Raw genomic sequence first — 115343 nt, 5'->3', positions numbered from 1 at the left:
TCGTCGAGGGGGTCGTCCTCGACGACGGGTACGGCCTCTCCGCGCAGCTCGGCGGCCACACTGGTCTGCGGCACCCGGCGCGGCAGCGGGGAGAGCCCCGGCTCACGTGTCCGTTCCGCCCCGTGTCCGCTGTCACCCGCACGGGAGGCGTTCGGCCCCGCGGACGGCTTCCTCCGCCGGGCGTCGACGGCGGGGGTCGAGCCCTTCCCGGTCCGTTCCGGACGCCCCGGTCCGGGCACCCGCACGGGCTCGGACGGCTGCGGCCGCGTCTGCGGGGAGCCGGCGGCCTCGGGCACCACGATGTCGTGCGGGACGAGCACGATCGCGGTGGTCCCGCCGTAAGGCGAGGAGCGCAGGGTCACGGTGATGCCGTGCCGGGTGGCCAGGCGGGCGATGACGAACATACCGAGCCGCAGGTCGTCGGCGAGCGCCACCACGTCGAACTGCGGGGACACGGCCAGATGAGCGTTGAGCTGGGCGTAGTCCTCCTCGGACATACCGAGGCCGCGGTCCTCGACCTCGATGACGAGGCCCTTGGCCACCATCGCGGCCCGCACTCCGACGGGGCTCGGGGCGGCGGAGTACGCGGTCGCGTTGTCGATGAGCTCGGCCAGCAGATGGATGACGTCGGCCACCGCGGGCGGGGCGACGTACACCTCCTCGTCGGTGTGCACCTCCACCCTCTGGTACTCGGCGACCTCGCCGACGGCGCCGCGCAGGATGTCGATCAGCGCGACCGGTTCGGTCCAGCTGCGCCGTGGCTGCTCGCCGCTGATGATGACCAGGTTCTCCTCGTAGCGGCGCAACTGGCTCGCCGTGGAGTCCAGTTCGTACAGGCCCTGGAGGACCTCCGGGTCCTGGTGCCGCCGTTCCAGCGCGTCGAGCTTGCTGAGCTGAAGGTTGATCAGGTTCTGGCTCTGCCGGGCGATTCCGAGGATCACCTTCTGGAAACCGCGGCGGGTGTCGGCGAGTTCGACCGCGGTGTGTACGGCCGTACGCTGCGCGGTGTTGAAGGCCTGGGCGACCTGGCCGAGTTCGTCGGTGCCGTAGTCCAGCGGCGGCGTCGCGGAGTCCACGTCCACCTTCTCGCCCCGCTCCAGCCGGGCCACCACGTCGGGCAGCCGCTCCTCCGCCAGGCGGAGCGTGGCGATCCTCAGCCCCAGCAGCCGCCGGGACAGGGACCGGGTGATCCGCCAGGACATGCCGACGCACAGGACCAGGGCGGCCAGGCCGGCCGCGCTCAGGACGGCGGACTTCAGCAGCAGCCCGTGCGCTCGGTCGGCACTGCGGTCGAGCAGCGCGACCGTCTGCTGCCGGATCAGCGTCGAGTACTGGACGGACAACTTGTCGATCGCGGCGCCCCATCTCGCGCGCGCGTCAGGCAGCGCGAACCCGCGCGCGCCGGTGGCCTTGCCCCGGGCCGAGAGCACCTGGTCCTCGACGGCTTCCAGCGTCCGCCACTCCGCCGACTGCAGGATCCGCTCGGTCTGCGTCTTCGTGCTGCCCTGGAGCGAGGGGACGATCTGGTCCTCGACGAGCCAGCGGCGGGTGTGGACCAGTTGGGCGAACCTGTCCCACGCCTCCTGGTCCATGCGTTGGGACGACCACGCCAGGGTGAGCTGCGCGTCCTCCTGGGAGACCAGCTCCGCGGCGTGCTCCAGCGCCACGAGCGGACCGGCCTGGGAGGTGAGGTCGCCGTCGTCGACCTGCGAGAGCTCCTGGAAGGCATGGATCTGGTCGTCGATGATCGCGGTGTACTGGTCCAGGGCCTGTTCACCGGTGATGTCCGTCGGTTTGTCCACCTGGCCCCGGTAGTACTCCAGGCTGCCCACCGACGCGACGACCGAGTACATCCGGTTCTTGATGCGGGCGGGGGCCTGCCTGATCGAGTCGGCCTGGCCGACCAGCTCGGCGACCGCCTTGTCCGTGGTCAGGCGCTGCGCGTCCAAGGCGGCCCGGGAGCCGTGCGGGGACGCCAGCCACGCCGCCGACAGCCCGCGCTCCTGCTGGAGGGCGAGCGCCGCGTCGGTGCCCATGGCGCCGGTCGACCTGCTCAGCGCTGTCTGTGAGCGCAGCCGGAGACCCTCGGAGAACATCTGGGTCGTGGTCACACCCCACATGGCGGCGAGCGCGACGGTGGGGACCAGGGCCAGGAGGACCAGTGAGAGCCGTATCGAACCGAGACGGCGCCGGGAACCTGTCGGTGTCCGTGGAGACATCATCGTCCTAGAGCGATCTGCGGGAAGACGGGGAAGGGAAGAACGAGCGGGCGGGGTGACGGCGCGTCCGGTACGGGCCGGGAGACGCGTGGGACGCCGTCGGCGCAGGTGACGGGCGGACGGGAGAAGGACTGTGTCGTCATGTCACCGGCGCCCCGTACACGGCATGTCCTCAGCGCGTGCCGCCGGCGGCCAGCTTGGCCACCGACGCGACGTTCGTCTTGGTCACGAAGGCAGGACCGGTGAGCACCGGAGCGACGCCGCCACCGCTCACATTGCCGTTGGACCTGTAGAGCCAGAGCGCGTCCACGGCCAGATAGCCCTGGAGGTAGGGCTGCTGGTCCACCGCGAACTGCACATCTCCGTCCTGAACCGCCTTGACCAGTTCCTTGTTCAGGTCGAAGGTGGCGATGTGCGCCCTGCTGCCTGCCTTGTGCACCGACTTGACCGCGGCCAGCGCGAACTGCGCTCCGTTGGTGACCACTTCGTCGATGTCGTGGTCCAACCGCAGTCGGGCCGCGACCGACTCGGTCAGGGCGTCCATGTCGGTGCCGTCGCTGTAGAGCATGTCGGTCCTGCCGCCGAAGGCCTTCTTCACACCGGCGCAGCGCGCCTCCAGCGAGATGTTGCCCCGCTCGTGGATGACGCACAGGGCGTGCTTGGCCCCCAGGTCGTCCAGCTTGTCCCCGACGGCCCGGCCCGCGACGCTCTCGTCCTGGCCGAAGTACTGCAGCACACCGCTGGAACGCCAGGACCCGATACCGGAGTTGAGCCCGACCACGGCTATGCCCGCCGCCTTGGCCTCCGCGATCGGCCCCTTCATCGCATCCGGCTTGGCCAGCGTCAGCGCGATGCCGTCGACCCCCTCCCGGATCGCGTCCCGCACCAACTTCGCCTGCCCGGCGGCATCGGCGTCGCTCGCGTAGGTCAACTCGACGCCGTCCTTGGCCGCGGCCACCTCGGCGCCCTTGCGGACCAGTTGCCAGAAGGCGTCTCCCTCGGCCCCATGGGTGACCATGGCGACCTTGAGCCCGGATGCACCGGATACCCGCGCGCTTGATTCGGACTGCGCGTCTCCGGAGCCGGAGCAGCCGGAAATGAGCAGGCAGACGGCGACGGCGGCCGTCAGCGCGGTGCCGGGGGCGGATCTGCGGTACTTGTGCGAAGGAGGAGTCTTCATGAGGGTGCGGCACCTCACTGTGCAGCCGAGCATGGAGCAAACGGGGGGAGGGACTGGGGCGGAGGGCCGACGGACGTACGACCGGGCGGGTGGCTCTCGTTGAGCCGGAGCCAACCGCGTGTGACGCCCGGTAGTCAAGTGATCGGCGTCCTGTCGTGGCTTGTTGCTGCCGCATTGTGATCATCTGCCTTTTACGGCGGCACGATGGAGGCCCGGTACGTCCCGCACGCCGGGCGCCTGCGCGTGAGCGGCCATCCGGCGAGGTGAGCGCGCTGGTGCGAGGAGGGCGGCGGAGGAACCGGAGTCCGGCGGGGCCCGGTTGACCTTGCCGGTCCTTTTGTCGCGCGTCTATAGTTCGGCACCCGGCGCGGACGCCGGTTCCGCCGCTCGACGCCACCGTCGAGGACGCCGTCGACCCGGCCCTGTCCGACCCGTACGAGCTGGAAGCGGCGATGCGCCAGTGCGCCCGCCCGCGCCGGCTGCGGGCCGTCACCGGGCCGGCCCGTCACCGGTCGGAGAGTTCCGCGAGTCTGCGGGCGAGCATGGCCCGTTCTGGTTCGTTGCCGACGAGGTCGAGGGCGACCCGGTAGGCAGCGGCGGCCTCGGAGGTGCGGCCCAGCCTTCTCAGCAGGTCGGCCCGCGCTGCGGGAAGCAGGTGGTAGCCGCGCAGTTCCTCGGCCTCGGTGAGGGCGTCCAGCAGGGCAAGCCCCGCCTCGGGGCCGTCGCGCATGGCGACGGCCACGGCCCGGTTCAGCGCGACCAGCGGGAATGGCTCGATCTGAAGCAGCACGTCGTAGAGCGCGACGATCTGCGGCCAGTCGGTCGCCTCGAAGCCGGTCGCCTCGTCGTGCAGTGCCGCGATCGCCGCTTGCACCGCGTACGGTCCGACACCGGGACCCGTCAGGGCCGGTACGACGAGCCGTCGCCCCTCGGCGATGAGGCCGGCGTCCCACAGAGCGCGGTCCTGGTCTTCGAGCAGCACCTGGCCTCCCGCGGCGTCGGTCCTGGCCGCGCGCCGCGCGTCGGTGAGGAGGAGCAGCGCGAGCAGCCCCGTCACCTCTCGTTCTCCGGGAAGCAGCCGGTGCAGGATACGGGCGAGCCGGATGGCTTCGTCGGCCAGATCGGGGCGGACGAGGTCGTCGCCGGAGCTGGCGGCGTACCCCTCGGTGAAGACGAGGTAGACGACCCGGAGCACGCTGGGCAGCCGCGCGGGCAGTTCGTCCGGTCCCGGGACGCGGAACGGGATGCGCGCACTGCGGATCTTGCGTTTCGCGCGCACGATGCGCTGGGCCATCGTCGCGGTGGGCACCAGGAATGCCCGGGCGACCTCGGGTGTGGTCAGGCCGGCGAGAAAGCGCAGCGTCAGCGCGGTCTGTGCCTCCGGAGAGAGCGCGGGGTGGCAGCAGGTGAAGAACAGTTGCAGCCGCTCGTCGGGGATGTCGTCGAAGCCGGGCTCGGCGGGTACCACGGCGGCGGCCCGGTCGCTCTCCACCTGGAGCACCGCCAGCCGCTCCGCGTACGCGCGGTCGCGCCGGATCCGGTCGATGGCCTTGCGGCGTGCCGTGGTGAGCAACCAGGCCAGTGGCTTGTCCGGCACTCCGTCGACCGGCCACCGCTCCAGCGCGGCCTCGATCGCGTCGGAGGCGGTCTCCTCGGCAAGATCGAGATCTCCGAACCGTGCCGCGAGCAGGGCGAGCAGCCGGCTCCGGTCCTCGCGGAACACCGCCTCCACGGAGCGGGCCGCTCGCCGCTCGTTCACGACTGATCCGGCTCCCAGACCGTGCGGACCTCGACGGTGCCGTACCGGGCCCCGGGGCACCGGGCCGCCCAGTCGAGCGCCGTGTCGAGGTCGGGAACATCGATCAGGTAATAGCCGCCGACGATCTCCCGGGTCTCGGCGAACGGTCCGTCGGTCACGACGCGCTCCCCATTCACGCGGACGCGTACGGTGGTCGCGTTCGAGAGGTCCAGGGCGTTGCCGTCCAGCTTGACGCCGGCATCGGAGACGGCCTTCTCGAACGCCATGAACTCTTCCACGGTCGGTCCCTCGGCCGGTCGTTCCTCGGTGGAGTCGGGCGACAGGGTGTTGATCAGCAGCAGGTACTTCACGGGGCGCTCCTCGTGCCTGGGGTTGGTTGCGCGGATACGCGGAGATGACGAATGGCCGCGGGCGGAATCGACAGGACGACGGGAGAAATCTTGTCAGGGCGCCCCAGGCCCTGCCTCGTGACCGGGCGTGCTCTTCGGTCACCTCTTCGGTCACCGTGGCCGAAGAGCACGCCCGGTCACGCCGAGATCAGTGCGCGCCGCCCGCGCGGGGGCCGTCAGGTGCCGACGACGACGCCGTTGCTGATCACCGCGCTCGGCGTCCTCACTGCTGTGATGTCCTCCAGCGGATTGCCGGCGAGCAGCACCGCGTCCCCACGGAAGCCCTGCGCCAGCCGCCCCGCGCTGCCGCTCAGTCCGGTCAGCCGCGCCGCCGCCGTCGTGGCGGTGCGGATGGCGTCCAGGGCCGGCAGGCCGGCCTGCTGCATCAGCACCACCTCGCCGCCGATCGGATCGATCTGTCCCCCGGCGGAGTCGGTGCCCGCCGCCAGCGGAACGCCCATGTCGTGCGCCGCGCGCACGGCTTGCCGCAGTACGGGGAGGAACTCGCGCCCGCGCGCGGCGAGTACGGGGTCGTCGGATTCGGCCAGCCCGGCGATGGCGGTCAGGGTGGGCGTGAAGTACGTGCCGCGGCGCCGCATTTCGTGCAGCGTGTCCTCGGCGACGAAGACCCCGTGCTCCAGACTGCGGATGCCCGCCAGGACGGCGTCTCGGCAGCCTTGTTCGCTGTAGCTGTGGCAGAGGACGCCGGCGCCGCGGCGCCGCGCCGCCGCCACTACCGTGGCGAGTTGGTCACGGTTGTACACCTGGCGCAGCGGGTCCTGGTCCGGCAGGCCCGCACGGTCGTTGACCCGCGTCTTGATGACGTCCGCACCCCGGTTCAGGTTCACGTCGACCACCCGGCGCAGCGCCTCGGACGAGCGGACGCTGTCCTTGAGGCGGGCCAGCGGGGCGAGGTCGGGGTCGGCCAGGATCGTGTCGCCGAGGTCGGGGGTGACGAAGAGGCCGGCGGCCCGCGTCCGCGGCGCCCGGTCCGGGGCCCACCGGGCCAGTTCGCGCACGGCGATGTCCTGGTAGAAGGTGGTGGACCCGCTGCGCACGCTGGTCGCCCCCTGACGCAGGGCCGTTCCGGCCTCGGTGAGGGAGTTGATGTGGATGTGCGCGTCGACCAGGCCGGGGAGCACCCATCGGCCGTGGGCGCCGACCACGCTCACGCCCGCTCGCAGCGCCGCGCGGGCGCGCCGGGTGGCGTCCCGGCTGCCCGCGGCCCGCACGGTGCCGTCCACGATGACGACCACGGAGTCGGCGGTCACCTCCCCGGTCAGCGGATCGAGGAGGGTGCCGCCGTCGATGACGAGGGTGCCTCCGGACGGCGCCGGGCCGGTGCCGGGTGCCTTCCGGTCCGGCGTGGGCGTACGGTCGGCCGCCTCGGCGGTGCCGGCGAGCAGGGATCCGCCCGCCAGTGCCATCGCGGTGGCGAGGACGCCGCGCCGGGCGACGTGCGAGGGCGGCGGCTGATGGTGGTCCAGACACATGGTGATGGCCTCTCAGTGGTGGGGACGGGGGGAGGCGGGGTGTGGGGAAGGGTGGGAGCCGGCCGCGCGACGGCGGGGCTTCCAGCCGGGTCGGGGAACCGCGTCCAGGAGGGCTTTGGTGTACTCCTCCTGCGGGGCGTGCAGCAGTTGCCGGGTCGGTCCGCGCTCGACCACGCGGCCGGCGGACATCACGATCGCCGTGTCGCTGATCTGGTTCACGACCGCCAGGTCGTGCGAGATGAACACGTAGCTGATGCCGCTGCGTCCGCGGATGTCGGTGAGCAGGTTGAGGATCTGCGCCTGCACGGAGACGTCCAGCGCCGCGACCGCCTCGTCCAGCACCAGAACCCGCGGTTCGACGGCGATCGCACGGGCGATGGCGACGCGTTGCCGCTGCCCGCCGGAGAGCTGGCGGGGCAGCATCGTGGCGTGCCGGTCGCTCAGCCCCACGGCCTCCAGCAGTTCCAGGGACCGGCCGCGCCGCTCGCTCGCGCTCAGCGGGAAGTGCAGGGCGAGGCTGGTCTCGATGACGTCCCCGATGCGCTGCAACGGGTCCAGTGACGAGTACGGGTCCTGGAAGACCATCTGGATCTCCCGGGCCCGGCGGCGCCGTTCGGCCGAGCCGGTTCGGCCCGTCCGCGGTCGTCCGCAGACGCTGATCGTGCCGGCCGTGGGGGTTTCCAGACCCAGCAGCATGCGGGCGACGGTGGTCTTGCCCGAGCCGGACTCGCCCACGACGGCCAGTGACTCACCGCGGGCGAGGGTGAAGGACAGGTCGTCGACGGCGACCGCGCCCTTCCCGAAGACCTTGCGCAGACCTTCCGCCCTGACCAGGATCTCGGTCACGGTTCCTCCGCTCGTATGCAGGCGACGTGGGCGTTGCCCACCGCGCGCAGCGCCGGGCGGGCGGTGGAGCACTCCGGTGTGGCGACCGCGCAGCGGGGTGCGAAGGCGCAGCCTTCGCCCGCCTCGAAGGCGGCGACCGCCCGGCCGGGGACGACGGGCAGCGGATGGACGACCTGGTCGATACTCGGTCGGGATGTCAACAGGCCACTGCTGTAGGGATGCAGGGGGGATCCGGTGAGCGCCTCGGCGGACTGCACCTCCACGATCCGTCCGGCGTACATGACGCCGATGCGGTCGCAGGTCGCCGCGGCGAGTTCGAGGTCGTGGGTGATCAGCAACATGGCCATACCGCGGTCCCGGCGCAGTTCGTCCAGGATGGCCATCACCTCCGACTGGGTGGTCACGTCCAGAGCGGTCGTGGGCTCGTCCGCGAGCACCAGGTCGGGTTCCACGGCCAGCACCGACGCGATCATGACGCGCTGGAGCAGTCCGCCGGACAACTCGTGCGGATGCTGCCGCATCCGGCGTTCGCCGTCGGTGATGCCGACATCGGCGAGGAGACGGACGGCCTTGGCGTGTGCCTCCTTCGGGGGCACCGACAGGTTGGAGACCAGCGCCTCGGTGAGGAAGTCACCGATGCTGCGGACCGGGTTGATGTGCGCCCGGGGGTCCTGGAAGATCATCGCGATCCGCCGCGACCGCAGGGCGCGCAGCTCCCGCGCCCCGAGATCGAGAACCGGTGTGCCGTCGAACTGGATCCGGCCGCTCAGCCGTGCGCCGGGCGGGGTCAGCCGAAGGACGGACCGCGCGGTCATCGACTTGCCCGAGCCGGATTCACCGACGAGGCCGACGGCTTCGCCCGGGGCGACGGTGAGGCCGACGTCGTCGACGAGTGTCCGCCATTGCCCGCGGCCGGCCGGAACCTCCAGCCGCAACTGGTCCAGGACCAGGAGATCGTTGCTCATCGCGCACTCCCTTGCTCAGCACCCATCCGGTCGCCGAGCACCGTCACCGCGACCACCACGATCACGATCAGCACGCCCGCGCTGATGGCCTCCATCGGCTGGCCGCGCATCGCGCCGTCCAGTCCGCTCTTGACCATCAGGCCCCAGTCGGCGGCCGGCGGCTGAACGCCGAGTCCGAGGAACGAGATCGCGGCCAGGTCGATGATCGCGAAGCCGAGGGCCGACACCGACTGGGCGACGATCAGCGGGCGCAGGTTGGGCAGCAGGTGGCGCCCGCAGATGGCGACGGCCGATCTGCCCTGGAGCCAGGCGGCCGAGACGTAGGGGAGGCCGCGTTCCCGCAGCGCGGCGCTGCGGACGACGCGGGCCACGTACGGCGTGTACGCCACGGCCAGGCCGATGACCACTCCCGTCATACCGGGACCGACCACGGCCACGGTCACCAGGGCGAACACGATGCCGGGCACCGCGAACAGCACGTCGAGCAGCCGGGAGATGACGGCGTCGACCCGGCCTCCGGACCACGCGGCGACGATCGCGAGTGTGGTGCCCACCACGGTGGACAGCGCGATGGTGACCAGCGGGCCCAGCAGCGTCGTACGGGCCCCGAACATCAGCCGCGACAGAATGTCCCGGCCGAGCGCGTCACCACCGAGCAGGTGGCTGCCGGTGCTTCCGGACAGCGCGTTGAAGAGGTCGGGCCGATTCGGATCGTAGGGCGCCAGCAGCGGCGCACAGGCGCTGACCACGGCGACGACCGCGAGAACTGCCAGTGCGGTGAGGCCCGTCGGGCCCAGGCGTGCCTTCATGACGCCTCCCCGGGAGACAGACGGGGGTCGATGAGCGAGTAGCACAGGTCGACCACCAGGTTGACGATGACGAACGCAAAGACCAGGACGAGAACGACGCCCTGCACCACGGCGAAGTCCCGCTGGAGAATGGCCCGTACGAGCAGCGAGCCGAGACCGTCCAGCGCGAAGATGTTCTCGACGACCACGGAGCCCGCGATCAGTCCGGCCACGGTGAGGCCCATGACGGTCACGACCGGGATCGACGCGTTGCGCAGCACGTGCCGGCGGACGATGTGGGACTCGGAGAATCCGCGGCTGCGTGCCGTCTCCACGTGTTCGCGGCTCAACTCCGCGCCCACCGAGGCGCGGGTGATGCGGGCCAGGAAGCCGGCGCTGCCGAGGCTGAGGGCGATGGCGGGCAACGTCAGGTGATACAGCCGGTCGTCCAGGCCCGATCCCGGGCCGAAGACCGGGAACCAGCCCAGCCCCAGGGCGAAGACGACGACCAGCACCACGCCCACGACGAAGGTGGGAGTGGCCAGGAAGACGCTGTTGACCACGGAGACGGCCGCGTCGACCGGGCCCCGGCGCAGCGCTCCGAGCAGTCCGAGGGCGATGCCCATCACGACGATGATCACCGTGGCGTACAGCACCAGCAGCCCCGTCGTCGCCAGCCGGGTGGACATCAGGGCGGACACGTCCTGTCGGTAGACCAGGGACTGACCGAAGTCACCGTGCAGCGCGTCGCCCAGCCAGCTGAAGTAGCGGACCAGGAACGGCTCGTCGAGGTGGTACTGATGACGGATCGCCGCGATCTGCTCGGGGCTGCCGCTGCGGTTGCCCAGCAGGAACGCCATCGGTCCGCCGGGAACCGTGTAGAGCAGCCCGTACACCAGGAACGAGGCCACGAGGAGGACCGCCGCGAGCGCGGCCAGCCGTCGCGCCAGGAATGTCAGCCACTTCATCGCGCACCGATCCCGGCGGCCCAGGGGTAGTACAGGTACGAGAACGAGGCGACCGCTCCGGTGATCCGCTTGTTCATGTAGAGGATGACGGGCAGGGAGGAGATCGGCGTCCAGGGCACGTCCCTGCTGACGGCGGTCTGGATTCCGCCGACCAGCTCGGCCCGCTGCTGCGGGTCGTAGGCGGCCTGGGCCTGTCTGACGGCGCCGTCCACCGATGCGTAGTCGTCGAAGTTGGACCGGCCGCCCTTGGTGAACACGCGGTAGACGTCGAGGGGATCGGGCATGTTGCCGTACCAGGTGCTCAGGAAGGCGTCGATGCCTTCGCGGGCCTTGGGGTCGCTGTAGAGGTTGCCGTACTGCTCGACCGGGATGACCTTGATCCTGACGTCGAGCCCGAGGTCCTCGCCGGCGGCCTTGATGATGCTCGCTGTCTGTTCGTGCACCGCCGAACTTCCCTGGATGCCGATGGTGAGGGGGCGGGACGGCTTGCCGGCGGCCTTCAGGAGCCGCTTGGCGCGGGCGAGGTCGGGCTTCGCCGCGGGCAGAGCGTCGTGTGCGGCGCGGAAGGTGTCCGCGGCGTAGCCCCAGTAGTCGGAGTTGGCCAACGTGCTCTCCGGGGCCGCGGCCCCCTGGAAGATCACCCGGGCGATTCCCGGGCGGTCGAGGGAGGCCGACAGTGCCTCACGCACGCGTGGGTCGGCGTACGGGCCGGACTTGGCGGCGCCGAGCAGGGCCCAGAAGGTGAGGGAGCGGCCGAGGGTGACCGAGCCGGTGGGGGAGTCGACGAGTTGACTGAGTCCGGCAGGGGGGAGGTAGAAGTACTGCCCGTCGACCTCGCCGGACCGCAGTGCGTTGACCGCGGTGGTCTCGTCGGCGATGAACCGGAACACCAACGTCTTTGATTTCGCCTTGAGTTCGGCGTTCCAGTAGTCGTCATTGCGAGTCAGCCGAAGGGAGTCGCCGGACTTCCAGCCGGCGAACGTGAAGGGTCCGGTGCACATGACTCCGCCTGTGGGAGAGCCGAGGTTCTTTCCGGCCTTGTCCAGGAACGATTTCTCCACGACGGCGCCGGCGGCGGTCGCCATGGCCTGGTTGAAGAGCACGTCGGGCTGCTTGAGGTCCACCGTGACCTGGTACGGCCCGGTCGCCTTGATGGAGGCGACGGTCTCGAAGTAGTCGCTCCACCAGGTGCCGAGCGTCGGGTCGAGGTGGCGGTTGAGGCTGGCCGCCACGTCGTCGGCGGTCATCTGCTCGCCGTCCCAGAACCTGACGTCCTTGCGCAGCGTGTAGACCCACCGGGTCGGGGTCGGATTCTCCGCCTTCACGGCCAGACCGGGGCGGATCTTCAGGTCGGGGGTGAGCCGCATCAGACTCTCGCACATGTTCGCGAGCGCGGTGTTCTCGGCGTAGTTGAAGGAGCGGATCGGGTCCAGCGTCTGTGGCTCGTAGGGCAGGTTCCAGGTGATCCGGTCCACGCCGTGGGTGGCCGACGCGGTGGTGGTGGCGAGGTCCGCCGTCGTGAGCGCCGCTCCTTGCCCGCCCGGCGCGGTGTTGCCGCAGGCGGTCAGGGCGAGCGCGAGTCCGCCGGTGAGCAGGGCCGGCCTGCGGCGCTTCACCGGGTGGTCCTCTCGAGGCGCCCGTCACGGGCGACGACGTTCCCGGCCCGGACGACCATCGCGGGCAGCGGCCGGTCGACGAGTACCTGCGCGACGGACTCCCCGGCCAGCAGAACGAAGTCGGCGGGGTCGCCGATCCGCAGGTCGGACCGTTCCAGGCCCATGACGTCCGCGCCGCCGTGCGCCGCCACGGCGTAGCACGCCGCCAGTTCCTCGTCGGTGCGGGCATCGGTGCGGTACGCGAGCAGATGCGCCCGCGTGAACATGTCGCCGTCGCCGAACGGGGTCCAGGCGTCCCGCACGCCGTCCGAACCGGCGCCGACCCGCACGCCCCGTTCCACCAGCGGCCGGAAGGGCACGACCGGCTCGCTGCCGAGCGCGCACGTGATCACCGCCACGTCCGCGTCGGCCAGGAACTCGGCGGTGCGCTCCAACTCGGTGGCGTCGCAGTCGGACAGGCAGAACGCGTGGCTGATCGTGACCTTTCCCCGCATGCCGGCGGCCAGGGTACGGCGGGCGATCTCGGCGATCTGGTCCAGGCCCGCTCGGCCGCGGTCGTGCAGGTGGATGTCGATCGGTGCGCCGGTGCGCTCGGCGATGCCGAACAGGACGTCCAGATGCCCGTCGAGGTCACCGTCGATGCCGACCGGATCCAGGCCGCCGACGATGTCGGCGCCCTCCTTGACGGCCTGCTCCAGCAGCTCGGCGGTGCCGGGCTCGGTGAGGAGGCCGAGCTGGGGGAAGGCCACCACCTGCAGGTCCATCGCCGACGCGAACGGAGCGGCGGCGGCGCGGATTCCGTGCAGGTGGGAGAGCCCGTGGACCGGTGCGACATCGACGTGCGCGCGCATCGCCCGGGTGCCGCGGCCGACCGCCCGGGCGATCAGGGCGCCGGCGCGTTCGTGCACCGGAGAGGTCATGGCGCGCTGGGTGGCGACGTCGTTCGTGATCAGTTCGCGGAGCGTGTCGGCGGGTTCGCGGCTCAGCCACGGCCGGCCCCAGGCCGACTTGTCGGGATGGATGTGCGCGTCGACGGGGGAAGGCAGGGCAAGGGCACCGCCGCCGTCGACGACGACGCAGTTCCCGGGCCGCGTCGCGGGATCGATGGCCGCGATGCGGCCGTCGGTCACCAGCACGTCGTGAGGATCTCCGCCATGAGGGCGAATGTGGGTGAACAGGGCGTGGGTCATGCCAGCGGCCCCCTTCGAGTCGGTGAAAGGGCTGGAACTCCGTCCCGGGAGAGTCATATGGTTATCAAGTCATCTGATGATCAGGGAAGAGGGTTGCATGAAACCCGTCGCACGAATGTCGATCGTCGACGCTGTGATCAACGAGTTGCGGGCAGAACTCGCGCGAGGCACATGGCAGGTGGGCGACCGGATACCGCCGGAGGACCAGCTCGCCGCGACCCTCGCCGTGAGCCGGCTGTCCATCCGCGAGGCGGTCCGGGTGCTCGTCCACGCGGGACTGCTCACCACGCGTCAAGGCGACGGCACCTACGTCATCGCCACCGACGAGGGCCAGGTCGCACTGCGCCGGCACTTCGACCGGGCGAGGACCGCCGACATCCTCGTTGTCCGCCGCGGCCTGGACATAGTCGCCGCCCGCCTCGCCAGCACGACGCGCACCGATGACGACCTCGCCGTGATCCGCGAAGCCATGGAACGCAGGGAATCCGCAGGCCGGGCCCGGGACCTGGACGCCTTCACCGATGCCGACGTCGACTTCCACCTGCGCATCGCCGAGGCGTCCCACAACCCGGTGCTCAGCGACCTCTACCGGAACATGAGCGACGTCCTGTGGGAGACCGTCAAGGCGAACCAGTGCATGGACGACGCCGGAGACGACCCGTTCCACACGGCACTGTTCGAAGCCGTACGCGCCGGCGACCCGGTCGCCGCGACCGCCGCGGCGCTCGCCATCCTGGACGACTACCCGGAGGCAGAGGCGTGACCACCGCCGATCAGCCGATGCGCGACGCCGACCTGGTCGTCACCATGGGACTCCTTGGGGGACCTGCCCTGCGGCCTGGCCGACGGTGATACGCAACCCGGCGTGTCAGCCCCCGTCATCCCTCAGTGCCTTGCTCGGTGATGCGGGGGATTCCTAGTCTCGGTGCCATGACTTCGCTGCCCCCTGCCGCTGCCGCGGCCCCCGAGTCCCGTCGTACCGTGACCGCTGCCGTCGTCCAGGCGGCCGCCCCGCTGTTCGACACACAGGCCGCGCTGAACCGCGCCACGGAGCTCGTCCGGGAGGCCGTCAGCGACCGAGGCGCAGAGGTCGTCGTCCTGCCCGAGGCGTTCCTCGGCGGCTATCCCAAGGGCCTGGACTTCGACATCACCGTCGGCAGCCGCACCTCGGCCGGCCGCGAACTGTTCCGCCGCTACCACGCCGCCGCCATCGACGTCCCCGGCCCCGAGACCGACACCCTGGCCGCCCTCACCCGGGACCTCGGCTGCCACGCCGTCGTCGGCGCCGTCGAACGCCAGGGCGGCACCCTCTACTGCGTCGCCCTCTTCTTCGGCCCCGACGGCTACCTGGGCCTGCACCGCAAGCTCATGCCGACCGCCGCCGAACGCTACCTGTGGGGTCAGGGCGACGGTTCCACCCTCCCGGTGGTCGACACCGGCACGGCCCGCCTCGGCGCGGCCATCTGCTGGGAGAACTACATGCCGCTGTTCCGCACGGCCATGTACGCCAAGGGCATCGACCTGTGGTGCGCTCCGACCGTGGACGACCGCGACGCCTGGCAGGCCAGCATGCGGCACATCGCCCTGGAGGGCCGCTGCTTCGTCCTCAGTGCCGGCCAGTACCTGCGCCGCGAAGCCCTGCCCGCCGACCTCCACCCCGTCCAGGGCGACGCCCCCGACACCGTCCTGATCGGTGGCGGCTCCGTCATCGTCTCCCCGCTCGGCGAGGTCCTCGCAGGCCCGCTGCGCGGCAGCGAGGGCATCCTGACCGCCGAACTCGACCTCGACGACCTCACACGTGCCCGCTTCGACTTCGATCCCACCGGCCACTACGCGCGCCCCGACGTCTTCACGCTCCACGTCGACGAGTCCGCCCGCACCGCCGTCACCAGTACGGGCGCCGCCGCCCGGTCGGCAAGGACCGACTAGGGCCTCTCGTTTGGATCAGGCCGGGCTCGCGGGGTCTGGCACCGTTCCCCCAAGCTCTTCGAGCAGGGGGTACCCTCAGCCGCGTTGTCGTCGGTCGGCAGGGCTCCGCCCTGCCGCCCTCCTCCGCCGTGCGATGCACGGCACCGGACCCCGCTCCCTGATCCGGCCTGATCCAGACGAAAGACCCTAGCCGATGCGTGCTCCCGTGCCGCTGACCCGGACGCGCGGGTCACCCGCGCGCAGTGTCACCGTGAGTTCGCCGGGGCGGCCCATGTCCTCGCCCTGATGCAGGGTCAGTACGGCGTCCTCGGGGACCAGGCCGAGCTCACGGGCGTACGCACCGAACGCGGCGGCCGCGGCGCCGGTCGCCGGGTCCTCGACGACGCCGCCGACGGGGAACGGGTCACGGACATGGAAGACGGTGGCCGACTCCCGCCACACCAACTGGACCGTGGTCAGGTCCAAGCGGTGCATCAGGGCTTCGAGGCGTGCGAAGTCGTACGCGAGATCCGCCAGGCGCGCGCGAGTCGCCGCCGCGAGTACGAGATGGCGGGCGCCGGCGAACGCGATGCGGGGCGGGAAGGCCGGGTCGAGATCGGCGGCCGGCCAGCCGAGGGCCGCGAGCGCCTCCGCGAGGTCGGTGTCGGCGATGTCCTCGATGTGCGGCTCGACACTGGTGAGTGTGGCCCTCACAGTCCCGCCCTCCGCCGTCACCTCCACCGGCACGGTGCCGGCGCGCGTCGCGAACACCAGCTCCCCGGGGCCCATCCGTTCGGCGAGCGCGACGGCGGTCGCGATGGTGGCGTGCCCGCAGAACGGCACCTCGGCCTTGGGGCTGAAGTAGCGGATGCCGTACGCCCAACCCTCCTGGCCACCGAGGCCCTCCGGGGGCGCGGTCAGGAACGCGGACTCCGAGTATCCGAGGTCGGCGGCGATGGCCAGCATGTCGCCGTCGTCCAGGGCGGTGGCGTCCAGAACGACGCCGGCGGGGTTTCCGCCGTCGGGGGCGCTGGAGAAGGCGGTGTATCGCAGCACCTCGGGCCGCGGCGCATTCGTCGTCATGTGCGCGGCAACGCGGGCGGGTCCGCGGCTATTCCAGGGCCTGGGTGGAGGAGCGGATGCGGCCCCACCGTGCGCGTGGCCGCGGGCCCGGAAGGAGGGGTTCAGCTGAAGGTGCGGCGGTACGTCTGTGGGCTGACACCCGTCGTCCGCTTGAAGCGGTCGCGGAACGCCGTGGGCGAGCCGAACCCGACCCGTCCCGCGATCCGCTCCACCGGGTGCCGTGTGGTCTCCAGGAGGTGCTGGGCCTGCCGGATGCGCGCCCGGTGCAGCCATTGCAGCGGGGTGGTGCCGGTCTGCTCGCGGAAGCGACGCATGAGGGTGCGGGTGCTGACGCCCGCGTGCGCGGCCATGTCGGCGAGGGTCAGGTTCCGGCCCAGAGTTTCCTGGAGCCAGGTGAGCAGGGGCTCGAAGGAGGATCCCTGCGGTGTGGGCGCGTGGTCGTGGACGATGAACTGCGCCTGCCCGCCCTCCCGTTCCAGCGGCATGACGGAGAGCCGGGCCGCGTCGGCGGCCACCGCCGAGCCGTAGTCGCCGCGGATCATGTGCAGACACAGGTCGAGGCCTGCGGCGGCGCCCGCGGAGGTGAGGAACTGGCCGTTGTCGACGTACAGCACGTCGGGGTCGACCGTCACCTTCGGATGCAGTGCGGCCAGCAGGTCCGCCGCGATCCAGTGCGTCGTGGCGCGCAGCCAGTCGAGGAGTCCGGTGGCGGCCAGCGGGAAGGTGCCCGTGCAGATGGACGCGATCCGGGTGCCGTCCGCGGCGGCCGCCAGCAGCGCGTCGTGGACGGCGGGCGTGAGCGGTGCGGTGGGGGCGGCCGTGCCCGGCACGATGACCGTGTCCGCGCCGTCGAGCCCGTCGAGTCCGCGGTGCGCGCGGAGGGTGAACGTGCCGGCGTCGACCTCGGGTCGCTCGGCGCACACGCGGACCTGGTAACCGGGACGCCCGTCGGGAAGCCGCGTACGGGAGAAGACCTCGATCGGCGTGGACAGGTCGAAGGGGATCACCTGATCCAGCGCCAGGACGGCGATGGTGTGCATGGCGAGAACATACCGTGCCGCCGTATTCCCGCCATCGTCGATACGTGTCACCACCACGTCGGGCGCTCTGCGGCAGCACTTCTCGCCCTGCGCGCGGCGGCCGCGCTCGACCCCGGGCGTGCGGCAGCGTTCCGTTTGGTCAGCCGTCGACCGCGGCGGGGGCCGCGACGTACTGCTCGTCGGTTACGGGTTCGAGCCAGGCGGTGCCGTCGCCATCACCGTCGCCGACGACGATGGCGATGTGACCGATGGCCAGGCGGCCCGGTGCGGTGGGGGCCTTGATCAGGTTGAGGCAGACGTCGCCAGTGAAGCGTTCGCCGGGGCCCGTCGACGTGACCACCTCCACCTGAGCGCTGGGCGGGTAGGTGGTCTGAAACATGCCCGGATGCGGGGTCCTGGAGGTGATGCGGGATTCTGGAGGTATGGAGATCGAGCTTTTCGTGGTGCCAGGATGCCCCAACCAGAGGCTTGCCGAGGAGCAGCTGCGGGAGGCCCTGGACGGCGTCGGACTGTCCGGCGAAACCTTCACCACCAGGGTGATCACGGATCAAGGTGAGGCCGAGCGGTCGGGTTTCACTGGCTCCCCGACGATCCTGATCGACGGCCGCGATCCGTTCGCCGAGCCGGGCTCCTCGCCCTCGGTGGCGTGCCGGATCTACCGCACCCCGCATGGCTTGGCTGGTGCGCCCGGGGTCGACCGGCTCCGGCACGCCCTGCGAGCGGCTGCCGGCAAGGGCGGGGGAGTGTAGGCGCGGTCACCGTTGGGCCGGTGGTCGGCGCTCCGGCGTCGCGGTATGGAGTCCAAGGGCCTCGTCGGAGGCGGCCGGTCATGATGCGCGCTGCATGGAACGGCACCGTGCTCGCGGAGGCCGTCCCGGTGCGGGGCTCACCGAGCCTGCGCATGCGGGTGTTCGGTATGGCCGGATATGTTCGTACATGTGGACGAGATGGCTCAGCGTATCGACCCGGCGACCGACCGGACGGCCGCCGCACGCCTGCTGGGGTGCACACCTGAAGAGGTCGGTTACTGCCCGCGCTGTCAGGGACTGACCCGGCGATACGGGAAACATGCGCAGATCATCTGCCCGGCCTGCCGGGCGGCCGAGCCCCCGTCAGCGGGGGGCGCCTCCCGCTGACCACAGCGATCACTCGACCGGGCCGGAACGTCGTGAAGCGCACGCCCTCCCCGTCTGCGAGCGGTGAGCCGAGGTCCCGCTCCGGCTTTCCGCTGCCGAGGCTTCCCCCGAGGCCTTGTGCTCCAGGCACGTGAACAGCTGGAGGCACGAATGAACTCCACCCATGCAGCCAAAGCCTCCCTGAGAGGACTGGGAGCATGCTGTGCTGTCGCCAACGCGGTGCTGCACACACTCCTCATTCCTGATCACCTTGAGGAAAAGTTCTACATCGGCGTCCTGTTCGCCGTAGGCAGCGCCGTCATGCTTGCCGTCGCTCTGGCGCTCGTCCTCATGAAACGTTCCCTGGCCGCTTGGCTGACCGGGGCACTCGTCAGCCTCGGCATGATCACCGGCTTTCTGCTGTCGCGCACCGTCGGTCTGCCGGACGGCTATCACGAACCCGGCTGGGAGCCCCCTTACGGCGTACTTTCTCTGCTCGTTGAAGGACTCTTCGTCATCGCATTCCTTGCCTGGCTCCGTGACACGGCAGCTCACAGCACCGTGTCCGGGCTGCCGCACCGGGCGGACAGCGAGCCGGTCCCGCTGGGGCGAGGCAGAGCAAAACGCCGGTGAAGTCCCACGTCAGCCGCATCATGACCAAGCTGTAGGTGCGGGACCGGGCGCAACTGGTCGACGGTGTCGTCAGAAGCGCGTGGCGATCTGTGAAGGCGTTGTTCGCGGTCCCGTCATCTGCGGGCGTTACCTTGCCCCCGCGGCGCACTCGATCACCAGGCACGGTGGACCGGTGTGTCCATCGCCCTTTCCGGATCGGCTCCTTGGACTCCGTACCTTCATGTCTTGGTTTGAATCCCTCATCCTCGGACTCGTCCAGGGGCTGACCGAGTTCCTTCCCGTCTCCTCCAGTGCGCATCTGCGGTTGACGGCGGCCTTCTCCGGGTGGCAGGACCCCGGCGCCGCCTTCACGGCGATCACCCAGATCGGCACGGAGGCGGCGGTGCTGATCTACTTCCGCAAGGACATCGGCCGGATCCTGTCGGCCTGGTCCCGTTCGCTGGGGAGCAGGGCGATGCGCCGTGATCCGGACGCCCGCATGGGCTGGCTGGTGATCGTCGGATCGATACCGATCGGGGTGCTCGGGCTGACTCTCAAGGACCAGATCGAGGGGCCGTTCCGTGATCTGCGGGTGACCGCGACCATGCTGGTCGTCGTGGGCGTGGTCATCGGTGTCGCCGACCGGCTGGCGGCGCGTGACGAGAGGGGCGGCCGGCACCGGGCGCCCCAGCAGGGCAAGGTGCTGCGGGACCTGGGCGTCAAGGACGGCCTCATCTACGGTTGTTGCCAGGCCATGGCCCTGATCCCGGGTGTCTCCCGCTCGGGCGCCACCATCAGCGGTGGGCTGTTCATGGGCTACCGGCGTGAGGCGGCGGCCCGTTACTCCTTCCTGCTGGCCATTCCCGCCGTACTGGCCTCCGGTGTCTTCGAGTTGAAGGACGCGATGGAGAGCGACCACGTGGCGTGGGGGCCGACGCTGTTCGCCACGGGGGTCGCCTTCGTCTCCGGGTACGCCGTCATCGCCTGGTTCATGAAGTACATCTCCACGAAGAGCTTCATGCCGTTCGTCTGGTACCGGATCGTCCTCGGCATCGTCATCATCGGGCTGGTCATGGCCGGTGTCCTCAGCCCGCACGCGGCCGAATCGGCGGGCTGACCGCAGGACGGCGCCGGTCTCCGCCGAGTGACCGACAGCCCGGTGCGGGTCCTGCGGTTCTGCCGACGGCAGAGGCCTCTTGGCTCGGTCGGGACATGCTGATTGAGTGCCGTCATGGAGCGCATGGAGATCCTGGTCCTCGGTGGTACGGCCTGGCTGGGCCGTGAAGTTTCCCGGCAGGCACTCGGTCGTGGCCACCGGGTGACGTGCCTGGCGCGTGGTGACAGCGGGCCCGTCGCGGAAGGCGCGCGTCTGGTGACCGCGGACCGGCGCGACCCCGCCGCGTACGCGTCTCTGCCCGACCGGGAATGGGACGCTGTGCTCGAGGTGTCCTGGCAACCCGGCTTCGTACGGGGAGCTGTTGCGGCCCTGGGCGCGCGGGCACGTCACTGGATCTATGTCTCCTCGATCAGCGCGTACGCCTCCCATGGCGAGCCCGGCGCGGACGAGTCCGCCGCCCTGTTGGCCGCCACAGAACACGAAGAGGTCGGTCGTGAGCTGTACGGCGAGGCCAAGTCCGCCTGCGAAACGCTCACCCGGACAGTCCTGGCCGACCGGCTCCTGGTCGCGCGTGCCGGACTCATCGGCGGGCCCGGTGACCACAGCGATCGTTCCGGCTACTGGGTCGCCCGCGCCGCCCGTGCCCCGCAGGCGCCGCTGCTCGTCCCCGACACCCCGAAGGCACCGACGCAGACCATCGACGTGCGCGACCTGGCGACGTGGCTCCTCGATACGGCGGAACGCCGAACCACGGGCACATACAACGCGGTCGGCCCGATGGTGCCCTTCGCCGAGTGGATCGCGCTGTCTCGGAGCGTCGGCGGGCACACCGGACCGGTCGTCTCCGTCGCGTCCGAACAACTCCTCGCGCACGGAGTGACCGAGTACATGGGCGTCGACTCACTGCCCATGTGGGTGGTCGAACCGGGCTGGGAGGGCTGGGCGGCACGCGACGCATCCGCCGCCACCGCCGCGGGCCTGCGCCACCGTTCCCGCACCGACCTCCTCGCCGACACGCTGCGCTGGGAACGCGAGCAGGGACTCCACCGGTCGCGCCGCGCCGGACTCGCCACGGACACAGAGCGCGCACTTCTGGCGGCCTTGGGATAAGAGACCGTCCTGGAGCACTCAGTGGTCTTGCCCGGCCGCCTCGACACCAGGGTTCAGGAGGTGTTCCGCGGGGCTGCCCGGCGGGCGCGGGGCGACTGCGGTTGCCGCCTTCCGCATCGCGCCGCCGGGCGCGCCCGGGGGAGACGCCTGCGGAACGCCACGCCGATCGTCAGGGCATCGCACGCATCCGGCTGATCTCGCTGGTCTGCTGTGCGATCACTTCGTTCGCCATCTCCTCGACCTGTACGTTGTTGCCGTCCGAGAGCGCCGATGTGGCCATGATGATCGCGCCGTTGTGGTGCATGATCATGAGTTTCAGGAACAGCTCGTCGAAGGCCGTGCCCCGCGCCGCGCGCAGCTGCTTCAGCTGTGCCTCGGTCGCCATGCCGGGCATCGTGGCATGGTCGTGGTTGTGCCCCGAGCCGGCGCCGCCACTCGTGCGCCGTGCCCCGCCGTGGTTCTTCAACCACCCCTTCATGGCGTCGATTTCAGGCCCTTGACCTGCGGCGATACGTGAGGCGATCCGCTTCACGCCGCTCGACTTCGCCTGGTGTTCGGCGAGTTCGGTCATTTCGAGGGCCTGGCCGTGGTGGATGATCATCATCTGGACGTACTCGAAGTCCGCCCCGTTGGGGGACCCGTCGGGGATCTCCTTCGCGGCGTCCTCGGCGGACAGGGTCCGGGCGGGCTCACCGGGCTTGCCGGGCGCGATCACCGAGGGGCCGGGCGCGCTGCTCTTCGCCGGGGCGTCCGTGCCCGAGTCGCACCCGCTGACAGTGAGGGCGACAAGGGCGAGAGCGGTGACCCCCAGCCACTTGGCACGATCAAAGACATTCACGGTGAGTGTGTTGCCATCCTTTGATCTGTACATGAAAAAATACGATACTGCCGTTGTCCGTGAACCGTTCCCTTGTGAACGGAGACCAGGGAGGAAACAGTGAACCTGTTGCACAGTCCCCGAACACGGCCCAGACACCTCGGGGTTGTGGCAGCCGCCACCGGCCTGCTGGCGGCGCTGCTCACGGCAGCACCGGCCATGGCGACGCCCGACCCCGGCGACGCCACCGCCGCGACTCAGCGTGTGTCGAAGAGCGAGGAGGCCGAGACCAGAACGGCCATCGCCAAGGGTGAGATACCGGCGCAGGACGAGATCGTCCACTCCGACAACATCCAACACCTCGCCAACGTCCCCAAGGACGCCCTGACGGACCTGAACTCCGACCTGGCCTTCCAGGGCAAGTACGCGTTCGCCGGCAACTACGACGGCTTCCGCATCTTCGACGTCAGCAACCCGAAGGCTCCCAAGACGGTCTCCCAGGTGCTGTGCCCGGGGTCGCAGAACGACATATCCGTCTCCGGGAACCTGCTGTTCCTGTCGACCGACTCCTCACGCAGCGACAACTCCTGCTCGAGCACGCCGCAGCCCGCGACTGAGAAGTCGTCGTGGGAGGGCATGAAGGTCTTCGACATCAGCAACAAGAAGAACCCGAAGTACGTCGCGGCTGTCGAGACCAACTGCGGCTCGCACACGCACTCCATCGTTCCCCATGGCCGCAACGTCTACATCTACGTGTCCTCGTACTCCCCGAGCCCCTCGTTCCCCGACTGTCAGCCCCCGCACGACGGCATCTCGATCGTCAAGGTGCCGCGCGACGCTCCCCAGAAGGCCGCGCTCGTCAACTTCGCGGTGCTCTTCCCGGGTGACGGCCCCGACGGGGGCGGCAACCCCGGCGCGCCCACCAACCCGGGTGTCTCCAAGACGACCGGCTGCCACGACATCACCGTGCTGCCGTCGAAGGACCTGGCCGCCGGTGCCTGCATGGGCGACGGCATCCTGATGTCCATCAAGGACCCGGAGCACCCGAAGGTCATCGACCAGGTCCAGGACAACGTCAACTTCGCGTTCTGGCACTCGGCGACCTTCAACCAGACCGCGAAGAAGGTCGTCTTCACCGACGAGCTCGGCGGCGGAGGCGCCGCGACCTGCAACGAGGCCATCGGCCCGAACCGCGGAGCCGACGGCATCTACGACATCGTCGGCAAGGGCGACAACCGCAAGCTCGTCTTCCGCGGTTACTTCAAGATCCCCCGGCACCAGGCGGACACCGAGAACTGCGTCGCCCACAACGGCTCGCTGATTCCGGTCAAGGGCCGCGACATCATGGTCCAGGCCTGGTACCAGGGCGGCGTCTCGGTCTGGGACTTCACCGACTCGACGAAGCCGAAGGAGATCGGGTACTTCGAGCGCGGCCCGCTCACCACGGACCGGCTGACCGTGGGCGGCTCCTGGTCCGCGTACTACTACAACGGCTACATCTACTCGAACGACATCGCCAAGGGCTTCGATGTGCTCAAGCTCAACGACCGGCGCACCGACCCGGCCCGAAAGGTCCACCTGGACCAGCTGAACGTCCAGAGCCAGCCGGAGTACTTCGACTGACCCGGCAAACGCCCGCCGGGCTCCGGGTCAGCGAACCACCCGGAAACGTCGGCTAGGGTCTTTCGTTTGGATCAGGCCGGATCAGGGAGCGGGGTCTGGTGCCGTGGATCGCACGGCGGAGGAGGGCGGCAGGGCGGAGCCCTGCCAACCGACGACAACGCGGCTGGGGGTACCCCCTGCTCGAAGAGCTTGGGGGAGCGGTGCCAGGGCCCGCGAGCCCGGCATGATCCAAACGAGAGGCCCTGGCGCTCAAGCGCCAAGGCACCGGTCCCGCCGGGCGGCTCGTCGCCCGGCGGGACACCCGACTCCCGGTCCGTCGCCGAGCGGTGGACAACCCCTGCCCTGGACCGCAGCCGCTGCCCGGCGATCCGAGCGCCGTGCGGCAGCATCCCGCCCAGCCGGTCGAGCTCGGCGTGGACCCAGTCCGGAGCAGTCCGCAGCGGCCCGGAACGGTTCGGAGCGGCGTCCCACCGGCCCGCATGCTCATCCGGTCAGCCGGTGCGGGCGGCGACCCACGTCCGGTGGGCCGACAGCACCCTCTCCCAGAGCGCGGAACGCTCCTCCTCGCCGACGTCGGTGAGGGTGAGCCCGAAGACCTCCGCGAGGGCTCCGAACCAGGCGGCTTCGGTGGTCAGTTCCCGCTCCGACCGCCCGTCACCGTCGGTCCGGACCAGTACGCAGCCGCGGAGCTCGTCCGTGCTCTCCGCGTCCCTGCGGATCGCGGAGACGACCCGGACAAACCCCGAATCCGGCGAGGTGGACAACTCCCGGTGCTGTGCCGCGAAGTCGTCCGGCCCGGCGGTCGCCATGGTGAAGTCCATCCCGGCGAAGGAGCCACGGGGGTCGTGGTCGAAGCGCCACCCGCCGGGCTCGACCGCCGAGGGCGAGAGCCGATAGGCGAAGGGCCCCTGTCGGTACTCCCCGGAACGGAGCGGCAGCGGCTCGTACAAGGCATCACCGAGCCCGACGTCGACAAACCAGGTCTCGCCCTCGCAGACCACCGTGAGGGCCAGATGGTTGGCGTTCGCTCCGGGAGGCCGGGCGGTTCGACTGCCCTGGACTCCGCCGCGGTGCCGTGTCACGGCGTACCCCAGGGCGTGGAGCAGGGTGGCGAAGGCTCCGTTGAGGTGGAAGCAGTAGCCGCCGCGCCCTCGGAGGATCCGGGCCACCGACTCCTCGGGATCCACCGTGGTCGCCCGCCCCAGATGGATCTCCAGCGTCTCGTACGGCACCCGGGCCACATGCGCGGCGTGCAGCGCCCGCAGCCCCGCCACTGACGGCGCGTCGGGAGCCGCGACACCCAGTCGCTCCAGATAGCGGCCGACATCCACCTTCGACATGCCCTGAACTCTAGTCAGCATCGATGACATCCAGTCAACTTCGGTTGAATCACGGATCGGTCGGAACGCTCGGCACGCGCGCACGGGTGGCGCCGGCGTTGAAGATTTCTTGCAACCCATTACCAAGCGTTTACTGAGCAGATACCTTTCTCCTTGCCGGTGGCAGGGCGGCGGAGCGATCCGGCCGTCCCTGCCTGCCCCGGCGTACCGCCACACGCCGTTCGGCCTGTTTTCGGCCATTACGCCCATTTCTCATGGACTGCCGGAAGGAAGCGTCTTGAACGCTCGGAACCGCCGCACCACGGTAGCCGCCGTATCCGCCGCAGGGCTCATAGCGCCGCTGCTGCTGATCGGATCAGGCACCGCCTCCGCCCACAGCGACCCTGCCAAGGAGGCTGCCAAGCTCGCACAGAAGCTCGTCAAGAAGAGCAACGCCGAGGATGCGTACGAGCATCTGAAGAAGTTCCAGCGGATCGCTGACAAGAACGGGAACACCCGGGTGGCCGGGTCGGAGGGGCACCGGCAGTCGGCCGAGTACGTCGAGGGCCTACTGCGGAAGGCCGGGTACTCGGTGACCCGGAACGAGTTCGACTACCAGTTCAGCCAGACGCTGGCGGAGAGCCTGCGGGTGGTGTCGCCGCAGCAGCAGGACGTCCCGTTGATCGCCATGACGTACTCCGCCAACAGTCCCACCGGCGGCATCACCGCCCCGGTCGCGGCGGTGCCGGTCGACGACACCACCGGCTGCGAGCCGGGGGACTACGCGTCCGGGACGTTCACCGGCAAGATCGCGCTGATCAAGCGCGGCGGCTGCACCTTTGCGGAGAAGCAGGCGGCCGCCGCCGGTGCGGGCGCGGTCGGCGCGATCATCTACAACAACACCGACGGCGCGCTCAACGGCACCCTGGGAGACCCGAACGTCGCGAAGATCCCGACCGGTGGCGTCACGCAGGCGGACGGTGAGGCCTTGGCGGCCAAGGCCGCTTCCGGCGCAGTGACCGTCAACCTGGAGATCCGCACCTTCGCGGAGATGCGGCGCACCTACAACGTCATCGCCGAGACCAAGAGCGGCGACGCCGGCAACGTGGTGATGTTCGGCGCCCACCTGGACTCGGTGGCGGCCGGCCCGGGCATCAACGACAACGGCTCCGGCTCCGCCGGCATCCTCGATGTGGCGCTGAACCTCGCCCACGAGAAGGTCAAGAACAAGGTGCGTTTCGCCTGGTGGTCGGCTGAGGAGTTCGGCCTGCTGGGCTCGGAGGCGTACGTCGACGGCCTCTCGGCGGCGGACCGCGCGAAGGTCAAGCTGTACCTGAACTTCGACATGATCGCCTCGCCGAACTACGCCCAGTTCGTCTACGACGGTGACGACTCCGACCAGGTCGGTGCCGGGCCCGGCCCGGAGGGCTCGGCGCAGCTGGAGCGGCAGATCACCGACTACCTGGACAGCCGGCGCATCCCGCACGAGGGCACCGACTTCACCGGCCGGTCGGACTACGGGCCGTTCATCGAGGTGGGTATCCCCTCGGGCGGCACCTTCACCGGCGCCGAGGGCATCAAGACGGCCGCGCAGGCAAAGACGTACGGCGGTAAGGCCGGTGTCGCGTACGACGCCTGCTACCACGCCGCTTGCGACACCCTGAAGAACATCAACATGAAGGCGTTCGACGTCAACATCGACGTCATCGCCAACGCGGTGGGCCAGTACGCCTGGGACACCAGCATCCTGAGCAAGCCGGTGGCGCCGCAGAACACCAAGGGCTCGGCGGGCAGCGGTGGTGGCCTGCACGAGGGCCACGACCACGAGGTCACCGAGTAACTCCCGCTCCACACAGGGGGAGGGCCGGGCTGCCCGGTCCTCCCCTTGCCGTCCAGGCAGACACCGTGAACGTTGTCCAGCAGCCGTGCCTGTTGTCGTGCTCGGTCGCGGCAAACGGAACCGGCCCGCTTACTTCCCGCACAGCAGGGCGTATCCCGGAGAGCGCTGTGGCACGATCGGCTGCCATGTCGTTTCTCTCCGCGTGGCCGTCAACAACCCCTCGCCGTCTGCTCGTTGCTCTGCTCGCGCTGCTCGTCGGAGCCGGTGCCGGTGTTGCCGACGCAGCCCCCGGACGTACGGCCGGGGCCAAGAGCGCCCAGGCCGCGACACCCGATCACCCGCGCTACGACGTGACCCTGCGCGCCGACGCCGACGGCACCCACTGGAAGGGCCGCCAGCGCGTGTCGTTCCGCAACGCCGCCGACCGGCCCCTGCGCGAGGTGTACCTGCGGCTGTGGGGCAACGGCGTGGACGCCTGCGGCACTCCCAGCAGCCCTTCCCCCGTCACCGTGTCCCGGGTACGCGGCGGCACGGCAGGGGGGCTCAGCGTCGACTGCACGGCGCTGCGTATCACCCTGCCCGCACCTCTCGCGCGCGGCCGGCGCGCGACTGTCTCCTTCGACGTGTCCCTCACCGTGCCCGGGCGCAACGACCGCTTCGGCCGTGAGGGTGCGTTCCGTTTCCTCGGCAACGCGCTGCCCGTGCTGGCCGTGCACGACGCGGCGGGATGGCACCTCGACCCGTACGTGTCGACCGGCGAGAGCTTCTACACCCTGGCCGGCGACTTCCAGGTCACGCTCGACCACCCGTCGGCCCTCAAGGTCCCGGCGACCGGCCGCACCCGCACCAGCCCCGGCACGCAGGGGCGCACTCTCACGCGCAGCCTCGCGCACCGGGTACGGGACTTCGCGTGGGCGGCGGGCCCGTTCCGCACCGCGGACCAGACCACTCCCGGCGGCGTGCGGGTCAGATCGTACTGGGCACCCGACACGCCGGCCGAGGGCGTGCGGCTCGCCCGCCAGGACGGCGCCGCCGCCGTCGACCGGTTCAGCACGGAGTACGGCCGCTACCCGTACGGCGAGCTCGACCTGGTGATGACCCCGCAGTTCGGCGGCGGCATGGAATACCCCGGCCTGGTCCTGCTCGGCACCACCGAGGAAGGCAACGCCGTCGTCCACGAACTGGCCCACCAGTGGTGGTACGGCATCGTCGGCAACGACCAATACCGTGCGCCCTGGCTGGACGAGAGCTTCGCCCAGTATGCCAACTTCCGCTTCTACGGCTTGGACACCCGTGACTGCTGGGACCCGGACGAGTGGCCCGACCGGAACGCCGCGCTCACCAGCTCGATGGCCTACTGGTCGACACACCCCGGCACATACCACCTCATCTACACCGCCGGTCCCTGTGCCCTGGCAGACCTGGAGCGCACCATCGGCTCCGCCACCATGGCACGACTCCTCAAGCGCTACGCCCACGACCACTGGTACGGCGTCTCCACCACCGCCGACTTCAAGAAGACCGCCCAGTCCATGACCGGCAAGGACCTGACGTCGTTCTGGACGACCCACCGCATCCGGTGAACACCTTGACCCACCCGCGGCGAGACCTCCTCGCCTCCGCGCCTGTACGCCCGCCACGCCGAGCGGAAGGGGTCAGGCGGCGGCGTCGGGGTGGGCGGGGCTCAGATAGTGCACCGCGGTCCGCTCGGCGTGCGGGACGAGCAGGCCCTGCAGTTCGTCCGCCGCGACCTTGAGGATGTCGCCGTCCCGGGTGGCGTGGAGGGTTTCCAGGACGAAGGCGACGTGGACGGAGTGCTCGGTGACGCGGGTGCGGTGGGCGTCGCGGTGGTTCCAGTGGCGGGTGAGGACGCCGGCGGCGTCGGCGTAGATGATCTCGCCGGGCCTGGGGTGTTCGACGGTGCCGGGTTCGCCGAGCGGGGTGAACTCCTCGCTTCCGTCGGCGTAGCGGATGTCGACGCCGCCGGTGACGTGGTCGAGGTCGAAGGCCCCGGCCGGCAGCCCGTGGCGGACGGAGACGGAGTTGTAGGAGTCGACCGCCGGGTTGATACGGGGCAGCACGCCCTTCTTGGTCATACGCCGGCCGAGGGCGTCGACACTGGGGCGGATGCGGCGGGGGTTGGTGCCGAAGGAACGGTACGCGGTGTGCCACGCCTCGATGCGCGGGTCGTTCTCGTCGGCGGGCTGCCATATGCCGAGGGCGAGTTGCTGCTCCAGGTCTTCGAGAGCGGTGGTGGTGTCGGGCCAGGGTTCATGGCCGAGCAGGCCGGTGGCGGTGACCAGGGCGACGAGGGTGTCCGGGAAGGCGTCGGTGACGGCGGGGTTGATGCGGAAGGCGGTCATGTGCGAGGTCCTCCTCTCGTGTGTGTGCCGGCGGCGGGCTTCAGGGCTTCCAGGGGCCGATGCGGTCCAGGCGGCGCAGCTGCTGGCGTGCGGCTGGTCCGTCCAGACCCCGGCCGCGCGCGGTGAGTCGGCCGGCGACGGCGGTGCGGTGCTCGACGGGTTTGTGGTCGTCGTACTTGAACTTGGCCCGCACCTCGGTGACCTCCAGGCGCAGTCCGCGGATGCCGGGGAGCATCCGCCCGTAGGGCGGCTGGTCGACGTCGATGGGGGCGTGGTCGCCGTCGGGCTGGAAGTGGGCCAACTGGCGGCGCAGCAGGTCGGCCTTGGCCTCGGGGGCGTCGACGATGTGGGCGCGGCAGGTGAACTGGACGGCCGCGTAGTAGCTGGTGGGCACGCCGTCGGTCGGCGGGATGCCGGGCTTGGCGCGCCAGGGTCCGGGGACGAAGGCGTAGTCGCCGATGACGGTGAAGGTGACGTGCGGGTCGTGCTCGATCGCCTTCCAGACCGGGTTGGGCCGGGCGAGGTGGATCAGCAGTTGGCCGTTGTCGGTGGTGAAGTGGGTGGGGACGACGGCGGGCGCCTGGCCGGGCAGGCCGTTGACGCTGAGCTGGCCGAAGTCGTGGCCGTCGGCGATCCAGGTCTGCCATTCGGCATCGTCCAGGCCGGCATCCCAGGGCTGGATGAACATGTGATTCTCCTTGGTGGCGGTAGAACGGACAGGGCGGTTCAGGTGAGGGCGAGGAGGCTGACCGCGACGGCGGCGGTGCCCAGGCCGACGAGCTGGCCACGGTGGACGCGTTCGGCGAGCACGGCGCGGGCGAGCAGCACCGTGCCCGCCGGATACAGGGCGGTGATCACGGCGACGACGGTGAGGTCCCCGTTGCGCGCGGCGAGCAGGAACAGCAGGTTCGCCAGCGAGTCCAGCACGCCCGCGGCCGCGGAGATCGCGTAGGCGGGCTTCTCCGGGCCCAGCCGGCGGCGCATCACCGCGGCCGCGGCCAGGGTGACGGCCGAGGAGACCGCTCTGCCGATGATCAGAGGGGCCACACCGCTGTCGGAGGGCGCCTGGTGCAGGAAGACGAGCTGAAGGGCGATGGCGGCACCCGCGCCGAAGGCCAGCAGCAGCGCCGTCCGGGACGGACGCGACGAGCTTGCTCCGTGCCCGGCGCTCACCATGACCACCGCCACCAGCGCCAGCGGCAGACCCGCAAGCCCGGCCACGCCCAGGCGCTCGCCCTGGAGCAGTCCGACCGCGACCGGAAGCGCGGCGGAGACCAGCGCGGTGATGGGCGAGAGCACGTTCATCGGGCCGATCGCGAGGGTCTTGTACAGCAGGGCGAACGCGGCGGCGGACGCGACCCCGGAGGCTGCGCCCCACCCGACGCTCGCCCAGGTGAACGTGGCGCCCAGGACGGGCCACAGCAGCAGCTCGACGGCGAGACTGGCCGGCGCCGCGACCAGTACGGTGCGCAGCACATGCGCCTTACGGGCACCGAGGCCTCCGAGGAAGTCGGCGCATCCGTAGGCGAGAGAGCTGCCCAGGGCCAGCAGCAGAGCGAGCACGGCACTTCCCTAACTTTCACAATGGAACGACCCGACCGTACAATGAAACGACCGCCTGTTGTCAACCAAATGACCGGACGGTCCATTCCAGTGCTCCACTCGTCAGGACGGTGATCAAGTGCCCGAGGCAGAAGCAGCCCTGCGCACGCTCGCGCACAACGTCAGAGCCGCACGCACACGAGCGGGCCTGTCCCTGGACGAACTGGGGCGCCGGGCCAAGGTCAGCAAGGGTGCTCTGGTCGGGCTGGAGAAAGCCCAGGGCAACCCGAACTTCGCCACCCTGGTCCGCCTCGCCGACACTCTCGGCATCTCGGTGTCCGCACTGATGGAAGGACCGGCCGAAGGCCGCGTCCGCGTGGTGTCCGCCGACGCCGTCATGCCCCTGTGGGCCGGGGAGCAGGGCAGCGAGGCCCGGCTCATGCTGACCACCTCGGGACCGGCTCCGGTCGAGGTCTGGCGCTGGAAACTGGAGCCCGGCGAGGAATATCCCAGCCACCCCCACCAGGCCGGCGTCGTGGAAACCGTCAGCGTCACGTCCGGCCGGATGACACTGATCGTCGACGGCGCCGAGCATCCCGTCGAGGCCGGACAGACCGCCACCTTCGACGCTGACACCACCCACACCTACCGTGGCTCGGGCACCGAGACCTGCCACCTCATCATGACCGTTCACATCCCGCCCGGCCCCGGCTCCACAACCTGACCGGCCCGGACCGGAAGTCCGCCCGCGCCCGCGGCGACGCAGGCCCCCGCGCACTCCGATCCGGAGTCCAGGACACGGTCTTCATCCCGCCGACGCCACCGCGCATTCCGGTCGGCGGCGGACCGACGCTGGGTGGGCATGCCGGTCCTGCCGGGCGCGCTGTTCACCGTGCTCGCCGTGGCGGCGTCCGTACTCGGACACCGCCACGCCGTCGACGGGCAGCGGCTGAACCACGCCGTCGAACACTTCCGTAAAGGCGCCTGAGAGAATGACGGAGTGACTATTCGTCCTTGAGGTGGCACGCGCCCGCTCAAGGTTGCACGCGCCCGCGTCGACCCCTTCCTGGGCCGAGCCATACAAAATTCTTTGCCGCCCCCTATCGGTTTCTGTATGGGAGTGGGAGGGGAAGTCCGGAGCAGGTTTCGCGGAGCGATGAGGAATTGACGTGACCTGCATCACATGAGGGTTGGATCTCGCCTTGTTTCACTCTTCCACCGCGAACTGAAGCGGCTGGTCAGAGACGCTCTTCGGATTGCATTGCGGTTTCCTGGAGCAACACCGGCCGACGCGCAGACGGCACATCAAGGCTTCTGGCACCTATTGCTCTGCGTCAAAAGGTCATGCGAGTCTTCCCGGCAATTCGATGCCTCAGGCTGTTTCGGACCCGGATCGCGGCTCGACGAATGAGCGCTTCCGGCTACTGCAATCTCGCAACGCCCCTATTGCGCACTGTCCATGGCAGTCCACAACCTCAACCAGCCCACTCCACACCAAGGCGGATGATCATGTGCAACCTGTGCGGTCCTGAATCTCCTGCCGATGCCGGAAGCGGGGTTGCTCGGCGCTCCGTGCTGACCGCCCTCGGTATCTCTCCGGTGGTCCTCAGCCTCCCCGGCGCGACAGCGGCGGCGGCGGAAACCCGTACCCAGTCCTCGGGCCGGGGACCCGGAAAGGGCTCGCCGAGTGCGCTCGAACTGGTGCTGCTGGGCACCAAGGCGGGCCCTCCGATCGACCCGCTGCGGGCTGGGATCTCCACCGCGCTCGTCGTCGACGGCGCGACGTACGTGATCGACTGCGGGCGCTCGGCCGCCACCCAGTACGTGCGGTCCGGCCTCACGCTGGCGTCCCTGAGCGGTATTTTCATCACGCATCTCCACGCCGACCACGTCGCCGACTACTACAACTTCTTCCTGCTCGGGGGCAGCGTCCCCAACCAGGAGCACGACAACCTCACCCGCCCTGTCCCCGTCTACGGTCCCGGACCGGCCGGCGGGCTCCCGCCGAAGTTCGGTGGGGGACAGGCACCCACGGTCAACCCGGACAGCCCGACGCCGGGCCTGAAGGCACTGACCGACGACTGCCACGCGGCGTACGCCTACAGCACGAACGTCTTCCTGCGTGACATGGGTATCCAGGACATCCGGGCCCTTGCCGATGTGCACGAGATCGAACTTCCGAGGGTCGGTGCCACGTACGAGAACACCGCGCCCGCGATGAAGCCGTTCGTCGTGATGGAGGACGACCGCGTCAAGGTCTCCGCGATCCTGGTGCCGCACGGACCGGTGTTCCCCTCCTTCGCCTTCCGCTTCGACACCGACCACGGCTCGGTCACGTTCTCCGGCGACACGACGTACAGCGACAACCTGATCGCCCTGGCCAAGGGCTCGGACGTGCTGGTCCACGAGGCGATCAGCGTCGAGGGGCTCGACGCCCCGGCGGTCTTCGTGGACCACTTGCTGCAATCCCACGTCGAGGTCCAGAAGGTCGGTCCGATCGCACAGCGGGCTGACGTCGACATGCTCGTGCTCTCGCACATCTCCGAGGTCGCCCACAACCCGATCGACGCGCGGAAGTGGAAGAAGTGGGCACAGCGGGGGTACGGCGGCAAGGTGGTCGTCGGCGAGGACCTTCAGCGGATCAAGCTGGCCTGATCCGGCCTGCCGAGGTCATCGGCCTCCCACGACTTCCGACTCGTCGGGCCCGGCCCGGTGCGACCGTTGATCGGACGCACCGGGCCGGGCGGCACAGGGGCTCAGATGATCGGGGTGGACACCGTGCCGATACCGTCGATGGTCACCTCGACCAGGTCCCCGGGCTTCAGATACCTCTGCGGCGTGCGAGCCCTCCCCACACCACCGGGGGTGCCGGTGAGAATCAGGTCTCCGGGGTGCAGGGGCACCATGGTCGACACGTACGCGACCAAGTGAGCCGGAGTGAACAACAGGTCCGCGATCCTGTGCTCCTGGACCGGGGTGCCGTTGAGAGTGGTGCGGAGAACGGCGGTCGCGGGATCGAACTCGTCGGGCGTGGTCAGGACCGGGCCGACCGGAGTGGAACGTGCCCAGATCTTGCCCTGCAGCCACTCCGTCGTGCGGTACTGCCATCCCCGCATGGAGATGTCGTTGGCCACCGTGAAACCGGCGATGTACTGGCCCGCCTCTTCCTCACGCACCTTGTACGCGGTCCGTCCGATGACGACGGCGAGTTCCCCCTCCCAGTCCATCTCCGGATCCTCCGCCACGGCCGGCACCGCGTCAGCGGGGCCGGTCAAGGTGTCGGCGAACTTCGCGAAGAGGGTGGGATGGGCCGGGAGTTCCCGGCCCATTTCCTGAATGTGGCTCGTGTAGTTGAGGCCGGCGCACAGCACCTTCGAGGGACGCGGTACGACGGTCCGCACATCGACGTCCCCCCTGCGGTGCCGGCGCCCGGTGGCGTTCCTCGCGATCCGCTGCCAGTCCTCGTCCGCCAGCAGGGAACCGACGTCGGCATGACCGGGGAGTTCGGTGAACTCATCATCTTCCAGGCGGGCTGCGCATGTCCCCTGGCGGGTGCGCACGGTTGCCAGTCTCACTTCATTCCTTTCCTGTTGCGCCGACGCCGTTGCCCGCGCCGGAACTCGCGCTCGGTCCGACGCCTCGGACGCCGACGGACGCCGGCTCGGGAATCACCAGATCGAAGAACCCCCAGTGCGACCCGGCGGGCAGGGTGCCCGACAGCATCCGGCCGCACTTCTGCGTCACGATGTGCGAAGAGCCCCGGTGCTGGCTTCCGGCGTGGCTGTCGCGGAAGAACCGCTGCAACGTGCCGTTCCGCATGACCTGCGCGCCCGCGAAACGGTGCACGAGCTGACTGATCTCCAGCGCGGTCCGGGTGGCCAGGCTGCAGGCGAGCCGTGACATCGTCTCCTGCTCGTCGTTCAGCTGAGCTCCCGTCGCGAGGGTCGACTCGTTGTCGCGCCAGGTCTCACGCAGCAGGGCCATCGTGCCCCGGACATGCGAGAAGTGACGTGCGAACTCCGCGAAGAACTCGTCGCTGGTGACCGGGGAGCCCTCGGAAGGGTCCTTGCGCCGGGTCAGGTCGCGCAGCTCGTCGAGCATGCGCCGCCCGACACCCTGGGACCAGGCCGCCTGGTGCAGGCCGGCCAGCAGGGCAGGGCTCACCCGGCTCATACAGCGTCCTCGTCGGGCGTTCTCCGGGCCGATGCCGAAGACGTACTTGTCCTCGACCAGCACTTCCTCGGCCCGGTAGTCGAGGCTTGCGGTCGCGCGCAGCCCCAGCATGTCCCAGTTGTCACTGATCCGCATGGCCGTCCGGGGAACAAGGCAGACCAGCCGTTCTCCCGTGCCCTCGACCGTCACCGCCAGATTGAGGTGGGTGGCCATCGACACCCCTGGGGCGAACTTCCAGACACCGCTCACCCGGTAGCCGCCGTCCTCCCGTACGGCCCGGCCGGTGAAGGCGGTCGACTGTCCCGCCACCAGCGGGTACGTGTCGTCGGCGAAGAGCTCGCCGACCGCCTCGTCACTCAAGTAGGCGGCCGCTGTCGCCGTTTCACTCGTCAGGGCGCGCACCAGCCATCCCAGCGAGGCGTCGGCGTGCGACAGCTTCTCGATCACCTCCAGGATCTGCAGGGGGGAAGCCTCCAGGCCACCGAGTTCGGCCGGCACCATCAGCTGGAAGACGCCGCTGTCGCGCAGTGCGTCCTGTACCACCGGTGTCGGCCGCCTCAGACGTTCGCTGTCCTCGGCCTCGCTCTGCAGGAGTGGGTAGATGTCCGTCAACTCCGCGAGCAGGCCGCCCGTTTCCTCGTTCACCTGCGTATCGACCGTCATCGTCGGCCCCTCTCGGACTGTGCACCCTCACCGGCGCCGCGCTCGGCGTTCTCGGCCAGAGCGCCCCACTGACCGCGGTAGAAGAGCAGGGGCCGGGTGTCGTCCTGCTGGCCGTAGGACAGCACACGCCCCAGCACGAGGACGTGGTCGCCGCCGTCGTACCCCGCCCACGGCGTGCACTGGAAGTACGCCAGCGAGCCGTTGATCCGTGGCGCCACGTCGTCGCCGACCCACTCGATGCGGTGGGTGTCCTGCGGCTTGCCCGCGAACTGCAGCGCGGTGGCGAGTTGGTTGTCCCCGAGCACGTTGACCGCGAAGGGCCGCTCGAGCAGGTAGGTCAGTGCGCGCGAGCTCCGCTGCATGGAGACGAGCACCAGGGGTGGGTCCAGGGACACCGAGGTGAAGGAGTTCACGGTGACCCCGTAGTAGCTGTCGCCGGACTGATAGGTGAGGACGACGACTCCGGTGGCGAAGTTCCCCAGCGTGTTGCGCAGCTGACGAGGATCGGCGAGCGGTGGTACCGCCGCGCTCGACGCGAGGGTCCTGGCGTCAGCGGCTTTCTCGTAGATCTCCGAGTCCCACATGATCTCGGTCATCCCGAATCCTCCTGGATGAATCGTGGGTCCCGTCCTGGGACAGGGCCGGGGTAGGGGGGCCGGCAGCCGCGTACCGTGGGCCGTGGCTGCCGGCTGCGGGGTCAATGGGCCTCTTCGAGGGCTTCCTCGCCCGCGACGAACGTGGTGCCGGTGCCTTCGGGCAGCCAGTTCCGCAGCACCGGGTAGACGGCGAGCGCCAGCACGAAGGACACCAGGAAACCGAGGGCGAAGACGTCCGTGGCCATCAGGACGATCCCGACCGCGGCGGACAGGACCAGCGTGACGACTCCGGCCCAGTTCCACTTCTCGACCCGGTGGGTGGCGCTGTCGAACCGCGCCCGGCGCACCAGGTAGTAGTCCGCGATCATCACGCCGCACATGCCGAGCGTCATGGCGCCCAGGTACGCCAGGTACTGGGTGAACTTCTCCAGGATTCCGGCGGCGATCATCACCAGGGCGATGATGTTGCCGACGACCACCATCGCCGCCCGGCCCGGCTTTCTGCCGGTGAGGGAGTCGATCAGGTTGACCAGTGAGAGCGATCCGGAGTAGGCGTTGATCGCCTGCGCCTTGGCCTGGGCCGCGTAGATGGTGACGAAGCCCATCCAGCCCGCGAAGATGACGAAGAAGGCACCTGTGTTCTGCATGACGTACGTGTTGCCCGCGACAGCGGCCGCCTCCGGGCTCATGCCCTTGTCGTGGGCCAGCAGGTAGCCGATGACCTGGGGCATGCCGCCGATCACGACGAGGGAGCCCAGCACGGTCATGACGATGTTCTGGGTGACCGGGCCGGCCACGGCCAGGACCGTCACGTCACGCCGCGTGCGGCAGTAACGGGCGAAGTCCGTCGTGACCAGAGCGATGGTTCCCGCCGTGGCGCCCATGACCGAGACCGCGGACTCGAATCGCGGCCACAGGCCTCCGGGGACGACTCCCGCGTAGGCGAAGACGTCCATGGGGTCGGCGCCCTGGATCACATAGATGTCCACGATCATGTAGATCGTGACGAGCAGTGTGACGGCGATCAGGACGCCGGTGGCTCGCAGGGCGAGTTTGATGCCGAAGACGGCGAGCGCGATCCACAGCAGCGTCATGCCGCCGTAGATCAGGACGCGCCAGCCCCACGAATCGGGCAGGCCGAACATCAACAGCGTGCCCTGGTACAGGAGGGCGGCCTCGACGGCGAGGAAGCCGAGAATCATGAACGCGAAGACGACGGAGCCGATCGCCGAGCCCTTGAAGCCGAATCCGAAGAACCGGGAGGTGATGGTGCTCGACATACCGGTTTCGAAGGCCATCCGCCCCAGGGCCTTGCCGAGACCCACCGCGAAGGCCGCGACGAGGACACCGACGATCAGGCCCACGGTGAAGCCGGCGAGTACCACGGTGAAGCCGGCGATGGCGAAGACGACGAGGGCGGTGGCGACGCTGACCGGGCTGAGGGCGAGTTGGTAGCCGCTCCTGCGCTCCGCCAACGGCACGCTGACCAGGGCATGGTCTTCCGCCGCAGCCGCCAGTGCCGAATCAGCCGGTCTGGGATTCCTGGTGTATGAAGACACGGTGGTTCCTGTCCTTGTGAGAAATGCGGCGCCTGCGGCGGAACTTCCATGGCCGGACCCGCCCGATGTGGCCGCGAGGGATCAGTCCGCGCTGCAACCCGCTACGGCGATGGCCTCGATTTCGAGGAGGATCTCCGGCTTGGCGAGGGCGGAGACCTCGACCAGCGTGCAGGCGGGGAAGTCGCCGGAGAAGAACTCCTGACGGGCCTTCCACACCTCGGCGTTGTCACCGATGTCCGTGACGTAGATGGTCATTTTGACGATGTCGTCCATGACCGCGCCGGCCGCCTCGACCAGGTCCTTGATCTTCTGGAAGACGACCTTGGCCTGTTCGTAGGAGGTCTCGCCGAGGACGGTCTCCCTGTCCTGCCCGCGGGCGGTCATTCCGGAGACCATGATGAGTTCGTCGATCCTCAGGCAGTTCGACCACATCTTGTCCGCCGGCTCCCGCACGGCGGCGGAGTGGATACGCTGCTTCTTCATCGCTGTTGTCCTCACAGGTCGATGCGGTTGTCCCACGCGGACGTTCCGCCCCAGTTCACGCATACGCTCTGGCGGCGCATGAATCCCTTCCAGGCGTCCGAACCGGCTGTACGACCACCGCCGGTCTCCTTTTCGCCGCCGAAGGCGGAACCGACGTCGGCACCCGTCGTGCCCATGTTGACGCGCACGATTCCGCAGTCACTGCCCCGAGCCGACAGGAACGTCTCGATGTTGGTCAGGTTCGTGCTGTGCATGCCCGAGGCGAGACCCTGGGCGACACCGTTGTGGATCTCGATGGCCTCCTCGAGATCGTCGTAGGTCAGCACGGAGACGATGGGCACGAAGGTCTCCGACTGGGCGATCTCGAAGTGCGGTTCGACACCTGTGACGATGGCCGGCTCGACGTACAGACCCGGGCGGTCGATCACGTTGCCGCCGTACGCCACGGTGGCGCCCTCACGTTCGGCACCGGCGAGGACCTGCTTGTAGTCCTCCACCGCACGCCGGTCGATCAGCGGGCCGACCACGGTGTCCGGGTCGCGCGGGTCACCGATGGCGATCTGGTCGAAGGCCTTCTTCAGCAACTCGACCAACTCGTCCGCGATGCTCGCGTGCGCGATGACACGGCGGGTGCTCGTGCAGCGCTGGCCGGTCGTGCCGACCACGCCGAACGTCAGTGCCTTGGCGGCGAGTTCCAGGTCGGCGGTCTCGTCGACGATGCAGCCGTTGTTGCCCGAGCACTCCAGCTGGTACCGGCGGCCCAGCGTCGAGCCGACGATCTCGGCGACCTTGCGCCCCACCGGCGTGGACCCGGTGAACGAGATCATGGCGACACGGGTGTCGGAGACCATCTTCTCGGCGACGGCGTTGTCGTCGGGGATGAACAGGGAGAACACCCCCTCGCAACCCATCTCCGCCGCCGCCTTGTTGACCAGCTTCTGCACGGCGATGGCGGTCAACGGCACCTTGGGGCTCGGCTTCCAGATCACCGTGTTGCCGGCGATCGCCGAAAGGAACCCGTTCTGCGCCCAGACGGCGGCCGGGAAGTTGTACGCGCTGATCAGCCCGACGACGCCCAGCGGCAGCCACTGGTCGTACATGCGGTGCTCGGCACGCTGGGACTGCTGGGTGAAGCCGTACAGCATCCGCGCCTGGCCGGCGGCCAGCGTCGACATGTCGACCGCCTCGCGGAGCTCGCCCTTGGCCTCCATCGTCGACTTGCCGGTGTCCAGCGAGACGACAGCGGCCAGACTTTCCAGATTCTCCTCGATCAACTGGCCGATCCGGCGCACGAATTCACCTCGCCGCGGCGGCGGCACCATCCGCCACTTCTTCTGTGTCTCGACGGCGGCGGCCACGAGCGTCTCGTAGTCCTGTGCGTCCGAGGCCGCGATCCGGCCCACGACCTCGCCGTCTGCGGGACACTGCGCCTCGATGACCGGGCGGCACTCGACGGCTCCCCAGCCGAGCGAGTCCGCGTAGGTGCCGGAATGCACCTGGTCCAGGCCGAATTCAGCCAGCACCTTGCCGGCGTCGAACAGAGTCTTGGTGGTTTCGCTCATCATCGCCTTCCATCAACGTCGCGAGTTCGGCAGGAATACGTCGGACGGGTCCGCACCTCACCCCTTGGCAAGGAAGTCGCCGATCGTCTCGTCCGTGTGGTACTCGGGCTTCTCGTAGTAGTGCGGGCCGTCGTAGATCTCGATCAGCACGCTGCGCTCGTGCGCCAGGGTCGGACCGTGCGGATGGTCCTTCGGGTTCATGTAGAACGACCCGGGACGCAGCCGGAGACCGGAGTCGGTGTACTCGTAGTCGCCCTCGAGGCAGTACATGAACTGGTTCGAGGCGTGCGTGTGCTTGGTCGGGATGGTGCCGCCCCGCTGGTACTCGAGGAGGGCGATGCTGGCGCCGGTGTCGGGGTTCTTGTGGAGGAAGTACTGACGGAACCCGTAGTCGGGATAGTCGATCCAGTCCTCGTCCTTGAGGTCGGCGGCATGGATCAGGACCTCGAGCGACTTCATGGTCGCGGGGTTGATGTCCACTGTTCACTCCCATCCGGGGCGGCCTGCTGCCACCCACGTCTCGTATTCCTGGCGGCTCTCGGGTGTGGCGGGGAACAGACCGAAGAGGGACCGGCCCCGCTCGAGTTCACGAGCCGCGAACTCCTCGTACGCGGTGGCGTCGGCGGCTTCCGCGGCGACCTCCGGGGCCAGTGCACGGGGAATGACCACGACGCCGTCGCCGTCACCGAGCAGCACATCGCCGGGGTAGACCGCCACTCCGCCGCATCCGACGGGTTCGTCGAGTGCGACCGGATGCAGGGCGATGGGGGTCGCTCGGGGCGCGTTGTCCCGCTGATAGCACGGCAGGCCCGTCCCCCTGATGGCCTCCGAGTCCCGGTAGCCGCCGTCGGTGACCACGCCGGACACACCGCGGTGCTTCAGCCGCGCCGCCATCATGTCGCCCATGGACGCGGCAGCCGTGCAGCCGAACGCGTCGATCACGAGCACCGCGCCGGGCGGGCACTCCTCGATCGCCCGCCGGTGCAGGTTGTCGCTGCTCGAGTAGGTGGCGAGGCTGTCGAGATCCTCGCGTGCGGGGATGAACCTCAAGGTGTAGGCGGGGCCCACCAGCGGTGGCTGGCCGGCCGCCAGCGGCCGCACACCGGCCATGACCGTGTTCCGCAGGCCGCGCCGGAGCAGCATGTTGGCCACGGTGGCCGAGCCCGCCCGCGTCAGCTGCGCCCGGAGCGGTCCGGGCAGGGGTCCGGCGAGGTCCGCGCTCGCTGCGGCGGTCACTGGAAGAACTCCAGGGGCGGGCGGTTCCCCCACTGGGTGGTGTCACTGGCGGTGCCGTTGAACTTGGTCGGCCGGTGGGTGTGGTCGACGATGTCGCCGTCGGTGTAGTGCTCGATGCGGAAGCCGAAGGGGTCCTTCCAGTAGTCGAAGATCTGGCTGCCGAGCAGGTGGCGGCCGACTCCGACGTCGAGGGAGTATCCCTGCTGGATGAGGTAGTCGTGCGACGACATGACGGCGTCCATGTCGGTGACCTCGAACGCGCTGTGGTGGATTCCCGCCCAGTCCGACTGCAGGACGAGCATGAAGTGGTGGTCCACGAGCTGCTCGCCCAGGTCCAGCCGGACGAAGGTGCCGACGACAGGCCCCTCCTCGCCCGGCGGCACGAAGTGGTCGGAGGGAAGGAAGTTGAAGCGTTCGTTGAGCCAGGCCATGGTCTCGTCGTGGTTCTTCACATGAAGCACGAAGTGACCCAGGCGGGCGATGGTGCACGGCGCGACGGGCTGGCGGACGGCGGCGTTCACCCGGTTCTTGTCGCGGATGTTGTTCATCGCGAAGGGTTCCCGGTCCGGGATCGGCTCGGCCTTGCGTCGGCCCTGGACCGCCCGGATCTCGAAGCCGTCGGGCGTGGTCATCGCGACCTCGTGGCCGCCGCCGGGCTCCGTCGACTCGCGGACCGGGGACGACCCCGGCATCGCGGCGAGCTCGACGAGGTCGTCGTAGGTGGCGACCTCGATCGATGCGCCGACGAAGCGCTGTTTGCCGGCCTTGCGGGTCACATGGATGTGATGCTGGGTGCCCGTACCTCGCATGTACAGGGTCCGGTCGTCGCTGCCCTCGGCCGGCACCATGCCGAAGGCGGTCAGGAACTTCTCCATCACCTCGAGATCCGGTGCCTCGTAGGTGACTTGGGCAGCATCGATAGCCGTAGCCACGGGTCCTCCTGGGGTGGGTGAGAGCACGGCGACGCGTACGCTCCGGCGTCGCCGAACGGCCGGGGCTCCCTCTCGGCAGGGAGCCGCACGGGGCCGTCAGCCCTTGAGAATGCTGACGTCGTCGGGGTTGCGCAGGTCCGGAACCGTCCAGCCGTTCAGGTCGTACTCGTCCATGGCGCTCTGCGCGAATTCCTTGCAGTAGTCGAGCAGACCACTGCCCCGTGCGCCGAACAGGTTGGTCTGACGCGTCACGTCGTTGCTGCCGATGTAGTTGATCTCGTACAGCTCGTGACGGGCTCCGAACTCCGTACCGATGGAGTCCCAGAGCATCTTCATGACCTTGACGCGCTCCTCGGCGTCGATGCCCCCGGTACCGCGCAGGTAGGTGTCCAGATAGCCCCGGATCTCCGCGGTCTTGAAGTCGTTGGCGTGGGAGTTGAGGTAGATCAGTCCACTGGCCACGACCTGCTCGATGATGTTCTTGATCTTCGGCATGGCCAGCTGGTTCATCACGCGGTAGGCGCCGGCGAACTGCGGGTCGGGCTGGATCATGCCGCCCTTCCACGGCACCGCGCTCTTCGCCATCGCGTCCGACAGCGCCCAGAAGGTGTTGCGCCAGGCGATGACCTCGCCGAGCTGGGACATGACGCCGTGGAACGAGCCGGCCCCGGTGACATCGAGGGCGCGCGACAGCATGCCGACGAGGAAGTCCATCTTGACGGCGAACCGGGTGCACCCGTGCAGGGAGGCGCGCTCCAGGTAGCCCGAGTGGATGTTGTACTTGTTCGCCTGTTCCAGGTCGTTGTGGATGAACGTGTTCTCCCAGGGGATGAACACGTTGTCGAGGACCAGGATCGCGTCGTTCTCGTCCAGTCGGCTCGACAGCGGGTAGTCGAACGGGCTGCCCAGCACCGAGGCCCGGTACTCGTTCGAGGTGCGGCAGAGCAGCTTCACGCCGGGAGCGTTGGTGGGCGTGATGAACACCGGGGAGAAGGCCGGGTCCTGCACGGCGACCTGGCCCACGTGACCGACGAAGGTGTGGTGCGTCAGGGCGGACCCGGTGGCCACCACCTTGGCGCCGGTGACGTAGAAGCCCGCGTCCGTCTCCTTGGTGACCCGGATGAACACGTCCTTGCCCGCGTCCGGCCCGAGGCCGCGGTCCACCGGCGGGTTCATGATGGCGTGGTTGATGTACCAGGTCTTCTCCTGGGCCTTGCGGTACCAGTTGCGCGCGTTGTCCTCGAACCCCCGATAGAACTCGGCGTTGGCGCCGAGCGTGCCGAGGAAACAGCCCTTGTAGTCGGGAGAGCGACCCATCCAGCCCCAGGTGATCCGCTGCCACTCGGCGATGGCGTCGCGGGAGGCCACCTGCTCCTCGACGCTCTTGGGCGCCTGGTAGAAGCGGTGGGTGAAACCTCCCCACTCCGTGGGCGCGGTGAGGATGTCCTTGCGCGCGGGGTCGTGCAGGGCGTCGTACATGCGAGCGATCATGCGAGCGGAGTTGCGGAAGGCGGGGTGTTCGGCGACATTCTCCACCCGCTCCCCGTAGATCCAGACCTCGCGGCCGTCGTTGAGGCTTTCGAGATATTCATCTCCGGTAAAGGGGAGATGCTCACGGCCGGCAGGGCTCTGTGCCGACTGATTCGTGTTTCCCGCCGTCATTGACCGGCCCCTTCTTGTCGTTCACGGAACCGGGCCGAGCCATCGGTTCGTGCAGTCAAGGCGCGGGCAGCAATCGCACGAGGCGTTTTCTCTCATCGATACGGCCCGCGCCGTCGAATTGCCGGGAAGACTGACACGGCCGCACGACACGGGCAATAGAAAGCGGAAGGGCCCAACGAGGCTCGAGTGCGTCGGCCACCGACCTCCGGTCCGATCGGCGCTCGAGCCAGAAACTGCCTCTGAGCAGGCATTTCAAGTGCTGGCACGGGTTCCGTCGCAGGGCGGATACCGGCTCGCATGTGGTGCACGTCACATGGATTCGGTGGTCGATCGCGGGGATGTGTTCTTGATTTCACCCTCCCTTTCCATATAGGGCGCAGCAGGGGGGTGCATAGTCCCGCGTATGGCTGCTCTCACCGTCCGAGCGCGCGGCGATGCTCGGCAACGGTCCGAGTGGCCTGGAGCCAGCGATCCATGAGCGGGGTAATCTCTCCTCCGCGCTTCCACACCAGGGTCGCCTGCATGGACCGGAGCCATTCCGGGGGGTCGAGAAGCGCCACAGAATCACTCGATCCGGCAATGCGCTCGGTCACGAGCGCGACACCCAGCCCGGCGGCAACGAAGGCTACTGCCGTCTGCGGCGTGGAAACCTCGATGGCCTCGAAGGAGTCGTCGCCCGACAAGGCTTTCTCCGCGGCGTCCGGCATACCCCAGAACGCGGAAAGCCGGGACGGCAGGATCCACCGTCCCCAGCCCTTGCCGTCAGGACGGGATTCCATGGCGCGATACCTTGGCACAGCGAGCTTGACGTTGATGTCGATAATGGGGCACCAGTCACAGCCCTCGGCAACGAATCTGGCGAATTGCGCGGATCCGAACGGGACGCAGCCCATGTCCAGATCGCCGGACAGAACACCCTGAACAATGAGGTCGGGAGTGACATCGGCCAGCGTGACGCGCGCCTTGGGGGCCTGATCGAGGAACTCCGCCAGTACGTCCGCGATGATTTCGTTGATGACCATGGGTTCCACACCGATGTGCAGATCGCCGATTGCGCCGCCTCCCATCAATTTCAGCGTTTCCACGACTCGGTTCCGGTCCGCTATCAGACGTTCGCCCCTGGAGAGGAGGTGGAGGCCGGCCTGGGTGGGGTGCACGCCTTTCGCGGTGCGCTCGAGGAGGCTCACTCCGAGCTCGCGCTCCAGCTTCGCGATGGCGTGACTCAGCGGCGGCTGCGTCATGTGCAGATTCTTGGCGGCCTGTGAAACCGAGCCGGCCTCGACGACGGCTTCGAAGTACTCGAGTTGGCGAAAATCCATGCCCTCTGAATGTCACGACTTCTGCGGAATGTCAACAGATGGGCAACCGGCTAGGGGAAGGCAGTGGTCGTACGAAGTCGTGGGAGCGGCGCTCTTACGTTCGGGTCGCGTCCGGCCCGCTACGGCGTGCCGCCGGCCGAAACGGCCCGGGCCGGTCCGACCGCCGCCGTTATGGAACCCGCCGTGCCGTGAGCGCCACGGCGGGCGCGCGGGGCACCGTCGGCGTGTGTCGCGCGATGGGCGTTGAGCCACCGGAGGTTCTCATCGGTGACGAAGCGCTGTCGGGGGTCGCCCGGAGAGAGTCACGACGGGGGAGGACCGAAGGACCTTGCCCAAACTGTCCAGCGCTTTCTCGCGTCGCCGTTGCCGACCCTCCTCGTTCGCCTCTACGGCCCGGAATGATCAAGATCGGTAGCTGTTCCCCGGGCGACGGTAAGAGGCAGGCCGCCTGCGCTCGCTCGAAGCCACGCCGGGTAGGCCGTTCGGCAGGCGGAGCCTCACCCGGTCATGCGACAGAGCACCCGACCTGAGGTGCGCCTCCTACCTCGGGGGAGACACCGTTCATGTGACCCTGGTCGTGCCGTCGGGCGACGCCGTCCATCCGCGGCAGCTTCGCGACGCGGTATCCGTCTTCGTGGCCGTCGGTGAAGCCGGGAGCGGGGGCGTCCCGGGAGGCGCCCCCGCTGTGATGGTGCGGCTTCCCGGCGACGGCACGGAACCGCGCGCCGGGCCGGGGCGGGTCGTGAAGGCGCGGCCTCGTCAGGCCGAGCGGGTGGTCTCCTCGTGGAGCACGGGGTGGGCGAAGGGGAGGCCGGCGGTGTAGCGGGCGAGTTCGTCCGCGGCGGCTGCCGCCATTCGGTGGAGTTCGCCGCCGAGGGAGCCGGCGACGTGCGGGGTGAGGAGGACGTTGGGCAGGTCGTACAACGGGGAGTCGGCGGGCAGGACTTCGGGGACCGTGACGTCGAGAACCGCGTTGAGGCGGCCGGTGAGGAGTTCGTCGACCAGGGCGTCCTGGTCGACGAGGGAGCCACGGGAGGTGTTCACCAAGGTCGCGTCGTCGCGGAACAGGGCGAGCCGGCGGCGGTCGATGAGGTGCCGGGTGGCGGGGAGTTCGGGGGCGTGGACGGTGACCACGTCGCTGGCCGCGCACAGCTCGTCCAGCTCCACCGGGCGGGCGCCGAGGAGTTGGGCCTCCGCCGCGTCCACGTACGGATCGTGCAGGAGCAGGTCGAGATCGTGCGGGCGGAGGAGTTCCAGAACGCGGCGGCCGATGCGTGAGGCGCCGACGACGCCGACCGTACGCCGGTAGTTCCCGACGTGGGGGTAGGCGGCCAGCCAGTCGTGCTCGACGCCGCGCCGGGCGCGGTAGTCGTCCCGCATGCGCAGCAGCTGCTTGTTGGCGAGGAGGATCACCGCCACGGTGTACTCGGCGACGGGCAGGGCGTTGGCCCCGGCCGCCGAGGTGACCTGGATCCCGCGCCGCCAGCAGGCGTCGGTGATGTGGTGCTTGACCGATCCGGCGGCGTGGATGACGGCTCGCAGCGCGGGCGCCCGGGCGAGGGCGTCCTCGTCCAGCGGCGGGCAGCCCCAGCTGCTGACGATGACCTCGGTCTCGCGCAGGGCAGCGGCGGCCCGCGGGTCGCCGAAGTCGTCGACGACGAGGGCCGGGTCGAGGTCGGCGAGCGCGGTGAGCCGGTCCAGGGTGGCGCGGTCGATCAGCCGGCCGGCCAGATCGGCGTGCATGGCCAGCAGGGTGCGCGGACGGCGCCGTCCGGAGGCGGCCGGGTTCGGCGACGCGGCTGGTGCGGTCGGGGGGTTGGACACTCGGTTCTCCGGTACGGGTGTGGCAGGGGAGGACGTCACTTGACGCTTCCCGCGGTCAGGCCGGCCTTCCAGTGGCGCTGCAGGGCGACGAAGGCGATGACCAGCGGGACGATGCCGAGCAGGGAGCCGGTGACGACCAGCGGGTAGTACTCGGGGAAGGCGTGGGTCTGGGTGTTCCAGCTGTACAGGCCGAGACTGAGGGGGAACAGCCGGTTGTCGGACAGCATCACCAGGGGCAGGAAGAAGTTGTTCCAGATGGCGGTGAACTGGAACAGGAAGACGGTGACGAGTCCGGGCATCACCATCCGCAGCCCCACCGACCAGAACGTCCGCAGCTCGCCGGCGCCGTCCATGCGGGCGGCCTCCAGCACTTCGCCCGGTACGTATCCGGCGCAGAAGACGCGCGCCAGGTAGACGCCGAAGGGATTGACGAGGCTGGGGACGAACACGGCCCAGAAGGTGTTGACGACGCCCAGCCTGGAGGCCAGCAGGTACATCGGCAGCGCGAGCGCGGTGGTGGGCACCAGCACGCCGAGCAGGACGAGCCCGAACAGCTTCTCCTTGCCGGGGAAGCTGTAGACGTGGAAGGCGTATCCCGCGCAGACGCACACGAGCGCGCACAGCAGGGCGCCGATCCCGGCGTACAGCAGGGAGTTGACGTACCAGCGGAAGTAGATGCCGTCGCCGGCCGTGGCCAGGGCGTGGAGGTTGGCGCCGAGGTGCCAGGTGGAGGGGGTGAGGGTACGGCCGCCGAGCAGGTCGCCGGTGTTCTTGGCGGCGGCGGTGAGCAGCCAGGCGAGCGGCAGCAGGGTGTAGGCGGTGGCCAGTACCAGGGCGCCGTTGACGGCGGACCTGGACAGCGACGAGGGACGGCCCTTCACGCGTGCGGCGCCGCGCTGTGCGGTGGCGGTGGTCATGCGGCGGCCTCCGTGGCGGGCCGGGGCCTGTCCTCGCCCCGGGCGCGGGTGGCCCGGGTGACGACGAAGGAGAGCGCGGCGGCGGCCAGCGCCAGCAGGACCGAGGAGGCCGCGGCCAGGCCGTAGTCGTGCCGCTCGAAGGCCGCGGTGTAGGCGTACATGTTGGGGGACCAGGTGGAGACGACGCTGGGGGTGGTGCCGTGCAGGATCATCGGCTCGGTGAACAGCTGGAGGGAGCCGATGACGGTGAACAGGCCGACGACCGCGAGCGAGGAGCGGATCAGCGGGATCTTGACGCTGAGCGCCGTGCGCAGCGGCCCGGCACCGTCGACCACCGCGGCCTCCAGGACCTCGCGCGGGATGGCCTGCAACGCGGCGAAGAAGATCACCATGTTGTAGCCGGTCCACTCCCACACCGCCATGTTGACGACGGCCGGCAGCGGGTGGCCCAGCAGGTCGGCGTCGGCGCCGAGCGAGTTCAGGGCGCCGATCACCGGGCTGATGCCCGGCGTGTAGAGGTAGATCCAGACCAGGGTGGCGATGGTGCCCGGCACCGCGTGCGGCAGGAACAGGGCGAGCTGGAAGAACCGGCGGGCCTTGACCAGGGCGGAGTCCAGCAGCAGGGCCAGCACCAGCGCCAGGATCATCATCAGCGGGATGTAGAGCAGGCAGTACTGCGCCAGGTTGAGGAAGCCGCCGCGGAAGGCCGCGTCGCCCAGCGCCCGGGTGTAGTTCCCGAGGCCCGTGAAGACGGTCTCGCTGCCGCCGAAGCCGAGGCCGGAGCGGTGCTCGGCGTAGAGGCTGAGGTAGACGGCGTAGCCGACCGGCACCAGCGTGGCGCCGGTGAAGAGCACGAAGAACGGCGCGAGCAGCACGGCGGGCGCCCCGTACCGCCGCCGCCGGACGGCAGCGGTACGCGAGGGCGCGGCGGAGGCCGTGCGGGTGGCCGTGGGAGCGGTCGGGGTCACGGCGCGGAGACCTTCAGACCGCGGTTCTTCAGCTCGGAGACGGTGTCCTTCTGAGCGGCCGCGAGGGCCTGGGCGATGGTGCCGGATCCGGAGGAGAGCTTGCCGAAGGAGTCCTTCAGGGAGTTGTTGGTGACGCCCATCGCCGGACCCCAGGTCCACTTCTGCTCGATGGACCCGGCGGCGCTCTTGTAGACACCGTAGATGTCCTGCCCGCCGTAGAAGCCGGCCTTGAACGCCTTCGCGGCCACCGGCACCAGCGCGGGGTCGGCCGGGAAGGCGGAGGAGTCGCCGGAGGAGATCCGGGCCTGGATGCCCTGGGCGGTGGTAGTGGCCCACGTGGCGAACTCGACGGCGGCCTCCGCCTTCTTGCTGTCCTTGGAGACGGCGAAGGTGGTGCCGCCGAGCATGCCGCTCGCGGGGGTGCCGTTCCAGGACGGCAGCGGAGCCACGGCCCACTTTCCGGCCTGGTCCTTCGGAAGGGTGCCCTTCAGCACGCCCCCGCCCCAGGACGCCCCCAGGTAGCCGGCCGTCTGGCCCTTCTGCAGCGAGGCGGTCCACTGCTGGCTGAACGAGGGCTCGACCCGGACCAGGTCGTCGTTGATCATCTTCTGCCAGTAGTCGGCGACCTTCTTCGTCTCGGGCGCCTCCAGGCTCACCTGCCAGGTGTCCCCGGCGGTGCCGAACCACTGCGCGCCCGCCTGCCAGGCCATCGCCTCGAAGGTGGTCGGGTCGTCGGGGAAGAACGTGGCGATACGGCTGCCGGGTTCCGCCTTCTTCAGCTTCTCGGCGGCCGTGCGGAACTCGTCCCAGGTCGTGGGCACTTCGATGCCCGCCTTGTCGAACAGGTCCTTGCGGTAGTAGAAGGCCTGCGGGGCGGCGTCCAGCGGCAGCGCGTACGTGGCACCGCCGAGAGTGGTCAGCTGCACCGCCTGCGGCAGGTACTTCGCCTTCAGGTCGGCGCCGACGTACTTGCCGATGTCCTGGACGGCCCCCTGGCTGACGAAGTCCGGCAGCTGCGGGTACTCGACGTTGAACACGTCGGGGGCGTTGTGGGCCTTGACCGCGTTGGAGAGCTTCGCATAGCCGCCGGCCGAACCGGAGGGGATCTCCTCGTAGCTGACGTGCACGTCCTTGTGGGAGGCGTTGAAAGCATCCACCACCTGCTGGGTGCCCTTCGCCCAGCCCCAGAACGTGATGTCGACGGGCTTGCCCGAGCCGGACGCCGGGCTGTCGTCGTCGCTGCCGCAGGCGGCGAGGAGGGTGGCGGACAGCGCGGCGGCGGTGAGCGCGGCGGCGGCGCGGAGGGCTGTGCGACTGCGGGTGGGGGCAGCGGACATGGCTCGGCTCCTGGGAGACGGGACGGGTGAAGTGTGCCCGGTGCGGAGCCGGCGGCGGCGAGGCCGGCCGGGCTCCGGGGCTGTCGGGCCCGGGTACCGCACATCTTGGGAACGCTTCAGATCGAAGTCAATACCTTTCGATCGAACGATCTCATATGATCAGGAGGGCGGGGGGTGAGGAACTTGGATATTCTGCGGATTTGTGGCGTTGGCGAGGTGTGGGCGCCCCCTGTTCAGATCATTCGATCGATTGCATTGACGATCGATCGGGCGACTTCTAGATTCGGCACCCCGAGCAAGGAGCCCCGCCATGCCGCGCACGTCCCTCCCACCCGAGGACCGCTCGCTCAGCCCGTACACGGGCTGGACCCGCGCCCACTGGGAGGCCGTCGCGGACAGGCTGCTCACCGCGGCGTTGCGGCACGCCGGGCCCGACCACGCCCTGATCGCGCTGCCCGGCCCGCGCCCGAGCTGGTCCGGCCCGCGGTCGGACGCGCTGGAGGGCTACGCCCGCACCTTCCTGCTGGCCGCCCTCCGAGTCGCGGGCGCCGGCGGGCAGGACCCGCAGCGACTGCTGGACCGGTACGCCGAGGGGCTGGCCGCGGGAACGCGGTGCCCCACCGGGGAAAGGGAACTGACCGGTCGTGATCCGGTCGCCTGGCCGGCGGTCACCGACCGGGGACAGGCCATGGTGGAGGCGGCCTCCGTCGCACTCGCCCTCCGTCTGACCCGGCCCTGGCTGTGGGACCGCCTCCCCGCACGGACCCGCACCCGCGCCGCCGACTGGCTCGCGGGCGCGCTGCGCCACACCCCCGTCGACAACAACTGGTGGCTCTTCCAGGTCACCGTCGGAGGATTCCTCGCCGAGACCGGCCACCACACCGAGGCCGCCGAACGCGCCGTCGCCCAGGGGCTGTCCAGGATCGAGCAGTGGTACCTGGGCGACGGCTGGTACACCGACGGACGGCCGCGCGCCGTCGACCACTACAACGGGTGGGCCTTCCACCTCTACCCCGTCCTGCACGCCCACCTGACGGACGACGGGCGGCTGCTCGACCGCTACGGCACCCGGCTCGCCGCCCACCTCGGGCAGTACGCGCACACCTTCGGCGGCGACGGCGCCCCGCTGCACCAGGGCCGTTCGCTCATCTACCGGTTCGCCTCCGCCGCCGCACCGTGGGCCGGCGCCCTGACCGGCCACACCCCGCTGAGTCCGGGCACCACACGACGGCTGGCCTCCGGCACCCTGCGCCACTTCCTCGACCACGGCGCCGTGGACGGCGACGGCCTGCTCACGCTCGGCTGGTTCGGTTCCTGGCCTGCGCTGGTGCAGCCGTACTCGGGCCCCGCCTCGCCGTACTGGGCGAGCAAGGGCTTCCTCGGCCTGCTGCTGCCGCCCGGCCACCCCGTGTGGACGGCCGTGGAGGAACCCGCGCCGGCCGAGCGCGGCGACGCCGTGGTCCCGGTGCGCGGAGCGGGCTGGCTGATCCAGTCCACGGCCGCCGACGGACTCGTACGCGTGCACAACCACGGCAGCGACAACCAGCCGGCCGACGAGGTCCTGCCGGACGACCCGCTGTACGCGCGCCTGGCGTACTCCACCGCCACCGGACCGGCCTTCGAGGGCACCGCCGACAACCACTTCGCGCTGCTGGACGGCGGCGAGGCGAGCGAGCGCGGCCCGATCGTCCCGCTCGGCACGGGACCCGGTTGGGCGGCCTCCGCCCACCGGCCCCGCCTCGGAGGGGCCGCACTGCCGGGCGTCGGCGTCACCTCCCTGGTGCTCGCCGCCGGAGCCGAGGAGATCCACGCGCACCTGGTCACCGGCGCCTCCGGCGGGACCGGGGTACGGCACACGGGATGGGCCGTGGCCGGGAGCGCGGTGGAGACGGCTGTGACCGGCGGCGGAGCACGGGTACGGGTCACCGGGTCCGCGCTGGTCTCCGAGGCAGTCGCCCTGCACGGCCTGGACGCCGCCACGACCGAGCCCGTGCCTGCGGGCACCGCGTTCGGGCCCGCGGCCGCGGTCCCGGTGCTGACCGGCACGGTCACGGGGGAGGAGTGCCTGTTCGTCTCGGCGGTCCGGCTGAGCGGAGCCGGGACCGCGCCGCCGGCCGCGCGGGTCGCGGTGGAGGCCGCACCGACGGGTCCCCGGCTGCGCGTCCACTGGCCGGACGGCAGCCGCAGCGAGGCCCTCATCCGCGCGGACGGGGTGACCGTCACCTCCGACGAGGACTGATCAAATTAATGAGCAATAGATCAGTAATGTATCGAACGCTAGACTCGTGTTGAGTCAGATCAGGGAGAAGGGGACCGTCATGTCGATCGCGGCTGACGAGCGCCGGACGCGGATCCTCGAGATCGTGCGCAAGCTCGGCACGGTTCGGGTGACAGACCTCGCGGCCCGTCTGGACCTTCCGGCGGTCACCGTGCGCCGGGACGTGGCGACCCTGGCCGAGACAGGCCTGTTGCGCCGCTCGCACGGCTCGGTCTCGGTACCGGACGAGCGAGCAGGCGCCGAGGCCGACGCCCGCACTCTCGGCCTGATCGTGCCCACGGTGAGCCACACCGTCAGCCAGTACTTCGACGAGGTGATCGCCGGGGCGCGCGCCGCAGCCGCCGACGCCGGAGCCCACCTGGTGCTCGGCATCTCGTCCTACGACCCCGGCGCGGACCGCGGCCAAGCGGAACAACTGCTCAAGTCGGGCGCCGAGGGACTCATGCTCACACCCAACTGGATGTCCACGAGCAACCCGGACGACCGCCTCTGGCTCAACGAACTGCCGGTCCCGACCGTGCTCGTCGAACGCCGGGCCGCCGTCGGCACGGCTGCCGCGGAACTCGACTCGGTCAGCTCCGACCACCATCACGGCGTGCTGCTCGCCCTGCGTCACCTGGCCGCGCTCGGCCATGACACCGTCGCCCTCGCCGCCCGCCGCGACACCTGGACGGCGCTGAAAGTACGCAGCGGTTACGCCGAAGGCTGCGCCACCCTCGGCCTGACACCGCAGCCGGTGATCGACATCGACGATCCCGCCACGGCCCCCGAGCGGGTGGCGGGCCAACTGGCCGAGGCCGTCGGCCGGGGCGTGCGAGCCGCGCTCGTGCACAACGACCAGGACGCCATCCAGCTTCCGGCACTGCTGCGCGCACGCGGCCTGTCCGTCCCCGAGGACCTGGCGCTGATCAGCTACGACGACGTCTTCGCGGCCCTCGGTGCCCCGCCGCTGACCGCCGTGGCCCCGCCCAAGCGGGCCGTCGGCGCCGCCGCCGTCGACCTGCTGCTGAGGCGGCTGCGGCACGGCTCGGCCCTCCCGATCCACCGGCTGGAACTGCTCCCCGAACTGAAGGTACGTGCCTCCTGCGGCCGTCAGGGCACCGCCTGAGCGCCTGCATCACCCGGAGCACATGACTTCTGAGGTCAGACCGTCCGCTGCCCCGGCGAGCTCACGCGACGTGGGAGAGCCCGCCGGGTCTGTGGGCTGCGGGTCAGCCGATCCGGCCCGCGAAGCGGTAGCGGAAGCCGTCGGCCGCGGTGACGACCACGTCGTAGTAGCCGTCCTGGTCGGTCGGCCATTCCACGACCGCGGGCTTGCCCTGACCGACGTACACCGTCCTGTGGCCGCCCTCGTAGTCGTTGGCCGCCAGGGCGAAGCGGACCTGGTCGCGTCCACCGCTGGACAACTGGAGCCGCAGCGTACGGTGTCCGGGCACGAGTTCGGCCTCGACCTGCGGGACGGCGCCGGCGTTCCGGCCGCCCGGGACGACGCTTCCGGCGAAGGACCGCACGAACCGGTCGGGGCCGTAGACGCTGAAGGCGTACTTCCCGTCCGTCGTCGCGGTGTCCCACACGTAGCGCTTGGCGCCGTCCTTGGTGACGGTGAACGGCGTCGCCTCGAAGTCGCGGTAGGCGTCCGGGAACACCTGCATGCTCACACCCCGCGCACCCTCGTTGGTGAGGGTCGCGGTGACCTTGCCGCTGGAGCGGTCGACGGCCACGGTGGCGTGCTGCTGGTAGGGCACGGGCCTCGCCTTCAGCCGGCCGGACGGCGGCACCGGCATCGACTGCTGCCCCGTGGCCGGTATCGCCTTGGCGATCGACGGCAGCGTCCGGTCGTGCTCCGCGGCAGCGACCAGTACATCGACCGACGGCAGCTCGGGCAGTGAAGTGTCGGCCGAGGAGAAGTCGATCGCCGAGGTCAGGTCACCGCACACCGTCCGGCGCCATTCGCTGACGTTCTCACAGAGCGCCGGCTTGCCCAGGCTCGTGGTCCAGTGCTCCAGGAACTGGACGAGCGAGGTGTGGTCGAACACCTCCGAGGACACCCAGCCGCCGCGCGTCCACGGCGAGACCAGGATCATCGGCACCCGAGCGCCCGGACCGATCGGCAGCCCCTGCACGAATTCGCCCTCCGTGCCGGGCTCCGGCAGCGGCGCCTGCACATGGTCGAAGTAGCCGTCGTTCTCGTCGAAGGTGAGGATCAGCAGAGTGGACTTCCACAGTTCCTCGTTCTCGTGCAGCGCCCGGATGACCCGGTCGGCGTACACGGCGCCGTAGTCGGGAGCGCCGGCCGGGTGCTCCGACCACAGGTACGGGGCGACGACCCAGGAGACCTCCGGCAGCGGGCGCTCCGCGCCGGGCTTGCAGGCGTCGATGAAGTCCTTGAGGACGTAGTCGACGTTCTGGTTGGAGTTGGGCCCGGTCGGCTTGGTGTGAGTCCGCAGCACGTTGCCGCGCGCGAGCAGCCCGTCGGGGGAGGTGTCGGCACCGGACTGCGCCGGGTTGAACGACGCGAAGGAACGTACGGTGTTGTCGGTGTAGTCACCGAGCCAGTTGCTGTCGGTGTCGTTGTTGACGTAGATCTGCCAGGACACCCCGGCCTTCTGGAGGGCCTCGGGGTAGGTCTCCCAGGTGTACCGGTAGCCGTAGTCCCCGCCGTTGTTGATGGCCGGTCCTTGGTTCGCGCCGGTCGGGTCGATGCCGCCGGACCACATGTAGATGCGGTTGGGGCTGGTGCTGGTGGCGATCGAACAGTGGTTGTGGTCGCAGACCGTGTATGCGGACGCCAGGGCGTACTGCCAGGGAATGTCCTCGCCCGTGAAGTAGCCCATGGTCTGCTCGCCCTTGGCGGCGACCCAGCCGTTGTTCTTGCCCGTCGCCCAGGCGTTGTGGCCGTCCGACCAGCCATGCGGCAGGCCACCCGCGTTCTGCGCGTTGTACTTGCCCGTCTCCAGACGGAAGGGCAGCAGATGGCCGCCGTCGGTCCGCTTGGCGTCCGGCTGCTGGAAGACGGTGGTGCCGTCCGGGTACCGCAGGGCCTGCTTGTCGCCGAAGCCGCGGACACCCGGGAGCATGCCGAAGTAGTGGTCGAAGGAACGGTTCTCCTGCATCAGGATCACCACGTGCTTGAGATCGGCGATCGTGCCGGTGAATCCGGTGGCGACCGCTGCCGAATCGGCCGGCGCGGCCGCGGCCTTGCCGGTGCCCGCCGTGGTGAGGCCGGTGGTCGCCACGGCCGTCGCCGTCGCCGCGGCCGCCTGCAGCAGCCGGCGCCGGCTCATGCCCGAGCGGAAGAGGGACGCGGGAACGCCTCGCGGGATGCGGCCGGTTGTGCCGGCCAGCGAGCCGTCGGGGTTGGTCTCGGGAAGGTGTTCGGTGGGCTCGTCGGCATGCGACATGCGAATGATCCTCTCGATGTGGCACTCGGACCGGAGCACGGCAGCAGCACGGGCCGGCGGCCCCCTCGGGGCAGGGGTGACCGGTAGCGGCAGCCATCGGACGCACAGCGGGAAGGTCCGAGATCGCGGTGGGAACGAGCGGGTGGAGGTCCGCCTGCGGTGGGGGAGCGTGGTGGCGGCAACTGATCGATGGCGCCTGCAGCTTTCCGACAGCCCGGCCAACCTGGCAAGACACATTGCCGACTTGTCTCGCATTGTTCACTCCCGCCCGGGCGGGAACGGTGTGTGGACGCCTCAGGTATGTCGCCCGTACACCGGGTGGAGAGAAGACGCAGGTTGCCGGACGTCACGAGTTCATCGCCGGGCTCCGCCCCCGCGCCGCCCATGGCGGACTCGCCTGGAGAGCCTGCTGTGCCTGCGAACCGGCCCGCGAGCCCGCCCTTCCGGGTCTGCGGACCCGTGGGCTCTGCGCCCTCCGGGGGTCAGCGGACCGGCGGTCCCTGGTACGCGCCGGCGGCGGGGTGTTGCTTCGGGATCGGGAAGCCGAAGTAGTCGTGGCGGCCCGAGTCCGGCACGGGCACGCCCAGGCCGAGTGCGGAGGATTCCCTGGCGACGCGGAATGAGCCGGGGTCGGAGGTGTCGGAGCCCGCCAGGGAGGCGATCAGCTTCGGGTCCGCGGTGCTGCCGCCGGGGTTCGTGCCGCTCCCGTCGGTGTTGGCGGGCACGCCGCCCGGGATGCCGTACAGGACGTTGCGGTCGAAGTGCAGGTCCGGCGTCGGGTTCTTGAAGCGGTAGGAGTCGGCGGTGGTGTCCCCCGGACCCGCGAAGACGTTGTTGCGGATCGTCAGTTCGTGCCGGGTGGTGGCAGGCGAACCGGCGTCGTCCTGCACCAGGTAGGTGGGGACGGCTTCCTTGTTGAGGAAGGTGTTGTTGTAGATCTGCGTGTTCAGGATCGGGCCCCAGCAGTTCTGCAGCAGCCGGGCGCCGTCGTTGTGGCTGATGTTGTAGCGGGCGACGACATCGACGGTCTTCGCGCCGCTGTACGGGCAGTTCAGCAGGAAGCCGCCCTTGTTGTCATGGCTGTAGTTGTACTGGAACACGGTGTGGTTGGAGGCGCCGTCGGCGTCGAAGGACATGCCGTCCAGGCTGTTGCCGCCGCCGGACACCTCGTTGTACTGGATGAGGGTGTCGTCGGTGTTGAAGGTCCAGATGCCGGCGTTGGCGACTTTGGAGCGCAGCTGGAAGCCGTCCACCCGGTTGTGCTCGACGACCGCCCCCGAGGTGGTGTCGAGCTTCATCGCGTCACCGGCGATCGACGTCAGCGTGTTGTGGTCGATGCGGACACGGGTGCTCGGCGTCCACGGGCCCGGGTAGACCTTGGGGTCCTGCTGGTCGCCCACCAGGTCACGACGGGAGAACGTCGACTTGAAGTAGATGCCCTCCCGGTCCACGTCCCGGATGTGGTTCCCCGTGATCCGCACGTCGTCGAAGGCGCTCGCGGTCGTCGTGCCGGCGACGTCGATCTGGATGCCGCTGGAGCCGGTGAGGGTCTTGAAGTCGCCGCCGCGCACCGCGTGCACGTCCAGGCCGGAGAGCACGTAGTGGTGGCCGATGCCGTGGTCGGCCAGTTCCAGCCGGACGCCGTTGCGCTCGGTGCCGGGCGTGCCGCCCGAGTTGGTGATCTCCAGGTCGCGGACCTCGACGTACTCCATGTTGCGCAGCAGCACTGTGTCGTGCAGGCCACCGCCCTCCAGATGCGGCAGCGCACCGGTGCCGTAGGCGCCGATCCGGATGGGCGCGGCGGCGGAGCCGGCGCCGGCCGGGGCGAGGGTGCCGGTGCAGGTCGTGTCGCGCGCGATGCGCAACTGGTCGCCAGGGCCGTAGCGATGGGCTCCGGCCTGAGCCAGGGAGGTCCAGGGGTGCGCGTGACTGCCGTCGCCCGGTCCGCCGTCCGCGGAGCAGTCGAGGTAGTAGCGATGTCCGTGCGGGGCACTGTCGGCGAGGGCGGGGGACGCGGTGGCGGTGGCGGCCAGCGCGACTCCCACCGCGCAGGTGAGCACGGCGCCGAGACGGGCGCCGGAGGGGCGGTGGGGCATGTGGGTCCTCTCTGAGGAGGGAGCGGCATGGGGTGGGGCAGGCCACGCGCGCGTCGTGCGACGGGTCTCCGCCCCGAGTGGTGCCTCCCCGTAGGGTGGCCGACTGACTGATCTCGGTCAAGCCATATGGACACCTCGATCGCCGTTTGATCGAACGACCGCATCTCCGCCTGCATCCGATCACTCGATCAGTTCCCTCTGGCCCTCAAGAACCGTTCGTCGCACGATGGATACCGCTTACCGCATACGGTCGACCGGATGGTGTTCAACCAGGTGCGGGGTTCGTACCGTCCGGGATCATGAGTCCTCCTGTTGCTCCCCCGGGATGGAGTCGCTGGCTGGTTCCGCCCGCCGCTCTGTCCGTCCACCTCTCCATCGGCCAGGCCTACGCCTGGAGCGTGTTCAAACCGCCCTTGGAGTCCGCCCTCCACCTCGACGGCACCGAAAGCGCGCTGCCGTTCCAACTGGCCATCGTGATGCTCGGTCTGTCCGCCGCGTTCGGCGGCACGCTCGTGGAGCGCAACGGACCGCGCTGGGCGATGACCGTCGCCCTGGTCTGCTTCTCCTCCGGTTTCCTGCTGGCCGCCCTGGGGGCGCAGACCGAGCAGTACTGGCTGATCGTCTTCGGCTACGGGTTCGTCGGCGGCATCGGACTGGGCATCGGTTACATCTCGCCCGTCTCCACCTTGATCAAGTGGTTCCCGGACCGGCCCGGCATGGCCACCGGCATCGCCATCATGGGCTTCGGCGGCGGCGCGCTGATCGCCTCGCCCTGGTCGGCGCAGATGCTGGACTCGTTCGGCACCGATCACTCGGGCATCGCCCGCGCCTTCCTCGTGCACGGGCTGGTGTACGCCGTCTTCATGTCCCTGGGTGTCCTGTTGGTGAGGGTTCCGCCCGCCAGGAAGCCGGCCGAGGCCGGGCCGAGTGCCCTTGCCGGCGCCCAGGTCTCCGCCCGCAGTGCCGTGCGCACCCCGCAGTTCTGGTGCCTGTGGCTCGTGCTCTGCATGAACGTGACCGCCGGCATCGGCATCCTCGAGAAGGCCGCTCCGATGATCACGGACTTCTTCGCGGACAGCTCCACCCCGGTGTCGGCGTTCGCGGCCGCCGGCTTCGTCGCCCTGCTGTCGGCGGCCAACATGGCGGGCCGCATCGGCTGGTCCTCGACCTCGGACCTGATCGGACGCAAGAACATCTACCGCGTCTACCTGGGCGTCGGCGCGCTCATGTACCTGCTCATCGCGTCGTTCGGCGACTCGTCCAAGCCGCTGTTCATCCTGTGCGCACTCGTGATCCTCTCCTTCTACGGGGGCGGGTTCGCGACGATCCCCGCTTATCTGAAGGACCTGTTCGGGAGCTACGAGGTCGGCGCGATCCACGGCCGGCTGCTCACCGCGTGGTCGACCGCCGGCGTCCTCGGCCCGCTGATCGTGAACTGGATCGCCGACCGCCAGGAGGAGGCTGGCAAGCACGGGTCGTCCCTCTACGGTCTGTCCTTCATGATCATGATCGGACTGCTCGTCATCGGGTTCATCGCCAACGAGTTCGTACGGCCCGTCCATCCCCGCCACCACATTCCCGCACCGAAGGAGGCCGCCGATGGCCGACGCGAGCAGCCCGCCTGACCGGCGAGCACTGATCACCCTCTCCTGGCTGTGGGTGGGGGCGCCCCTGTGCTACGGCCTCTACGAACTCGTCCTGAAGGCCAAGCAGCTCTTCACCGGGTGAGACCACCGGCGCCGTACGGGAGGTGCCTGGGCGCCCGAGAGCCGGCGCGACGCCGGCCATACGGGCGTCCCACTCCAAAAGGACCGAGCCGGCTTGCGTTCGAGCGAGCCTCCCAGTGACCGAGGCGAGGCATCCGGACGACCGCAGTTCCTCCGTCCAGGTCCACCCTTGTCCTGTTCGGCGGTGCCCCGTCATCCTCGTTGTCGGGCATGACCAGTGCCGACTGCCGCTCCTTCAGCTCGTTCTGCTTGCCCGGCGAAAGACTCGCGTGGAGCTGCTCGAACCCGGTCGCCGAAATCTGGCCCTGTCGCGCGCCGTTCCGCCACGGCAACACCCCGGCCCGCCCCGCGCGCAACAGCAGCTGGTCGACAAAGGCGACCAAGGTCAGGGCAACGACCAGCCCGGGCAGGGTCATGAAGAAGACGAATGCCATACGGCCATTGTGTGGGGAGCGGAGTTGCCACGCTCGACGTTCGATGGCACGGGCCCAGTATTCGCCGTCACAGGACGTCACGCGCCGACACCTCGTCGCTTGCGATCACCCACCAGCATCATCAGATCGAGTTAAACAACTTGGCTAATAACAAGGCTAAATGATGCTAGCGTCGGGGTGGAGGTATGGAGATGGCAACCGAGGAAGAGCTGTTCGCGTCGGTCGACGCGCTGCTGGAGGAGGAGCCACAGCTCCCGCCTCCGTCTGAGCGCGCCCGGCTGCGTGAGGCCGCCGGGATCACACAGGCCCGCCTCGCGGTCGCGTTGAAGACGTCGACGCAGACGGTCAAGAACTGGGAGAACGGCCGCTCCGAGCCGAAGGAGCCGCGCCTGTCCGCCTACCAGCGGCTGCTGAAGGGCTGGGCGGCGAAGCACTCCGCCCACCCGGCCCACCCCGCCAGCAGCGCCACTCCCACTGCCACGCCCGCCCCGGCCTCCTCGCCCCAGTCGGCACCGTTTCCGGAGGCGTTCTTCGCCCCGGCCGAGCCCGAGGCGGAGACCACCGCACCAATGCAGGCACCCGCTGCCCCAGCCGCGCCGGAACGTCCGGCCGTCCGCCGCCCGGTCACATCGTCACGCCGCCCGGTCGCCAAGAAGACCACCCAGCCCGCGCTGGACCCGCGGTTCCCGCACGGGCCGCTCGCCGTGCTCGACGGTGACGGCTCCGCCTACGGCGTGAACGGGATCGTCTGCGACTGTCCGGCGACCACCATCCCTCAGTTGGTGGAGTGGACGCTGCGCGAGTCCGGGCTCGGTGCGCCGAAGCTGCATCGCAACGGGAAGGAAAGCGACCCGCTGATCGTGCTCACCGCGGCGGCCGCCGTGAAGCTCGGGCTGCCGGAGCGTCTGGAGGGCCACGAGCAGCGCCGCTCCCTGCGTCTGCCCGACGACCATCCCGTGGTCAAACAGGTCACCCGCGCGAAGTGGAAGCTGACGCAGCGCGGGTTCGGGCCGTGGGCGCGGATCTACCGCCCCGCGCAGGCCGGGCAGCGGCAGTGCGTGCAGCTCGCCGTCCTGTCGTGGGACGCGCTCGACACCCGGGCCTGGCCGGGAGTCACGGACATGGAGCCTGCCGACATCGCACGCGTCCTGGGCATCTACGCCCAGCGCGTGATCACCCCTCGCGGCTCTACGGCCGTGTCCGGGCTGGAGCTGATGACTGCGCTGCGCCCGCCCACGAGGGCAGTGCAGGACCGCGCGACCGGTAACTGGGTCTCCGGCCACAACCCCGGGTCGCTCGGGACGGAGCCGGTCGACCCGGCGCCGCCGGAGGCCACCCAGGAGCACCCCGTCGTCGTCAACTCCGGCTGGGAGGGCGGCTTCCTGGATGAGGAGGCGTACCAGTGGGCGCGCGACCTCGACCTGCTCACCGGCGAGGAGGCAGCCCTTCCGTGGGTGGTCGGCCTGGACCTGAACACCGCCTTCCTGGCGGCCTCGTCCCGCCTGATGGTCGGCCTGTCCGGCCCGGAGCACGTCCAGCATCCGCACTTCGACAAGCGCATCCCCGGCGCATGGTTCGTGGACTTGTCCCACATCGAGCTGGACCCGCGCCTGCCCTCGCCGTTCACCCCCTCTGGCCTCCGGCCCACGGGACCCGCCTGGTACCAGACCCACACCGTCGCCTACGCCCAGGAGCTCGGCCACAACGTCCGGCCCACCGAGGCGTTCCTGAGGCGCGAGACCGGCGCGTACCTGGACCCGTGGCACGACCGGCTCAGGACCGCCTACGTCGACACCCTCGCCGACCTGGGCGTCACCAAGGACCTCAGCGACACCGAATTCCTTGCGGCAATGGAGCGGCACAAGCAGGCCGACCCCGGTTCGGCGGCCGTCCTCGCGGCCATCAAGGCGACCGTCAAGGGCGGTGTGGGCAAGCTGCGCGAGCGCCCGCAGGGACGGCACTACAAGGACGGCGACCGCTGGCCGGCCCTGGAACGCCCGACCTGGCGACCGGACCTCCGCGCCGCCGTCATCAGCAAGGCCCGGGTCAACATGCACCGCAAGATGCTCAGGATGGCGGAGTTCACCGGCCTGTACCCGCTCGCGGTGCTGTCCGACTGCGTCGTCTACCCCTCGCCGGGCCGCAGCCCGCTGGACTTCCTGCCCTACAGCACCAGCGGCAAGCCGATCCCCGGCGCCTTCCGTCTCGGATCCACTCCGGGCCTGGCCAAGGTCGAAGGAGTGCGGGAGATGGCGTGGGCGGTCGACCTGATGGAGCAGGGCCTCAACCCCGCCCGGCACATCAAGGGTGGCGACGCCGTCCTGGACGAAGGCGAATAGGCCGTGGCAGACACGAGCGTCGTCGCCCCGCACCTCGAAGCCGACACCGGTCTGGAGCGGACGCTGAACCACTCCAACGGCAAGGACTATGCCTCCGAAGGGAACTGACGCTGTGGGAGAGATCGAGGACGCGATCGAGCGTGCCGAGCGGGAGGCTTTCACGCGGAAGCCGCCCACGACGTTGAAGGGCCAGATCGGTTTCCTGCTCAAGCAGTTGAAGTCCGCGCAGGCCGTCGCCGCGGAACTCGGCGTCACCGCCGACTCCGTCAACCGCTACCGGCGTGGCGCCCGCAAGCACCCGCCGAAGGAGATCCAGCAGAAGATCGACGCGGCCGTGCGGTCGCGCTGGCAGCCGCAGGTCCGCAAGCGGCGGCGCAAGCAGGCCGCCGCCACCGGCGGGATTACGGTGGAGACGCGGGCGCGCTTCGGGTACACCGCGCCGGTGGGCACGACCGACGACGGACGCTTCCGCCGCCTCACCGTGCACCTCCCCCCGTCGTACGCGCAGCGTCTGTTCGACGCCCGCGAAACGGGAGCCGGCGACCCGCAGATGCGCCACATCATCGCCGAAGGATTCAAAGAGGTCTATTTCCAGGACGGCGGAGTACGCGCCTTGGGACTGTCGGACGTGGCGATCAACGAAATTGATTACCTCGACCTGGATTTCTGAAGTGCTTCGTCATCCGACCAGTGGAGGTCGCTTCCGTCCACCGCTTCCTGTGTGATCTCACCGAGCTGGGAAGGTGAGCCGCAGAACGATCTCGCCGTCGTCGATCTCCCCGGTGGGCTCGAACCCGAACTTCTGGTAGAAGGGCCACGGTTCGCCGTCGCCGGGGTCGTAGCTGGTCAGCAGTTCGGTGGCGCCGTCCGTGCGAACCAGGTCGGCGATCTGTGTGAGCACCTCCCTGCCGATCCCTCGCTTCTGGTATCGCTTGTCGATGAGCAGGCGCCAGAGGAAGTGCCGCCCTTTGAAAAGACCGGTCGGCGGCTTCCAGGACAGCATCACGAAGCCCACTGGCTCGTCGCCACGGTATACGGCGCGGTACCAGGGATTGGCCTCCGGCGTCTTTGCCGCCTGCTTGAGCGACTTGGACACGGAGGCGACGAACTGCTTCTGGTCACGGCGGACGCGGAGGGCACGAACGACATCCCGGTTGTCGTCGGTGATCTCCCGTAGGTGCACGCCTGGGGACCTCATGCCACACCCTTCCTGCATCCGGCAACTGCGCCGTCCGGGCCGACGGGGAGAGCCGCCACTGAGCGGCATTCCCCTGTGTGTACGCGGTATCAGGGAGGCCCGGCCGGGCGTCTTCGCAGCGTATGCGTCACAGGCGATCCGGGGCGGGACCGGCACGCCGGAGCGTGACCGCGCCCGGGGCTGCTCCTGGCCAAGAGCTGTCCGGTCGCGGCGGACAAGTGTTTCCCGGAGCCACGGACGGCTCCGGGAAACACTCGGTCAGAGGCTCAGAGGCTCAGGGCACGATCCGCAGGAGCTTGTTCGGCGAGCCGGTGCCCGGGCTGGTGACCACGCCCGAGGTGGCGCCGTTCACCAGAGCCGTGGAGACCTGCGCCGGGGTGGCCGAGGTGTGGCTCGCGAGGTAGATCGCGGCCGCGCCCGCTACGTGCGGCGTCGCCATCGACGTACCTGAGATGGTGTTGGTGGCGGTGTCGCTGGTGTTCCAGCCCGCCGTGATCGAGGAGCCGGGGGCGAAGAGGTCGAGGACCGAGCCGTAGTTGGAGTAGCTGGCCCTGGCGTCCGTACTGGTGGTGGCGCCGACGGTGATCGCCTCCGTGACCCGTGCGGGGGACGAGGTGGAGGCGTCTGCGCTGGAGTTGCCCGCGGCGATCGCGTAGGTCACGCCGCTGGCGATCGAGTTGCGTACGGCCGTGTCCAGGGAGGCGGAGGCCCCGCCGCCCAGCGACATGTTGGCGACCGAGGGACCGGTGTGGTTCTTGGTGACCCAGTCGACCCCGGCTATGACACCGGCGGTGGTGCCCGAGCCGCTGGAGTCGAGCACGCGGACCGCCACGATCCTGGCGTTCTTGGCGACGCCGTAGGTCGAGCCCGCGATGGTGGTGGCGACATGGGTGCCATGACCGTTGCCGTCCGACGGTGTGCCGCCGCTGACGGCGTCGTAGCCGTAGGAGGCCCGCCCGCTGATCTGGCTGTGCGTGATGCGGACACCGGTGTCGATGACGTACGCGGTCACGCCGCTGCCCGCCGAGTCCGGATAGGTGTAGGTGCCGGAGAGCGGCAGTGACGCCTGGTCGATCCGGTCCAGGCCCCAGGGCGCGTTGGTCTGGGTGGTGTTGTTGAGGTGGACCGTCTGGTCCTGCTCCACCGCGGCGATCGCCGGGTCGGCAGCGAGCCTCCTGGCCTCGGTCGCCGAGAGGTGCGCGGTGTAGCCGTTCAGCGCGCTGCCGAACGTCTTCTTCACGCTGCCGCCGTACTTGGTGATCAGGCCCTTGCCCTGGCTCGAAGCGGACGTGAAGCCCGCGTTCTTCTTGAGGGTGACGATGTAGCTGTCCTTGACCGCCGTGGGTGAGCCGGCGGCGAGCACTCTGCCCTCCGCCGGGGCGGCCTGGGCGGGAAGCGCGGTGAGTCCGCCCAGGAGAGCGGCGGTTGTGACGCCAGTGAGGGCGGCGAAGCGGATCTTCCTGCTACGCGGTGGTGCCATGTGAGGGAGTCCTCCTCAGGCAGGCGCGCCGGGGTGTGGCGCGCGTTGTGGGGGGTGCGCACGCCAAGGCGCACTCGCCCCTGGAGCGTTGCGTTCCGCCCAGGGACGAGATAAGCGTGTGGCAAACGAGCCGCAGAGGCAAGGGAGTTGAGGGGCTGTCACATAGGTGTCATGTCCATGAAATCTACGTGCCGTCCGAGGCGGTCGCCGACGGGGCCGGGGCTGCGGCGAGCGCCCCGGCCGCCGTCGACGGTCAGCGTTCCGACCGACCGTGCCGGCCGCGGCCTTTTCTTCAACTCCGGTGCGCGTGTGCTCCGTTGACGCCCTTTATGCACAGCACTACCGTTTGAGAGCGCTCTCACACCGCGTCCGCCCAAGCCCCCTGTACCTGTACCGCACCGGGCGGGATCACGACCCAGACAGGGAAACCCCTCCGGCGAGTCCGAGCCTTTGCCGTCGCGCGGGAGCGGGCTGACCTGTCGCGCGTGGAATGTCATGCACAGGACACCAACCCCCATAGGACGGCGGGAGTGACGACCGTGGCGAGACGCCCAACCCCCTGGAGGTTCCCCCTTCCCCGACCGCGGCAGGCCCTGCGGCGCCTGATGGCCTGCGGCGCGGCGCTGGTGGCGGCCGCCGCCGTGCTGGTCGTGGACGGCGCGGTGCCGAGCCGCGCCGCCACCGCGGCCTGGGCCCCCAAGCCCGCGCCGATGACGACGCCCTGGACCAACCAGGTCCCGGTCGACGCTCCGCTGCCGGAATACCCCCGGCCCCAGCTCACCCGCCCCGACTGGCTCAACCTCAACGGCATCTGGGACTTCGCGGTCACCTCCCGCGACGCCGGGCAGCCCGCCGCCTTCGGTGAACAGATCCGGGTCCCCTTCGTCCCCGAGTCCGCCCTCTCCGGCATCCAGCGCAAGATCACCCAGAACGACCGGCTCTGGTACCGGCGCACCTTCACGGTGCCCCCGGGCTGGAGCGGCCGACGGGTCCAGCTCAACTTCGGCGCCTCCGACTGGGAGACCACCGTCCGGGTGAACGGACAGCAGGCCGGGTCCGTCCACCGCGGTGGCTACGACGCCTTCTCCTACGACATCACCCCCCTGCTCAACGGCGGCACCAACACGATCGTCGTCTCCGCGTACGACCCGACCGAGACCGGCGGCCAGGCCATCGGCAAGCAGCGCATCCAGGACATCACCCCGCACGCCGGGCACAGCATCGTCTACACCGCCTCGTCGGGGATCTGGCAGACCGTCTGGCTGGAGCCCACCGCGGCGGCCCGCATCACCCGGCTCGACATGGTGCCGCGCCTGGAGGACAACACCCTGCGGGTGACCGTGCGCGCCGCCGGAGCCGACGGGGCGAGCGTCAAGGTCACCGTCTCCTCCGGCGCAACGCCCGTCGGCAGCGCCACCGGCACGGTCGGCGCCGAGTTCGCGGTGCCGGTGCCCGCCGCCCACCTGTGGACGCCCGAGGACCCCTTCCTCTACGACGTCACCGCCGAGCTGACCGGCAGCGCCGACGGCGACCGGGTCGGCAGTTACACCGGTATGCGGTCCATCGCCGTCAAGGACGTGAACGGCGTGCGCCGGCCGGTCCTCAACGGCCGGTTCGTCTTCCAGACGGGCACCCTGGACCAGGGCTTCTGGCCGGACGGCATCCAGACCGCGCCCACGGACGACGCCCTCCGGTTCGACCTCCAGAAACACAAGGATCTCGGCTTCAACATGGTCCGCAAGCACATCAAGGTCGAACCGCAGCGCTGGTTCTACTGGGCGGACCGGCTCGGGCTGCTGGTGTGGCAGGACATGCCCTCCATGGACAGCTCCAAGAGCCCGGACGGTGCGGCCCGTACCCAGTGGGAGAGCGAGTACCGCGCGATCATCGACCAGCACCGCAGTTCCCCCTCGCTCATTCAGTGGGTGGACCAGAACGAGGGCTGGGGCCAGTACGACCAGGCCCGCATCGCCGACATGGTCAAGGCCTACGACCCCTCCCGCCTGGTCGACAACATGAGCGGCGTCAACTGCTGCGCCGCCCAGGACGGCGGCAACGGCGACGTCATCGACAACCACAACTACGTCGGCCCCGGCAACACCCCGACCGAACCGGTGCGCGCCTCGGTGCTCGGCGAGTACGGCGGCCTCGGCTACCGGGTTTCCGGCCACGAGTGGTACCCCGGCGGCGGCTGGGGCTACGAGGACCAGCCGAGCCAGGCCGCCCTCAACGACCGGCTGGTCGGGCTGCTGGACGGCATGCGGGAGAACTCCATGCCCGCGGCCGGGCTCTCGGCGGCCGTCTACACGCAGATCACCGACGTCGAGAACGAGACCAACGGCCTGATGACGTACGACCGGCAGGTCGTCAAGGTCGACCAGGCCCGCGTCCGCGCCGCCAACCAGGCGCTCATCGCGGCCTCCCGCACGGTGGGCCCGCCGGTCGGGCTGCCGGTGGGGCAGTACGTGTCGATCCGCGTCACCACCAGCGGCTACACCAACCGCTACATCAGGCACTACGACGGGCTCGGCTACACGGAGGTGGTGGACGCGGCCGGCGGGACCGTGCTCAAGCAGGACGCCACCTGGAAGGTGACACCGGGGCTGGCGAACAAGCTCTGCTACTCCTTCGAGTCCCGCAACTACCCGGGCGAGTACCTGCGCCACCGCGACTTCCGCGTCCGGCGCGAGGGCGGTGGCGACACCGTCCACCGGGAGGACGCCACCTGGTGCCCCGTCCGGAACGGCAGCGGCATCCGGCTGGCGGCGTCCAACTTCCCCGGGCAATACCTGCGGCACATCAACGCCGAACTGTGGCTGGCCCAGGCCGGCGGCTCGCACGCCTGGGACAACCCGGCCACCTTCACCGAGGACACCACCTGGGCGATCGAGGCGCCCTGGGCCCCCTGAGCCCGGCCACCGCCCCGACGCGAAGAGGACGGACCCGACATGTCAGTACGTCAACATCGCATACTGAGCGGGCTGGTGGCCCTGGTGCTCGCCCTGTCCGGGCTGCTCGCCCTGCCCTCCCAAGCGCGGGCCGCGACGCCGGTGTGCGCGCTGGCCTGCGACACTCTCGACCCCTCCAAGGCGGCCCAGGAGACCTTCCCGGTTCCCGACCGGAACATCAACGGCCGGATCCTGCGGCTGCACGTCTCCGAGGCCGACAGCATGGCCTGGGCCAGCATCGACAACGGTGTCACCGGTGACGCGGTCTGGCTGGACCGCTCCTGGGACCGGGGCGCCACCTGGGAGGGACTGCTGGGCAAGGCCGCCATCCCCGGCACCTGGACCGGCACACGCACCCTCATGTACAACGTCACCGACCCGGTGGGACACCGGCGCGGCTGGATCCGGGCCTGCGGCGACGCGAACGCGGTCACCTGCACCGACTGGTTCCGCCCGCAGGTCTGCGACGGAGCCTCCTGCGACGGCGCCGACCCGGCCACCGCGGCCGGCGACGAGCAGCCGGTGCCGGCGACGACCCTGTTCGGGCGTGCCATCAGCCTGCACATGGACCAGCGGGGCGGCATGGCCTGGGGCGTCATCGGCAACGGCGGCGCGGGCGACGAGATCTGGCTGGACCGCTCCTGGGACGAGGGCGCGACCTGGTCCGAGGGCTCCTCCCTGGGCCGCACCTCGGTGCCGTCGGGGCGGACGGGCACCCGGACGGCCATGTTCGCCACCCGCGACCCGCGCGGCCTGCTCTACGGCGGGGCGGTCCGCGCCTGCGGCCGTGAGGCGGCGCACCAGGAGGGCAGTTGCACGGCGTGGGCCAGGCCGGTGCCCACCCGGGCCGGCGCGACGGCCGATGCGCTCATGGCCTCGTATCAGACCAACGAGGGCTGGTGGCGGAGCAGTTGGTGGAACTCGGCGGTGGCGCTCACCGCGCTGGTGGACTTCGCTCAGCGCACCGGGCGGCACGACTACGACTGGGCCGTCGCGCGCACCTTCGAACAGAACAACGGCGTCTTCCCGGCGGGAGGGCGCAGCTCGGACCCGGTCGAGGGGCACTTCGTCAGCCGGGCCGTCGACGACGCGGCGTGGTGGGCGGTGGCCTGGGTGGCGGCCTACGACTACACCCATGAGCGGCGCTATCTGGACGAGGCGGTCACCATCACCTCCTACGTCCAGCAGTACTGGGACCCGGGAACCTGCGGCGGCGGTGTCTGGTGGGACCGGGAGCGCACCTACAAGAACGCGGTGACCAACGGCTTGTACCTGTGGCTGGCGACGGCGCTGCACCAGCGGCTCACCGGTGACACGCTGTGGGGCGGCCGGGCGCGCACGGCGGCCGGCTGGTACCTGAACAGCGGGCTGATCAACGCCTCCGGTCTCGTCAACGACGGGCTGACCACCGGCTGCGCCAACAACGGCCAGACCGTGTGGAGTTACAACCAGGGTCTGGCGATCGGCGCCTTCACCCAGCTGTGGCGCAGCACCGGCGAGGCCCGGTACCTGACGACCGCGCAGCGCCTGGCCGACGCCGCGCTGTCGGCGCCGGAGCTGACGCGCGACGGGGTGCTGACCGAGTCCTGCGACACCGGCACCCGCGCGTGCGACGACAACCAGAAGCAGTTCAAGGGCATCTTCGTCCGGCACCTGGCCGACCTGGCGGACGCCACCGGCTCGGTGGCCTACCGGGCGTACATCGCCAGGCAGGCCGACTCCCTGTGGCGCACCGACCGGGATCCGCTGAACCGGCTCGGCCAGCGCTGGGCGGGCACCAGCCCGAACCAGTCGGACTGGCGTACCCAGGCCGGCGCCCTGGAGGCGCTCACCGCGGCGCAGTAGGGCCCGCCCGACGACCGCTGACACACCGTGGCCGTGCGGCCGTCCCACCCGGGACGGGCCGCACCGGCCGCTGTTTCGTGCCGCCCCGCCAGCCGTCGGGCGCGGGTGCTGCCGTCCGGTCAGTCGGGGAGTCGGTCGAGGACCCACTCCCCGATTTCGGCCGTCATGGCAGCGTGCGGGCCGTTGTCCGCCGAGAGCAGGAAATCGTCGAGACCGGACTCGTCCGGGGGCAGTTCGTCGATGTTGGCACAGAGGTCCCCCTGCCGGTCCAGGTCGCGGACGGCGACGGTGCTGACGGAGGGTACGCAGCACACGGCCCGGTGGGACATGTCGATGTTCTCGCCCGGCCGTCTGCCCGGTCCTTAATCGCCTTTCGTGCCCTGCCGAGCGGGAGCTAGTGTTCGCGCAGCGAGTGAATCACGAGGAGCGAAGACATGGTCGGTCGTCCGAGCGCGCGTTGACGTGGGAGGCCGTGAGCGGCCTGTCATCGCGTGCTGCCTTTGATGCGCGGTACAGCGAGCCTGCCTTTCCCGCTGCCTGAAATGGTCGGTGCACCCGTCGTGCGCCCGTTGGCGGGTCTCGTCTTCGGTTGTCCAAGGGGTCCCTGTGCCGTCCTCTTCCTCCGCTGTATCCGATTCCGGTCGACCCGTTCCGTCAAGCCTGTGGCGGGACGGCGACTTCCGCAGGCTCTGGGCGGGCCAGACGGCCTCCCAACTGGGCGAGCACACAAGTCTGGTGGTTCTGCCGCTCTTCGCCGTCCTGACGCTCGACGCCGGCGCCGGCCAGTTGGGCGCCCTGCGCGCGGTGGGGCAGGCGCCGATCCTGCTGCTGTCGCTCTTCGCCGGCGCGTGGGTGGACAGGTGGCGGACCCGCACGCTGATGGTGCTGACGGACGCCGGCCGGGCCCTGGCGCTGGGCGCCGCCGCCGTGGCCGGCCTCCTCGGTGGGCTCGGCCTGCCGGCGCTGCTCGTGGTTGCCTTCGCCGTCGGGGCTCTGTCCGTGTTCTTCGACGTGGCGTACCAGGCGTCTTTGGTACGGCTGGTGAAACGGGATCAGTTGGTGCGGGCCAACAGCGCGCTGGAGGGCAGTCGGTCCGCGGCGCAGATCGGCGGTCCCGCCCTCGGCGGTGCGTTGGTGTCTGTGCTGTCGGCGCCGATCGCCGCCGCCTCCAGCGCAGTGTTCTTCGCGCTGTCGTTCCTGTCGATCCGACGGATCGGTCGCCGCGAATCCACCCCGGAGCGCTCGGAACGTCCTCCTCGGGTCTGGCGGCGGATCCATGAGGGCCTCCGCTTCGTCGCCGGCGACACCTCACTGCGGACCGTGTGCCTCGCATCAGCCGCCTTCCAGTTCTTCTTCGCGGCTGTGATGACCGTCTATCTGCTGTTCCTGCCCCGGGACCTGCACCTGTCGGGCACCGCCGTCGGGCTGGCACTCGCGGCGACGGGGCCGGGCGCGCTCCTGGGCTCGCTGCTGGCCGCCCGCGTGCCGAGCCGCTTCGGACACGGCGCTGTGCTTGTGTCCGCGGCGGCACTCGGCGACGGCGTGTTCCTGTTTGTGCCCGCGCTGCACGGCTCCTCCGTGGTGACGGTTCCGGCGCTCCTTACGGTCAACTTCGTCTTCGGGACCTTCAGCCAGCTGGTGAATGTCACGATCATGGCCGTCCGGCAGACCGTCACTCCGGACGGGATGCAGGGCCGCGCGGCCGCGACGATCAACTTTGTCGGCATGGGGCTGACCCCGCTCGGCTCGCTGCTCGGCGGCCTTCTCGCGGAAGTGTGGGGGACGCGCACCAGCCTCCTGGTGACAGCCGCAGGCATGCTGCTGTCGCCGGCACTGATGGCCCTGTCCCCACTCGCCCGCCTGGGACGGACACTTCCCGCTCCGCCGGAGACTCCGGTCCCGTCCGGGTGACGGCTTCTGTCGCAGCGGGTCATTCCAGGCTCTGCGCCGCGACGTACCGGCAGCCGGCGACGCCGGCTCACAGGAGGGCGTCGAGGGTGATCGGCAGTTCGCGGAGGCGTTTTCCGGTGGCGTGGTGGACGGCGTTGGAGATCGCGGGCGCGATGCCCACCAGGCCGACCTCGCCCACCCCCTTGGTGCCGGTCGCGGTGCCGCGGTCCGGCTCGCCGACGAAGACCACGTCGAGCTCGGGTACGTCGGCGTTCACGGCGACCAGGTAGTCGGCGAACGTACCGTTGGCGACGCGCCCGGTGCGCGGGTCGGTGACGGTGTCCTCGTACAGGGCCATGCCGATGCCGCCGACCGTCCCGCCGATGATCTGGCTCCTGGCCGTCTTCGCGTTGAGGATGCGGCCGCCGTCGATCGCGGAGACCACCCGCGCGACCCGGACGAGGCCGAGGTCCGCGTCGACCCGGACCTCCACGAACTTCGCGCCGTACGCGCCGGCGAGGGACATGCCCAGCTCGGTGGCGACCGGGGGAGTGCTGGTCCCGTTCGCCGTGAGTTCGGACAGCCCGCGCCGGGCGAGGATGTCGACGTACGACTCCCCGCGGTCCGGGCGGCCCGCGAGGTGGACCCGCCCTCCGGTGGACTCCACGTCGTCCGGGGACGCGCCCAGCAGGGGCGAGTCGGCGTCGCCACGCGCGAGTTCCACGACGGAGCGCACCAGCCGCCGGCAGGCGTCGTGCACGGCGTTGCCCAGCGCACCGGTCAGGCCGGAGCCGCCCGCCATCATCGAGTTGGGCATGTCCGAGTCGCCCAGGTCGAAGCGGACCAGGTCCAGGGGCAGGCCCAGTTCCTCGGCGGCCAGTTGGGTCATCACGGTGTACGTGCCGGTGCCGATGTCGGTCGCCGCACTGCGCACCAACGCGCTGCCGTCGCTGTTGACGGTGGCCTGCGCCGCGCAGGGCTGCGCGAAGTACGGGAACAGCGCGCTCGCCATGCCGTAACCGACGAGCCAGTTCCCGTCGCGCATGGAGCGCGGCTCGGGGTTCCGGTCGGACCAGCCGAAGCGCCGGGCGCCCACCTCGTAGCACTCCAGGAGCGCCTTGCCGGACCAGGGCAGCCCGTTGCGCGGATCGACGTCCGTATGATTCCGCAGCCGCAACTCCAGGGGGTCCATGCGCAGGCTGCAGGCCAGTTCGTCGAGCGCCGACTCCAGCGCGAAGTTTCCCTGCGCCTCGGCCGGGGCGCGCATGGACGTCGGCACGGCGACGTTGATCCGCGCCTGCCGGTCCCGCGTGATCACGTTGGGGCACCGGTAGGCGAAGGCGGTTGCCGAGGCGAACGGCTCGAAGTCGTCGCCCTCCATGCTCAGGGAGCTGAGGCTGCGGTGGTCGAGGGCGACCAGTTCGCCGTCGCGCGTGGCACCGACACCGAGCCACTGCACACCGCTGGGGCGGTGCCCGACCGAGGTGAACATCTGCGGTCGCGTCAGGACCAGCTTGACCGGGCGGTTGAGCGCCCGGGCAGCCATGGCGGTCAGGATCACGTGCGGCCATACGCGCAGTCCGGCGCCGAAGCCCCCGCCGACATAGGGCACCAGGACCCGTACCGAGCTCTCGGGGATACCGAAGACCATGGCGAGGGTGGTGCGGACCATCGACGGCCACTGGCTGGTGTCGTGGACGGTGAGGGTGTCGCCCTCCCACACGGCGAGGGTGGCGAACAGCCCGAGCGGGTTGTGGGTGTTGTCCGCCGTGGTGTACGTGGCCCGGAGGGTCACCTCCGCGGTCTCCAGCGCCGCGGCGTCGCCGCGCGAGTGGTCCATCCCCCACGGGTCGACGAGTTGCTCGGCCCGGGGGTCCTGGAGGTCCAGCAGCGGCTCCGAGGCCTCGTAGTCGGCCCGCACCAGGCGTGCCGCGGCGGCGGCCTGCTCCGGGGTCTCGGCCACCACGAAGGCGATGTGCTGTCCGTGGTGGATGATCCGGTCGCTCCGCAGCGGTGCGGGCGTCGGCTCACCGAGCACCGTCGTCGGTCCCGCCGCGACCTCCGGGGCGTTCTCGTGGGTGAGTACGGAGATCACGCCCGGGGAGCTCTCGGCGGCCTCGGTGTGCACGCGGACGATCCGGCCCGCGGCGATGGTGCTCTGCACCACGGCACCGTAGGCCTGGCCGGGGACGCTGAAGTCCATGGGGTACGGGGCGGTGCCGGTGACCTTGCGCGGGCCGTCGACCCGGTTGATGCCCGCGCCGACCAGCGGCCTGCTCTCGACGGTGCTCATGCGCTCACTCCTGACACTGTCTCCAGCTGGCGCACCAGTGTGCGTCGGGCGAGCGGCACCTTGAACGCCGTACCCGGGACGGTCCAGGCGTCGCGCATCGTGGCCTCGGCCGCCTCCTGGAACGTGGCCGTGGTGGCCGGCGCGTCGGTCAGCACGTGCTCGGCCTCGTAGGCCCGCCAGGGCTTCGACCCCACCCCGCCCAGCCCGACCCGGGCCCGGCGGATCGTGCCGTCGTCCACGACGAGCAGCACCGCGGCCGAGGTGAGGGCGAACTCGTACGACATCCGGTCGCGGACCTTGAGGTAGCCCGACCGGGCGGCCGGCGGCGGCAGCGGGATCTCGACCTCGGTGATCAGCTCGGCGTGCTCCAGGACGTTCTCGCGCTCGGGGCTCTCGTCGGCCGTCAGGTAGAACTCCGTCAGCGGGACCGTCCGACGCCCCGACACCCCCTGGACGTGCACGACCGCGTCGAGCGCCACCAAGGCGACGGCGAGGTCGGAGGCGTGCAGCGCGATGCACCGCTCGCTCACCCCGAGTACGGCGTGCATACGCGCCACGCCCTCCACCGCGGCACAGCCGGAGCCCGGCGTGCGCTTGTTGCACTCGACGACCGTCGGGTCGCGGAAGTAGCGGCAGCGGGTGCGCTGCAGCAGGTTGCCCCCGATGGTGGCCATGTTCCGCAGCTGCACCGACGCGCCCAGCAGCAGGGACTCCCGCACCATGGGCAGCCGCTCGATCACCGTGGCGTCGGCGGCCAGCTCCTCCATCGTGGCGAGCGCCCCCACGTGGAGGGACTCGCCGCGGCGCTCGATGCCGTGCAGCGGGAGCCGGGTGATGTCGATCAACCGCGGCGGCTCCAGGACCCCGTCCTTCATCAGGTCGAGCTGCGTCGTGCCGCCCGCCAGGCAGGACGCAGCCGGGTCGTCCGCCAGCAGCCGTACCGCCTCCCGGGTGTCGGTGGCCCGTACGTAGTCAAAGCCGCGCATCGGGACCTCCCCCGGACGCCGCCTCGCGTATCGCGGCCACGATGTTGGGATAGGCGCCGCAGCGGCACAGGTTTCCGCTCATGAACTCCCGGATCTCCTCGTCGGAGCCGGTCCGGCCCTCGGCCATCAGCGCCACCGCGGACATGATCTGCCCCGGCGTGCAGAAGCCGCACTGGAAGCCGTCGTGCTCCATGAACGCCTGCTGCACCGGATGCGGCCCGTCGGCGCCGGAGACGCCCTCGATGGTGGTGATCGCCCGGTCCTCGGCCTGGGCCGCCAGGGTCAGGCAGGACAGCACTCTCCTGCCGTCCAGGTGGACCGTGCACGCGCCGCAGGCACCCTGGTCGCAGCCCTTCTTCGTGCCCACCAGGCCCAGCCGGTCCCGCAGGGCGTCCAGCAAGGTGACCCGGGTGTCCAGGCGCAGGGTGTACGACCGGCCGTTCACGGTGAGTGTCACGACCCGCTCGGTGACCACGGGGCGCTCCTCCACGCCCCGTTTGCTCGCCACGTCCCTCATCGCGTCCTCCTCCGGACGGGTCGGATACGACTCAAGCCCCTTCTGGGGGGCGGATCCGGTGAGTTGGTTCGTCAGGCGTCATGAAAGGCGGGATCGACCTTTTGATGTCAATACATCCGCCTTTCCTCTCAATATACGCCGCATGGGCGTTCCGGCACGGGGCCACCGGCTCCGCCTCCACCCCGGCCGCCACCAAGGCGGATGCGCCGATGGCCCAGCGAAATGGGGGCTGCTCGAGCCACGAGGTGAAGCGGACGCTCGCCACACCGGCCCCGGGCCCTGCCGCCGACCCGTGACGGCCGCGCTCCTGCCGTTCGTCAGCTGAAAGCCAGCTCACACCGATGGCTTGCGCATGCCGTCCCCGGGGTGACCCTGAGCCGCAGCCTGTGGCCGGTTTCCAGGATCTGAACGGACGGGTCGCTCTCGACGACGCGACGCACCGGCCGGTTCCAGACGATCTCCACCGGGGCGCCGGAGCGGGGCGGCTCACTGACGCACAGGGTGGCGCTGCGACCCCGACGGCGCAACAGGACTGCGGCAGGCGGGGAGACGGTGAGCGGGCCCGCCGTGCCGGCCTGTCAGAAGGTGGCGGCGGTCAGCCCGAGGCGGTCGATGCTGACGGCCTGGCAGGTGCTGTCGTTCGCGAGGATCCGCAGCCAGTCGCGCTCGGCCGCGCGCTCGGTCACGGCGCGTCGGGTGGCCCCCGGCATCAGGACGTAGGCGTACGAGCCCGCCACCGGGTCGGTGCCATGGTCGAGCCACAGGGTCTGCCAGCGGCGGGTGCGGCGCTCGGTGGAGCTGGTGGTGTTGATGTCGGACCAGGCGCCGGGGCGGTCCTCGCGCAGAGTGCGCAGTTCGGCGCCGTCCGGCAGGACCCAGCCTCTGTGCCCTTCGAGGTGGGCCCAGCGGGGCCGCGGCCGGTCGTCGACGGTGAAGGCCTGGGTGCCGCCCTCGCCGAGGTTGCGGTTGTCGACGATCGTTTCGACGGGCACACCGTCCGTGGCAGTGATTCCGGCCCCGAGGCCATGCTCTATCAGCGGACGGAAAGCGCTGTCTATGGGGCGGACGGGAAGACCTCACACGGGCGTCCGGACCGCGACCGTGTCCCTGGAGGCCGCCCGGGCCCGGGGGATACACCTCACCGCGGCCCGGGTGCAGTGGCTCGTACCGGCAAGGGTGGTCCGCATCCCCTGGGCGCGGACATTGATCCGGCGCTGCTGGAGCGGGCCGCCGTCGAAAAACCTCAGCTCCCCTGAACTCGCGGGACTCCACGGCGCCGGGGATCAGTACGACCGTGGTCGGCCCTGAGATTGATGTTGAGTCACTTCCGTGCTCTCTCAGCCGGCGTGGAGGACCCGAAAGCGGTCGGGTCGCACCGGATCTCGATCGACGACCTGGACGGGCGGCCAAGCCCATTGCCACACGCTGATGCCTGGCGTGCGGGAGAACTGGATCCGACCGCGGGTGCCCTCGACTGCAACGCGCGGCCAGGATTCGGCAGTGCGCGCCCGGTCCGCGCCGTGAGAACGCAGTACGTCGGCGAGGACGGTGACCGTGTCATAGCCCTCGAAGGCGACGAAGGAAGGCGCTTCGGCCAGGCGCTCGCGGAGAGCCTTCTCGACTCGTGCGCCGAGTGGGCTGAGGCGCTCGGGCAGGTAGCGCAAGAACGGGATCGCGGCGCTGTCATCGCCCAGCAGCGTCGCCCATTCGGTGAACTCCGCTTGCCCGGCCGGAGCACCGATCATGATCTCGGCGAGGCGCCGGTCGTGGCGCACGGACTTGACGATCGACACTGCCGGCTCCGGGTGGCCGACCAGCAGAAGGAGGGCTGTCGCGCGATGGCCGACGAGTTCGTCGCACACGGCCGTGGGGGTGAGCGCGCGCAGGTCGAGTTCGATGACGGTGCCGCCGCGTGGAGCGAGGCAGTCCCGCAGAATGCGGGTGCCGGATGCCCAGTAGACACTCGACTCGGCTGCTACGGCGATTCGACTGTGGCCCATGCCGAGGAGGAAGTCTGCGTAGATCCGCCAGCCGTGGGACTGCGCGGGGGCGAGGCGCGCGACCCATTGCGTCGGCTGTTCGGTGAGCGCGTCGAGGACCGCTGACGAGCAGAGGAACGGCAGGCCGAGGGCGTCGGCCCTGGCGGCAGCGGCGCGAGCGACGACGCTGTGATATTCCCCCGCCAAGGCAGCCACACCCAGTCGAGCCAATTCCTCTACGGCCGCCGCGGCCCTCTGTGGATCGGCCGCGGTGTCCCGGACCACCAACTCAAGTGGTCTTCCGGCGATCCCGTCGGCGTCATTGACGTCGCTCACGGCCAACTCAAGCCCAGCGAGCAAGTGTTGGCCTGCCTCGACCCAGCCGGGCCGAGTGAGCGGAACCAGAGCGCCGATCCGGACGGATGATCCGTCAGTCCGCTCCGTTCCAGGTGGCGACAGTGGCGACAGTGGCGATGGCGGCGTATTCATGAGCTGGCGTCTCCCGATTGACGATTCGCGTGATTCGGGTGATTCGGTCGCGGTGTGCCCGCGGTACATCACCCGGAACGTCATCGAGCGCGCCGGGCTCCGGGACACCGAACTCCCCACCGAACCGTACGTCGACGGGCCGCACTCGCAGATCTACGAGGCATGGTTCGGCATGATCGACCCCCCGCGCGACTACAGCGTCTACGACATGTCATGGGTGGGGCCGGCGGCCGCGCTGATATCGACCGTCGCGGACCTCAACCGCTTCTTCCACATGCTGCTGGCCGGCGAGATCGTCAGCCCGTCGTCGCTCGCGCAGATGGAACGCACCGTCCCGGTCGTCTCCCAAGAAGGAAAGACGATCGACTACGGCCTCGGCCTGCACCCGATGGAGACTCCTGGGCAGGGCACCTTCTGGGGCCACGGCGGCACGGTCTGGGGTGCTGGAGCACTGGCCATGACCCGTGCCGACGGCAAGCGACAGATGGCCGTCGCGGTGAACCTCCAGAGGTGGAACAGGCTCGACTCCTCGGGCAAGCCGCAGCCCCATCCCATCGACGACGCGCTTGCGGCTCTCTACCGTGTGGCGATGTACGGCTGACCGGGCGGGAGAGAGCCGCTTTCACCATCCGTCGTACCGGTGCGCCCAGTTCAGCGGGTGGCCCACCTTGTCGTAGACGTGCGCGTCGAGTTGCTCCCCCGGAACACCCACTACCCGCAACAGGCCTACGAGGGCGGTGACTTGCCGCCCGACGCACGCAGCACCCACGTACGCGCACACACGCACGCACGTCCGGTCCGATCGCCAGGGCAGTCTCCTGATACCACGTCAGGTCAGCGGCCGGGCTCACCGCGAACCCGTGCCACCCGCACGCCGGACTTGAACACCTGACGAACAGTCGGAGACGATCGCCTCCACCCCCGCCGAATCGCCCGGCGGGTCCGTACAGTCGGCTCGTGGGATGGCTCGAAATCACCTTCACGGCCGCCGGCCTGGTGCTGGGCGTCGTCTCCATCGTCACGCCGTTCATCGCCGACCGGCGGGCCCGGCGCAGTAGACGCATCGGCTTCCGCAAGCAGATGGACATCGCGATAGGTCACAACGGTCAAGCCGGCGGGGTGGACCCGCGCCTCGGCCTCTTCAACGACCTGCCCACGATGCGCGACGCCACCCTCGTCCTGCTGCGCATCGAGAACGACGGATCGCGGCACGTCGAAGAATCCGACTACATCGACCCGTCGGCGCAGTACGGGCTCAGTGCCGAGTTCCCGGGGCGGCGCATCCAGGCGCAGGACGTCACGCTGCCCGATGAACACGCCAATCTGATGGGCTACTTCGAGAACCAGCCCGGCCTGTTCGTCATGGGCCCGAGCACCCTGCGCATCCCGCGCGTCCCTCTCAAGCCAGGTGCCTACTACAAGATCCTGGTGCTCCTGACGGGGGGCCAGGAGGGCGCTCCGGTCGTCGTCACCGGCGACATCAAGGACGGCACGCTCCACGAGAACCACAGTCTGACGCCCGATGAGAAGCCACCGGTGTTCAGCAAGCAGGCCCGCTGGACCACCGTCGTCCTCGGCCTCGCGCTGATCGCGGCGGCCACCCTGCCGCTCGTTGTGCCGGGCCCGTTGCCCGACGACTGCGAGACGGGCAGCCTCAGGCTGACCGGCTCGACGGCGTTCGCGCCGGTGATGAACGAGCTGGCACAGAAGTACCGGGACCACTGCGGCGGAAAGCCGGACATCATGGTCTCCACCCACGGCAGCCGCACCGGTGTGCGCGAACTCGCCCTGTCCGGGGGCCGGCACCGGCAAGGCGCGCCGGTGATCGCCTTCTCGGACGGCCCGCGCCCGGCGAGCTACACCCAGCTCAGCGAGAGCCGCGTCGCGGTTTCCCTGTTCACGCTGGTCGTGCACGACGACGTGCGCCTGACGAACCTGTCCGTGGCCGACGTGCGCCGCGTGTACCGGGGCGATATCCGCAATTGGTCGCAGCTCGACGGCCCCGACCTGCCCGTCGTCCTGGTCAGCCGTACGTCTGGCTCCGGCACCCGCTCCGCCCTGATCAGCCGCGTCCTCGGCGGCGCGGACGAACCGCCCGCGTCGTCGGACGACTGCGTCAACCGCACGGTCCGCAGCACGCCGGTGCTGCGCTGCGAGCTCGACTCGACGGAGCAGGTCCTCGACACCGTGGCCCGCACCCCGGGTGCGATCGGCTACAGCGAACAGCGCGCCGCCTCCACTCCGGAGCGGCCGAAGGGGCTGCACCGCCTCAATCTGGACGGGCACGCCCCCGACCTGGACCGCATCGAGTCGAGCGGCTACCCCTACCGCGAAATCGAGTACGCCTACACCTACGGCCGTCCCCCCGCCGATTCGCTGGCCTCCAGCTTCCTCGCGTACGCCGTCGACAACGGAACCGGCAAGGGCGTGGTCGCCACCCACGGCCATCTCCCGTGCGGAACACCCGTGGGACTGCGGGTCTGCGGCGCGGCCGACTGAACCTCGCGCAAGCCGCGCAGCTGGCTGCGCCGGCGACAGAACTCCGGCCGCCTGGGCGGACACCGCCGGGTGCCGCCGCCGGCACCGCCGCTATGAACGCCGAGCGGAACATTTCCCGGCCTTCGCTGGGATCGCCGCGGCGCTCATGTGCTTCCGGCGCCTCTCGCGGCAGGCATGAGGCAGCGGCTCTGTCGCTACGGGACGTTCCAGGCGGCAATGAACGGCTGCCCGTCCTCGGTGGCCAGGAAGCTGAGAGTGCCTGGATGCGGATGGCCGAGCAGTCGGCCGGCGGAGGCGTCGAGGCCGAGCCAGCGCACCGTGAGCACGCGCGCCAGATGACCATGCGCGACGACGGCGACATCGCCCTCGTCCAGCAGCGGCCGCATCCGGTCCAGCACCGCGTCCGTGCGCGCGGCCACCTGCTGGAGCTGTTCGCCGGGATGGTCGTCGCCGGGAATGACGCCGTCCCGCCACAGATCCCAACCCGGCCTCATCTCCTGGATCTGCGCCGCGGTCAGGCCCTCGTAGCCGCCGTAGTCCCACTCCATCAGGTCGGGATCGGGCCGGACGCCGGCCAGGCCCGCCAGTTCGGCCGTCCGCATGGCGCGGCTCAGCGGGCTGCTGAACACCGCCACCGGATGGCGTCGGGCCAGCCGCGGAGCGAGCGCCTTGGCCGCGGCCTCACCCGCGTCTGTCAGCGGAATGTCGGTACGGCCGGCGTGTTGGCCCGACAGGCTCCATTCGGTCTGGCCGTGCCTGATCACTATCAGTTCACCCATGGCCGCGCACGATATCTGACCATGCGACACGACCGACCACTCCTCGCCTTCGCCGCCACCGCCCGCACCCTCATCTGCGACGGTCGACTCAACAACCGAGATGACCGCCAAGCGGGTCCGGTGAAGTGTGGTGCTGGTCGTTGGACGCCGGTGCCGATCGCCTCGATGCCGGCATGGATGCGGCAGGGATAGCCTCTGGCCATGCCGGGCTTCGAGATCACACCGATAGGTACGGTCCGGAACAACCGGACGGATGTCCAGTACACGGACAACTGGGGTGCCGTCCGCAGCACGATCACCATCGACGAGGAGTTCCGCCCGGTGAACATCAAGCAGCCGGCGTGGGTCAGCCGCCTGATGTCGGAGTACTTCCAGCCGTAAGCCGTGGCGACAAAGATGTTCGCTGCCGGCACAACGGAGTCTTCGCGGCTGCCATCGCGCCGGTTGCCGACGGTGGATGGTGGATCGCGCGTGCCGTGGTGGAACGTGATCCCGAGCGCCATCGTGGCACGGACGACGGCTACGGCTGCCTGATGCTTGAGGTGGTGCTCAGTGCCATCGTGCTCGGCACACCGGATTCCAAGCTGACTGTTCCGAGCAGCGGTCATGGAGGGGAATGGGTCTGCGAGGAGGTGTTTCTACGGATTTCGTTGTTCAGCAGCCGACTCTTCGATGAGATCAGAAGACATCTAGACGGCTATGTGCGATATCGCTACCTTCGGCGGTATGGCCTCGAAACCCCTCCCGCCCAGACTCCCGGTTACCGCCCGCACCCGGCACAGGCGCCTACGCGAACAGGCCAGCCTGGAGCGGACCGATCTGGAGGCGGTTCTCGACGCCGGGTTCGTCTGTCACCTGGGAGTGGTGATCGAAGGGCGGCCACTTGTCCTGCCCACGGTGTACGGGCGGGACGAGCAGTGGCTGTATCTGCACGGGTCCGTAGCCAGTCGCAGTCTGACCGGTGATCTCCCCGTCTGCGTCACCGTCACACACGTCGACGGGCTGGTGCTCGCTCGGTCCGTCTTCGAGCATGGTGTGAACTACCGCAGCGCCGTGATCCACGGCGACGCCCGCAGGGTTACCGACCCCGAGGAAAAACTGGCGGGACTGCGCCGGCTCACCGAGCACTCGGCTCCTGGCCAGTGGTCTTACGCCCGCCGCCCGAACCGCAAAGAACTCGCCGCCACCACCCTGCTCGCCCTCTCCCTGGAGGAAGCCTCAGTCAAGATCCGTACCGGCGCACCGGAGGACGGTGACGGGCCCGACGCGGGACTCGGGCTGTGGGCCGGGATCCTGCCTCTGACTTCCGTATGGGGCGAGCCCGTCCCCGATCCAGCACTGCCGACCGGCACCCCCATACCGGGGCACATCGCATGCCGGGAGGGAACCCGGCACGGCTGAGTGGTTACGGTGACGTTCGGGAGGGTGGGACTCAGGGGTAATGAGCCTCATCCGCTCCTTCACTGTGGAGTTGTGGCCGACCGTTCGTGCCCGGGCGATCGAGAACACCGCCTACGTCCTGGCCTGCGGTCAGACCGGCCCCAACTGCGCGGGCCAGAGCCTCATCGTGGATCCGATGGGCCATGTGGCGGCATCGGCGGGCGAGGCTCCCGGGGTGGCGTCCGCCGTCGTCGACGCGGCGCGCGTGGAGGCCGTCCGCGCCAAGAACCCCAGCCTGGCGAACCGGAGGAGGTGAAACCGGGACCTGAGTCCTGGTGTTCGGAGAGTGCCCCGCGCCTACAGGACGCAGGGCTCGGGCGGCCCCGCACTCCGCGCCCTGGGGAGGGGCCGCCCCAGGACGGCGGGGATCACCGGTCCGCCGGCTCACGCCGTCGTTTCGGTTCGGTGACGGGGCGGGACTGGCTTGGTGAGGGGCCGTACGTTGTATCGACATGAGACCCCGTATCGCCGTGATCGGCAGCGGCCCTGCCGGCCTTACCTTCGCCCGCGTCCTGCACCGTCATGGTCACCCTGTCACCGTCCTCGAACGCGATCCCGCCCGCGACGCCCGTCCCGCGGGCGGCACGCTGGACCTGCACGAGGGGCTGGGCCAGCTGGCACTGGAGAAGGCGGGGGTGCTGGCGGAGTTCCAGGCGCTGTCCCGTCCCGAGGGGCAGGCCATGCGCATCCTGGACGCGGACGGGACCGTCCTCCGCGACTGGCAACCTCGTCCGGGTGACCGGGCCAATCCCGAGATCGACCGCGGGCAACTCCGTGACCTGTTACTCGGGCCTCTGGACGTTCAGTGGGGGCGGGGCGTGACGGAGGTAGTGCCGGAGAGCCGGGATGGCGTGCTGGTCCATTTCGCGGACGGGCGACAGGAGACGTTCGACCTCGTGATCGGCGCGGACGGTGCCTGGTCCCGGGTCCGCCCGGCGGTCTCGTCCGCGACGCCGCAGTACACCGGCGTCACCTTGGTCGAGACCTCCCTGGACGACGTCGACACCCGCCACCCCGACCTCGCCCGGCTGGTCGGCGACGGTTCCGTGGCTGTGTACGGCGTGAACCGCGCGCTCGTCGCCCAGCGCAACAGCGGCGGCCACGTCAAGGTATACGCCCAGTTCCGCGTGCCGCTGGACTGGCACACGAACCCGGACCGGCATAGGGACCTGAACGAGCGCGCGGGCCTGGGCCCGGACGACGTCGAGGCCGTGCGATCAAGCCTGCTGGCTCTGTTCGACGGCTGGGCCGCTCCCGTCCTCGACCTCCTCCGCCACGGCACAGCTTTCCTCCACCGTCCCCTCTACGCTCTGCCCGTGTCCCACACCTGGGCCCACGTGACCGGGGTGACGCTACTGGGCGACGCAGCCCACCTGATGCCCCCGTTGGGGGTGGGCGCGAACCTCGCGATGCTGGAAGGCGCCGAACTCGCCGAGTCCGTCGCCGCCGCCCCCGGCCCTGGAGATCTGGACGAGGCCGTCCGCGCCTTCGAGGAACAGATGTGGGCACGGGCCGGCGGGTGGGCGAACATCACGATGGCTGGTCTGGAACGCCTCGTGAGCCCGGACCCGTCCGAAGCCCTCGCCCTCTTCGACGAGGTCCAGCCTTCCTGACCGCCAAGAGCGAGAGCATGGCCCAGTCCGCCGGTTCCTCGCCCCCGGACCATCCCGGCGCCAACGCCTCCCGGGGGAGGGGCTCCACGATCCGTTCGGTGACTTCGCTTCCGTTCATGTCACGCGCCCCGCCCTCCGGGGGTTGCTTGCCCTCAGGCCGAACGAAGTTGACCGACGGTCTGCTCGGTCGACCACACGGCGCTGGCCAGGAAACGGAAGTTGATGAGGGCGGCCAGATATCCGTCACCTTCGGGCAGCCGGGGCCCGGCGGTGGCGTCACGGACGACCACGACCTCGAATCCCTGCTCGACCAGCTCCCGGAGGTGCCCTTCGGTGCACAGGTTGGCCGCCATACCGGCAAGGATCACCTGCGAGATGCCGCGCTTGCGCAGTTGGAGGACCAGGTCATTCGACTCCGGCCCCACGATCTTGTGCGGGGAGGCGATGACGGTCTCCCCGTCCAGGATGTACTCCTTGTACTCCGGCAGGAAGTCGGCGCCGGAATCGGTGAAGCCGTCGAGGGTGAGCGGACCGGTGCGGCTGAACATGCCGACGCTGTGCATGAACTGCTCTATCGGGTCGCCGAACTTCCACTGCTGGTCGGTGGGGTAGAAGTAGTGCGGTGACACGGCAACCGTGATGCCCGCCTCCTTCGCGGAGGCGAGAAGCCGGCCGATGTGGCCGACGGTGCCGTTCTCGGTGATGCTGTCTCCGAAGACGGACCAGGTAGCGCCCTTCGGGCTCAGGAAGTCGATCTGCGGGTCGGTGATGACCAGTGCCGCACGTGCGGGGTCGAGTGTGAACCCACTTCCGGGGAGTGCGGGGCTGGTGGGTTCGGCGTAAATGCTGCTGTCGGACATGAGCGGGACCGCTCCTTACGAGGGGGGTGGCTGACGGGGATAATAAGTGACCGGTCGTCTTTTTATGGGGATCAGAGTACCGCCTCCTCGGCCGGAGCGACAGCCGTCTGTTACTTCACCGAGGCAGTCGATGTTCCAAGGAGGCGCGGCAGGGCCACAGTTGCGAACCTCTCGTACGAATCGCGTCGCTGCCTGATGCGTCCTTGCATGACAGCCCCTTCCCACGCCTCGACGATCACGAACGCGAGTTCCTCCGGTGACGCGTCACCGGGGACGTCGCCGCTCACCTGGGCCTCTCGGAGGCACGCGGCGATCAAGCCGGTCCACCGGTCCATGATGTGGTCCAGCTTCTCTCTGACCTCTGCGCTGTGGTCGGCCAGCTCGAGAGACATGTTGCCGACGAGGCACCCCAGCGCGAAGTTGCGCCGCGCGTTGTGGTCCGTCATGGCCAGGAAGAAGGCGGTGACGCGTTCGACGGGCGGCCGGGATGCGTCTCGCAGATTGAAGCCGAAGTCCCGGTCGATGGATGCCCAGTAGTGTTCGAGCACAGCGACCGCGAAGTCTTCCTTGCTGGCGAAGTAGCTGTAGAACGACCCCTTGGGCACACCGGCACTGTCGGTGATCTCTTTGATGCCGCACCCGTTGAAACCGTTCGTGTGCATGAGCTCGAGCCCCGCAGTGAGGAGGCGTTCACGGACGAGCGGATTGGCTGGTCGCGGCATCCTTCGATAATAGCCGAACGGTCAACTATCGTCGTGTTCGCGTGGGGGCTGCTCAGCGGCAGGTGACGCGGGCACGGGCCCAGGAGTTGTTGGCGTAGCCCTTGGGGTTCCACAGATGGGCCGGGGACTCGGGCATGACCGCGCCGGTGCAGTCCCATGCCCGTGCGATCACCTGTGTCTCACCGACGGGCAGGTCAAGGGTGATGTGCCAGAGCTGCCAGGTCCAGGGGCTGGCCGGCCGGTCCAGCTCGGCCTGGCGCCAGCTGAGTCCTTCGTCGAGGGAGACGTCGACGCGGGCGACGGAGCGATCGTCGCCGGCCAGGGCGTAGCCGGTGATCTCGGCCGGTCCGGGCGAGAGATGCGCGCCGTCGTCGGGGCTCAGGATGTCGCAGTTCAACGCGATGGGGCCGAGGGAGATGCCGTCGCCGGGTCCGGCGTGGTCGGGGTCGGTTTCGGCGGGCAGGATGCGGTAGGCGGTGGCCTGGAAGTAGTTGTCGGACGGCTGGGTCTGAGCGGTGACGCTGGTGAGCCATTTGACGCTGCGGGCGCCGATCCAGCCTGGCACCACCGCACGCAGCGGGCCGCCGTGGACGGGAGGTAGCGGCCGGCCGTTCATGGCCCAGGCCAGCAGTACTTCCGGACCCTGGGCCTTGGTGGTCGGGATGGAGCCGCCGTAGGGCTGAGGTGGGTCGGCCAGGTGCGAGACGTCCGGGGCGGCGAAGGCGATGTGCGTGGCCTGCGCCCGCAGGCCCGCTGCGGCCAGTACGTCGGCCAGCCGCACCCCGCTCCAGCGGGCGGTGGACGTGGCACCGGGCCCCCACGGGTCCTCGCCGGGGATGTCCCGCACCGCGGCCAGGCCGGCTCGCCGGTTTCCGGCGCACTGCAGTGTGGCCGCGACCTCCACCTGGTCAAACCGTGCCCGCAGGTCCTTCAGGGACAGTTCCAGCACCCGTGCGACCAGGCCGCCCACCCGCAGCCGCCATGCCGCCGGGTCGATTGCGGGGATCGGGCCGTGGTTGCGGCTGTAGAAGGTGTCGACCGGCGTCTCCTGCCGCCCAGCCAGCGCCTCTCGAAGTGGCTCGGCATTGAACGGCTCTCGCTCGTGCACCACCATGTCGTCCCGCTTGCCCCAAAGGCCCATAGTCAGGCGAGTACCCGCCACGGCAGCCGAACCTCGCACGCAGTGCGTCGCACCGGTCTCCCACGGCGGCGCCGGCCTACGAACCACAGACGGCCGAGTACGACGAGCGCAGCCTCAGGTGCACGTACCCCCACCACTGCCTCGCCGGTCGGTCACCAGCCGCCCGGCCGCAACCCCAAGGCTGCCTGAACACTCGGCCCCGCTATACCAGGTCGCTGATGACCGGATGCGCTGACGACACCGGGCAGGTGAAGATGCGCATGGTCTCATGCCCGCCGAGCCGCACATCTGTGGGGGACTGACGACGAAGGCGGCTGTTCACAGGACCATCGAGGAATTCGGCCGGGGCCCAACTCGCCGTGCCGCCGTCCCATTCGACGCTGGCCATCGCGGCGACGAATCGCATCTCGTTGCCGCATGTGTGGCACCGCACCGGCCCGAAATAGCCCTGGTAGTTCCAGGGTTCGTGCCCGCCGAGCTTCCAGCCCGGGGCGGTTGACAGCTCCCAGCGGTATCTGGGCTCGTGGTCTTCTGGGTCGTCCGTGGTGAAGGTGGCCATCTCCCACTCGTCGACTCGGGCCTCGAACTCCTCGCCCAGCGCACCAGGGTGCGGATACTCGGTGACCGGCTCCGGCCGAATCAGACACGGTGTCGGTAGATAGCCAGGCTCCCCAACGGCGACGGGTTCGGGTGACGTCGCGAAGCTGCCGGAGAGGTCACGGCTGTGGCGGTAGCGGACGTGCACGAACGGGCCGGCGATGCCGTTGTAAGGCACTGCCGCATCTTCGTAGCGGTGCTGGAACGGACACCACAGGATCTGCAGGACGTCCGTATCCTGCGGGAAGCCGTCGTACCAAGGCACGTCCCGTGCGTACACCTGCATGACCGGAAGCATGGGCCAGGCCATATCAGCCGGGATTTCGTCCCAGGTGATCTCTCCGAGGCCGGCGAACGTCGTCGCTGACCGTTTACCACGGACGTTGTCGGGACGGTGCGGCCGGCGAAGCTTGAGGTGCTGACCGCCGGGACAGGTCGGCCACGCCTCGTCTGCCGGCCACGCCAGCGGCCCACCCACGGAGCTCTGGTACGGGTCCGGGCCGGCGGGATCCGGGTGCAACCGGACCGCTGTCCTTGCGTGATCAGCCAGCTCGGGAAAGAACGAGATGACATCCAACGGCCGAGGTGGAGTCACTGGAACACTCATTGCTGCCGTCCTTGCCTTTGAACAGTGCACCCGCCGACCACAACCACGTGCGGGGCCGAGAAACGTGCGATCACGCACGGCATCGTACGGTCCTCGCCCCCTCGCAACAGCTCCGGCCACCGCTCTGGGCTCCCTTCCGGATGCACAAGTCTCCGGCTGGGACATCTGCGCGGACATCGGCGGGGGAGTTCCGCCGCAAGCGGCCGGTACTGATCATGACGGACCTGATGCGGTTCACGGCGCTGCTGGCCTGCTCCTCATGCCCGACGCCCCTTGCCACTCACCCGCACAACCGATCCGCGATCGGAGGCATCAAAGCGAGCACCATGCCCGGGGATCAAACCAACCACAGGGCCCCTGGCCACAACCAATGGTTGTGATCGTAGGGTGTCGACATGGACCTCGACTCCGTTCGGACCTTCGTCGTCGCCGCCGACGCGGGGCAGTTCCAGGAGGCCGCCGCCGAGCTGGCGGTCACCCAGCAGGCGGTTTCCAAGCGCATCGCCGCGCTGGAGCGCAACCTCGGCGTGCGGCTGTTCAACCGCACACCGCGCGGCGCCGAGCTCACCATCGACGGGCAGGCGTTCCTGCCCCATGCCCGGGACCTGCTGCGCGTCGCTGAACGCGCGGCCGCGTCCGTGCGCCCCGGCCGCCGTCCACTGCGCGTCGACGTGATCAACTCGCGCGGCGCGGCATCCGGCCTGATGCGCGGCTTCCACCGCGCGCACCCCGAGAACGAGCTCGACGTGGTGTGGCTGTTCGACATCGAGACGGCCATCGCCGCCATCCGGTCCGGTGAGATCGACGCGTCCTTCCGCGCCGTCGCCGCGCCCGGTCGGCCCCTTCCCGAGGACATCGAGTCCGTCCGGGTGCTCGACGAGCCGCTCCAGCTCCTCACCGGCCCCGCCCACGCGCTGGCGTCCGCCAGGTCGGTGCCCCTGGCTCGGCTCGCCGGCCACCGGATCTGGATGCCCGGCATCGTCCCCGGAACCGAGTGGGCCTCCTACTACGACGACCTCGTCGCCGAGTACGGCCTCACCATCGAGGCGACCGGCCCCAACTTCGGTTCCGACGCGCTCCTCGACACCATCGCCGACACTCCGCCCCTGGCCACCTTCATGGGCGAGTACACCCGCCTCGTCTGGCCCGCCGGCCACGGCCTGCGCCGCATCCCGGTCACCGAACCGACACCCGTCTACCCGCACTCGCTCCTGTGGCACCGCGACAACCCCCACCCCGCGCTGGCCGCCCTCCGCACCCACCTCGCCGCCACAGCGGCCGGCCACGACGCCGCCGGAACCTGGACACCGGGCTGGGTGCATCCGCGCTGAACGCCACCGACCCATCGTGGCCGGAGTGATGGACGGTGGCCGGACCGACGGACGGCGGCTCGCGGCAGGCGCGGCCATCGGCACACTCCGGCTCTCACCCTCCGTACGCCTGAGCCCAGATGGCCCTCGTTCTTGATCGGCAGCAGAGACCCAGGGGATGGTCGATCGTGATCTGACTCAGCTCGACGCGGTGAGAACTGGCGTCTTCGCCGGTGGGACCGGTGCATGCGGGGTCGGCCCTAGCTGACAGGCCACACGCTTGGGCTGCCCGCTCGTACGTAGTCGGCGTATTCGTCCATGCCGAGGCCGCGGTTCATCCATCTGCTCCGCACTGCCCCGGTCAGCGACTCTGCCAGCTCGAGCGCCCCCAGCGGCTCGGACGCGATCCCGAGTTCGCAGAAGGGCATATCCTCGTCGTCCTCATGCGGGTAGAGGAACGGTGGCAGCTCGTAGAGATTCCGCTGTCCCTGGTAGCCGTCGGCCCGATCCACGCCGCCGTACAGCGTGATCACGTAACCCTGCTCCCGTGGCCAGATCTCCACCCATGCGACGCCCCGCTCGCCGTTGTGCTCCTTCGGTCCGAGGAACTGCTCGATCTCCGCTCCACGACGCAGTGACCCGACGGCGAACGCTTCAACCATGTAACGCATGCCACCACCGTAAACGGGAGGTCTGACAGCAAAGAAGCCGACGGTGCCGGCGCCGATCAGACCGCCCTGTGATCATCATGGTGCGCCTCAAGTTGAATACGGGACGGCCTGTGCCGCCGGTGCAGACGTGGGCGCGTCGAGGCGCACGTCGCGGAGCTTGCAGGGCTCATGGCACCGCTCTTCTCGCAGCGTGACCTGCGGGCGAACGCGGCGGCATACGTGCAGGGGCTGACGGCGCTCGGCGGGCGCTGGGTCGAAAGGCCCGCGCTCCTACGACTGGGCGCATGTCACCCTCGTCATGGCCGCCTACGCGCGGCTGGCCCGGCGCCGCCGCTCTCCGACCGGCGATGGGAGGATCACCGTGCCGTATCGAGGAGGGATCCGAGGTGCCGTCCACCGAACTGAAGCACACGTTCCAGATCGCCGTGCCGCCGCAGGAGGTCTTCGCGCACCTGGCCGAACCGTCGCATTACATCGGCCTGTCGCCACTCCTCGTCGCCGTCCGCGACGTGCGCCGCAGTGGCAACACCGTGCACTACACGGCCGTGGAACGCTTCCGGTTCCTGGGCGTCCTGCGGCACGACAACATCATCGACGTCACCCTCGTCGCCGCCCCGGACCGCCTCCCGCACTTCGCCGAGATCTCCGGCGAAGTCCGCAGCCCCGGCCGGGTCCGCATGAGCTACCGCTTCGCCATCGACCGCCACGCGGCCGGCAGCGTCGTCACCGACACCCTGCACCTGCACACGCCCCCGGGCCTGCTGCGCTTCGCCGCCTCCCAGGCGGGAGCGGTTCAGCAGGCCCGTGCCCGTGTGCTGACGGCGCGCCTGGCGCAGCCCGCCTGACGGCCGCTTGGCAGGCCGCCACCGGCACGCCCTGAAACCTGAAACCGGCACGATCGCGCATGCGTTTCGCCACGGCCGCGATGGTGTCAGGCCGCTCTCAACAGCGGCCTGACCGTCCACCCGACGAACCTCACCCTTTTCGCCGGAGAGAGCTGAGCCTAGGCCCGAGGTGTGCCGTCCCAGCGCCATGTGGTCAGGCGAGGGCGTCCGGACAGTTCGGCGCGTCCGGTGGCCCACAACAGGGTGGGCCAGGGTTCCGTGGATTTTGGAGCGTCTGGAAACAGCCGGGCGAGTACGCGCGCGCACAGGTCGGCGGGTGGGTTCCAGGCGAGGCCGAGCCCTTGCCCCAGGTCGTGCGTGTGTACCAGGGTCTCCACGATTCCCATGGCGGCGAAGCCCTCGGGGTCGGACATGCCGAAGACGTGGTGAGCACGGGTCTGCGGCGGCCTGGTGCGCACCATGGCGACCAGCAGCGCACCACTCGCCTCCAACACCTGCAACAGGCCGGCGGGCCCCGCCTCACGGTTGGCGTGAATGGCGTTCGCCGGGCCGCCTGGCCGTCGGCTCTCCCACACGAAGGGCACCTCCCCATCCAACGGCGGTGCTGTGGGGCCCAGTTGCGCGGCATACGCGAAGAGGTCGTCGCTGAGGTGCTCGACGGTCTCCCAGCAGTCCCATGCCAGCGAACCGGCCCTACCGTCCCACGCGGCTGGGGGCGCCTCGCGAAGGGCCTTCACAGCGAGCTGCACGGCAAGGTCGAGGTCGTCCGCAGTGACAGGGGACGGGGAGCGGCCGGTCTCGGCTGATCGGGACATGGCAGGACCGTACCGCGACCGGCAGGAGTCGCGCCCTTCCTTTGTCACGGGCCGCGCCTCTCGTCGACGAGGTGAAGGCCGGGACCGGCAGCGCGATGACCGACGAGGTCGGCGTCATCGCAGATATCAACAGGAGGGCACCCCTGCCTTGCCCCGATGATGGAGCTTGCTCCGCTTCGGTGGAAACCATCAGCAGTCGCTGCGAAGCGCACCAGCCTTCGGTGAACCCGTTGCGCAATTGGGTGAATGCGCACACTCTCGATCTCGTCCGGGGCCTGTGGGGTGGAGCTCCCGAGGGGCAGCCTGATCAGGGCCTGCCGTTCGGCCGCGGGACGGAGTGGTGGGCGTGTCGCCCAGCCGTGGCAACACCCGACAAGCTCGACGACGTCCGCTACGTCGTCGACGACTTCCAAGCCTGCATCGACTTCCAACGAGTGACGCCAGGTTCGAGGAGAACCTGGCGACCGCGCGGGCGTACCACGAACAGCACTTCCGCCTCGCGATGATCTCGAACCTGGCGTAGCGAACAACCGGCGAAAGCACCGTAGCCTGGTTCGACCCGTGACCTAACACTCATTCAGGCAGGGCGTCGTCTGATGCGCCAGGCTCCAGTTTCACGATGGGGAACTTGCGCGAAGTCCTGGTCTCGTACTGAGCGCTGTCGGGCCAGTACGCCGACCAGATTCCGTAGAGACGTTCCCAATCGGGCGACGCATGCGTGACAAGGGTAGGGGTCGTTTCGAGGATCTGTTTTCCCACCTCGATGGTCACCTTGGGCATGGCGGCGACGTTGCTCACCCACGCTGGATCTCTTTCCGCGCCGCGTGCGGTGCCGCAGACGAGGAAACAGTTACCGTCGGCCGCGTACACCAGGGGGTTCACCCGCTTCTGGCCGGTACGGCGGCCGATCGTGTGCAGGAGCAACAGGTTCTTGCCCGCGAAGAAGCCTCCTACAATGCCTCCCTGCGCCCGGAACTGGGCAATGACCTGCTTGTTTACTTCGTTGACGTTAGTCATGTCCGCCTCTTCGTGGCCGAGGACCTGTCTTGCTATTAGCTAACCAGTGAGGTACGCGGCTGCGCCGAGCCACGCCGGAGCCGTGCACCACGGCCTCGAAGAACAGGACCGCAGCGCCAGCAGTGACCAAGCGCGGCGGCAGGAAGACGCCAGGATGAGGCAGCCGACCAGGACCAGGACGGGGGATGGCGCGCACCAGGCGGCCCCCGGCGGGCAAGGGTGAAGACGGAGGCGCAGGCGCGCTGCCACTGCGCCGGCGGCCGGCGGAGCGGCAGCCGCCCGGCAGGACTTGCTGGGCGGCGTCCAAGCAAGCAGCGTCTGTGGGGAACTTGGCCCCCAGCGCGTCCAGGGCGTGGGTCATCCGGGCCTTCACCTCGTCGGCGGCTGCCCTCGATGCCGGCTTCAGCCATATGCATGTGTAGAGTGATCGTATCGACGACGCGGGGTGGAGCAGCTCGGTAGCTCGCTGGGCTCATAACCCAGAGGTCGCAGGTTCAAATCCTGTCCCCGCTACGAGATGGAGAGGGCCCGGAATCCGGGCCCTCTCTTGTTTCCGCTCTGCACGCGTTGAGAGTCCGCACCGCCGATGGGGCCTCCCCTGCGAACCACGGTCGTGGGTGTCAGACAGAGGGCGGGCAGGGCGGCGCGGGGCCGCGGCTGGTTCCCTGTTCCGGTCGCGGCTTCGTGAGCGGGAGTATTGAGGCTGGTCACGAGCCGTAGCCTCCGCCCGCCAAGGCGTTGGTGCCGACCTGCATCGCAGGCGGGACGGCGGCCGGAGCGTCGAGCTAAAGGAGCTGCGGCGCAGTTGGTGCCTGACAGGCGGACCGCCGGTCAGTCGATTCCCCGGTCAGCCTGTGCGGCGGGAGCGGGCCAGGGCCAGCTGGCCGAGGACTGCGGCGATCAGCCCCAGCACCAGGGCCAGGGCGCCTCCGACTACTCCGTTGCCGGTGCCAGGACCACCGTCGGCGACGGCCAGGTTCAGCGTGCCGACGACGATGCCGAACAGCCCCGCCATCATGGCCACGAGGGCCCTGCTTCGCGTGTTGCCGGCGCCGATGCGACCGGCGGAGCGGGCCAGGGCCAGCCCGATGACCACGCCGGCCAGCGCCACGAGTGCGGCCGTGCCACCCACGAGTCGCCCGGTGGTCAGGCTGTAAACGGCTGCCGACTGGACCGAGTCATGCGCGGACGCCGGCGCAGCAAGCACAAATCGGACTGACATGAGGGGCTCCTCCTACGACTGGACGTCGTCCGATCATGTCTGCCAGACCCACAGCTGGTCGTCCGGCGGGCGTAGGCAATTCGCGCTGCCGCCGATGCCGCATCCGGCTACCGCGGACGCTGCGGGAGCCGCGAAGGTACCGCGTGTGCGGTACCAGGCCGATCATCCACACTGGGTTGGGCGGGAGTGGGCCGGGCGGAGACGGGTTTCGTGAGGGTGCGGGCCGTGCTGTTGTGGGTGGTGTGTGCAGGGGGTGCGGGGGCTTGGGTCACACTGCCCGGCTGAGGTCTCTGTCGAATTCGTGGTGGCTGGGTGAGCCGATGTTGTCGCTGGTGGTGGTCCATCTGTGGCTGAAGGCGACGGGGATGTCGAGGGCGAGGAAGTTCTTGCCGTCCGCTGTGTGGGCGCGTAGGTGGAGTCGGTGTCTGGCGACGGGCACGGTCTGGGGGATGTGGAGGTTCCAGGTCTGTTTCCACAGTCCGGCGGGTGGTTGGGCGTCCCCCGACAGACTGGTGCCCATGCTTGCCAGCAGGTCGGGCAGCTTGTAGCTTTTGTCCAGTATTTTCATGGGGCCGATCTTCATGATGACCCGGCAGGTGACCTGGGTCAGGTCGACCGTCTCTTTGAGGTGGCACTCCATGTCCCAGCGGACTTGGTGTCCGAGGCGTGGCAGTGCCGGGGTGCATGTGATGTCGAGGATGTCCATGACGTAGCTGTCGTCGCTCGAGTCCTCCATCAGGCGGTTGTTCATAGGAGTCACCCCGTGGTGTCTTGGGTGCGGAATGTGCCCTGTGGTCGTGTGGCTTTCCGTGCCGTCCTGCCTCCGTGTGGGTGTGGTCATGCCGGGGCGGGGGAGTCGCACCAGGTATGCGGCTTTTTGCTCTCGTCACCCGTTTGGGCTCACCCGGCCGCCGCGGCAGGGGCCGGTGATCCTCGCGGGGGAACACCGCCAACTGGGGATGTTTCAGCAGGAATCCCCTTGAGGGTGAACCGGTGAGGCGGGAGGAAGTCGGCGCGGGCAGCCTCGCAGCGCCTTCTGGTCGGTCTAGCATGGCGTGCAAGGTGCGTGGACCGTCGGGAAGAGGGGCAGGCGGGCGCCACGTGCCGGGTGCCCCGAGGGGTCTGAGACCAGAACCCCGGCCCGATTACGGCGGGCCGGGGTTCTATATGCTGCTCATGGCGTGGCTGGGTTTAGAAGTCGTCGAAGTCGAAGTCTTCACCGTGGTGGCGCTTGACCACCCGGAAGCTGCCCACCACTCCGTCCTTGACGTGGATGCCCTTGGTGTGGTGCACCTTGACGCCGTTGGCTTCGCTGTGGGGGCCGACGGTGGCGACGGGGGCGCCGTTGTCGCAGGTCGCGCCGCGGAAGAACTCGACGGCCCGCTTGCTGTCGTTGCGGATGTTGAAGCTCTTGGAGCCCAGGCCGCTCACCACGGTGATGCAGCCGTCGGGCTGGGCGGAGAACGACCGCTCGTTGATGAAGATCCTGCCGATCTCGTGGTGGCGACGCTTGCCGTGCTCGCCGCCCTGGCCACCCTCGCCGCCTTCGCCGCCGCGGCCGCCGCCCTCGTTGCCCCTGCCCTGTCCGGACTCGCCGCCCATCGGCGCCTGGGCGGGAGCCTGCTGGACGACGGCCGGAGCCGCCGGGGCCGCCTGGGGCGCCGGCGCGGGGGCGGCGGTGGCGTAGGTGATGCCGGTCGCGGCGAGTGCCGCAGCGGCGCAGACGGCCGCGGTGACGGCGGTGGAACGGGTCATGATCATGGTGTCTTGCTCCTGTCTCAGAGAGGCCGGCTTTTGCGGCCGGCGTGTGATTGAACGTACTGACCGCTCCCAAAGCTGTCATTTCGGGCGGATCGGAATGGCTGGTGTGGGGGAGCCGAATGGGGTACCCAGAGCACCCGGCGGCACGGCTTTTCAACTTCTGACGACACGTCAATCCTCAAAAAGTTCCGGGCAGATTGATGAGGGATTAGGCCTTCAAGGTGATCTCTGATGCCTGATCACCCGTGCGGCAGCGAGTCGCCTGGAATTACCAGCGCGAAAGACTCATCAGATTCCGGGACGGGCGGGCACGGACCGGATCACGTGGGCCCTGCCCCGATGACGCCCCCTCACCCGGCGGGCACCGGCGTTCGGCAGGTCCGCCGGTGGGGGTCCGGCATTCCGTCAGGGCCGCAGCCCAAGGGTTGCGAGGCCTTGACCGGGTTGCTCGCTTGAGGACCTCGAAGCCTTGGGTTTCACCGCACCCCGTGCGCTGCCCTGCCACTGTGAGGCGCCGGCGTGCGTTCAGGGATCGGCGGCTTCTGCCGACCGGGGATCGGCGTCAGCGGTGCCGGTGAGCGCGGCCGGTCGGTGCTGGTGAACCGGTCCGGCACGTCGATTTGGTGACCCTGCAGCAGCTGCCGGGCGTGAGCGTGCCGGTCCGAGGCACGGATCGTCAGGTCCGCCAGTGCTCGGGCGACAAGGTGGGAACGAGGTCCCACACCCGCGCGGGGAGGGAGGTTGCAGCGGGCCTGCCCAGCCTGTCCCCACGACCCATGCCCCGGTGCCGATGCCGGCCAAGAGGCCAAAAGCTCCGGCACGTTTTCCACAAGGTGCGGGTCTTGCTGGTGGCGGAGCTGCCGAACGAGGACCGCGATACCTCGTCGCGCACCCACCCGGCCGGATCCTGCCCCTCCCATGAGGCCCGGCGGCCCAGCGGCCCACCATCGTGGCCGCGGGCACGGCAGCAGTCTGCCGGGGTCGGCAGGGATGGGCATGGCTTCGTCGCCCACCCGGCCCCGGCAGCCTCCGTATCGTCACTCATCGCACCCCTCATCCCCGGCTCTTCGCCTTCCTGCGGCCGCCAACAGCGGTAAAGAATCAGTTGAGTTGACGGACCGTCGTACGTCGGAGCCGATCTACGCCTGGGCCCGGCGTGGACAGCGAGCCAGCCCACTGCCCCGGCAACCACGTGTCGGAGGATGCCCGCTCCGGTGATCGCCGAGCGGATCGGCTGGCTCTACCTACTACCGCCACTGCGCAAGCGCCTCGCGCTGATCCGACCCAGTACGTCGGCACCGAGCAAGGACACCGGCGCCGGGCGCCGCGGCCGGGCCGGGGGAGGGGTACCGGGTGTGCGGCTTTCGCCTTTCGTCACCCGTTCGGGCTCACCCGGGCGCCGCGGGGGAGAGCGGTGGACGCTACTGGAGAACACCGCCAACTGGGTGTGTTCCAGCGGGAGTCTGCTTGGGGGTGAACCGGTGAAGCGGGAGCTGGTCGGCGCGGGCAGCCTCGCAGTGCCTTCAGGCCGGTTTTAGTATGGCGTGAAAGGCGCGTGGACCGCGAAGCGGCGGTCGGGTGTGGGCGCCACGTGCCGGTGCCCGGGGGCTGAGACCAGAACCCCGGCCCGATTGCGGCGGGCCGGGGTTCTCGATGGTTCGCTTGACGGGCCTGGTTTAGAAGTCGTCGAAGTCGAAGTCGTCGAAGTCGAAGTCGCCCTTGTGGTGACCGACCACTCGGATGCTGGCCACGACTCCGTCCTTGACGAATACGCCTCCGGAGTGTCCGGGCTTGACGCCGTTGGCTTCGCTGCGGGGGCCGACGGTGGCGACGGGCGCGCCGTTGTCGCAGGTCACGCCGCGGAAGACCTCGACGGTCCGCTTGCTCTCGTTACGGATGTTGAGGCTCTTGGAGCCCAGGCCGCTGAGCACGGTGATGCAGCCGTCCGGGGCGGCGGAGTACGTCCGCTCGTTGATGAAGATCCTGCCGATCTCGTGGTGGCGACGCTTGCCGTGCTCGCCGCGCTCACCACCCCCGCCGCGCTCACCACCCTCGCCGCGCTCGCCGCCTTCGCCGCCGCGGCCGCCGCCCTCGTCGCCCTTGCCCTGTCCGCCCTCGCCGCCCATCGGGGCGTAGTCCGGGGCGGGCGCCTGCTGGGCGACGGCCGGGGCCATCTGGGGAACCGACGCGGGGGTGGCGGCGGCGTAGGTGATGCCGGTCGCGGCGAGTGCGGAAGCGGCGGAGATGGCCGCGGTGACGGCGGTGGAACGGGTCATGATCATGACGCCTTGCTCCTCTCTCTGAGGGGCCGGCTGTGAAAGCCGACGTGTGATGAACGTAATGACCACCCCCAAAGCTGTCATTTCGGGCACATCGGAAGGGCTGGTGTGGGGGAGCCGAACGGGGTACCCAGAGCACCTCCAGGCCCGGCTCGCAGAATGCTGACGGCACGTCAATCTTGTGATAATTGCGGGCAGATTGATGAGGCGTTAGGCCTTCAAGGTGATCTCTGACGCCTGCTCACCCATGCGGCAGCGGGTCGCCTGGAAATGCCGCCCCGGACGACTCGTCAGATCCCGGGACGGGCGGGGCGCGCACTGGATCACGGCAACCCCGCCCTGCCGGGGTCTTGTGCCCAATTTGGCCGCCGTCCGATTGTGGACCGGGCGACCGTCCCGTGGTCAAGAGAGTGAGAGCCCCAAGGCCGGGCCCCTATGACGCCCCCTCACCTGGTCGGGGCGTGCTCGTGCGATCCGTCCAGCCGCGGTATCGGCGCAGGTCGCACCGCCACCCAGCTGACGAGTCCGTGCCCGGGCGGCGGTGACACATCGACAGCCTGGACGAGGCTCGCTTGCCCATGTCAGGGCCTCAACTCAAATTCCCTCACCACGTGCGGCTTGTGACCCCGGGCCAACTGCATGCGTGCGCTGCGCAACGTGCGGGGCGTGACCGCTCGCACTCGTCCTGGGTGGAGCAGACCTTCGTAGCGTGGATGTCGGCACGCTGATGCAGCAGGGTGACGCCGGGAAGAGCCCGCCGGGTATCGGGGAGGGGTGGCATTGTGTTGCCCGTCACAATAATGCGTTATTATTGAGCGCGAGACGGGGCGGCGAGAGCTTGAAGCGGCGGGAGTGAGAATGGACGAGCAGAGGGAGCGCATTCTGCGGGCGGCGGCCGAGGTGCTGGCTGAACGGGGCTTTGACGCAGGCCGGTTGCGTGACGTCGCCACGACGTCCGGTGTGTCCATCGGTGCGCTGCAGCACTACTTCGAGACCCGTGACGCGCTCTTCCGTGAAGCCTTCGCCTGGTCGATCGACGATCTGATCGAACGCTGGCGGGCGGCGGCCGCCGACGCGGCCAGTGCCTGGCGCCGCTTCGAACTGCTGGTCACGGCACTCACCACCGATCCCACCCTCACCCGGCGCTGCGCCACTTGGACCGAGTTCTGTGCGAGCGCCTCCCGTCGTGAGGAACTGCGCGAAGGTGTGCACCGGGTCCATGCCGAGTGGCAGGCGCTGGTCCGCGAGATTGTCCACCAGGGCCTGCAGAGCAAGGAGTTCGATCCGGTCGTCCCGGCCGACCTGGCCATCGGGTCGCTGGTGGCCCTGGTCGACGGCTGCGAAATGGCAGTGGCGTCCGGATCCGGGCTCACCGCTGAACGTTACGCCGAGCTGATGCTCGGCACCGCGCGCGTGCTGCTCGGCGTATGCGCCTAGGCTTCGGAGAGGACATTCCATGGGAGTGAGGTTCCCGCACCTGTTCAGCCCGCTGCGGATAGGGCAGGTGACAGTGCGCAACCGGATCCTGTCCTCGGGCCACGACACGGTGCTGGTCAGGGACGGCGAGGTCACCGAGGAACTGATCGCCTACCACGAAGCCCGCGCGAAAGGCGGCGTCGGCCTGATCGTGCTCCAGGTCTCGGGCGTGCACGAGTCCGCCCGCTACACCACTCACGTGCTCATGGCCACTGACGACGAGTGTGTCCCCGGCTATGCCAGGCTCGCGCAGGCGGTGCACCGGAACGGAGCGAAAGTCTTCGGCCAGCTCTTCCATCCCGGCCGGGAGATCCTGGAGTCCAAGGACGGCAGCGCACCGGTCGCCTGGGCGCCCTCCGCAACACCGAGCGAGCGCTTCCATGTCATGCCGCGCGCCATGACCGAGGCCGAGATCCGCGAAGTCCTCGACGGCTACGGCCAGGCAGCCCGCCGACTGCGTCAGGCCGGGCTCGACGGCGTAGAGATCGTCGCCAGCCACGGCTACCTGCCGGCGCAGTTCCTCAACCCCGAGGTGAACACCCGCAACGACGGCTGGGGCGGCGACCGGCAGGGCCGGATCCGCTTCCTGCGCGCGGCGCTGCGCAGCGCGCGGGAGGAGGCAGCAGACGACTTCGTGGTCGGCCTGCGCATCTCCGGCGACGAACTGAGCCACGACGGCCTCAGCAGCGAGCTGGTGCTTCAGTCCGTCACCGAACTCGACGCCGAGGGACTCGTCGACTACATCTCGGTGTGTGCGGGTAGCTCGTCCAGCCTGTCCGGGGCCCAGCACATCGCCCCGCCCATGTTCCAGCCCGCCGGCTACACCGCGCCGCTCGCCGCCGAGGTGCGCGCCGTCGTCGGTGTCCCCGTGATGGTGGCCGGGCGGATCAACCAGCCGCAGGAAGCAGAGCAGATCGTCGCAGGCGGTCAGGCGGACATGTGCGCGATGACCAGGGCCCTGATCTGCGACCCGGACCTGCCGTCCAAGGCTGCGGACGACCGCGCCGAGGAGATCCGCGCCTGCATCGGCTGCAACCAGGCCTGCATCGGCCACTTCCAGCTCGGCTATCCGATCTCCTGCATCCAGCACCCGGAGACCGGCCGCGAGCGCCGCTTCGGAGTACTGCCGACGATCACACGGCGCAAGAAGGTGCTGGTGATCGGCGGTGGACCCGCCGGCCTGAAGGCCGCGGCCGTGGCCGCGGAACGCGGCCACGAGGTGGAACTGCACGAGGCAGGACGACGCGTCGGCGGTCAGGTGCTCCTTGCTCAACTGCTGCCCGGACGTGCCGAGTTCGGCGGCGCGGTCACCAATCTCGAGGGCGAGGCGCGACGAGCGGGAGCCCGCATCCTCGTGGGCTCAGGAATGGACGGCCCAGCCCTTGCCGCCGCGGCGCCGGACGCCGTGGTGCTCGCGACCGGCGCACGGCCTCGCCACCCACGGCTGGAGCTGATCGACGATCCCGTGGTCCTCGATGCATGGTCGGTGATCCGTGGCGGCGATGTACCGCGCGGACGGATCGTGGTGGCGGACTGGCGCGGCGACTGGATCGGCCTGGGCGTCGCTCTTCAACTCGCAAGCCAGCGGCGGAAGGTGACGCTGTGTGTCACGGGCTTCGCGGCCGGCGAGCACCTGCAGCAGTACGTACGAGCCGCCATGTTGGCCCAGGCGGCACGGGCACGGATAGAGATCCTGCCCAACGTGCGGCTCTACGGCGCCGACAGCGACACCGTGTACCTCCAGCACACCCTCACCGAGGAGCCGGTGCTGCTCGAAGGGGTCGCAGGCACCGTCCTCGCACAGGGTCACGACCCGGTCAACGAGTTCGACCCCGTCGGCCTCGGCGTCCCGGCCGACCGTGTCTTTGCCGCCGGGGACTGTGTCACCCCCCGCACCGTGGAGGAAGCGGTCCTGGAGGGACTGACAGTGGCGACGCAGCTTTGACGTCCTCGTCTCCGTGAAGGGGGCGATTCCCGTCTAGCGCGCCGTTTGAAGGCTGCGGTATCGGGGATCCAGCTTCGCCGTGCCGGGCCGACTCCCGGGCTGTGCACCGCGTTCACTTGCTTGGTCGGACACGGACGCTGCTCTGCGTCATGTCGTCCTCGGTGATCCGGGTCGGGTGCCCGCGCGCTGCCCCGGGGTGGTTGCTCGTTCGCTCGGTGTCACCCATGCGGGTGACATGCCGTGGCGTCGCTTCGGTGTCCTCCGTCCGGCCAGGACACTGGCCGGACCAGTCGGATGTAGCGAAGGATTGTGATGGCGGCGGAAGATCTGTACGCGACGCTGAAGACCAACAGGGGCGACATCGTGGTCCGGCTGCTGCCGAATCACGCGCCCAAGACCGTCCGGAACTTTGTGGAGCTCGCCACGGGCGTCCGGCAGTGGGTCGATCCCAACACGGGTCAGCCGAGCACGGAACCGCTGTACGACGGCACGGTCTTCCACCGGGTCATCGAGGGTTTCATGATCCAGGGCGGTGACCCTCTGGGCAACGGCACCGGCGGCCCCGGGTACAAGTTCGCGGACGAGTTCCACCCGGACCTGGCGTTCACCAAGCCCTACCTGCTCGCCATGGCCAACAGCGGACCGGGCACCAACGGCTCCCAGTTCTTCATCACCGTCGGGCCGACCACCTGGCTTACCGGCAAGCACACCATCTTCGGCGAGGTCGCCGACGAGGCCAGCCAACGTGTCGTCGACACCATCGCCACGACGGAGACCAACCCCCGCAACGACCGTCCGGTCCAGGACGTGGTGATCGAGAAGGTCGTCATGGAGACCCGCTGACCGACGAAGAGCCGCGGTCGACGCTGCCCCGCCGCGTAGACCACGTCCGTGGCCTGGAGATCGTCCCGACGTGGTGCCCAGCCACCAGCCCGCCAAGGCGCCCGGCCGGCGGATGCGCCTCGGCGGGCTGAAAGGCAGGCATGGCGGGCGCCGTCGGACTCACCCCGGAACGCTGTCGCTGACCTCGTCGCCGGCCACGGGCGCCGCGCCCTTCCGTTGGCCGCCGGCGGGCCTGGCGCCGCGCAGGCCGAATGCGGAGACCGCCGCCCAAGCAGCCGGCGCGGTCAGCGCCGTGCCATCCGTGTACGGAGTCGCACCTCGCACATTGGGTGCAACAGGAGAAACAGAGAGTGAGTGGGGGAGGGGACGGACAAGGTGTGGCCCGCCGCTCCCCTCAGCCGCCCGATCCGGCTCCGCCGGTCAGTGCTGCGGGTGCGGGCGGGCGTGGAACAGGGGCCGCCGCTGAGTGGGGGCCGTGCCCGCAGCGAGATGGCCGATCTCGACGCGCGTCCTGATGGCGCGGATCACCTCGGTCAGGCCCAGGACTATGGCCATGACGCCCACGACCAGGGTCAGTGTCGCGATCGAGGCGAACGGCATGATGATCATCACGACACCTGCCAGAGCCCCGATGATGCCGAAGGCCACGTGCCAGCCGCGCGCCGGCATCTCGTGAGCGGAGGCCGCCGCAGCCGTCTCAGTGGTGCCGCGCAGCAGCCAGCTGAAGCCGATCCACAGGGCGAGCAGCAGGATCGACTCCAGGGTGCCCCGGAAGCAGATCAGCCCCAGCAGGATGGAGGCCGCACCGGTGATGAAATGCAGTACGCGAAGATGCCGGGGCACGTGCGTGCCGAAGGCGCCGGCCAGCGCGAAGACACCGGTGACCAGCAGGTAGATGCCGAAGAGCAGGCCGACGACCCGCAGTGTCGCGCCTGGCCAGACCAAGGCGATGACGCCCAGGGCGATGCTGGCGAGGCCCATGGTGAGCAGGATCTGCCAGCCCTTGTTCGCCAGGGCAGCCATGCCTTCGGCCAGGGGGCTCTCTTGTGGCTCGGTGCCGCGCGAGGCAACGGGGCCCGGTGAATCGGAAGGAGATGTCATGACACCTACCTCCTCCTGGGAGCAGCGTGGTGACGTCCGTACACGTCCATCGTCACCCGGTCGGCCTCATGCTGCTCGGTGGGGACGGCGGGGGTTCGTGGCGCAGGAGTGCGCCCGCGTCCGGGCCTCCTCAGTGCTCTTGAGCTACCGACTTCGAACGCAGGCGTGTGTCCAGTCGATGAGCCCTCCCAGTATCTCGACTGGTTGACATCTGGACCTGGTCGATGGGGACGTGGAGCCGGGCTTGACGGATCCACGTCCTTACTGCTTGTGCCGCCGGACCCGGCTCGTGCCGCCGCGGCGTGCTGACCTGCCGTGGTCGGGGTCATGGTCGGGGCCGCTCAACCCAACCGCAGGTTCGAGGAGACTCTCAGCCCTGTCTCTCGAAGCCGTGCTCAGGCTCATTCGCATTCACCCGGCCGATGCGCTGGGCGGGCGCGGTCGGGTGCCGGCGTTTTAGCGTCGTATTGCCTTGCGCTGTGACAGGACCGCAAGGCTCGGGCGGCCCTTGCACGCAGCGCCCTGGGCAAGGGCCGCCGTCCCACCTGCCACGTGGTGGGCGGCGGGGAGCAGACTCCTGCCTGGTCGGCCCCAACCGGCTGGCGCGATCGGATGCGCACTCCCGGTACCGACCGCGTGGCCGAGTTCTCCACCGTCGTCGCCCGCCAGCGGCAGCGGCGAGCCGGCCGGGATCACCGGCAGCGAGGGTCTGACGATCGACGCCGAACGGCACGCACCGGATCTAGTTCGACTACGAGCTCGACTGAGCCAGCCCGTAGACGCGCGTGGCCGTCCCCTCGAACACCGCGGTGCGTTCGTGCTCGGTGAGCGCGGAGGTCAGGTCCCGGGCCGTGGTCAGGACTTCCTCGTAGGGGGCCGCGAGGGTGCACACCGGCCAGTCCGAGCCGTACATCAGGCGGTCCGGGCCGAAGGCCTCCAGCACCACGTCCGCGTAGGGGCGCAGGTCGGCCGGCATCCAGGAGGTGAGGTCGGCCTCCGTGACCATGCCCGACAGCTTGCAGACGGTGTTGGGTCGCCCGGCGAGCGCACGTACGGCGCTCGCCCAGGGCTTCAGTTCTCCGGAGACGATGGGTGGCTTGCCCAGGTGGTCGAGGACGAAGGTGAGTCCCGGGAGGATCGCGGCCGCCTCCACGCAGGCCGGCAGCTGGTGGGGCAGGACGACCAGGTCGTAGGCGAGGCCCGCGTCGGCCACGGCGGCCAGGCCCCGCCGTACGTCGGCCCGCAGCAGCCATTCCGGGTCGGGCTCGCCCTGCACCTGGTGGCGGATGCCCTTCAGGAAGCGGCCGCCGGGGAGTGCGCGCAGGCGGGCGAGTTCGTCGGCGACGTCGGGGCGGGTGAGGTCGGTCCAGCCGACGACACCGGCGATCAGATCGTGCCCGGCGGCCAGAGCCAGCAGTTCGGGGGTCTCCTCCAGCACGGTGACCGTCTGGACGAGCACCGTGCGGGCCACTCCGGCCGCCGCGGCACTGGGTTCCAGGTCGTCCACGGTGAAGTTTCTTCTGATCGGCCGGAGTCGGGGGCCCGTGATCCAGTCCTGGTCGCGGATCGACAGGTCCCAGACGTGATGGTGGGCGTCCACGGTCACGGCAGCTCCCACACGACGGGCAGCCCCGCGTCGGCGCCCCCGCGGGAGTAGTCGTGCACGACGTCGAGCAGCTCGGTCATACGGGCCTGCCAGGCGACGTTGACCGGCAGTCGCTCCAGTTGGGCGAGGAGGCGGGGGTAGTCCTCGCACTCCAACAGGTGGAAGAGGTCGGTGCCGCTGCGCCAGATCGTCCAGGAGGTGGCCCCGGCGACGCGGATGGCGGCGGTCAGCTCGGCCGGGACCTCCCGGTGCGCGGCCTCGTAGTCGGCGATCCGGTCGGGCCGGACCTTGGTGTGCAGGGCGACTCTCATGACGACTCCTCCGTGGGCAGCAGACCCGTCTCGCGCAGTCCCCGCCAGAAGGCGGCGGGAACGTGGATCGCGAACTGCTCTGCGCAGTCGCGGATTTCGGCGGCCGCGCCGACACCGTACGTCGACGTCGGCGTCGGGTCCGCCGGGAGATCGGAGTTGACGCCGCCGCCGATGACGACCGACGTGCCGCGCTCGATGGCGGCCGGGAACAGGTCGGCGAGGGCGCTCTGGTCGAGGAGGGTGTAGCGGTCGGCGTACAGCACCACGTCGACGTCGGTGTCGCGGACGAAGCGGGTGAGCATCGCGGACTGGTTCGTGCCGGCGCCTGTCGCCTCGACCACGCCTTCGGAACGGAACTCCGCCAGCGCCGGACAGCCCTCGCGGAAGGCCTGCCCGGCGTGGTCGTCGGGATCGTGGAGGCAGACGTCGAGGTGGTCCAGGCCGAGGCGGTCCATGCTCGCCTCCAGGCCGCGGCGGATGCCGTCGGCGCTGAAGTCCCGCACACGGCCCTGCATGCCGGGTACCGCGAAGCGGTTGGCCAGGTCGTCGCCCGTACGGTCGGCGGGCTGCAGGCGGCGGCCCACCGGCTCGTGCGCCTCCTCGTCGCCAACGTGCCGGTTGAGGTCGACGATCCCGGTGGCGCCGAAGCTCGGCCGGCTGCCCTCGACGCCGCTGCGGCCAAGGGTGGTCACCGGCCCGCCGGGCGTAGCCGCAGGCCCTGCATGCCGCCGTCGACGGCGAGTGCGGTACCGGTCGTGGCGCCGGACAGGGGACCGGCCAAATAGGCGATGGCGCCGGCGACTTCGGCGGCGGTGACGAGCCGACCGGTGGGCTGCCGGGCCTGAAGTGCGGCGCGTTCGGCGGCCGGGTCGGGGGCGGCGTCCAGCAGGCGGCCGACCCACGGTGTGTCCACCGTGCCGGGATTGACGCAGTTGACGCGGATGCCCTCGCGGACGTGGTCGGCGGCCATGGCGAGGGTGAGGGAGTACACGGCGCCCTTGGTGGCGCTGTACAGGGCGCGCTGGGGCAGGCCGGCGGTGGCCGCGATCGAACAGGTGTTGACGATCGCCGCGTGCGAGGAGGCGCGCAGGTGCGGCAGGGCGGCGCGGGCGGTGCGGACCATGCCGAGGACGTTGACGTCGAAGACGCGGCGCCACTCCTCGTCGTCGTTGTCCTCGACGGTGCCCTGGGCGCCGATGCCGGCGTTGTTCACCAGGACGTCGAGTCCCCCGAGGGCTTCGGCGGCCTGCTCGACGGCCCTGCGCACCGAGGTGTCGTCGGTGACGTCGGCCCGGAAGGCGAGCAGCGGCTTCACCACGGACGACGGGTCCAGGTCCAGGACGGCGACCTGCGCGCCCCGCTCGGCGAGGAGTTCGGCACTCGCCCTGCCGATACCGGAGGCGCCTCCCGTCACCAGCGCCGTGAGTCCCTGGAAGTCGCTCATGCCGCATGTCCCTTCTGCAGGTCGGGGTCGGCGGCCCAGAAGGTGCCGCCGGGAAAGGTGTACCGCGCGATGGACTCCGCCCGCATGGCGGCCGAGAAGCCCGGGGCGGTGGGGGCCGCGTAGTGACCGTCCTGGATCACCACCGGGTTCAGGAAGTGCTCGTGGAGGTGGTCGACGTACTCGATGACCCGGTCCTCGGTGGTGCCGGAGACCGCGACGTAGTCGAACATCGCCAGGTGCTGCACGAGTTCGCACAGGCCGACCCCGCCCGCGTGCGGGCAGACGGGTACTCCGTACTTGGCGGCCAGCAGCAGGATCGCGAGGTTCTCGTTGACGCCGGCGACGCGGGCCGCGTCGATCTGGAGCACGTCGAGGGCGCCTGCCTGGAGCATCTGCTTGAAGACGATGCGGTTGTGCACGTGCTCGCCGGTGGCGACCTTCACGGGGGCCACGGCCTTGCGGACCGCCGCGTGGGCGAGGATGTCGTCGGGGCTGGTGGGTTCCTCGATCCAGTACGGGTCGAACGCGGCGAGCGCCCGGGTCCAGCGGATCGCCTCGGCCACGCCCCAGCGCTGGTTGGCGTCGATGGCGATGCGGATGTCCGGCCCGACCACCGTGCGGGCCACCCGGCAGCGGCGCACGTCGTCGTCGAGGTCCGCACCGACCTTCAGCTTGATCTGAGTGAATCCGTCGGCAACGGCCTGGGCGGCGAGCCGGCTGAGCTTGTCGTCGTCGTAGCCGAGCCAGCCCGCCGAGGTCGTGTAGGCGGGGTAGCCACGCTGGAGCAGGCGCGTCGTGCGCTCCTTCGCGCCCTCCCGGCCACGGCGCAGGATCCGGAGCGCCTCCTCGGGGGTGAGCGCGTCCGTGATGTAGCGGAAGTCGATCTGGCTCACCAGCCACTCGGGGTCGGCCTCGGCGAGCAGCCGCCACAGGGGCCGCTGCGCGCGCTTGGCGGCGAGGTCCCACACGGCGTTGACGACCGCGCCGATCGCCATGTGCATCACGCCCTTCTCCGGTCCCAGCCAGCGCAGTTGACTGTCGCCGATCAGGTCCCGGAAGAGCGAGCCGGGGTCGCCGCACACCTCGTCGACCAGGCGTCCGACCACGTGGTGGCGCAGCGCGTGGATCGCGGCGACCTGGACGTCGTTGCCCCGTCCGATGGTGAAGGTGAAGCCGTGTCCCTCCGCTCCGCCGTCCTCATCCGTGCGCAGCACGACATAGGCCGCCGAGTAGTCGGGGTCCGGGTTCATGGCGTCGGAGCCGTCGAGCTCGCGCGAGGTGGGGAAGCGGATGTCATGGGTGTCGACCGCGATGATGCGGGCGGGCGTCGCAGACACGGATGGCCTTTCGGTCGGTGACGGGAGAACCGGCGGGTCAGTCCTGGGCACGGCCCGTCGTCACACGGGCGATCATGAGCGCGACCAGGATGATTCCGCCGTAGATGGCCTGGATCCAGAACGACGGCACCTGGGCGAGGGTGAGCAGGTTCTGCACGACGCCGAGCAGAAGTACCCCCGTCAGGGCGCCGAACATGGTGCCCTTGCCGCCATCCAGGCTGATACCGCCGATCACCGCCGCCGCGAACACCGTGAAGATCATGTTCTGGCCCTGGTTGGCGCTGATCGCGCCGACGTAGCCGGTCTGCATGATCCCGCCGGCCGAGGCCAGGACGCCCGCGACGACGAACACGCCGAGCATGACCCGCTCGACGCGGATGCCGGCCGCGCGGGCCGCCTCCGTGTTGCCGCCGATGGCGTACAGAGCCCGTCCGATGCGGTGGTACTTCAGCAACAGCCCGGCGACCGAGAAGGCGACGGCCGCCAGCCACACCGACAACGGGATGGCCAGGAAGGTGGTGGTGGCCAGGGAATAGAAGCTGTCGGGCATGCCGAACAGCGTCTTGCCCTTGGTGGCACCGACCAGCAGACCCCGCAGCACGATCAGCATCGCCAGGGTCACGATGAAGGCGTTGAGTTTGAACCTGACGACGAGGACGCCGTTGAAGAGGCCGACGACCGCGCCCACCACCAGGATCGCGAGCAGGGCGAGCGGCGCCGGGAACTTCACGCCCCATCCGGACTGGTCCGAGGACAGCACGAGGAGGGCGCCCACGGCCGGCGCGATACCGACGACCGACTCCAGGGACAGGTCGAACTTGCCGGTGATCAGCACCAGCGACTCGGCGAGCACGACCATGGCGAGGGCGGCGGAGGCGCCGAGGATCGAGATCAGGTTGCGCTCGGTGAGGAACGAGTCGTTGACGACCGTGCCGAGCACCATCAACAGCAACAGTGCGGGCAACAGGGCGAGTTCGCGGGCCCGGCGCAGCAGGACCGTTCTGGCCGATCGTGTGGCGGCGCGTGGCGGCGCGAGCGGCAGAGCCGCCTTGGTGTCAGCCATGGTCCACTCCTTCGATGGAGGCGATCAGCTCGTGGTCGCGCCAGCCCGCCGGGTGCTCGGCGACGACGTGGCCGTGGAAGAGGACGAGGACGCGGTCGCAGCGGCGCAGGTCGTCGAGTTCGTCGGAGACGACGAGGACGGCGGTGCCGTCCTCGCGGGCGTTGTCCATCCGCGCCAGCAGTGACTCCTTGGACTTCACGTCGACGCCGGCGGTGGGGTTGATGAGCACGAGCAGGTGCGGGTCGGAGGCGAGGGCGCGGGCCATGACGACTTTCTGCGCGTTGCCGCCGGACAGGTCCGCCACGGGCTGTTCGGGGCCCTCGGTGTGGATGCCGAGGCGCTCGATCAGCTCGCCGGCGACACCGCGTTTGGTGTCGGTGGAGACGAAACCGAAGCGGCCGAGCCGGTCCAGCACACTCATGGTGGCGTTGTCGCCGACCGTCATGCCGGCCACCAGACCCTGTTCGTGCCGGTCGCGGGGCACACAGCCGACGCCCGCCCTGAGCGCGGCCCGCACATCGCCGAACGGGAGTTCCCTGCCGTCGAGTTCAGCTGCCCCGCCGGTCGGGGTGTGCAGTCCGGCGAAGGTCTCGGCCAGCTCGACCTTGCCGCTGCCGCTGGAACCGGCGAGTCCGACGACCTCGCCACCGCGGACGGTGAGGTCGACGTCCGCGTACGCCTCGGAGGTGAGCCCGCGCGCGTCGAGCACCACGGGAGTGCCGACGGCGTCCGCTTCGCGTACGTACCCGCGCTCGTGCTCCGCGACCGGCTCTCCCGCCATCGCCTCCACCAGGGCCGCGCGCGACAGGTCGGCGACCGGCGCGGTCGTGATCCAGCGGGCGTCGCGCAGCACGGTGACGGTCTGGCAGACCTCGTACACCTCCTGGAGGTGGTGTGAGATGAAAAGGAAGGTGACGCCGGAGGCCTGCAGGGCGCGCATCCGCGTGAACAGCCGCTCGATCTCGCGGTTGTCGAGTTGGGCGGTGGGCTCGTCGAGGACGATGAACCGCGCGCCGAAGCTCAGCGCCCGCGCGATCTCGACCACCTGCCGGTCTTCGACCCTGAGTTCGCAGGTACGGGCCTCCGGGTCGACGTGCACGTCCCAGGTGTCGAGGAGGTCGGCGGCCTGCTTCCGCAGCCGGCGCCAGCTGATGAGGCGTCCGCGGCCCGTGGGCTGGCGGTTGATGAACAGGTTCTCCGCGACCGTCAGTTCGGGAATGACGGTCGGTTTCTGGTACACACAGGCGACCTTGCGGCGCCAGGCGTCGCGATCGGTGAGCGCGGGCGCGGGCTCGCCGTCGAAACGGACCTCGCCCTCGTCGGGCGCCTGGAGGCCGGTGAGCACGGCGACGAGGGTGGACTTGCCGGCGCCGTTGCGGCCGACGAGGGCGTGGGATTCGCCGGGCAGGACGGTGAGCCGGCCGTCGGCGAGGGCGACGGTGGGTCCGTAGCGCTTGACGATGCCCCGCGCCTGAATCAGCGGGGTGGTGTCGGGGCTGCTCATCGGACCGTGTTGCCCCAGAGGTTGGGGTCGTCGACGTTGTCCTTGGTGACCAGTGGCGCGGGCAACTGGTCCTCGAGGATGCCGCTGGGCAGCTTGACGATCGTGGAACCGTGGTCGGTGGGGCCCGGCTTGAACGTCCTGCCCTGCATCGCCGCCTTGATGTAGTACATGCCGTACTTGGCGTAGTCGTCGGCGGGCTGTGAGACGGTGGCGTCGATCTCGCCCTTGCGGATGGCCTCGTACTCCTGCGGAATGCCGTCGTTGGAGACGATGACGATGTGCCCGGCCGTGCCCGCTTTCTTCAGCATCTTCTTCGACTTCAGGGTTTGCAGGGTGGGCGCGAGGTAGACACCGCCCGCCTGCATGTAGATGCCCTTGATGTCGGGGTTGGCGTTCAGGAGCGTGTCGAGCTTGGAGGCGGCGGTGTCGGACTCCCACTTGGCGGGGATCTCCAGCACCTTCAACTTGGGGAAGTTCTTCCGCACGCAGGAGCGGAACGCCTCCGAGCGGTCGCGGCCGTTGACCGAGGCGAGGTCGCCCATGATCTGCACGACCTTGCCCGAGCTGATGTGCGCGCCCAGGTACTGGCAGGCCTTCTCGCCGTAGGCGACGTTGTCGGCCCGCACGACCATGGCGACCTTGCCCTTGTCGGGTGCCACGTCCACCGCGACCACGGGGACGCCCTTGCGCTCGGCCTGGTCGAGTCCGGCCTGGATGGCGGCGCTGTCCAGCGGGGCGACCACGAGGCCCTCTACACCCTGGTTGAGCTCGTTGTTGATGTCGGTGATCTGCTGCGAGGGGTCACTGTTGGAGTTGACCGTCTTCAGTGCGTCGACGCCCTGGGACGTGGCCATCTTCGGCACGTAGTCGTTGTACGACTGCCAGAAAGGCGAGGTCAGCAGGGGAAGGATCACCCCGACCTTGCCGCTGCCGTCCCCCTTGGTGCCCGCCGCGCCGCTGTCCTTGGTGCTGCCGCATGCCGTGAGCGCCAGGGTGCCGCAGACGGCCGCGGCCGTCGCGCGCACCGTCCACGAGGAGAATCGCCTGCCTTGCCGCCGCCTGCCTTGCCGTCCGTTCCGCGCTGTGCTGCCGGCCATCTGTCGGCTCCTCATCGAGCGAAATCGAGCAGTTGGCCGCATACTTATCAGACCACTTGGCGTCCACAACACCCTTCTGCGGCAAGATTTCCCGCGTTCCGGCCGTAGTGGTCGGACCACATCGATGGCTAGACTACGGCGCACGGTGACAGGAGGAGTGGCGTGGACGAAACCGCTACGGAGGAGACGGAACCGGAGACCGCCGCGACCCCTCCGCAGAAGGGCACGGTGACGCAGCGCGCCATTGAGCGGATCAAGGCGATGATCGCCGAGGGCCTGCTCGAGCCCGGGCAGCGCCTGCCCACCGAGCGGGACCTCGCGGCCCAGCTGGGCATCTCCCGCAGTTCGATGCGTGAGGCGATCCGCGCGCTGACCGTGCTCGGCGTGCTGGAGGCCCGGCACGGCTCGGGCATCTACGTCACCCGGCTGGAGGCCGGTGACCTGCTGGAGACGTTCGGCGTGGTCGCCGACCTCTCCCGAGGCCCGCGCCTGGTGGAACTGCTCGAGGTGCGCCGCATCCTGGAGTCGACGGCGACCGCGCTGGCGGCGGCCCGGATCACCCCGGACCAGCTCGCCGAGGTGGAGAAACACCTGACGGCGATGAACACCACGGACGATCCGGAGGAGATCCTGGCCCACGACCTCGCCTTCCACCGGGAGATCGCGGTGGCCGCGGGCAACGAGACGATGGCCGCGATCCTGGACGGCCTGTCCTCGCGCACCTTCCGCGCCCGTGTCTGGCGCGGCTACCAGGAGGAGGGGGCCTTCTCTCGAACCCGCCGCGAACACGCTGCGATCTTCCGGGCACTGACCGCCCGGGATCCGGAGGCCGCGCGGGCGGCCGCGGCCGCGCACGTGGGCGAAGTGGAGGAGTGGATGAGGGCGCAGCTGGAGCGGTAGCGGCCCCGGAATTCACCCCGGCCGGCCGCGCTCAGGGACCGCCCGTCAATGAGCGCCCGCCGCTCTGACCGCCGACGAGCGCCAACCGCCCCGCCCCGACAGGCCGTGCAGGCCCCAGAACCACGCACGAGGCAGCACCCACCGCTCTGTCGCCGGGCGGGGACCGCATGCTGCCGAGTGATCCCGCTCCCTGCGTCCCACATGCCGCCGCACATGAGACACGGCGATGCCAGGGCCATGTCCACGGTGACGCCGATCCGGGACCGTTCGCTCGCGAGCAACTCGCATGTGGCCATCCCGACTCCTGTCGGAGGGTGTCAGCGGATGTCTGGGGGTTTCGACATCATAAGCCAGTGAGCCTTTTCCAACCTGTCCCAGTAGTTTGCCAGTTGGTCCGGCAACGTGATGAAGTCCCTGGTAGCCGAGGTACGGCACGTTGTGTACATCAGCCCTGGTCGGCGATCCGCGGTAAGCGACAGGGGAGCCCGAACTCACGTGCGAACTATGGGGCTATGGTGCTCCCATGGCGCTACCTACCCTCATATCCGTCAGGCTTCGCCTGCGACCTGCCCAGTTGACCACGGCCACGATGCCCGGGCTCGCATCTGGAGGTCGGCCATGAACCGGCCTTTGCGGGCGGTTGCTGTCTTCTGTGGCCTGCTGATGCTTGCCTTGCTGATACGGGCGAACTGGCTGCAATACGTGCACGCTGAGGAGTTGGCGTCGGACACGAATAATCGCCGCGTGCTGATCGAGCGGTTCGCCTCTCCGCGGGGTGACATCATCGTCGGTGGCAAGGCGGTGACCGGGTCCGAGGCGGTCGCGGGCAGGGAACTCAAGTACAAGCGCACCTACGTCAATGGGCCGATGTACGCGCCGGTGACCGGCTTCGCGTCGCAGGCGCAGGGCATGTCGCTGCTGGAGAAGACGTATGACGGGATCCTGTCAGGCAAGGACGACCGTCTGGCGTTCCAGCACTTCTTGGACGTGGCGTCGGGCAAGGGCCGTGGCACAGGGGCCGTGGTCACCACGATCGACCCGCGGGCGCAGAAGGCGGCCTATGAGGGGCTGACCGGTCTGAAGGGTGCACGGGGGGCTGTGGTCGCTCTGGATCCGAAGACCGGGAAGGTGCTGGCCCTGGCGTCGGCGCCGTCCTACGATCCGTCGGTGTTCGCGGGCAACACCTTCAAGGAGTCCGATAGGTTCGTGGCCCTGGACAAGGACAAGCGCAAGCCGATGGCGAACCGGCCACTGCGAGAGACGTACCCGCCCGGATCCACGTTCAAGATCCTCACGGCTGCCGCGGCCCTGGAACACGGCGTGGTCACGGACATCGAAGCCCCGAGCGAGGCGGAATCCCCCTACAAGCTGCCCCAGTCGACGAACCGGATCGGCAGCGAGGCCGGCGACGCGGTCTGCAACAAGGCTTCCATGAAGACCGCCATGCAGTACTCCTGCAACAACGTCTTCCTCGACGCCGCCGCCAAACTGGGGCAGGACCGGATGCGTGAGACGGCGGAGAAATTCGGGTTCAATGAGGACGTCTACTCGCCGGACTTCGGAGACCTGCGCGCCACGAAGAGCGTCTATCCTCAGGACCTGGACAAGCCAGGAACCGCTCTGACCGGCATGGGTCAAGGCAGCCTCACCAGCACCCCCATGCAGATGGCCATGGTCACCGCGGCACTGGCCAACGACGGCAAACTCATGCAGCCCTACATCATCGACGAGATCCGCGGGCCGGACCTGAGCACCCTGGAAAAGACTGAGCCGGCCGTCATGAGCCAGGCCGTCTCCGCCGCCACCGCGCAGAAGGTGCAGCAGATGATGGAGCACACTGCCAAAGAAGGCAGCGCCCAGCGCGCGCTGATCGACGGCATCGTTGTCGGCGGCAAGACCGGCACCGCGCAGCGAGGCGTGAACGTCGCCGATGAAGTGCCCTACGGCTGGTTCGTCTCCTACGGCAAAAAGCCCGACGGCGCCTCGGTCGCCGTCGCCGTGTTCATCGACCCCACCGACATGGACATCTCCCGCCAGGACATCTCCGGCGGCCGACTCGGCGCTCCCATCGCCCGCAGCGTCATGAAGGCAGTACTCCAGCAGTAGAGGGCTCGCACCAGGCCGGGCATCCAAGGAAGAGGTGTCTGACCAATCACGGTCAGACATCTCTCCGCTGCAGCGCAAGAACGGCTGGACCTTGGCCGAGGAGGCCGGCCACGCAGGCCCGGACCGCATCCACCGGATGCTGAACCGAGTCGACTGGGACGCCGATGAGGTCCTCAACGACGTGCGTCAGTACGTGGTCGACAACCTCGGTGACCGGGACGCCGTCCTGATCGTGGACGACACCGGCTTCCTGAAGAAGGGGGTGCGCTCGGCCGGAGTGCAGCGGCAGTACTCCGGCACCGCCGGGGCTTGTATTTCAATTACTGCTTGCCCAGGCGGCGTTGGTGGGAGGGTGGAGCATGACTCTGCGTCCGCCCGTTGCCGAGTTACGGGCAAAGT

General features: G+C 69.7%; 97 protein-coding genes, 1 tRNA gene and 5 pseudogenes (1 of these 103 running past the window's edge). 37 read left to right on the top strand and 66 right to left on the bottom strand.

Annotated elements, in window-relative coordinates; all coding sequences use genetic code 11:
* The 11 genes from ACIQMV_RS21240 to ACIQMV_RS21190 all read right to left on the bottom strand — a co-directional run.
* Positions 1–2219, bottom strand: the 5' portion of a protein-coding gene (locus tag ACIQMV_RS21240) for a nitrate- and nitrite sensing domain-containing protein (RefSeq protein WP_402594637.1). Its footprint begins 268 nt before the window's first position; only the first 2219 of its 2487 coding nucleotides appear in the window; the start codon lies at positions 2217–2219; its stop codon lies beyond the left edge, outside the window.
* Positions 2220–2391: 172 nt separating this feature from the next.
* The gene (locus tag ACIQMV_RS21235) at positions 2392–3399 is read right to left on the bottom strand and encodes a substrate-binding domain-containing protein (protein WP_402594635.1); all 1008 of its coding nucleotides are present in this window, start codon (positions 3397–3399) and stop codon (positions 2392–2394) included.
* Positions 3400–3904: 505 nt separating this feature from the next.
* Positions 3905–5158 carry an RNA polymerase sigma factor gene (locus ACIQMV_RS21230; RefSeq protein WP_141365126.1) on the bottom strand — a complete coding sequence of 418 codons (1254 nt, stop codon included), beginning with the start codon at positions 5156–5158 and terminating at the stop codon, positions 3905–3907.
* On the bottom strand, positions 5155–5508 hold the full coding sequence (locus ACIQMV_RS21225) for a YciI family protein (protein WP_402594634.1): 354 nt from the start codon (positions 5506–5508) through the stop codon (positions 5155–5157). The genes ACIQMV_RS21230 and ACIQMV_RS21225 overlap by 4 nt, the downstream gene beginning before the upstream one ends.
* 215 nt (positions 5509–5723) lie before the next feature.
* Entirely contained in the window at positions 5724–7040 is a 1317-nt protein-coding gene (locus ACIQMV_RS21220) for an amidohydrolase family protein (protein WP_402594633.1), read from the bottom strand.
* Between the two features lie 12 nt (positions 7041–7052).
* Positions 7053–7886, bottom strand: coding sequence for an ABC transporter ATP-binding protein (locus tag ACIQMV_RS21215; RefSeq protein ID WP_402594631.1), 834 nt, complete (start codon positions 7884–7886; stop codon positions 7053–7055).
* Positions 7883–8851 (bottom strand): ABC transporter ATP-binding protein, encoded by a 969-nt coding sequence (locus tag ACIQMV_RS21210; RefSeq protein ID WP_402594629.1) that lies wholly within the window; start codon positions 8849–8851, stop codon positions 7883–7885. Before ACIQMV_RS21210 ends, ACIQMV_RS21215 begins: the two co-directional genes overlap by 4 nt.
* Complete coding sequence (locus tag ACIQMV_RS21205) at positions 8848–9660, bottom strand: ABC transporter permease (RefSeq protein ID WP_402594627.1); 813 nt, start codon at positions 9658–9660, stop codon at positions 8848–8850. Before ACIQMV_RS21205 ends, ACIQMV_RS21210 begins: the two co-directional genes overlap by 4 nt.
* Positions 9657–10607 (bottom strand): ABC transporter permease, encoded by a 951-nt coding sequence (locus tag ACIQMV_RS21200; RefSeq protein WP_402594626.1) that lies wholly within the window; start codon positions 10605–10607, stop codon positions 9657–9659. Before ACIQMV_RS21200 ends, ACIQMV_RS21205 begins: the two co-directional genes overlap by 4 nt.
* Positions 10604–12223 carry an ABC transporter substrate-binding protein gene (locus ACIQMV_RS21195; RefSeq protein WP_402594624.1) on the bottom strand — a complete coding sequence of 540 codons (1620 nt, stop codon included), beginning with the start codon at positions 12221–12223 and terminating at the stop codon, positions 10604–10606. The genes ACIQMV_RS21200 and ACIQMV_RS21195 overlap by 4 nt, the downstream gene beginning before the upstream one ends.
* Positions 12220–13413 (bottom strand): amidohydrolase family protein, encoded by a 1194-nt coding sequence (locus tag ACIQMV_RS21190; RefSeq protein WP_402594623.1) that lies wholly within the window; start codon positions 13411–13413, stop codon positions 12220–12222. Before ACIQMV_RS21190 ends, ACIQMV_RS21195 begins: the two co-directional genes overlap by 4 nt.
* A 97-nt stretch (positions 13414–13510) precedes the next feature.
* Here ACIQMV_RS21190 and ACIQMV_RS21185 point away from each other — a divergent pair, with 97 nt between their 5' ends.
* Positions 13511–14176, top strand: a complete 666-nt coding sequence (locus ACIQMV_RS21185; protein WP_141365142.1) for a FadR/GntR family transcriptional regulator — start codon at positions 13511–13513, stop codon at positions 14174–14176.
* 167 nt (positions 14177–14343) lie between these two features.
* Complete coding sequence (locus ACIQMV_RS21180; RefSeq protein ID WP_402594622.1) at positions 14344–15342, top strand: nitrilase-related carbon-nitrogen hydrolase; 999 nt, start codon at positions 14344–14346, stop codon at positions 15340–15342.
* Positions 15343–15528: 186 nt separating this feature from the next.
* On the opposite strand, the gene ACIQMV_RS21175 is transcribed toward ACIQMV_RS21180, so the two are convergent.
* The 3 genes from ACIQMV_RS21175 to ACIQMV_RS21165 all read right to left on the bottom strand — a co-directional run bounded on the left by ACIQMV_RS21175 (position 15529) and on the right by ACIQMV_RS21165 (position 17823).
* Complete coding sequence (locus tag ACIQMV_RS21175; protein WP_402594620.1) at positions 15529–16404, bottom strand: PhzF family phenazine biosynthesis protein; 876 nt, start codon at positions 16402–16404, stop codon at positions 15529–15531.
* 101 nt (positions 16405–16505) lie between these two features.
* Positions 16506–17444, bottom strand: a complete 939-nt coding sequence (locus ACIQMV_RS21170; protein ID WP_402594618.1) for a GlxA family transcriptional regulator — start codon at positions 17442–17444, stop codon at positions 16506–16508.
* A gap of 139 nt (positions 17445–17583) precedes the next feature.
* Positions 17584–17823, bottom strand: a complete 240-nt coding sequence (locus ACIQMV_RS21165; protein ID WP_402594616.1) for a hypothetical protein — start codon at positions 17821–17823, stop codon at positions 17584–17586.
* A 43-nt stretch (positions 17824–17866) separates the two neighbouring features.
* Between ACIQMV_RS21165 and ACIQMV_RS21160 the strand changes: the two genes are divergently transcribed.
* The 4 genes from ACIQMV_RS21160 (at position 17867) to ACIQMV_RS21145 (ending at position 21398) form a co-directional block, all read left to right on the top strand.
* Complete coding sequence (locus ACIQMV_RS21160; RefSeq protein ID WP_402594614.1) at positions 17867–18193, top strand: hypothetical protein; 327 nt, start codon at positions 17867–17869, stop codon at positions 18191–18193.
* A gap of 537 nt (positions 18194–18730) precedes the next feature.
* The gene (locus ACIQMV_RS21155) at positions 18731–19192 is read left to right on the top strand and encodes a hypothetical protein (RefSeq protein WP_402594612.1); all 462 of its coding nucleotides are present in this window, start codon (positions 18731–18733) and stop codon (positions 19190–19192) included.
* A gap of 220 nt (positions 19193–19412) precedes the next feature.
* A complete protein-coding gene (locus ACIQMV_RS21150) occupies positions 19413–20288 on the top strand; it encodes an undecaprenyl-diphosphate phosphatase (RefSeq protein WP_402594611.1) in 876 nt (291 codons plus the stop codon).
* Positions 20289–20411: 123 nt separating this feature from the next.
* A complete protein-coding gene (locus tag ACIQMV_RS21145) occupies positions 20412–21398 on the top strand; it encodes an NAD-dependent epimerase/dehydratase family protein (protein WP_402594850.1) in 987 nt (328 codons plus the stop codon).
* A 169-nt stretch (positions 21399–21567) separates the two neighbouring features.
* On the opposite strand, the gene ACIQMV_RS21140 is transcribed toward ACIQMV_RS21145, so the two are convergent.
* Positions 21568–22269, bottom strand: coding sequence for a DUF305 domain-containing protein (locus tag ACIQMV_RS21140; RefSeq protein WP_402594609.1), 702 nt, complete (start codon positions 22267–22269; stop codon positions 21568–21570).
* A 66-nt stretch (positions 22270–22335) separates the two neighbouring features.
* On the opposite strand from ACIQMV_RS21140, the gene ACIQMV_RS21135 reads away from it, so the two are divergent.
* Positions 22336–23838, top strand: coding sequence for an LVIVD repeat-containing protein (locus tag ACIQMV_RS21135; RefSeq protein WP_402594607.1), 1503 nt, complete (start codon positions 22336–22338; stop codon positions 23836–23838).
* A 491-nt stretch (positions 23839–24329) separates the two neighbouring features.
* Here the strand turns inward: ACIQMV_RS21135 and ACIQMV_RS21130 are convergent, their stop codons facing one another.
* Positions 24330–25178 (bottom strand): arylamine N-acetyltransferase, encoded by an 849-nt coding sequence (locus tag ACIQMV_RS21130; RefSeq protein ID WP_402594605.1) that lies wholly within the window; start codon positions 25176–25178, stop codon positions 24330–24332.
* Positions 25179–25455: 277 nt separating this feature from the next.
* On the opposite strand from ACIQMV_RS21130, the gene ACIQMV_RS21125 reads away from it, so the two are divergent.
* Entirely contained in the window at positions 25456–26997 is a 1542-nt protein-coding gene (locus ACIQMV_RS21125; RefSeq protein ID WP_141365167.1) for a M28 family metallopeptidase, read from the top strand.
* A 185-nt stretch (positions 26998–27182) separates the two neighbouring features.
* Entirely contained in the window at positions 27183–28580 is a 1398-nt protein-coding gene (locus ACIQMV_RS21120) for a M1 family metallopeptidase (protein ID WP_402594603.1), read from the top strand.
* A 72-nt stretch (positions 28581–28652) separates the two neighbouring features.
* Here the strand turns inward: ACIQMV_RS21120 and ACIQMV_RS21115 are convergent, their stop codons facing one another.
* The 3 genes from ACIQMV_RS21115 to ACIQMV_RS21105 are packed head-to-tail and all read right to left on the bottom strand — an operon-like array spanning position 28653 to position 30923.
* A complete protein-coding gene (locus ACIQMV_RS21115; protein ID WP_402594601.1) occupies positions 28653–29360 on the bottom strand; it encodes a B3/4 domain-containing protein in 708 nt (235 codons plus the stop codon).
* 40 nt (positions 29361–29400) lie between these two features.
* Complete coding sequence (locus ACIQMV_RS21110) at positions 29401–30048, bottom strand: FMN-binding negative transcriptional regulator (RefSeq protein ID WP_402594600.1); 648 nt, start codon at positions 30046–30048, stop codon at positions 29401–29403.
* Between the two features lie 38 nt (positions 30049–30086).
* Positions 30087–30923, bottom strand: coding sequence for an EamA family transporter (locus ACIQMV_RS21105; protein WP_402594598.1), 837 nt, complete (start codon positions 30921–30923; stop codon positions 30087–30089).
* Between the two features lie 118 nt (positions 30924–31041).
* Here ACIQMV_RS21105 and ACIQMV_RS21100 point away from each other — a divergent pair, with 118 nt between their 5' ends.
* From ACIQMV_RS21100 to ACIQMV_RS21090, 3 genes are all read left to right on the top strand, one after another.
* The gene (locus tag ACIQMV_RS21100; protein ID WP_141365177.1) at positions 31042–31626 is read left to right on the top strand and encodes a helix-turn-helix domain-containing protein; all 585 of its coding nucleotides are present in this window, start codon (positions 31042–31044) and stop codon (positions 31624–31626) included.
* A 138-nt stretch (positions 31627–31764) separates the two neighbouring features.
* Complete coding sequence (locus ACIQMV_RS21095) at positions 31765–31890, top strand: hypothetical protein (protein ID WP_402594596.1); 126 nt, start codon at positions 31765–31767, stop codon at positions 31888–31890.
* A 584-nt stretch (positions 31891–32474) separates the two neighbouring features.
* The gene (locus tag ACIQMV_RS21090; protein ID WP_402594594.1) at positions 32475–33557 is read left to right on the top strand and encodes an MBL fold metallo-hydrolase; all 1083 of its coding nucleotides are present in this window, start codon (positions 32475–32477) and stop codon (positions 33555–33557) included.
* 101 nt (positions 33558–33658) lie between these two features.
* On the opposite strand, the gene ACIQMV_RS21085 is transcribed toward ACIQMV_RS21090, so the two are convergent.
* The 15 genes from ACIQMV_RS21085 to ACIQMV_RS21015 all read right to left on the bottom strand — a co-directional run bounded on the left by ACIQMV_RS21085 (position 33659) and on the right by ACIQMV_RS21015 (position 50133).
* Positions 33659–34477 (bottom strand): fumarylacetoacetate hydrolase family protein, encoded by an 819-nt coding sequence (locus ACIQMV_RS21085; RefSeq protein ID WP_402594593.1) that lies wholly within the window; start codon positions 34475–34477, stop codon positions 33659–33661.
* Position 34478: 1 nt separating this feature from the next.
* Positions 34479–35738: an acyl-CoA dehydrogenase family protein gene (locus ACIQMV_RS21080; protein WP_402594592.1), complete on the bottom strand. Its 1260-nt coding sequence runs from the start codon at positions 35736–35738 to the stop codon at positions 34479–34481.
* Positions 35735–36334: a flavin reductase family protein gene (locus ACIQMV_RS21075; protein ID WP_402594590.1), complete on the bottom strand. Its 600-nt coding sequence runs from the start codon at positions 36332–36334 to the stop codon at positions 35735–35737. Before ACIQMV_RS21075 ends, ACIQMV_RS21080 begins: the two co-directional genes overlap by 4 nt.
* A gap of 101 nt (positions 36335–36435) precedes the next feature.
* Entirely contained in the window at positions 36436–37815 is a 1380-nt protein-coding gene (locus ACIQMV_RS21070; protein WP_402594588.1) for a purine-cytosine permease family protein, read from the bottom strand.
* Between the two features lie 159 nt (positions 37816–37974).
* Entirely contained in the window at positions 37975–38376 is a 402-nt protein-coding gene (locus tag ACIQMV_RS21065) for a RidA family protein (protein ID WP_141365188.1), read from the bottom strand.
* 11 nt (positions 38377–38387) lie between these two features.
* The gene (locus ACIQMV_RS21060; protein WP_401782191.1) at positions 38388–39938 is read right to left on the bottom strand and encodes an aldehyde dehydrogenase family protein; all 1551 of its coding nucleotides are present in this window, start codon (positions 39936–39938) and stop codon (positions 38388–38390) included.
* Positions 39939–39995: 57 nt separating this feature from the next.
* Positions 39996–40418, bottom strand: coding sequence for a cupin domain-containing protein (locus tag ACIQMV_RS21055; RefSeq protein WP_141365200.1), 423 nt, complete (start codon positions 40416–40418; stop codon positions 39996–39998).
* 3 nt (positions 40419–40421) lie between these two features.
* Positions 40422–41174: a dimethylmenaquinone methyltransferase gene (locus tag ACIQMV_RS21050; protein ID WP_402594585.1), complete on the bottom strand. Its 753-nt coding sequence runs from the start codon at positions 41172–41174 to the stop codon at positions 40422–40424.
* Positions 41171–42106 (bottom strand): VOC family protein, encoded by a 936-nt coding sequence (locus ACIQMV_RS21045; protein WP_402594583.1) that lies wholly within the window; start codon positions 42104–42106, stop codon positions 41171–41173. Before ACIQMV_RS21045 ends, ACIQMV_RS21050 begins: the two co-directional genes overlap by 4 nt.
* Before the next feature lie 96 nt (positions 42107–42202).
* A complete protein-coding gene (locus ACIQMV_RS21040; RefSeq protein WP_402594581.1) occupies positions 42203–43768 on the bottom strand; it encodes a 4-hydroxyphenylacetate 3-hydroxylase N-terminal domain-containing protein in 1566 nt (521 codons plus the stop codon).
* A 413-nt stretch (positions 43769–44181) separates the two neighbouring features.
* Positions 44182–45087 carry a LysR family transcriptional regulator gene (locus ACIQMV_RS21035; RefSeq protein ID WP_402594579.1) on the bottom strand — a complete coding sequence of 302 codons (906 nt, stop codon included), beginning with the start codon at positions 45085–45087 and terminating at the stop codon, positions 44182–44184.
* 759 nt (positions 45088–45846) lie between these two features.
* A complete protein-coding gene (locus tag ACIQMV_RS21030; protein WP_402594848.1) occupies positions 45847–46830 on the bottom strand; it encodes a hydroxyacid dehydrogenase in 984 nt (327 codons plus the stop codon).
* Positions 46831–46946: 116 nt separating this feature from the next.
* Entirely contained in the window at positions 46947–47828 is an 882-nt protein-coding gene (locus ACIQMV_RS21025) for a carbohydrate ABC transporter permease (RefSeq protein WP_402594577.1), read from the bottom strand.
* Complete coding sequence (locus tag ACIQMV_RS21020; RefSeq protein ID WP_402594576.1) at positions 47825–48796, bottom strand: carbohydrate ABC transporter permease; 972 nt, start codon at positions 48794–48796, stop codon at positions 47825–47827. Before ACIQMV_RS21020 ends, ACIQMV_RS21025 begins: the two co-directional genes overlap by 4 nt.
* Positions 48793–50133 carry an ABC transporter substrate-binding protein gene (locus tag ACIQMV_RS21015; RefSeq protein ID WP_402594575.1) on the bottom strand — a complete coding sequence of 447 codons (1341 nt, stop codon included), beginning with the start codon at positions 50131–50133 and terminating at the stop codon, positions 48793–48795. The genes ACIQMV_RS21020 and ACIQMV_RS21015 overlap by 4 nt, the downstream gene beginning before the upstream one ends.
* A gap of 310 nt (positions 50134–50443) precedes the next feature.
* Here ACIQMV_RS21015 and ACIQMV_RS21010 point away from each other — a divergent pair, with 310 nt between their 5' ends.
* Entirely contained in the window at positions 50444–52372 is a 1929-nt protein-coding gene (locus ACIQMV_RS21010; RefSeq protein WP_402594573.1) for a DUF2264 domain-containing protein, read from the top strand.
* 79 nt (positions 52373–52451) lie between these two features.
* Positions 52452–53519 (top strand): LacI family DNA-binding transcriptional regulator, encoded by a 1068-nt coding sequence (locus tag ACIQMV_RS21005; protein ID WP_402594572.1) that lies wholly within the window; start codon positions 52452–52454, stop codon positions 53517–53519.
* Positions 53520–53622: 103 nt separating this feature from the next.
* On the opposite strand, the gene ACIQMV_RS21000 is transcribed toward ACIQMV_RS21005, so the two are convergent.
* A complete protein-coding gene (locus tag ACIQMV_RS21000; RefSeq protein WP_402594571.1) occupies positions 53623–55812 on the bottom strand; it encodes a phosphocholine-specific phospholipase C in 2190 nt (729 codons plus the stop codon).
* A 482-nt stretch (positions 55813–56294) separates the two neighbouring features.
* Positions 56295–57908 carry a right-handed parallel beta-helix repeat-containing protein gene (locus tag ACIQMV_RS20995; protein ID WP_402594570.1) on the bottom strand — a complete coding sequence of 538 codons (1614 nt, stop codon included), beginning with the start codon at positions 57906–57908 and terminating at the stop codon, positions 56295–56297.
* 299 nt (positions 57909–58207) lie between these two features.
* Here ACIQMV_RS20995 and ACIQMV_RS20990 point away from each other — a divergent pair, with 299 nt between their 5' ends.
* Together ACIQMV_RS20990 and ACIQMV_RS20985 are read left to right on the top strand one after the other, a co-directional pair.
* Positions 58208–59533, top strand: a complete 1326-nt coding sequence (locus tag ACIQMV_RS20990) for an OFA family MFS transporter (RefSeq protein ID WP_401782166.1) — start codon at positions 58208–58210, stop codon at positions 59531–59533.
* Positions 59508–59636: a hypothetical protein gene (locus tag ACIQMV_RS20985; protein ID WP_263638119.1), complete on the top strand. Its 129-nt coding sequence runs from the start codon at positions 59508–59510 to the stop codon at positions 59634–59636. Before ACIQMV_RS20990 ends, ACIQMV_RS20985 begins: the two co-directional genes overlap by 26 nt.
* Positions 59637–59754: 118 nt before the next feature.
* On the opposite strand, the pseudogene ACIQMV_RS20980 reads toward ACIQMV_RS20985, so the two are convergent.
* Positions 59755–60069 (bottom strand): annotated as a pseudogene (locus ACIQMV_RS20980) (DUF6191 domain-containing protein); the annotation flags it as partial.
* Between the two features lie 191 nt (positions 60070–60260).
* On the opposite strand from ACIQMV_RS20980, the gene tap reads away from it, so the two are divergent.
* Complete coding sequence (tap, locus tag ACIQMV_RS20975) at positions 60261–62408, top strand: telomere-associated protein Tap (RefSeq protein ID WP_402594567.1); 2148 nt, start codon at positions 60261–60263, stop codon at positions 62406–62408.
* Between the two features lie 112 nt (positions 62409–62520).
* Positions 62521–63078, top strand: a complete 558-nt coding sequence (tpg, locus tag ACIQMV_RS20970; protein WP_402594566.1) for a telomere-protecting terminal protein Tpg — start codon at positions 62521–62523, stop codon at positions 63076–63078.
* Positions 63079–63135: 57 nt separating this feature from the next.
* Here the strand turns inward: tpg and ACIQMV_RS20965 are convergent, their stop codons facing one another.
* Positions 63136–63606: a GNAT family N-acetyltransferase gene (locus tag ACIQMV_RS20965; protein WP_402594564.1), complete on the bottom strand. Its 471-nt coding sequence runs from the start codon at positions 63604–63606 to the stop codon at positions 63136–63138.
* Positions 63607–63880: 274 nt separating this feature from the next.
* The gene (locus ACIQMV_RS20960) at positions 63881–65086 is read right to left on the bottom strand and encodes a S8 family peptidase (protein ID WP_402594563.1); all 1206 of its coding nucleotides are present in this window, start codon (positions 65084–65086) and stop codon (positions 63881–63883) included.
* A 605-nt stretch (positions 65087–65691) separates the two neighbouring features.
* Here ACIQMV_RS20960 and ACIQMV_RS20955 point away from each other — a divergent pair.
* A complete protein-coding gene (locus ACIQMV_RS20955) occupies positions 65692–67995 on the top strand; it encodes an AbfB domain-containing protein (protein WP_402594846.1) in 2304 nt (767 codons plus the stop codon).
* Positions 67996–68034: 39 nt separating this feature from the next.
* The gene (locus ACIQMV_RS20950; RefSeq protein WP_402594561.1) at positions 68035–69879 is read left to right on the top strand and encodes a glycoside hydrolase family 76 protein; all 1845 of its coding nucleotides are present in this window, start codon (positions 68035–68037) and stop codon (positions 69877–69879) included.
* Positions 69880–69998: 119 nt separating this feature from the next.
* Here the strand turns inward: ACIQMV_RS20950 and ACIQMV_RS20945 are convergent, their stop codons facing one another.
* Positions 69999–70208: a hypothetical protein gene (locus ACIQMV_RS20945; protein WP_402594559.1), complete on the bottom strand. Its 210-nt coding sequence runs from the start codon at positions 70206–70208 to the stop codon at positions 69999–70001.
* A 277-nt stretch (positions 70209–70485) separates the two neighbouring features.
* Here ACIQMV_RS20945 and ACIQMV_RS20940 point away from each other — a divergent pair, with 277 nt between their 5' ends.
* Positions 70486–71790, top strand: a complete 1305-nt coding sequence (locus ACIQMV_RS20940) for an MFS transporter (protein WP_402594557.1) — start codon at positions 70486–70488, stop codon at positions 71788–71790.
* 67 nt (positions 71791–71857) lie between these two features.
* Here ACIQMV_RS20940 and ACIQMV_RS20935 read toward each other — a convergent pair whose 3' ends face one another.
* From ACIQMV_RS20935 to ACIQMV_RS20915, 5 genes and pseudogenes are all read right to left on the bottom strand, one after another.
* Positions 71858–74062, bottom strand: coding sequence for a xanthine dehydrogenase family protein molybdopterin-binding subunit (locus ACIQMV_RS20935; protein ID WP_402594555.1), 2205 nt, complete (start codon positions 74060–74062; stop codon positions 71858–71860).
* Entirely contained in the window at positions 74059–75048 is a 990-nt protein-coding gene (locus ACIQMV_RS20930; RefSeq protein WP_402594553.1) for an FAD binding domain-containing protein, read from the bottom strand. The genes ACIQMV_RS20935 and ACIQMV_RS20930 overlap by 4 nt, the downstream gene beginning before the upstream one ends.
* A complete protein-coding gene (locus tag ACIQMV_RS20925; protein ID WP_402594551.1) occupies positions 75035–75565 on the bottom strand; it encodes a (2Fe-2S)-binding protein in 531 nt (176 codons plus the stop codon). Before ACIQMV_RS20925 ends, ACIQMV_RS20930 begins: the two co-directional genes overlap by 14 nt.
* A 317-nt stretch (positions 75566–75882) precedes the next feature.
* Positions 75883–76587 (bottom strand): annotated as a pseudogene (locus ACIQMV_RS20920) (polysaccharide lyase family 8 super-sandwich domain-containing protein); the annotation flags it as partial.
* Between the two features lie 315 nt (positions 76588–76902).
* The gene (locus ACIQMV_RS20915) at positions 76903–78033 is read right to left on the bottom strand and encodes an ABC transporter substrate-binding protein (RefSeq protein WP_402594549.1); all 1131 of its coding nucleotides are present in this window, start codon (positions 78031–78033) and stop codon (positions 76903–76905) included.
* Positions 78034–78094: 61 nt separating this feature from the next.
* Here ACIQMV_RS20915 and ACIQMV_RS20910 point away from each other — a divergent pair.
* The 3 genes and pseudogenes from ACIQMV_RS20910 to ACIQMV_RS20900 all read left to right on the top strand — a co-directional run.
* Positions 78095–78634 (top strand): annotated as a pseudogene (locus ACIQMV_RS20910) (serine hydrolase domain-containing protein); the annotation flags it as partial.
* A 356-nt stretch (positions 78635–78990) separates the two neighbouring features.
* A complete protein-coding gene (locus ACIQMV_RS20905) occupies positions 78991–80532 on the top strand; it encodes a substrate-binding domain-containing protein (RefSeq protein ID WP_402594548.1) in 1542 nt (513 codons plus the stop codon).
* Positions 80533–80596: 64 nt separating this feature from the next.
* A pseudogene (locus ACIQMV_RS20900) lies at positions 80597–80710 on the top strand (IS5/IS1182 family transposase); the annotation flags it as partial.
* A 16-nt stretch (positions 80711–80726) separates the two neighbouring features.
* Here ACIQMV_RS20900 and ACIQMV_RS20895 read toward each other — a convergent pair.
* Positions 80727–81311, bottom strand: coding sequence for a histidine phosphatase family protein (locus ACIQMV_RS20895; RefSeq protein ID WP_402594844.1), 585 nt, complete (start codon positions 81309–81311; stop codon positions 80727–80729).
* A gap of 201 nt (positions 81312–81512) precedes the next feature.
* Here ACIQMV_RS20895 and ACIQMV_RS20890 point away from each other — a divergent pair, with 201 nt between their 5' ends.
* The 4 genes from ACIQMV_RS20890 to ACIQMV_RS20875 all read left to right on the top strand — a co-directional run bounded on the left by ACIQMV_RS20890 (position 81513) and on the right by ACIQMV_RS20875 (position 84364).
* A complete protein-coding gene (locus ACIQMV_RS20890; RefSeq protein ID WP_402594546.1) occupies positions 81513–81692 on the top strand; it encodes a hypothetical protein in 180 nt (59 codons plus the stop codon).
* A 345-nt stretch (positions 81693–82037) separates the two neighbouring features.
* A complete protein-coding gene (locus ACIQMV_RS20885) occupies positions 82038–82712 on the top strand; it encodes a pyridoxamine 5'-phosphate oxidase family protein (RefSeq protein WP_402594545.1) in 675 nt (224 codons plus the stop codon).
* Between the two features lie 40 nt (positions 82713–82752).
* Entirely contained in the window at positions 82753–83007 is a 255-nt protein-coding gene (locus ACIQMV_RS20880) for a nitrilase-related carbon-nitrogen hydrolase (RefSeq protein ID WP_402594543.1), read from the top strand.
* Positions 83008–83203: 196 nt separating this feature from the next.
* Positions 83204–84364 carry an FAD-dependent oxidoreductase gene (locus ACIQMV_RS20875; RefSeq protein ID WP_402594541.1) on the top strand — a complete coding sequence of 387 codons (1161 nt, stop codon included), beginning with the start codon at positions 83204–83206 and terminating at the stop codon, positions 84362–84364.
* 152 nt (positions 84365–84516) lie between these two features.
* Here the strand turns inward: ACIQMV_RS20875 and ACIQMV_RS20870 are convergent, their stop codons facing one another.
* From ACIQMV_RS20870 to ACIQMV_RS20855, 4 genes are all read right to left on the bottom strand, one after another.
* Positions 84517–85224, bottom strand: coding sequence for a cysteine hydrolase family protein (locus tag ACIQMV_RS20870; RefSeq protein WP_401781621.1), 708 nt, complete (start codon positions 85222–85224; stop codon positions 84517–84519).
* A 110-nt stretch (positions 85225–85334) separates the two neighbouring features.
* Positions 85335–85946 (bottom strand): TetR family transcriptional regulator C-terminal domain-containing protein, encoded by a 612-nt coding sequence (locus tag ACIQMV_RS20865; protein ID WP_402594540.1) that lies wholly within the window; start codon positions 85944–85946, stop codon positions 85335–85337.
* A gap of 52 nt (positions 85947–85998) precedes the next feature.
* Complete coding sequence (locus ACIQMV_RS20860; protein ID WP_402594538.1) at positions 85999–87087, bottom strand: sulfite oxidase; 1089 nt, start codon at positions 87085–87087, stop codon at positions 85999–86001.
* A gap of 202 nt (positions 87088–87289) precedes the next feature.
* Positions 87290–88261, bottom strand: a complete 972-nt coding sequence (locus tag ACIQMV_RS20855) for a hypothetical protein (protein WP_402594536.1) — start codon at positions 88259–88261, stop codon at positions 87290–87292.
* Between the two features lie 425 nt (positions 88262–88686).
* Between ACIQMV_RS20855 and ACIQMV_RS20850 the strand changes: the two genes are divergently transcribed.
* Entirely contained in the window at positions 88687–89622 is a 936-nt protein-coding gene (locus ACIQMV_RS20850; RefSeq protein ID WP_402594534.1) for a LysR family transcriptional regulator, read from the top strand.
* 239 nt (positions 89623–89861) lie between these two features.
* Here the strand turns inward: ACIQMV_RS20850 and ACIQMV_RS20845 are convergent, their stop codons facing one another.
* Positions 89862–90272 (bottom strand): hypothetical protein, encoded by a 411-nt coding sequence (locus ACIQMV_RS20845; RefSeq protein ID WP_402594532.1) that lies wholly within the window; start codon positions 90270–90272, stop codon positions 89862–89864.
* A gap of 386 nt (positions 90273–90658) precedes the next feature.
* Here ACIQMV_RS20845 and ACIQMV_RS20840 point away from each other — a divergent pair, with 386 nt between their 5' ends.
* Positions 90659–91117 carry an SRPBCC family protein gene (locus ACIQMV_RS20840; RefSeq protein ID WP_141365272.1) on the top strand — a complete coding sequence of 153 codons (459 nt, stop codon included), beginning with the start codon at positions 90659–90661 and terminating at the stop codon, positions 91115–91117.
* 158 nt (positions 91118–91275) lie between these two features.
* Here the strand turns inward: ACIQMV_RS20840 and ACIQMV_RS20835 are convergent, their stop codons facing one another.
* On the bottom strand, positions 91276–91932 hold the full coding sequence (locus ACIQMV_RS20835; protein WP_402594529.1) for a hypothetical protein: 657 nt from the start codon (positions 91930–91932) through the stop codon (positions 91276–91278).
* 573 nt (positions 91933–92505) lie between these two features.
* Entirely contained in the window at positions 92506–92949 is a 444-nt protein-coding gene (locus ACIQMV_RS20830) for a nitroreductase/quinone reductase family protein (RefSeq protein WP_402594527.1), read from the bottom strand.
* Between the two features lie 439 nt (positions 92950–93388).
* Here ACIQMV_RS20830 and ACIQMV_RS20825 point away from each other — a divergent pair.
* A tRNA-Met gene (locus ACIQMV_RS20825) sits at positions 93389–93462 on the top strand.
* Positions 93463–93796: 334 nt separating this feature from the next.
* Here ACIQMV_RS20825 and ACIQMV_RS20820 read toward each other — a convergent pair.
* From ACIQMV_RS20820 to ACIQMV_RS20805, 4 genes are all read right to left on the bottom strand, one after another.
* The gene (locus ACIQMV_RS20820; RefSeq protein WP_402594525.1) at positions 93797–94171 is read right to left on the bottom strand and encodes a DUF6223 family protein; all 375 of its coding nucleotides are present in this window, start codon (positions 94169–94171) and stop codon (positions 93797–93799) included.
* Between the two features lie 268 nt (positions 94172–94439).
* A complete protein-coding gene (locus ACIQMV_RS20815) occupies positions 94440–94922 on the bottom strand; it encodes a hypothetical protein (RefSeq protein ID WP_402594523.1) in 483 nt (160 codons plus the stop codon).
* 440 nt (positions 94923–95362) lie between these two features.
* Positions 95363–95932 carry a hypothetical protein gene (locus ACIQMV_RS20810; protein ID WP_402594521.1) on the bottom strand — a complete coding sequence of 190 codons (570 nt, stop codon included), beginning with the start codon at positions 95930–95932 and terminating at the stop codon, positions 95363–95365.
* Positions 95933–97608: 1676 nt separating this feature from the next.
* Positions 97609–98214, bottom strand: coding sequence for a hypothetical protein (locus tag ACIQMV_RS20805; protein ID WP_402594520.1), 606 nt, complete (start codon positions 98212–98214; stop codon positions 97609–97611).
* An 855-nt stretch (positions 98215–99069) separates the two neighbouring features.
* Here ACIQMV_RS20805 and ACIQMV_RS20800 point away from each other — a divergent pair.
* From ACIQMV_RS20800 to ACIQMV_RS20790, 3 genes are all read left to right on the top strand, one after another.
* On the top strand, positions 99070–99648 hold the full coding sequence (locus ACIQMV_RS20800; protein WP_401781645.1) for a TetR/AcrR family transcriptional regulator: 579 nt from the start codon (positions 99070–99072) through the stop codon (positions 99646–99648).
* A gap of 19 nt (positions 99649–99667) precedes the next feature.
* Positions 99668–101632 (top strand): FAD-dependent oxidoreductase, encoded by a 1965-nt coding sequence (locus tag ACIQMV_RS20795; protein WP_402594517.1) that lies wholly within the window; start codon positions 99668–99670, stop codon positions 101630–101632.
* 312 nt (positions 101633–101944) lie between these two features.
* Complete coding sequence (locus ACIQMV_RS20790; RefSeq protein WP_402594516.1) at positions 101945–102475, top strand: peptidylprolyl isomerase; 531 nt, start codon at positions 101945–101947, stop codon at positions 102473–102475.
* 420 nt (positions 102476–102895) lie between these two features.
* Here the strand turns inward: ACIQMV_RS20790 and ACIQMV_RS20785 are convergent, their stop codons facing one another.
* The 9 genes from ACIQMV_RS20785 to ACIQMV_RS20745 all read right to left on the bottom strand — a co-directional run bounded on the left by ACIQMV_RS20785 (position 102896) and on the right by ACIQMV_RS20745 (position 111938).
* Positions 102896–103576, bottom strand: coding sequence for an HdeD family acid-resistance protein (locus ACIQMV_RS20785; protein ID WP_402594514.1), 681 nt, complete (start codon positions 103574–103576; stop codon positions 102896–102898).
* Between the two features lie 751 nt (positions 103577–104327).
* A complete protein-coding gene (locus ACIQMV_RS20780) occupies positions 104328–105182 on the bottom strand; it encodes an amidohydrolase family protein (protein WP_402594512.1) in 855 nt (284 codons plus the stop codon).
* Positions 105179–105493, bottom strand: coding sequence for an L-rhamnose mutarotase (locus ACIQMV_RS20775; protein ID WP_402594510.1), 315 nt, complete (start codon positions 105491–105493; stop codon positions 105179–105181). Before ACIQMV_RS20775 ends, ACIQMV_RS20780 begins: the two co-directional genes overlap by 4 nt.
* Positions 105490–106185, bottom strand: coding sequence for an aldo/keto reductase (locus tag ACIQMV_RS20770; protein ID WP_402594509.1), 696 nt, complete (start codon positions 106183–106185; stop codon positions 105490–105492). The genes ACIQMV_RS20775 and ACIQMV_RS20770 overlap by 4 nt, the downstream gene beginning before the upstream one ends.
* Positions 106182–106937 carry an SDR family NAD(P)-dependent oxidoreductase gene (locus ACIQMV_RS20765; RefSeq protein ID WP_402594507.1) on the bottom strand — a complete coding sequence of 252 codons (756 nt, stop codon included), beginning with the start codon at positions 106935–106937 and terminating at the stop codon, positions 106182–106184. The genes ACIQMV_RS20770 and ACIQMV_RS20765 overlap by 4 nt, the downstream gene beginning before the upstream one ends.
* The gene (locus ACIQMV_RS20760; RefSeq protein WP_402594505.1) at positions 106934–108274 is read right to left on the bottom strand and encodes an L-fuconate dehydratase; all 1341 of its coding nucleotides are present in this window, start codon (positions 108272–108274) and stop codon (positions 106934–106936) included. The genes ACIQMV_RS20765 and ACIQMV_RS20760 overlap by 4 nt, the downstream gene beginning before the upstream one ends.
* 37 nt (positions 108275–108311) lie before the next feature.
* On the bottom strand, positions 108312–109337 hold the full coding sequence (locus ACIQMV_RS20755) for an ABC transporter permease (protein ID WP_402594503.1): 1026 nt from the start codon (positions 109335–109337) through the stop codon (positions 108312–108314).
* Positions 109330–110841, bottom strand: a complete 1512-nt coding sequence (locus ACIQMV_RS20750) for a sugar ABC transporter ATP-binding protein (protein WP_402594501.1) — start codon at positions 110839–110841, stop codon at positions 109330–109332. The genes ACIQMV_RS20755 and ACIQMV_RS20750 overlap by 8 nt, the downstream gene beginning before the upstream one ends.
* Positions 110838–111938 carry a sugar ABC transporter substrate-binding protein gene (locus tag ACIQMV_RS20745; protein ID WP_402594500.1) on the bottom strand — a complete coding sequence of 367 codons (1101 nt, stop codon included), beginning with the start codon at positions 111936–111938 and terminating at the stop codon, positions 110838–110840. Before ACIQMV_RS20745 ends, ACIQMV_RS20750 begins: the two co-directional genes overlap by 4 nt.
* A gap of 162 nt (positions 111939–112100) precedes the next feature.
* Here ACIQMV_RS20745 and ACIQMV_RS20740 point away from each other — a divergent pair, with 162 nt between their 5' ends.
* The 3 genes and pseudogenes from ACIQMV_RS20740 to ACIQMV_RS20730 all read left to right on the top strand — a co-directional run.
* The gene (locus ACIQMV_RS20740) at positions 112101–112838 is read left to right on the top strand and encodes a FadR/GntR family transcriptional regulator (protein WP_402594498.1); all 738 of its coding nucleotides are present in this window, start codon (positions 112101–112103) and stop codon (positions 112836–112838) included.
* 618 nt (positions 112839–113456) lie between these two features.
* On the top strand, positions 113457–114944 hold the full coding sequence (locus ACIQMV_RS20735; RefSeq protein ID WP_141365305.1) for a penicillin-binding protein 2: 1488 nt from the start codon (positions 113457–113459) through the stop codon (positions 114942–114944).
* Positions 114945–114993: 49 nt separating this feature from the next.
* Positions 114994–115251, top strand: a pseudogene (locus tag ACIQMV_RS20730) (transposase); the annotation flags it as partial.
* Positions 115252–115343: the final 92 nt, after the last annotated feature.

Source organism: Streptomyces sp. NPDC091412 (assembly GCF_044756885.1).
In the GTDB taxonomy this organism is placed as follows: Bacteria; Actinomycetota; Actinomycetes; order Streptomycetales; family Streptomycetaceae; genus Streptomyces.
Note: the sequence above shows the minus strand (reverse complement) of the source record. Positions and strands in the feature narration are given on the sequence as shown.

Coding starts and splice junctions, on each gene's coding strand:
- ACIQMV_RS21235 (WP_402594635.1), bottom strand. CDS start 3,399: ATGAAGACTCCTCCTTCGCACAAGTACCGCAGATCCGCCCCCGGCACC.
- ACIQMV_RS21220 (WP_402594633.1), bottom strand. CDS start 7,040: ATGTGTCTGGACCACCATCAGCCGCCGCCCTCGCACGTCGCCCGGCGC.
- ACIQMV_RS21210 (WP_402594629.1), bottom strand. CDS start 8,851: ATGAGCAACGATCTCCTGGTCCTGGACCAGTTGCGGCTGGAGGTTCCG.
- ACIQMV_RS21205 (WP_402594627.1), bottom strand. CDS start 9,660: ATGAAGGCACGCCTGGGCCCGACGGGCCTCACCGCACTGGCAGTTCTC.
- ACIQMV_RS21200 (WP_402594626.1), bottom strand. CDS start 10,607: ATGAAGTGGCTGACATTCCTGGCGCGACGGCTGGCCGCGCTCGCGGCG.
- ACIQMV_RS21190 (WP_402594623.1), bottom strand. CDS start 13,413: ATGACCCACGCCCTGTTCACCCACATTCGCCCTCATGGCGGAGATCCT.
- ACIQMV_RS21185 (WP_141365142.1), top strand. CDS start 13,511: ATGAAACCCGTCGCACGAATGTCGATCGTCGACGCTGTGATCAACGAG.
- ACIQMV_RS21180 (WP_402594622.1), top strand. CDS start 14,344: ATGACTTCGCTGCCCCCTGCCGCTGCCGCGGCCCCCGAGTCCCGTCGT.
- ACIQMV_RS21175 (WP_402594620.1), bottom strand. CDS start 16,404: ATGACGACGAATGCGCCGCGGCCCGAGGTGCTGCGATACACCGCCTTC.
- ACIQMV_RS21170 (WP_402594618.1), bottom strand. CDS start 17,444: ATGCACACCATCGCCGTCCTGGCGCTGGATCAGGTGATCCCCTTCGAC.
- ACIQMV_RS21165 (WP_402594616.1), bottom strand. CDS start 17,823: ATGTTTCAGACCACCTACCCGCCCAGCGCTCAGGTGGAGGTGGTCACG.
- ACIQMV_RS21160 (WP_402594614.1), top strand. CDS start 17,867: ATGGAGATCGAGCTTTTCGTGGTGCCAGGATGCCCCAACCAGAGGCTT.
- ACIQMV_RS21155 (WP_402594612.1), top strand. CDS start 18,731: ATGAACTCCACCCATGCAGCCAAAGCCTCCCTGAGAGGACTGGGAGCA.
- ACIQMV_RS21150 (WP_402594611.1), top strand. CDS start 19,413: ATGTCTTGGTTTGAATCCCTCATCCTCGGACTCGTCCAGGGGCTGACC.
- ACIQMV_RS21145 (WP_402594850.1), top strand. CDS start 20,412: ATGGAGATCCTGGTCCTCGGTGGTACGGCCTGGCTGGGCCGTGAAGTT.
- ACIQMV_RS21140 (WP_402594609.1), bottom strand. CDS start 22,269: ATGTACAGATCAAAGGATGGCAACACACTCACCGTGAATGTCTTTGAT.
- ACIQMV_RS21130 (WP_402594605.1), bottom strand. CDS start 25,178: ATGTCGAAGGTGGATGTCGGCCGCTATCTGGAGCGACTGGGTGTCGCG.
- ACIQMV_RS21120 (WP_402594603.1), top strand. CDS start 27,183: ATGTCGTTTCTCTCCGCGTGGCCGTCAACAACCCCTCGCCGTCTGCTC.
- ACIQMV_RS21115 (WP_402594601.1), bottom strand. CDS start 29,360: ATGACCGCCTTCCGCATCAACCCCGCCGTCACCGACGCCTTCCCGGAC.
- ACIQMV_RS21110 (WP_402594600.1), bottom strand. CDS start 30,048: ATGTTCATCCAGCCCTGGGATGCCGGCCTGGACGATGCCGAATGGCAG.
- ACIQMV_RS21095 (WP_402594596.1), top strand. CDS start 31,765: ATGCCGGTCCTGCCGGGCGCGCTGTTCACCGTGCTCGCCGTGGCGGCG.
- ACIQMV_RS21080 (WP_402594592.1), bottom strand. CDS start 35,738: ATGACGGTCGATACGCAGGTGAACGAGGAAACGGGCGGCCTGCTCGCG.
- ACIQMV_RS21075 (WP_402594590.1), bottom strand. CDS start 36,334: ATGACCGAGATCATGTGGGACTCGGAGATCTACGAGAAAGCCGCTGAC.
- ACIQMV_RS21065 (WP_141365188.1), bottom strand. CDS start 38,376: ATGAAGAAGCAGCGTATCCACTCCGCCGCCGTGCGGGAGCCGGCGGAC.
- ACIQMV_RS21060 (WP_401782191.1), bottom strand. CDS start 39,938: ATGAGCGAAACCACCAAGACTCTGTTCGACGCCGGCAAGGTGCTGGCT.
- ACIQMV_RS21040 (WP_402594581.1), bottom strand. CDS start 43,768: ATGACGGCGGGAAACACGAATCAGTCGGCACAGAGCCCTGCCGGCCGT.
- ACIQMV_RS21035 (WP_402594579.1), bottom strand. CDS start 45,087: ATGGATTTTCGCCAACTCGAGTACTTCGAAGCCGTCGTCGAGGCCGGC.
- ACIQMV_RS21030 (WP_402594848.1), bottom strand. CDS start 46,830: ATGCACGCCGATCTGGCCGGCCGGCTGATCGACCGCGCCACCCTGGAC.
- ACIQMV_RS21025 (WP_402594577.1), bottom strand. CDS start 47,828: ATGACCACCGCCACCGCACAGCGCGGCGCCGCACGCGTGAAGGGCCGT.
- ACIQMV_RS21015 (WP_402594575.1), bottom strand. CDS start 50,133: ATGTCCGCTGCCCCCACCCGCAGTCGCACAGCCCTCCGCGCCGCCGCC.
- ACIQMV_RS21010 (WP_402594573.1), top strand. CDS start 50,444: ATGCCGCGCACGTCCCTCCCACCCGAGGACCGCTCGCTCAGCCCGTAC.
- ACIQMV_RS21005 (WP_402594572.1), top strand. CDS start 52,452: ATGTCGATCGCGGCTGACGAGCGCCGGACGCGGATCCTCGAGATCGTG.
- ACIQMV_RS21000 (WP_402594571.1), bottom strand. CDS start 55,812: ATGTCGCATGCCGACGAGCCCACCGAACACCTTCCCGAGACCAACCCC.
- ACIQMV_RS20995 (WP_402594570.1), bottom strand. CDS start 57,908: ATGCCCCACCGCCCCTCCGGCGCCCGTCTCGGCGCCGTGCTCACCTGC.
- ACIQMV_RS20990 (WP_401782166.1), top strand. CDS start 58,208: ATGAGTCCTCCTGTTGCTCCCCCGGGATGGAGTCGCTGGCTGGTTCCG.
- ACIQMV_RS20985 (WP_263638119.1), top strand. CDS start 59,508: ATGGCCGACGCGAGCAGCCCGCCTGACCGGCGAGCACTGATCACCCTC.
- tap (WP_402594567.1), top strand. CDS start 60,261: ATGGCAACCGAGGAAGAGCTGTTCGCGTCGGTCGACGCGCTGCTGGAG.
- ACIQMV_RS20965 (WP_402594564.1), bottom strand. CDS start 63,606: ATGAGGTCCCCAGGCGTGCACCTACGGGAGATCACCGACGACAACCGG.
- ACIQMV_RS20960 (WP_402594563.1), bottom strand. CDS start 65,086: ATGGCACCACCGCGTAGCAGGAAGATCCGCTTCGCCGCCCTCACTGGC.
- ACIQMV_RS20955 (WP_402594846.1), top strand. CDS start 65,692: ATGGCCTGCGGCGCGGCGCTGGTGGCGGCCGCCGCCGTGCTGGTCGTG.
- ACIQMV_RS20950 (WP_402594561.1), top strand. CDS start 68,035: ATGTCAGTACGTCAACATCGCATACTGAGCGGGCTGGTGGCCCTGGTG.
- ACIQMV_RS20945 (WP_402594559.1), bottom strand. CDS start 70,208: ATGTCCCACCGGGCCGTGTGCTGCGTACCCTCCGTCAGCACCGTCGCC.
- ACIQMV_RS20935 (WP_402594555.1), bottom strand. CDS start 74,062: ATGAGCACCGTCGAGAGCAGGCCGCTGGTCGGCGCGGGCATCAACCGG.
- ACIQMV_RS20930 (WP_402594553.1), bottom strand. CDS start 75,048: ATGCGCGGCTTTGACTACGTACGGGCCACCGACACCCGGGAGGCGGTA.
- ACIQMV_RS20925 (WP_402594551.1), bottom strand. CDS start 75,565: ATGAGGGACGTGGCGAGCAAACGGGGCGTGGAGGAGCGCCCCGTGGTC.
- ACIQMV_RS20915 (WP_402594549.1), bottom strand. CDS start 78,033: ATGAATACGCCGCCATCGCCACTGTCGCCACTGTCGCCACCTGGAACG.
- ACIQMV_RS20895 (WP_402594844.1), bottom strand. CDS start 81,311: ATGGGTGAACTGATAGTGATCAGGCACGGCCAGACCGAATGGAGCCTG.
- ACIQMV_RS20890 (WP_402594546.1), top strand. CDS start 81,513: ATGCCGGGCTTCGAGATCACACCGATAGGTACGGTCCGGAACAACCGG.
- ACIQMV_RS20885 (WP_402594545.1), top strand. CDS start 82,038: ATGGCCTCGAAACCCCTCCCGCCCAGACTCCCGGTTACCGCCCGCACC.
- ACIQMV_RS20880 (WP_402594543.1), top strand. CDS start 82,753: ATGAGCCTCATCCGCTCCTTCACTGTGGAGTTGTGGCCGACCGTTCGT.
- ACIQMV_RS20875 (WP_402594541.1), top strand. CDS start 83,204: ATGAGACCCCGTATCGCCGTGATCGGCAGCGGCCCTGCCGGCCTTACC.
- ACIQMV_RS20870 (WP_401781621.1), bottom strand. CDS start 85,224: ATGTCCGACAGCAGCATTTACGCCGAACCCACCAGCCCCGCACTCCCC.
- ACIQMV_RS20865 (WP_402594540.1), bottom strand. CDS start 85,946: ATGCCGCGACCAGCCAATCCGCTCGTCCGTGAACGCCTCCTCACTGCG.
- ACIQMV_RS20860 (WP_402594538.1), bottom strand. CDS start 87,087: ATGGGCCTTTGGGGCAAGCGGGACGACATGGTGGTGCACGAGCGAGAG.
- ACIQMV_RS20850 (WP_402594534.1), top strand. CDS start 88,687: ATGGACCTCGACTCCGTTCGGACCTTCGTCGTCGCCGCCGACGCGGGG.
- ACIQMV_RS20845 (WP_402594532.1), bottom strand. CDS start 90,272: ATGCGTTACATGGTTGAAGCGTTCGCCGTCGGGTCACTGCGTCGTGGA.
- ACIQMV_RS20835 (WP_402594529.1), bottom strand. CDS start 91,932: ATGTCCCGATCAGCCGAGACCGGCCGCTCCCCGTCCCCTGTCACTGCG.
- ACIQMV_RS20830 (WP_402594527.1), bottom strand. CDS start 92,949: ATGACTAACGTCAACGAAGTAAACAAGCAGGTCATTGCCCAGTTCCGG.
- ACIQMV_RS20820 (WP_402594525.1), bottom strand. CDS start 94,171: ATGTCAGTCCGATTTGTGCTTGCTGCGCCGGCGTCCGCGCATGACTCG.
- ACIQMV_RS20815 (WP_402594523.1), bottom strand. CDS start 94,922: ATGAACAACCGCCTGATGGAGGACTCGAGCGACGACAGCTACGTCATG.
- ACIQMV_RS20810 (WP_402594521.1), bottom strand. CDS start 95,932: ATGATCATGACCCGTTCCACCGCCGTCACCGCGGCCGTCTGCGCCGCT.
- ACIQMV_RS20805 (WP_402594520.1), bottom strand. CDS start 98,214: ATGATCATGACCCGTTCCACCGCCGTCACCGCGGCCATCTCCGCCGCT.
- ACIQMV_RS20800 (WP_401781645.1), top strand. CDS start 99,070: ATGGACGAGCAGAGGGAGCGCATTCTGCGGGCGGCGGCCGAGGTGCTG.
- ACIQMV_RS20795 (WP_402594517.1), top strand. CDS start 99,668: ATGGGAGTGAGGTTCCCGCACCTGTTCAGCCCGCTGCGGATAGGGCAG.
- ACIQMV_RS20790 (WP_402594516.1), top strand. CDS start 101,945: ATGGCGGCGGAAGATCTGTACGCGACGCTGAAGACCAACAGGGGCGAC.
- ACIQMV_RS20785 (WP_402594514.1), bottom strand. CDS start 103,576: ATGACATCTCCTTCCGATTCACCGGGCCCCGTTGCCTCGCGCGGCACC.
- ACIQMV_RS20775 (WP_402594510.1), bottom strand. CDS start 105,493: ATGAGAGTCGCCCTGCACACCAAGGTCCGGCCCGACCGGATCGCCGAC.
- ACIQMV_RS20765 (WP_402594507.1), bottom strand. CDS start 106,937: ATGAGCGACTTCCAGGGACTCACGGCGCTGGTGACGGGAGGCGCCTCC.
- ACIQMV_RS20755 (WP_402594503.1), bottom strand. CDS start 109,337: ATGGCTGACACCAAGGCGGCTCTGCCGCTCGCGCCGCCACGCGCCGCC.
- ACIQMV_RS20750 (WP_402594501.1), bottom strand. CDS start 110,841: ATGAGCAGCCCCGACACCACCCCGCTGATTCAGGCGCGGGGCATCGTC.
- ACIQMV_RS20745 (WP_402594500.1), bottom strand. CDS start 111,938: ATGGCCGGCAGCACAGCGCGGAACGGACGGCAAGGCAGGCGGCGGCAA.
- ACIQMV_RS20735 (WP_141365305.1), top strand. CDS start 113,457: ATGAACCGGCCTTTGCGGGCGGTTGCTGTCTTCTGTGGCCTGCTGATG.